At 59.4% G+C, this 99,157-nt stretch carries 90 protein-coding genes and 3 pseudogenes; 55 read left to right on the forward strand and 38 right to left on the reverse strand.

All coding sequences use genetic code 11. The features are described from left to right. Positions 1-15: 15 nt before the first annotated feature. Together ACIOWA_RS07465 and clpA are read left to right on the forward strand one after the other, a co-directional pair. A pseudogene (locus ACIOWA_RS07465) lies at positions 16-243 on the forward strand (ATP-dependent Clp protease adaptor ClpS); the annotation flags it as partial. 30 nt (positions 244-273) lie between these two features. After that, complete coding sequence (gene clpA, locus ACIOWA_RS07470) at positions 274-2,544, forward strand: ATP-dependent Clp protease ATP-binding subunit ClpA (protein WP_339434112.1); 2,271 nt, start codon at positions 274-276, stop codon at positions 2,542-2,544. A gap of 823 nt (positions 2,545-3,367) precedes the next feature. Here the strand turns inward: clpA and infA are convergent. From infA to aat, 3 genes are all read right to left on the reverse strand, one after another. Further along, positions 3,368-3,586 carry a translation initiation factor IF-1 gene (infA, locus tag ACIOWA_RS07475; protein WP_002553999.1) on the reverse strand — a complete coding sequence of 73 codons (219 nt, stop codon included), beginning with the start codon at positions 3,584-3,586 and terminating at the stop codon, positions 3,368-3,370. A gap of 112 nt (positions 3,587-3,698) precedes the next feature. Beyond that, on the reverse strand, positions 3,699-4,406 hold the full coding sequence (locus tag ACIOWA_RS07480; protein ID WP_339434079.1) for an arginyltransferase: 708 nt from the start codon (positions 4,404-4,406) through the stop codon (positions 3,699-3,701). Between the two features lie 57 nt (positions 4,407-4,463). Beyond that, the gene (aat, locus tag ACIOWA_RS07485; protein ID WP_339434080.1) at positions 4,464-5,144 is read right to left on the reverse strand and encodes a leucyl/phenylalanyl-tRNA--protein transferase; all 681 of its coding nucleotides are present in this window, start codon (positions 5,142-5,144) and stop codon (positions 4,464-4,466) included. A gap of 536 nt (positions 5,145-5,680) precedes the next feature. Between aat and ACIOWA_RS07490 the strand changes: the two genes are divergently transcribed. The 6 genes from ACIOWA_RS07490 to cysG all read left to right on the forward strand — a co-directional run bounded on the left by ACIOWA_RS07490 (position 5,681) and on the right by cysG (position 13,234). Further along, a complete protein-coding gene (locus tag ACIOWA_RS07490; RefSeq protein ID WP_339434081.1) occupies positions 5,681-8,089 on the forward strand; it encodes a DNA translocase FtsK 4TM domain-containing protein in 2,409 nt (802 codons plus the stop codon). 79 nt (positions 8,090-8,168) lie between these two features. After that, positions 8,169-8,789 carry an outer membrane lipoprotein chaperone LolA gene (lolA, locus tag ACIOWA_RS07495; RefSeq protein WP_339434082.1) on the forward strand — a complete coding sequence of 207 codons (621 nt, stop codon included), beginning with the start codon at positions 8,169-8,171 and terminating at the stop codon, positions 8,787-8,789. Positions 8,790-8,846: 57 nt separating this feature from the next. Next, positions 8,847-10,169 (forward strand): replication-associated recombination protein A, encoded by a 1,323-nt coding sequence (locus ACIOWA_RS07500; RefSeq protein ID WP_339434083.1) that lies wholly within the window; start codon positions 8,847-8,849, stop codon positions 10,167-10,169. Then, positions 10,169-10,543 carry a fluoride efflux transporter CrcB gene (crcB, locus tag ACIOWA_RS07505; protein WP_339434084.1) on the forward strand — a complete coding sequence of 125 codons (375 nt, stop codon included), beginning with the start codon at positions 10,169-10,171 and terminating at the stop codon, positions 10,541-10,543. The genes ACIOWA_RS07500 and crcB overlap by 1 nt, the downstream gene beginning before the upstream one ends. A gap of 15 nt (positions 10,544-10,558) precedes the next feature. Continuing rightward, the gene (gene serS / locus ACIOWA_RS07510; RefSeq protein ID WP_221730371.1) at positions 10,559-11,839 is read left to right on the forward strand and encodes a serine--tRNA ligase; all 1,281 of its coding nucleotides are present in this window, start codon (positions 10,559-10,561) and stop codon (positions 11,837-11,839) included. Then, complete coding sequence (gene cysG / locus ACIOWA_RS07515) at positions 11,840-13,234, forward strand: siroheme synthase CysG (RefSeq protein WP_401159070.1); 1,395 nt, start codon at positions 11,840-11,842, stop codon at positions 13,232-13,234. 116 nt (positions 13,235-13,350) lie between these two features. On the opposite strand, the gene ACIOWA_RS07520 is transcribed toward cysG, so the two are convergent. The 8 genes from ACIOWA_RS07520 to ACIOWA_RS07555 all read right to left on the reverse strand — a co-directional run bounded on the left by ACIOWA_RS07520 (position 13,351) and on the right by ACIOWA_RS07555 (position 17,988). After that, positions 13,351-14,352 carry a glutathione S-transferase family protein gene (locus ACIOWA_RS07520; RefSeq protein ID WP_401159072.1) on the reverse strand — a complete coding sequence of 334 codons (1,002 nt, stop codon included), beginning with the start codon at positions 14,350-14,352 and terminating at the stop codon, positions 13,351-13,353. A gap of 91 nt (positions 14,353-14,443) precedes the next feature. After that, entirely contained in the window at positions 14,444-15,445 is a 1,002-nt protein-coding gene (locus ACIOWA_RS07525; protein WP_339434087.1) for a glycosyl transferase family protein, read from the reverse strand. Further along, complete coding sequence (locus ACIOWA_RS07530; protein WP_401159074.1) at positions 15,442-15,777, reverse strand: TusE/DsrC/DsvC family sulfur relay protein; 336 nt, start codon at positions 15,775-15,777, stop codon at positions 15,442-15,444. Before ACIOWA_RS07530 ends, ACIOWA_RS07525 begins: the two co-directional genes overlap by 4 nt. After that, entirely contained in the window at positions 15,774-16,067 is a 294-nt protein-coding gene (tusB, locus tag ACIOWA_RS07535) for a sulfurtransferase complex subunit TusB (protein WP_339434089.1), read from the reverse strand. The genes ACIOWA_RS07530 and tusB overlap by 4 nt, the downstream gene beginning before the upstream one ends. Continuing rightward, positions 16,067-16,423 (reverse strand): sulfurtransferase complex subunit TusC, encoded by a 357-nt coding sequence (gene tusC, locus ACIOWA_RS07540; protein ID WP_339434090.1) that lies wholly within the window; start codon positions 16,421-16,423, stop codon positions 16,067-16,069. Before tusC ends, tusB begins: the two co-directional genes overlap by 1 nt. A gap of 1 nt (position 16,424) precedes the next feature. Further along, positions 16,425-16,817, reverse strand: coding sequence for a sulfurtransferase complex subunit TusD (gene tusD, locus ACIOWA_RS07545; RefSeq protein WP_401159077.1), 393 nt, complete (start codon positions 16,815-16,817; stop codon positions 16,425-16,427). A gap of 111 nt (positions 16,818-16,928) precedes the next feature. Further along, positions 16,929-17,633 (reverse strand): YoaK family protein, encoded by a 705-nt coding sequence (locus ACIOWA_RS07550; RefSeq protein ID WP_339434092.1) that lies wholly within the window; start codon positions 17,631-17,633, stop codon positions 16,929-16,931. A 25-nt stretch (positions 17,634-17,658) separates the two neighbouring features. Then, a complete protein-coding gene (locus ACIOWA_RS07555; protein WP_401159080.1) occupies positions 17,659-17,988 on the reverse strand; it encodes a DUF6388 family protein in 330 nt (109 codons plus the stop codon). Between the two features lie 135 nt (positions 17,989-18,123). On the opposite strand from ACIOWA_RS07555, the gene ACIOWA_RS07560 reads away from it, so the two are divergent. Further along, positions 18,124-18,474, forward strand: coding sequence for a hypothetical protein (locus ACIOWA_RS07560; RefSeq protein ID WP_401159082.1), 351 nt, complete (start codon positions 18,124-18,126; stop codon positions 18,472-18,474). An 85-nt stretch (positions 18,475-18,559) separates the two neighbouring features. Here ACIOWA_RS07560 and ACIOWA_RS07565 read toward each other — a convergent pair whose 3' ends face one another. Next, complete coding sequence (locus ACIOWA_RS07565; protein WP_339434094.1) at positions 18,560-18,985, reverse strand: GNAT family N-acetyltransferase; 426 nt, start codon at positions 18,983-18,985, stop codon at positions 18,560-18,562. 150 nt (positions 18,986-19,135) lie between these two features. Between ACIOWA_RS07565 and ACIOWA_RS07570 the strand changes: the two genes are divergently transcribed. The 6 genes and pseudogenes from ACIOWA_RS07570 (at position 19,136) to ACIOWA_RS07595 (ending at position 24,709) form a co-directional block, all read left to right on the forward strand. Next, positions 19,136-19,573, forward strand: coding sequence for a hemerythrin domain-containing protein (locus ACIOWA_RS07570; protein ID WP_339434095.1), 438 nt, complete (start codon positions 19,136-19,138; stop codon positions 19,571-19,573). A 222-nt stretch (positions 19,574-19,795) separates the two neighbouring features. Continuing rightward, the gene (locus tag ACIOWA_RS07575; protein WP_339434096.1) at positions 19,796-20,431 is read left to right on the forward strand and encodes a lytic polysaccharide monooxygenase auxiliary activity family 9 protein; all 636 of its coding nucleotides are present in this window, start codon (positions 19,796-19,798) and stop codon (positions 20,429-20,431) included. Between the two features lie 43 nt (positions 20,432-20,474). After that, positions 20,475-21,476 (forward strand): annotated as a pseudogene (locus tag ACIOWA_RS07580) (chitinase); the annotation flags it as partial. A 115-nt stretch (positions 21,477-21,591) separates the two neighbouring features. Beyond that, the gene (locus tag ACIOWA_RS07585) at positions 21,592-22,182 is read left to right on the forward strand and encodes an NUDIX domain-containing protein (protein WP_339434098.1); all 591 of its coding nucleotides are present in this window, start codon (positions 21,592-21,594) and stop codon (positions 22,180-22,182) included. 197 nt (positions 22,183-22,379) lie between these two features. Beyond that, positions 22,380-24,107: a gamma-glutamyltransferase gene (ggt, locus tag ACIOWA_RS07590; protein WP_339539006.1), complete on the forward strand. Its 1,728-nt coding sequence runs from the start codon at positions 22,380-22,382 to the stop codon at positions 24,105-24,107. 68 nt (positions 24,108-24,175) lie between these two features. Then, a complete protein-coding gene (locus tag ACIOWA_RS07595) occupies positions 24,176-24,709 on the forward strand; it encodes a cysteine hydrolase family protein (protein ID WP_401159085.1) in 534 nt (177 codons plus the stop codon). On the opposite strand, the gene ACIOWA_RS07600 is transcribed toward ACIOWA_RS07595, so the two are convergent. Continuing rightward, a complete protein-coding gene (locus ACIOWA_RS07600; RefSeq protein ID WP_339495215.1) occupies positions 24,681-24,986 on the reverse strand; it encodes a TetR family transcriptional regulator C-terminal domain-containing protein in 306 nt (101 codons plus the stop codon). The genes ACIOWA_RS07595 and ACIOWA_RS07600 overlap by 29 nt on opposite strands. Before the next feature lie 185 nt (positions 24,987-25,171). Here ACIOWA_RS07600 and ACIOWA_RS07605 point away from each other — a divergent pair, with 185 nt between their 5' ends. Then, positions 25,172-25,807 carry a hypothetical protein gene (locus tag ACIOWA_RS07605; protein WP_339434102.1) on the forward strand — a complete coding sequence of 212 codons (636 nt, stop codon included), beginning with the start codon at positions 25,172-25,174 and terminating at the stop codon, positions 25,805-25,807. Positions 25,808-25,848: 41 nt separating this feature from the next. On the opposite strand, the gene ACIOWA_RS07610 is transcribed toward ACIOWA_RS07605, so the two are convergent. Next, complete coding sequence (locus ACIOWA_RS07610) at positions 25,849-26,394, reverse strand: hypothetical protein (RefSeq protein ID WP_339434103.1); 546 nt, start codon at positions 26,392-26,394, stop codon at positions 25,849-25,851. A gap of 52 nt (positions 26,395-26,446) precedes the next feature. Further along, positions 26,447-26,764 (reverse strand): hypothetical protein, encoded by a 318-nt coding sequence (locus ACIOWA_RS07615; protein WP_339434104.1) that lies wholly within the window; start codon positions 26,762-26,764, stop codon positions 26,447-26,449. A gap of 173 nt (positions 26,765-26,937) precedes the next feature. Here ACIOWA_RS07615 and ACIOWA_RS07620 point away from each other — a divergent pair, with 173 nt between their 5' ends. Then, positions 26,938-28,383, forward strand: a complete 1,446-nt coding sequence (locus ACIOWA_RS07620) for a SulP family inorganic anion transporter (RefSeq protein WP_339434105.1) — start codon at positions 26,938-26,940, stop codon at positions 28,381-28,383. Positions 28,384-28,436: 53 nt separating this feature from the next. On the opposite strand, the gene ACIOWA_RS07625 is transcribed toward ACIOWA_RS07620, so the two are convergent. Continuing rightward, positions 28,437-28,949, reverse strand: a complete 513-nt coding sequence (locus ACIOWA_RS07625; protein ID WP_401159088.1) for a carboxymuconolactone decarboxylase family protein — start codon at positions 28,947-28,949, stop codon at positions 28,437-28,439. 133 nt (positions 28,950-29,082) lie between these two features. Between ACIOWA_RS07625 and ACIOWA_RS07630 the strand changes: the two genes are divergently transcribed. After that, complete coding sequence (locus ACIOWA_RS07630) at positions 29,083-29,898, forward strand: cupin domain-containing protein (protein ID WP_401159090.1); 816 nt, start codon at positions 29,083-29,085, stop codon at positions 29,896-29,898. A gap of 3 nt (positions 29,899-29,901) precedes the next feature. On the opposite strand, the gene ACIOWA_RS07635 is transcribed toward ACIOWA_RS07630, so the two are convergent. Continuing rightward, positions 29,902-30,795 carry a DMT family transporter gene (locus tag ACIOWA_RS07635; RefSeq protein ID WP_401159092.1) on the reverse strand — a complete coding sequence of 298 codons (894 nt, stop codon included), beginning with the start codon at positions 30,793-30,795 and terminating at the stop codon, positions 29,902-29,904. Positions 30,796-30,886: 91 nt separating this feature from the next. On the opposite strand from ACIOWA_RS07635, the gene ACIOWA_RS07640 reads away from it, so the two are divergent. Further along, positions 30,887-32,218 (forward strand): PLP-dependent aminotransferase family protein, encoded by a 1,332-nt coding sequence (locus ACIOWA_RS07640; protein ID WP_401159094.1) that lies wholly within the window; start codon positions 30,887-30,889, stop codon positions 32,216-32,218. Between the two features lie 55 nt (positions 32,219-32,273). After that, the gene (locus ACIOWA_RS07645; RefSeq protein ID WP_401159096.1) at positions 32,274-32,675 is read left to right on the forward strand and encodes a c-type cytochrome; all 402 of its coding nucleotides are present in this window, start codon (positions 32,274-32,276) and stop codon (positions 32,673-32,675) included. 13 nt (positions 32,676-32,688) lie between these two features. Here ACIOWA_RS07645 and ACIOWA_RS07650 read toward each other — a convergent pair whose 3' ends face one another. The 3 genes and pseudogenes from ACIOWA_RS07650 to ACIOWA_RS07660 form a co-directional block, all read right to left on the reverse strand. Then, positions 32,689-34,365 (reverse strand): diguanylate cyclase, encoded by a 1,677-nt coding sequence (locus tag ACIOWA_RS07650; RefSeq protein ID WP_401159098.1) that lies wholly within the window; start codon positions 34,363-34,365, stop codon positions 32,689-32,691. Between the two features lie 160 nt (positions 34,366-34,525). Continuing rightward, positions 34,526-34,768, reverse strand: a pseudogene (locus tag ACIOWA_RS07655) (hypothetical protein); the annotation flags it as partial. A 123-nt stretch (positions 34,769-34,891) separates the two neighbouring features. Beyond that, positions 34,892-35,461: a chorismate mutase gene (locus ACIOWA_RS07660; RefSeq protein ID WP_339433851.1), complete on the reverse strand. Its 570-nt coding sequence runs from the start codon at positions 35,459-35,461 to the stop codon at positions 34,892-34,894. 196 nt (positions 35,462-35,657) lie between these two features. Here ACIOWA_RS07660 and ACIOWA_RS07665 point away from each other — a divergent pair, with 196 nt between their 5' ends. Both ACIOWA_RS07665 and ACIOWA_RS07670 read left to right on the forward strand, forming a co-directional pair. Then, positions 35,658-37,016, forward strand: coding sequence for an MATE family efflux transporter (locus ACIOWA_RS07665; protein ID WP_339433850.1), 1,359 nt, complete (start codon positions 35,658-35,660; stop codon positions 37,014-37,016). A 74-nt stretch (positions 37,017-37,090) separates the two neighbouring features. Continuing rightward, positions 37,091-37,648, forward strand: a complete 558-nt coding sequence (locus ACIOWA_RS07670) for a YceI family protein (protein ID WP_339495230.1) — start codon at positions 37,091-37,093, stop codon at positions 37,646-37,648. 17 nt (positions 37,649-37,665) lie between these two features. On the opposite strand, the gene ACIOWA_RS07675 is transcribed toward ACIOWA_RS07670, so the two are convergent. Together ACIOWA_RS07675 and ACIOWA_RS07680 are read right to left on the reverse strand one after the other, a co-directional pair. After that, positions 37,666-38,703, reverse strand: coding sequence for an AraC family transcriptional regulator ligand-binding domain-containing protein (locus tag ACIOWA_RS07675; RefSeq protein WP_339495232.1), 1,038 nt, complete (start codon positions 38,701-38,703; stop codon positions 37,666-37,668). 8 nt (positions 38,704-38,711) lie between these two features. Continuing rightward, positions 38,712-39,626, reverse strand: a complete 915-nt coding sequence (locus ACIOWA_RS07680; RefSeq protein ID WP_339433847.1) for a GGDEF domain-containing protein — start codon at positions 39,624-39,626, stop codon at positions 38,712-38,714. A gap of 405 nt (positions 39,627-40,031) precedes the next feature. On the opposite strand from ACIOWA_RS07680, the gene ACIOWA_RS07685 reads away from it, so the two are divergent. From ACIOWA_RS07685 to ACIOWA_RS07705, 5 genes are all read left to right on the forward strand, one after another. Beyond that, a complete protein-coding gene (locus ACIOWA_RS07685) occupies positions 40,032-42,575 on the forward strand; it encodes a TonB-dependent receptor (RefSeq protein ID WP_401159103.1) in 2,544 nt (847 codons plus the stop codon). 59 nt (positions 42,576-42,634) lie between these two features. After that, positions 42,635-44,539 carry a phytase gene (locus ACIOWA_RS07690; protein WP_401159105.1) on the forward strand — a complete coding sequence of 635 codons (1,905 nt, stop codon included), beginning with the start codon at positions 42,635-42,637 and terminating at the stop codon, positions 44,537-44,539. A 90-nt stretch (positions 44,540-44,629) separates the two neighbouring features. Next, entirely contained in the window at positions 44,630-45,340 is a 711-nt protein-coding gene (gene tolQ, locus ACIOWA_RS07695; RefSeq protein WP_401159107.1) for a protein TolQ, read from the forward strand. Between the two features lie 14 nt (positions 45,341-45,354). Then, positions 45,355-45,801, forward strand: coding sequence for a protein TolR (tolR, locus tag ACIOWA_RS07700; protein WP_339433843.1), 447 nt, complete (start codon positions 45,355-45,357; stop codon positions 45,799-45,801). Beyond that, a complete protein-coding gene (locus ACIOWA_RS07705; RefSeq protein ID WP_401159109.1) occupies positions 45,798-46,589 on the forward strand; it encodes a TonB family protein in 792 nt (263 codons plus the stop codon). Before tolR ends, ACIOWA_RS07705 begins: the two co-directional genes overlap by 4 nt. A 43-nt stretch (positions 46,590-46,632) precedes the next feature. Here ACIOWA_RS07705 and ACIOWA_RS07710 read toward each other — a convergent pair whose 3' ends face one another. Continuing rightward, positions 46,633-46,845: a YXWGXW repeat-containing protein gene (locus tag ACIOWA_RS07710; protein WP_339433841.1), complete on the reverse strand. Its 213-nt coding sequence runs from the start codon at positions 46,843-46,845 to the stop codon at positions 46,633-46,635. Positions 46,846-47,294: 449 nt separating this feature from the next. On the opposite strand from ACIOWA_RS07710, the gene ACIOWA_RS07715 reads away from it, so the two are divergent. After that, positions 47,295-47,981, forward strand: coding sequence for a GNAT family N-acetyltransferase (locus tag ACIOWA_RS07715; RefSeq protein WP_339433840.1), 687 nt, complete (start codon positions 47,295-47,297; stop codon positions 47,979-47,981). 43 nt (positions 47,982-48,024) lie between these two features. Here ACIOWA_RS07715 and ACIOWA_RS07720 read toward each other — a convergent pair whose 3' ends face one another. After that, complete coding sequence (locus tag ACIOWA_RS07720; RefSeq protein ID WP_339433839.1) at positions 48,025-48,966, reverse strand: class I SAM-dependent methyltransferase; 942 nt, start codon at positions 48,964-48,966, stop codon at positions 48,025-48,027. 199 nt (positions 48,967-49,165) lie between these two features. Here ACIOWA_RS07720 and ACIOWA_RS07725 point away from each other — a divergent pair, with 199 nt between their 5' ends. The 3 genes from ACIOWA_RS07725 to ACIOWA_RS07735 are packed head-to-tail and all read left to right on the forward strand — an operon-like array spanning position 49,166 to position 50,548. After that, positions 49,166-49,579 (forward strand): response regulator, encoded by a 414-nt coding sequence (locus ACIOWA_RS07725; protein WP_339433838.1) that lies wholly within the window; start codon positions 49,166-49,168, stop codon positions 49,577-49,579. Between the two features lie 56 nt (positions 49,580-49,635). Continuing rightward, positions 49,636-50,304, forward strand: coding sequence for an HAD family hydrolase (locus tag ACIOWA_RS07730; protein WP_339538995.1), 669 nt, complete (start codon positions 49,636-49,638; stop codon positions 50,302-50,304). Next, positions 50,270-50,548, forward strand: coding sequence for an SRPBCC family protein (locus tag ACIOWA_RS07735; RefSeq protein ID WP_339538994.1), 279 nt, complete (start codon positions 50,270-50,272; stop codon positions 50,546-50,548). The genes ACIOWA_RS07730 and ACIOWA_RS07735 overlap by 35 nt, the downstream gene beginning before the upstream one ends. Before the next feature lie 117 nt (positions 50,549-50,665). Here the strand turns inward: ACIOWA_RS07735 and ACIOWA_RS07740 are convergent, their stop codons facing one another. Both ACIOWA_RS07740 and ACIOWA_RS07745 read right to left on the reverse strand, forming a co-directional pair. Continuing rightward, a complete protein-coding gene (locus ACIOWA_RS07740) occupies positions 50,666-52,060 on the reverse strand; it encodes a HAMP domain-containing sensor histidine kinase (RefSeq protein WP_339433835.1) in 1,395 nt (464 codons plus the stop codon). Continuing rightward, the gene (locus tag ACIOWA_RS07745; RefSeq protein WP_221734329.1) at positions 52,038-52,721 is read right to left on the reverse strand and encodes a response regulator transcription factor; all 684 of its coding nucleotides are present in this window, start codon (positions 52,719-52,721) and stop codon (positions 52,038-52,040) included. Before ACIOWA_RS07745 ends, ACIOWA_RS07740 begins: the two co-directional genes overlap by 23 nt. 307 nt (positions 52,722-53,028) lie before the next feature. On the opposite strand from ACIOWA_RS07745, the gene ACIOWA_RS07750 reads away from it, so the two are divergent. The 5 genes from ACIOWA_RS07750 to hcnC all read left to right on the forward strand — a co-directional run bounded on the left by ACIOWA_RS07750 (position 53,029) and on the right by hcnC (position 57,945). Then, complete coding sequence (locus ACIOWA_RS07750) at positions 53,029-53,967, forward strand: hypothetical protein (RefSeq protein ID WP_401159113.1); 939 nt, start codon at positions 53,029-53,031, stop codon at positions 53,965-53,967. 217 nt (positions 53,968-54,184) lie between these two features. Next, complete coding sequence (locus ACIOWA_RS07755) at positions 54,185-54,733, forward strand: hypothetical protein (protein ID WP_401159115.1); 549 nt, start codon at positions 54,185-54,187, stop codon at positions 54,731-54,733. Between the two features lie 239 nt (positions 54,734-54,972). After that, positions 54,973-55,287 carry a (2Fe-2S)-binding protein gene (locus ACIOWA_RS07760; protein ID WP_339433832.1) on the forward strand — a complete coding sequence of 105 codons (315 nt, stop codon included), beginning with the start codon at positions 54,973-54,975 and terminating at the stop codon, positions 55,285-55,287. After that, a complete protein-coding gene (gene hcnB / locus ACIOWA_RS07765; RefSeq protein ID WP_401159118.1) occupies positions 55,284-56,693 on the forward strand; it encodes a cyanide-forming glycine dehydrogenase subunit HcnB in 1,410 nt (469 codons plus the stop codon). Before ACIOWA_RS07760 ends, hcnB begins: the two co-directional genes overlap by 4 nt. Next, positions 56,686-57,945, forward strand: a complete 1,260-nt coding sequence (gene hcnC, locus ACIOWA_RS07770) for a cyanide-forming glycine dehydrogenase subunit HcnC (protein ID WP_339433830.1) — start codon at positions 56,686-56,688, stop codon at positions 57,943-57,945. The genes hcnB and hcnC overlap by 8 nt, the downstream gene beginning before the upstream one ends. 112 nt (positions 57,946-58,057) lie before the next feature. Here hcnC and ACIOWA_RS07775 read toward each other — a convergent pair whose 3' ends face one another. Next, a complete protein-coding gene (locus ACIOWA_RS07775) occupies positions 58,058-59,866 on the reverse strand; it encodes a monovalent cation:proton antiporter-2 (CPA2) family protein (RefSeq protein ID WP_339433829.1) in 1,809 nt (602 codons plus the stop codon). A gap of 250 nt (positions 59,867-60,116) precedes the next feature. Here ACIOWA_RS07775 and ACIOWA_RS07780 point away from each other — a divergent pair, with 250 nt between their 5' ends. Next, positions 60,117-61,031, forward strand: a complete 915-nt coding sequence (locus ACIOWA_RS07780; RefSeq protein ID WP_339464557.1) for a LysR family transcriptional regulator — start codon at positions 60,117-60,119, stop codon at positions 61,029-61,031. Here the strand turns inward: ACIOWA_RS07780 and ACIOWA_RS07785 are convergent. The 5 genes from ACIOWA_RS07785 to ACIOWA_RS07805 all read right to left on the reverse strand — a co-directional run bounded on the left by ACIOWA_RS07785 (position 61,021) and on the right by ACIOWA_RS07805 (position 64,394). Further along, positions 61,021-61,788 (reverse strand): substrate-binding domain-containing protein, encoded by a 768-nt coding sequence (locus ACIOWA_RS07785; RefSeq protein WP_339433827.1) that lies wholly within the window; start codon positions 61,786-61,788, stop codon positions 61,021-61,023. The two genes, ACIOWA_RS07780 and ACIOWA_RS07785, sit on opposite strands and share 11 nt — an antisense overlap. A gap of 13 nt (positions 61,789-61,801) precedes the next feature. Further along, positions 61,802-63,094 carry an MFS transporter gene (locus ACIOWA_RS07790; protein ID WP_339433826.1) on the reverse strand — a complete coding sequence of 431 codons (1,293 nt, stop codon included), beginning with the start codon at positions 63,092-63,094 and terminating at the stop codon, positions 61,802-61,804. Positions 63,095-63,313: 219 nt separating this feature from the next. Continuing rightward, the gene (locus ACIOWA_RS07795) at positions 63,314-63,604 is read right to left on the reverse strand and encodes a M48 family metalloprotease (protein WP_401159121.1); all 291 of its coding nucleotides are present in this window, start codon (positions 63,602-63,604) and stop codon (positions 63,314-63,316) included. Positions 63,605-63,615: 11 nt separating this feature from the next. Beyond that, on the reverse strand, positions 63,616-63,858 hold the full coding sequence (locus tag ACIOWA_RS07800) for a hypothetical protein (RefSeq protein WP_339464555.1): 243 nt from the start codon (positions 63,856-63,858) through the stop codon (positions 63,616-63,618). Positions 63,859-63,881: 23 nt separating this feature from the next. Then, positions 63,882-64,394 (reverse strand): LemA family protein, encoded by a 513-nt coding sequence (locus tag ACIOWA_RS07805; protein WP_401159124.1) that lies wholly within the window; start codon positions 64,392-64,394, stop codon positions 63,882-63,884. A 139-nt stretch (positions 64,395-64,533) separates the two neighbouring features. Between ACIOWA_RS07805 and ACIOWA_RS07810 the strand changes: the two genes are divergently transcribed. Next, complete coding sequence (locus tag ACIOWA_RS07810; RefSeq protein ID WP_339433822.1) at positions 64,534-64,839, forward strand: RcnB family protein; 306 nt, start codon at positions 64,534-64,536, stop codon at positions 64,837-64,839. A gap of 9 nt (positions 64,840-64,848) precedes the next feature. Here the strand turns inward: ACIOWA_RS07810 and ACIOWA_RS07815 are convergent, their stop codons facing one another. Next, positions 64,849-65,928: a diguanylate cyclase domain-containing protein gene (locus ACIOWA_RS07815; protein ID WP_401159126.1), complete on the reverse strand. Its 1,080-nt coding sequence runs from the start codon at positions 65,926-65,928 to the stop codon at positions 64,849-64,851. A 163-nt stretch (positions 65,929-66,091) separates the two neighbouring features. Between ACIOWA_RS07815 and ACIOWA_RS07820 the strand changes: the two genes are divergently transcribed. Next, positions 66,092-66,430 carry an FKBP-type peptidyl-prolyl cis-trans isomerase gene (locus tag ACIOWA_RS07820; RefSeq protein ID WP_221733630.1) on the forward strand — a complete coding sequence of 113 codons (339 nt, stop codon included), beginning with the start codon at positions 66,092-66,094 and terminating at the stop codon, positions 66,428-66,430. Between the two features lie 181 nt (positions 66,431-66,611). Here ACIOWA_RS07820 and ACIOWA_RS07825 read toward each other — a convergent pair whose 3' ends face one another. From ACIOWA_RS07825 to ACIOWA_RS07835, 3 genes are all read right to left on the reverse strand, one after another. Continuing rightward, entirely contained in the window at positions 66,612-66,905 is a 294-nt protein-coding gene (locus ACIOWA_RS07825) for a hypothetical protein (RefSeq protein WP_401159128.1), read from the reverse strand. Positions 66,906-67,045: 140 nt separating this feature from the next. Beyond that, positions 67,046-67,615, reverse strand: coding sequence for a LemA family protein (locus ACIOWA_RS07830; protein ID WP_401159130.1), 570 nt, complete (start codon positions 67,613-67,615; stop codon positions 67,046-67,048). Positions 67,616-67,618: 3 nt separating this feature from the next. Beyond that, positions 67,619-68,722 (reverse strand): hypothetical protein, encoded by a 1,104-nt coding sequence (locus tag ACIOWA_RS07835; RefSeq protein WP_401159132.1) that lies wholly within the window; start codon positions 68,720-68,722, stop codon positions 67,619-67,621. 636 nt (positions 68,723-69,358) lie between these two features. Between ACIOWA_RS07835 and ACIOWA_RS07840 the strand changes: the two genes are divergently transcribed. From ACIOWA_RS07840 to ACIOWA_RS07870, 7 genes are all read left to right on the forward strand, one after another. After that, positions 69,359-70,324 carry a hypothetical protein gene (locus tag ACIOWA_RS07840; RefSeq protein ID WP_401159134.1) on the forward strand — a complete coding sequence of 322 codons (966 nt, stop codon included), beginning with the start codon at positions 69,359-69,361 and terminating at the stop codon, positions 70,322-70,324. 2 nt (positions 70,325-70,326) lie between these two features. Continuing rightward, entirely contained in the window at positions 70,327-70,959 is a 633-nt protein-coding gene (locus ACIOWA_RS07845) for a DUF2997 domain-containing protein (RefSeq protein ID WP_401159136.1), read from the forward strand. Beyond that, a complete protein-coding gene (locus ACIOWA_RS07850; protein ID WP_401159138.1) occupies positions 70,960-71,481 on the forward strand; it encodes a 4Fe-4S single cluster domain-containing protein in 522 nt (173 codons plus the stop codon). A gap of 27 nt (positions 71,482-71,508) precedes the next feature. Beyond that, on the forward strand, positions 71,509-73,119 hold the full coding sequence (locus ACIOWA_RS07855; RefSeq protein ID WP_401159140.1) for an AAA family ATPase: 1,611 nt from the start codon (positions 71,509-71,511) through the stop codon (positions 73,117-73,119). An 87-nt stretch (positions 73,120-73,206) separates the two neighbouring features. Further along, the gene (locus ACIOWA_RS07860; RefSeq protein ID WP_339495256.1) at positions 73,207-73,533 is read left to right on the forward strand and encodes a hypothetical protein; all 327 of its coding nucleotides are present in this window, start codon (positions 73,207-73,209) and stop codon (positions 73,531-73,533) included. After that, a complete protein-coding gene (locus ACIOWA_RS07865) occupies positions 73,533-73,913 on the forward strand; it encodes a hypothetical protein (protein ID WP_339495258.1) in 381 nt (126 codons plus the stop codon). The genes ACIOWA_RS07860 and ACIOWA_RS07865 overlap by 1 nt, the downstream gene beginning before the upstream one ends. 54 nt (positions 73,914-73,967) lie before the next feature. Beyond that, entirely contained in the window at positions 73,968-74,357 is a 390-nt protein-coding gene (locus ACIOWA_RS07870) for a hypothetical protein (RefSeq protein WP_401159142.1), read from the forward strand. A 60-nt stretch (positions 74,358-74,417) separates the two neighbouring features. On the opposite strand, the gene gspI is transcribed toward ACIOWA_RS07870, so the two are convergent. After that, positions 74,418-74,804 (reverse strand): type II secretion system minor pseudopilin GspI, encoded by a 387-nt coding sequence (gspI, locus tag ACIOWA_RS07875; protein WP_401159144.1) that lies wholly within the window; start codon positions 74,802-74,804, stop codon positions 74,418-74,420. Positions 74,805-74,952: 148 nt separating this feature from the next. On the opposite strand from gspI, the gene gspG reads away from it, so the two are divergent. The 9 genes from gspG to ACIOWA_RS07920 all read left to right on the forward strand — a co-directional run bounded on the left by gspG (position 74,953) and on the right by ACIOWA_RS07920 (position 97,338). Next, positions 74,953-75,411, forward strand: coding sequence for a type II secretion system major pseudopilin GspG (gene gspG / locus ACIOWA_RS07880; protein WP_401159146.1), 459 nt, complete (start codon positions 74,953-74,955; stop codon positions 75,409-75,411). Positions 75,412-75,419: 8 nt separating this feature from the next. Then, the gene (gene gspK / locus ACIOWA_RS07885; RefSeq protein WP_401159148.1) at positions 75,420-76,376 is read left to right on the forward strand and encodes a type II secretion system minor pseudopilin GspK; all 957 of its coding nucleotides are present in this window, start codon (positions 75,420-75,422) and stop codon (positions 76,374-76,376) included. After that, the gene (gene gspL / locus ACIOWA_RS07890) at positions 76,373-77,551 is read left to right on the forward strand and encodes a type II secretion system protein GspL (RefSeq protein ID WP_401159150.1); all 1,179 of its coding nucleotides are present in this window, start codon (positions 76,373-76,375) and stop codon (positions 77,549-77,551) included. Before gspK ends, gspL begins: the two co-directional genes overlap by 4 nt. After that, complete coding sequence (gene gspM / locus ACIOWA_RS07895) at positions 77,544-78,092, forward strand: type II secretion system protein GspM (RefSeq protein ID WP_401159151.1); 549 nt, start codon at positions 77,544-77,546, stop codon at positions 78,090-78,092. Before gspL ends, gspM begins: the two co-directional genes overlap by 8 nt. Further along, entirely contained in the window at positions 78,089-80,449 is a 2,361-nt protein-coding gene (gene gspD, locus ACIOWA_RS07900) for a type II secretion system secretin GspD (protein WP_401159153.1), read from the forward strand. Before gspM ends, gspD begins: the two co-directional genes overlap by 4 nt. Further along, positions 80,446-81,852, forward strand: a complete 1,407-nt coding sequence (gene gspE, locus ACIOWA_RS07905) for a type II secretion system ATPase GspE (protein ID WP_339432894.1) — start codon at positions 80,446-80,448, stop codon at positions 81,850-81,852. Before gspD ends, gspE begins: the two co-directional genes overlap by 4 nt. Further along, positions 81,852-83,063, forward strand: coding sequence for a type II secretion system inner membrane protein GspF (gspF, locus tag ACIOWA_RS07910; RefSeq protein ID WP_401159155.1), 1,212 nt, complete (start codon positions 81,852-81,854; stop codon positions 83,061-83,063). The genes gspE and gspF overlap by 1 nt, the downstream gene beginning before the upstream one ends. 459 nt (positions 83,064-83,522) lie before the next feature. Continuing rightward, positions 83,523-84,635, forward strand: coding sequence for a substrate-binding domain-containing protein (locus tag ACIOWA_RS07915; RefSeq protein WP_339432896.1), 1,113 nt, complete (start codon positions 83,523-83,525; stop codon positions 84,633-84,635). 202 nt (positions 84,636-84,837) lie between these two features. Then, the gene (locus tag ACIOWA_RS07920; RefSeq protein WP_401159157.1) at positions 84,838-97,338 is read left to right on the forward strand and encodes a filamentous haemagglutinin family protein; all 12,501 of its coding nucleotides are present in this window, start codon (positions 84,838-84,840) and stop codon (positions 97,336-97,338) included. Between the two features lie 340 nt (positions 97,339-97,678). Here the strand turns inward: ACIOWA_RS07920 and ACIOWA_RS07925 are convergent. Continuing rightward, a partial coding sequence (locus ACIOWA_RS07925; protein ID WP_401159159.1) for an Ig-like domain-containing protein occupies positions 97,679-99,157 on the reverse strand: 1,479 nt, incomplete at its 5' end.

Below are 99,157 nucleotides of genomic sequence, written 5' to 3' on the forward strand. Positions count from 1 at the left end.
TACAAGGTGGTTTAGTACAACGAGGACTACCCCCCGATGGATTTCGTCGTCGAAGTGCTCGAGGTGTTTTTTAACCTGAATCGCGAGCTGGCGACCAAGGACATGCTGGCCGTCCACACAGAAGGGCGGGCAGTCTGGGGAGTGGTTACCCGCGACATCGCCGAGACAAAGGCCCTGCAGGTCAACCAGTACGCCAGGGAAAGCCAGCATCCGCTACTCTGTGAAATCGAGAAGGACGGTTAATCGCCGACCACTTGGGTATGAGGTGAAGCTATGTTAAACCGCGAGCTCGAAGTCACCCTCAATCTTGCCTTCAAGGAGGCTCGTTCGAAGCGTCATGAGTTCATGACCGTCGAACACCTCCTGTTGGCCTTATTGGACAATGAGGCTGCCGCCACCGTTTTGCGTGCCTGCGGCGCAAACCTCGACAAACTCAAGCATGACCTGCAGGAGTTCATCGACTCCACCACGCCATTGATCCCCGTTCATGACGAAGATCGCGAAACCCAGCCAACCCTGGGCTTCCAGCGTGTACTGCAGCGTGCTGTTTTTCACGTACAGAGCTCGGGCAAACGCGAAGTGACTGGCGCCAATGTGCTGGTTGCAATCTTCAGTGAGCAAGAGAGTCAGGCCGTGTTTCTGCTGAAACAGCAGAGCGTTGCGCGCATCGATGTCGTCAACTACATCGCTCACGGCATTTCCAAAGTGCCGGGGCATGGCGATCACTCTGAAGGTGAGCAAGACATGCAGGACGACGAGGGCGGTGAGTCTTCTTCTTCAGGCAATCCTCTGGATGCTTATGCCAGCAACCTCAACGAACTCGCGCGTCAGGGGCGGATTGATCCGCTGGTCGGCCGTGAGTCGGAAGTCGAGCGTGTCGCGCAGATCCTGGCGCGGCGGCGCAAAAACAATCCGCTGTTGGTCGGCGAGGCAGGCGTGGGTAAAACCGCTATTGCCGAAGGCTTGGCCAAACGCATTGTCGACAACCAGGTCCCTGATCTGTTGGCCAGCAGCGTTGTTTATTCGCTCGATCTCGGTGCTCTGCTCGCGGGCACCAAATATCGCGGTGATTTCGAGAAGCGCTTCAAGGCGTTGCTCAATGAGCTGAAAAAGCGTCCTCAGGCGATCCTGTTCATCGACGAGATTCACACCATCATTGGTGCTGGCGCTGCATCCGGTGGTGTCATGGACGCTTCGAATCTGCTCAAGCCACTGCTGTCGTCTGGCGATATTCGCTGCATCGGCTCGACCACGTTTCAGGAGTTTCGCGGCATCTTCGAGAAGGATCGTGCTTTGGCGCGGCGCTTCCAGAAGGTCGATGTCGTCGAGCCGTCGGTGGAAGACACTATCGGTATCCTGCGCGGCCTGAAGGGTCGTTTCGAGGCGCACCACAACATCGAGTACAGCGATGAGTCGTTGCGTGCCGCCGCTGAACTGGCGTCGCGTTACATCAATGATCGACACATGCCGGACAAGGCCATCGACGTAATCGATGAGGCGGGTGCCTACCAGCGTTTGCAACCGGTCGAGAAGCGCGTCAAGCGTATCGAAGTGCCGCAGGTTGAAGATATCGTGGCGAAAATCGCGCGTATTCCGCCGAAGCACGTCACCAGTTCCGATAAGGAACTGCTGCGTAACCTGGAGCGTGACCTGAAGCTGACGGTGTTTGGTCAGGATGCGGCGATCGACTCGCTGTCCACTGCGATCAAGCTGTCCCGTGCCGGCCTCAAGTCGCCTGATAAACCGGTGGGGTCGTTCCTTTTCGCAGGGCCTACCGGTGTCGGTAAAACCGAAGCCGCGCGGCAACTGGCCAAGGCGTTGGGGATCGAACTGGTTCGCTTCGACATGTCCGAATACATGGAACGTCACACCGTATCGCGTCTGATCGGTGCCCCTCCAGGTTATGTCGGCTTCGATCAGGGCGGTCTGTTGACCGAGGCGATCACCAAGCAGCCGCACTGCGTATTGCTGCTCGATGAAATCGAGAAGGCGCACCCGGAAGTCTTCAACCTGCTGCTGCAGGTGATGGACCACGGTACGCTCACTGACAACAACGGGCGCAAAGCGGACTTCCGCAACGTGATCGTGATCATGACCACCAACGCTGGTGCCGAAACGGCAGCTCGTGCTTCGATTGGTTTCACCCATCAGGACCACTCGTCCGATGCGATGGAAGTGATCAAGAAGAGCTTCACGCCGGAATTCCGCAACCGTCTGGACACCATTATCCAGTTTGGTCGCCTCAGTCATGAGGTCATCAAAAGTGTGGTGGACAAGTTCCTTACCGAGCTTCAGGCGCAGTTGGAAGACAAGCGTGTGCTGCTGGAAGTTACCGATGCGGCGCGCAGTTGGCTGGCGGCGGGTGGTTACGACTCTGCCATGGGCGCTCGTCCGATGGCGCGTCTGATCCAGGACAAGATCAAGCGTCCGCTGGCGGAGGAGATTCTGTTTGGTGAGCTGGCCGAGCATGGCGGTGTGGTTCACATCGACATCAAGGACGGTGAAATGACGTTTGACTTCGAAACCACGGCTGAGATGGCCTGACGGCTTGGTGTTGATTGGGAAGGCGCCTTCGGGCGCCTTTTTTGTTTTTTTTGGGGGGGGGTTGGGTTTTGGGTGAATATCCGTTGCTGCGGTGATGGCTTATTACGGTTTCGCCCTTACGGCGACTCACTTTTTTTCAAACGCCAAAAAAAGTAAGCAAAAAACGCTTGCTCCTACGTTCGGCCCGCTCGCTGGGGCTCGGGGTTCCTTCGCTCCGGGATCGATCCGGGCGCAGCGCCTACGGTTTGCTTCGCTGCACCTCCTCTCGCTGTGTTTGGCTTCGCCAAACGGTCGCTGCGCTCCCACCCCCGGATCAATCCCTCCACTCAGCCTTCCGACGTCGCCTTGCAGATCAAAAGCTGCAGCCGAGCTAACGCTCATCCTGTTGAGCAGTGAAAAGCGGGCGCTGTTTGCTGTTGGTTTTTTGTGGGCGCTGGCTTGCCAGCGATGGCGGCCTGCGAGCCGACCATCTCTGACTAATCGCGCCCAATCCAGCTGTGGGGGCGAGCTTGCTGGCGAAGACGGCTTACCAGCCACCGAATTTTCACTGAACACACCCAGTCCCCATGTAGGAGCTGCCGAAGGCTGCGATCTTTTGATCTGCTTTGGCTTTGGCTTTTGATCTGTTGCTCAACCGTAGCGAGGGAGCACTGAGCCTCAGCGAAGTGCCGTGCGTCAGGGGCAAAGCCTTTTGGTGTTTTTTTGCTGGGCCGGCACTCCGGCGTTTGAAAAAGGGATCCGCAGCAGCGGATATACACACAAAACCATTAAAGTGCAGACACAAAAACGCCCGGCATAAACCGGGCGTTCTGTATTGACTTGATTAGCGAGCGCGGTAAGTGATGCGCCCTTTGCTCAAGTCATAGGGCGTCAGCTCGACGCGCACTTTGTCACCGGTAAGAATACGAATGTAGTTCTTGCGCATCTTGCCGGAAATATGCGCGGTTACGACGTGCCCATTTTCCAACTCCACACGAAACATGGTGTTGGGCAGGGTGTCGACGACAGTGCCTTCCATTTCGAAGCTGTCTTCTTTCGACATGCAGTAAAGCCCTCGGTATCCAATGAATGGCCCGGTGCAACTGCGCCAGGCAAAAGCGGCGTGCATTGTGCCCGAAAAATGGCGTTTACGCCAAGGGGTTTAGGGTTTGGGTTTAGTTCAGGATCACCCAGCGCTGATTAATCAGCAGTTCGATGGGGCGATACTGGGTCTTGTAGTTCATCTTTTTGCAGTTCTTGATCCAGTAACCCAGGTAAACCGCCTCAAGCCCCATGCGTTGGCTTTCGGCAATTTGCCACAGGATGGCGAAGCGGCCCAGGCTGCGGCGCTCTTCGGCGGGCTCGTAGAAGGTGTACACCGCTGACAAGCCGTTTGGTAGCAAATCGGTCACTGCCACCGCCAGCAACCGTCCGTCGAGACGAAATTCGTAAAAGCGCGAGAAGGGCAGGTCGCGAACCAGAAACGTGGAGAATTGATCGCGGCTCGGCGGATACATGTCGCCGTCAGCGTGACGCTGTTCGATGTAGCGCTGGTACAGGTCGAAATATTCTTCGCTGAATTTGGGTTTGGCCGGATGAACCTGCAAATCGGCGTTGCGCTTGAAAATGCGCTTCTGCTGACGATTGGGGGTGAACAGCGCCACCGGAATGCGTGCAGGCACGCACGCATTGCAATTCTGGCAATGGGGGCGATACAGATGATCGCCGCTGCGACGAAAGCCCATTTCCGACAGATCTGCGTAAACATGCACATCCATGGGCTGGCTCGGATCGAGAAACAGGGTCGTGGCCTGCTCCTCGGGCAGATAACTGCAAGAGTGGGGCTGAGTGGCATAGAACTTCAAACGCGCCAACTCGGTCATGATCAACCCTCGGGGTAAGCTGGTGAATTAAGTGTAAGCCACGCGCGCAAAAGTCGCTCAGCAAACCCAGGTCGCATCATTGGGCTGATCCAGATGCCGAGCCAGATATTCCGCGAATTCGTGGCGGGGAATCGCCCGGGCGCCAAGGCTGTGCAGATGATCGGTCGGCATCTGGCAGTCGATCAGCACAAAACCCGAGTCCTTCAGGTGCTGCACCAAGGTGGCAAAGCCATATTTGGAGGCGTTATCCGCGCGGCTGAACATCGATTCACCAAAAAACAGCTGTCCCATCGCCAAGCCATACAGGCCGCCGACCAGTTTGCCCTGATCCCGGACTTCCACTGAATGAGCGAAGCCGCGCCGATGCAATTCAATGTAGGCCTCCTGCATGGCTTCGGTGATCCAGGTGCCATCGGCATAGTCCCGTGGGGCGGCGCAGGCGTGGATCACCGCCTCAAAGTCCTGATCGAAGGTGACCTGGTAGCGTGCTTTGCGCAGTAATTTGCCGAGGCTGCGCGAGACATGCAGTTCGTCGGGAAATAGCACGGTGCGAGGGTCTGGTGACCACCAAAGAATAGGCTGGCCCTCGGAAAACCATGGGAAGCAGCCATGACGATAAGCCTGAATCAAGCGATCGGCGGACAGATCGCCGCCCGCGGCGAGCAGTCCATTGGGGTCGCGCATGGCCTTTTCCAGCGGCGGAAAAGTCAGGGAATTACGTTGTAACCAAGTCAGCATGGCATCCAGGCTTGCAGAAGGGGAGGGTGATGTGGGCTGTTAGCCCGCGCTAAAGTGTGCCGTTAAATGGCGCGAATGTCGTGCCGATCCTGCCTGGCGTTTGCAGTGTTGCAACTTGGCAAGCTTGATGCGGTCGTAAGCGAGCGGCGTGGTCGGGCATGCAACAGGCTTGACGGGCAGTCAGTGACAGGTTGCGAGGTGTGGGTGGCAATGCTTCGCTATGTTCATCAAATACACCTCATAAGCCTTTGTCACAAAAGACAATGCATGCTCAAATTGAATCGCAGGTTCTGTACGCTTGGCTATGCTCAAACCTGGGCGTTGAAGCATGGCATCAGACGCACAAACCCGTACAATGCCGGGCTGTTACAGAATATTCGCTGCGTGCGATGCTTATGGCTGTGTTTATGAAAGCATCAGTGCAATGTTAAAAGTAGTCTCAGTTGTGCCCGTCAACTTTTCACCTGCCTGGATTGGGCAGTTTTTTATCGTCATTCAATAGATGGACGCGCCTTGGGCGCAGGAAAAGAAGCGTTTTGAAGAAATCCACCGAAGCACCAAAAACAGTCGTTCCGCTCTGGCGCCAGCAATTGCACTACCGGCTCAAGGAAGGTGCATTGATCGCCATCGGCGCTTTGTGCCTGTTCCTGATGATGGCCTTGCTGACCTACGGCAAGGACGATCCGGGCTGGAGCCACAACAGCAAGATCGACGACGTACAGAATTTCGGCGGCCCGGCGGGCTCTTACAGCGCCGATATCCTGTTCATGGTGCTCGGTTATTTTGCCTATATCTTCCCCTTGCTACTGGCGATCAAGGCCTATCAGATCTTCCGTCAGCGCCACGAGCAGTGGCAGTGGAGCGGCTGGCTGTTCTCCTGGCGGCTGATCGGTCTGGTGTTTCTGGTGTTGTCCGGCGCTGCGCTGGCACACATCCACTTTCACGCCGCGACCGGTCTGCCGGCCGGTGCCGGCGGAGCCTTGGGCGAGAGTCTCGGCGATCTGGCGAAGAATGCGCTGAATATCCAGGGCAGCACGCTGCTGTTCATCGCGCTGTTTCTGTTCGGCCTGACCGTCTTCACCGACTTGTCGTGGTTCAAGGTGATGGACATCACTGGCAAGATCACCCTCGACCTGTTCGAGCTGTTTCAGGGCGCGCTCAACCGCTGGTGGTCGGCGCGCACCGAACGCAAGCAACTGGTTGCACAACTGCGTGAAGTCGATGACCGAGTCCATGATGTCGTTGCTCCGACTGTCACCGACAAACGTGAGCAGGCCAAGGTCAAAGAGCGCTTGATCGAACGCGAGCAGGCCCTGAGCAAACACATGTCCGAGCGCGAGAAACAGGTGCCGCCGGTCATCGCGCCAGCCCCGGTCAAGGCGCCGGAGCCAAGCAAGCGTGTGCAGAAAGAGAAGCAGGCGCCGTTGTTCGTTGACAGCGCCGTGGAAGGCACTTTGCCGCCAATCTCGATCCTCGACCCGGCGGAAAAGAAACAACTCAATTACTCGCCGGAGTCCCTGGCTGCGGTCGGCCACCTTCTGGAGATCAAACTCAAGGAGTTCGGTGTCGAGGTGTCCGTGGATTCGATTCACCCGGGCCCGGTGATTACCCGTTATGAAATTCAGCCCGCCGCCGGCGTCAAGGTCAGCCGCATCGCCAACCTGGCGAAAGACCTTGCGCGCTCCCTGGCCGTGACCAGTGTGCGTGTGGTCGAAGTCATTCCGGGCAAGACCACGGTCGGTATCGAGATCCCGAACGAAGACCGGCAGATCGTGCGCTTCTCCGAAGTGCTGTCGACGCCTGAGTACGACAACTTCAAATCGCCGGTCACGTTGGCGTTGGGTCACGATATCGGCGGCAAACCGGTCATTACCGATCTGGCGAAGATGCCGCACTTGCTGGTAGCCGGTACCACCGGTTCCGGTAAGTCGGTGGGTGTGAACGCGATGATTCTGTCGATCCTGTTCAAGTCCGGCCCGGAAGACGCCAAACTGATCATGATCGACCCGAAAATGCTTGAGCTGTCGATCTACGAAGGCATTCCGCATTTGCTCTGCCCGGTGGTCACCGACATGAAGGACGCCGCCAATGCCCTGCGCTGGAGCGTCGCGGAGATGGAGCGTCGCTACAAGCTGATGGCGAAGATGGGCGTGCGTAACCTGTCCGGCTTCAACGCCAAGGTCAAGGAAGCGCAGGATGCCGGAGAGCCGTTGAGCGATCCGCTGTACAAGCGTGAAAGCATTCATGACGAAGCGCCGCTGCTGAGCAAGCTGCCGACCATCGTCGTGGTCGTCGATGAATTCGCCGACATGATGATGATCGTCGGCAAGAAGGTTGAGGAGTTGATTGCCCGGATCGCGCAGAAGGCGCGTGCCGCGGGTATTCACCTGATCCTTGCGACCCAGCGGCCGTCGGTGGACGTGATCACCGGTCTGATCAAGGCCAACATTCCGACGCGTATGGCGTTCCAGGTGTCGAGCAAGATCGACTCGCGGACCATCATCGACCAGGGCGGCGCCGAACAACTGCTTGGCCACGGTGACATGCTCTACATGCCACCGGGCACCAGCCTGCCTATTCGGGTTCACGGCGCGTTCGTTTCCGACGATGAAGTACACCGCGTGGTTGAAGCGTGGAAACTGCGCGGCGCACCGGAGTACAACGACGACATCCTCAACGGTGTCGAAGAGGCGGGCAGCGGCTTTGAGGGCAGCAGCGGTGGTGGCGACGGCGATGATCCGGAAGCCGATGCGCTATATGACGAAGCGGTTCAGTTCGTCCTCGAAAGCCGCCGCGCATCGATTTCCGCGGTGCAGCGCAAGCTGAAAATCGGCTACAACCGCGCCGCGCGAATGATCGAGGCCATGGAAATGGCCGGTGTCGTCACTTCAATGAACACCAATGGGTCGCGTGAAGTCCTGGCTCCGGGCCCGGTACGCGACTGATTCAGCGCCCCTGATGACTAACAAAAGGACGGTGCAATGATGCGCCGTCCCCTCCCAACGAGTATTCAAGAGGACTCCCATGCGTCTTATCCGCATGCTGTTGCCAGTACTGGCTTTGACCACACTCACGGCCCACGCCGATGACAAGGACGTGGCTCGTCTGACCCAATTGCTGGAAACCTCCAAGACCCTGACTGCTAACTTCTCGCAACTGACCCTCGACGGCAGCGGCACTCAGTTGCAGGAAACCACCGGTGACATGACCCTGCAGCGCCCGGGCCTGTTTTACTGGCACACCAATGCGCCGGCCGAGCAGACCATGGTCTCCGACGGCAAGAAAGTCACCCTGTGGGACCCGGATCTGGAACAGGCCACCATCAAGAAGCTCGACGAACGTCTGACCCAGACTCCAGCGCTGCTGCTGTCGGGTGACGTGTCGAAAATCAGCCAGAGCTTCGACATCTCGGCGAAAGAGGCGGGTGGCGTGATCGACTTCACCCTCAAGCCGAAAACCAAGGACACCCTGTTCGACAGCCTGCGTCTGTCGTTCCGCAACGGTCTGCTCAATGACATGCAACTGATCGACAGCGTTGGTCAGCGCACCAACATCCTGTTTACCGGGGTGAAGGCCAACGAAGCGGTGCCGGCGTCCAAGTTCAAGTTCGACATCCCGAAAGGTGCCGACGTCATTCAGGAATAAGCTCCCACAGGAGCAATCATCGGTCTCAAGATCTACTAGAGGTTTCAACGGTACGTGATGGATCTGTTTCGCAGTGCACCGATTGCCCAGCCGCTGGCCGCGCGTTTACGTGCGACCAATCTGGATGAGTATGTCGGTCAGGAGCACGTGCTCGCTCGCGGCAAGCCTCTGCGTGAGGCGCTGGAGCAGGGTGCCCTGCATTCGATGATCTTCTGGGGGCCGCCGGGCGTGGGCAAGACCACGCTGGCGCGGTTGCTCGCCGAAGTCTCGGACGCGCACTTCGAAACAGTCTCGGCAGTTCTCGCCGGGGTCAAAGAGATCCGTCAGGCTGTTGAAATCGCCAAGCAGCAGGCCGGCCAGTACGGCAAGCGCACGATTTTGTTCGTCGATGAAGTGCACCGCTTCAACAAGTCCCAGCAGGATGCATTTCTGCCGTACGTTGAAGACGGCACGCTGATTTTCATCGGCGCCACCACCGAAAACCCTTCGTTCGAACTGAACAACGCCTTGTTGTCGCGGGCTCGCGTCTACGTGCTGAAAAGCCTCGACGAGGCGGCGCTGCGCAAGCTTGTACACCGCGCGCTCAGCGAAGAGCGTGGCTTGGGCAAGCGCAACCTGACGTTGAGCGATGAAGGCTTCCAGATGCTGTTGTCCGCCGCCGATGGCGATGGGCGGCGGCTGCTCAATCTCCTGGAGAATGCTTCGGATCTGGCCGAAGACGACAGCGAGATCGGCATCGAACTCCTGCAAAGTCTGCTCGGTGACACCCGTCGTCGCTTCGACAAGGGCGGTGAGGCGTTCTATGACCAGATATCCGCGCTGCACAAATCAGTGCGTGGTTCCAATCCGGATGGCGCGCTGTACTGGTTTGCACGGATGATCGACGGCGGTTGCGACCCGCTGTACCTGGCCCGGCGCGTGGTGCGCATGGCCAGCGAAGATATCGGCAATGCCGACCCGCGTGCCCTCAGCCTTTGCCTGGCGGCGTGGGAAGTGCAAGAACGCCTCGGCAGTCCGGAAGGCGAGTTGGCGGTGGCTCAGGCCATTACGTATCTGGCCTGCGCACCGAAAAGCAATGCGGTGTACATGGGCTTCAAAACCGCTTTGCGCGCGGCCGCTGAAAACGGCTCGCTGGAGGTGCCGCTGCATCTGCGCAACGCACCGACCAAGCTGATGAAACAACTGGGCTACGGCGACGAATACCGTTATGCCCATGACGAGCCGGACGCCTATGCGGCCGGCGAAGACTATTTCCCGGAAGAACTCGAGCCGATTCCCTTCTATCAGCCGGTGCCGCGTGGCCTGGAATTGAAGATCGGCGAGAAGCTCAATCACCTTGCCCAACTCGACCGTTTAAGCCCAAGACAGCGGAGAAAATAGTGATTCCATTGATAGTTGCGGTCTCCATCGGCGGGGCCGCCGGTACATTGTTGCGCTTTGTTACCGGCAATTGGATCAATGCCAATTGGCCGCGGCACTTCTATACCGCGACGCTGGCCGTTAATATCGTGGGCTGTCTGCTGATTGGCGTGTTGTACGGCCTGTTTTTGATCCGCCCGGACGTGCCGATTGAGTTGCGTGCCGGGTTGATCGTTGGCTTCCTGGGTGGGCTGACGACTTTTTCATCCTTTTCACTGGATACGGTGCGCCTGCTGGAAAGCGGGCAAGTGCCGCTGGCCCTGGGCTATGCGGCGCTCAGCGTATTCGGCGGGCTGCTCGCAACGTGGGCTGGCCTGTCTTTGACCAAACTTTGATAACGAGAAACCGACATGCTCGATTCCAAACTGTTACGTAGCAACCTTCAGGACGTAGCGGACCGCCTGGCTTCCCGTGGCTTTGCCCTGGATACCGCGCGCATCGAAGCGCTGGAAGAACAGCGCAAGACCGTCCAGACCCGCACCGAAGCATTGCAGGCTGAGCGTAACGCGCGTTCCAAATCCATCGGTCAGGCCAAACAGCGTGGCGAAGACATCGCACCGCTGATGGCGGACGTCGAGCGCATGGCGGGCGAACTGAGCGCCGGCAAAGTCGAGCTGGACGCAATTCAGACCGAACTGGACTCGATCCTGCTCGGTATCCCGAACCTGCCGCACGAATCCGTGCCGGTCGGCAAAGACGAAGATGACAACGTTGAAGTGCGCCGCTGGGGCACTCCGACCGCGTTCGATTTCCCGGTTCAGGACCACGTCGCCTTGGGCGAAAAGTTCGGCTGGCTGGACTTTGAAACCGCCGCCAAACTGTCCGGCGCACGTTTTGCCCTGCTGCGTGGCCCGATCGCCCGTCTGCACCGCGCACTGGCGCAGTTCATGATCAACCTGCACGTCAACGAGCACGGCTATGAAGAGGCTTACACGCCTTATCTGGTTCAGGCTCCGGCGCTGCAAGGTACCGGTCAATTGCCGAAGTTCGAAGAAGACCTGTTCAAGATCGCTCGCGAAGGCGAAGCCGATCTGTACCTGATCCCGACGGCGGAAGTGTCACTGACCAACATCGTCGCCGGCGAAATCGTCGATTCGAAACTGTTGCCGATCAAGTTCGTCGCCCATACCCCGTGCTTCCGTAGCGAGGCGGGTGCGTCGGGCCGTGACACCCGCGGCATGATCCGTCAGCACCAGTTCGACAAGGTTGAAATGGTCCAGATCGTTGAGCCGTCGACCTCGATGCAAGCGCTGGAAGGCCTGACCGCCAACGCCGAAAAAGTCCTGCAATTGCTCGGTCTGCCGTATCGCACCCTGGCGTTGTGCACCGGCGACATGGGCTTCAGCGCCGTCAAGACTTACGACCTGGAAGTGTGGATTCCGAGCCAGGACAAATACCGCGAAATCTCGTCGTGCTCCAACTGCGGCGATTTCCAGGCCCGTCGTATGCAAGCGCGGTTCCGCAATCCGGAAACCGGCAAGCCTGAACTGGTACACACCCTCAACGGTTCCGGTCTGGCTGTTGGCCGCACGCTGGTTGCCGTGCTGGAAAACTATCAGCAGGCCGACGGTTCGATCCGCGTGCCGGACGTGCTGAAGCCTTACATGGGTGGCCTTGAGGTCATCGGCTAAATGAAATATCTGCCGCTGTTTCACAACCTGCGCGGCAGTCGTGTGTTGGTCGTCGGCGGGGGGGAAATTGCCTTGCGCAAATCCCGCCTGCTGGCCGATGCCGGTGCGCAGCTGCGGGTGGTTGCACCTGAAATCGAAACACAGCTGCGTGAGCTGGTCGTGGCCAGCGGTGGCGAATGCCGGGTTCGCGGTTACGCGGAAGCGGATCTGGACGGTTGCGTGCTGATCATTGCCGCCACGGATGACGAAGCGCTCAACGCACAAGTCTCCACCGATGCCCATCGGCGTTGCGTGCCGGTCAACGTGGTCGACGCCCCGGCCTTGTGCAGCGTGATCTTCCCGGCGATCGTCGATCGCTCGCCGCTGATCGTTGCGATCTCCAGCGGCGGCGATGCGCCGGTGTTGGCCCGGTTGGTCCGCGCCAAGATCGAAACCTGGATTCCGTCGACCTACGGACAACTGGCCGGTCTCGCCGCGCGTTTCCGTAATCAGGTCAAAAGCCTTTTTCCGGATGTGCAGCAGCGTCGCGGGTTCTGGGAAGACGTGTTTCAGGGGCCGATTGCCGACCGGCAACTGGCCGGGCAGGGCGCCGAGGCCGAGCGGCTGCTGCAAGCGAAGATCGATGGCGAGGCCGACGTCACCACGGGTGAGGTATATCTGGTGGGAGCAGGGCCGGGTGATCCCGATCTGCTGACCTTCCGTGCGCTGCGTCTGATGCAACAGGCTGACGTCGTGCTGTATGACCGTTTGGTCGCACCGGCCATTCTTGATCTGTGCCGTCGCGATGCCGAGCGGGTTTACGTCGGTAAGCGTCGCGCCGACCACGCCGTGCCGCAGGATCAGATCAACCAGCAATTGGTCGATCTGGCCAAGGCCGGCAAGCGAGTCGTGCGATTGAAGGGCGGTGATCCGTTTATCTTCGGCCGTGGCGGCGAAGAGATCGAGGAGCTGGCCGCGCACGGCATTCCATTCCAGGTCGTACCCGGTATCACGGCAGCCAGCGGTTGTGCGGCGTACGCCGGGATTCCACTGACCCATCGTGATTACGCGCAGTCAGTGCGCTTTGTCACCGGGCATTTGAAGGACGGATCCACCGATCTGCCGTGGGCCGACCTCGTCGCCCCGGCGCAGACGTTGGTGTTCTACATGGGCCTGGTGGGGTTGCCGGTGATTTGCGAGCAGTTGATCAAGCACGGTCGCTCGGCGGACACCCCGGCAGCGCTGATTCAGCAGGGCACCACGGTCAATCAGCGCGTCTTCACCGGCACGCTGGCTGACTTGCCGCGAATGGTGGCAGAGCATGAAGTGCATGCACCGACATTGGTGATCGTCGGTGAAGTGGTGCAACTGCGCGAGAAACTGGCGTGGTTTGAGGGCGCTCAGGCGCAGGTCTGAAGATCGCGTCGTCTCATTCGCGAGCAAGCTCGCTCCCGCATTGGATTTGTGAACGACACAGATCTAGTGTGGGAGCGAGTTTGCTCGCGAAGAGGCCCTCAAAAACACCGAATCAACTAACCCCTCTGCCACACCCCTTTCCCGCCCAACCGCGCCCGATCATGGGCCTCAGTGAAGTCCTGCTCTGGCCCCTTCGGCACAACCCCCGTCGGATTGATGGTCTTGTGACTGCCGTAGTAGTGATGTTTGATGTGCTGAAAATCCACCGTCTCGGCAATCCCCGGCCACTGATACAGCTCACGTAGCCAGTTCGACAGGTTCGGGTAGTCGGCAATCCGCCGCAGGTTGCACTTGAAGTGCCCGTGATAGACCGCATCAAAGCGAATCAACGTGGTGAACAAACGGATATCTGCTTCCGTCAGGTACTCGCCGGATAGATAGCGATTGGCACCGAGCACGCGTTCCAGATGATCCAGTTCTGCAAACACCTCATCGAACGCTTCTTCATAAGCTTGTTGCGACGTGGCAAACCCGGCGCGATATACGCCGTTGTTCACGGCGGGATAGATCCGTTCATTCAGCGCATCGATTTCACCGCGCAGTGGCGCTGGGTAGAAGTCCAGATCGTTGGCGGTCAAATCATCGAAGGCGCTGTTGAACATGCGGATGATCTCCGCTGACTCGTTACTGACGATGCGCTTGAGCTTTTTGTCCCACAACACCGGCACCGTGACGCGACCGGTGTAGTCGGCGGTGTCAGCGGTGTAGCGCTGGTGCATGAAATCGAAGTGATCGAGCTTGTCACCGGTCGAGCCTAGCGACGTGTCGAAGGTCCAGCCGTTCTCCAGCATCAACCAACTGACTACCGAGACGTCGATCAGACTTTCCAGGCCTTTGAGTTTGCGCAGAATCAGCGTGCGATGCGCCCATGGACAGGCGAGGGAAACGTAGAGGTGATAGCGCCCGGCTTCGGCGGCAAAACCACCTTCACCGCTAGGGCCGGGCTTGCCGTCAGGGGTGACCCAGTGCCGGCGCTGCGCCTGTTCGCGCTGGAACGCGCCGTCCTTGGTGCTTTCGTACCACTTGTCCTGCCAAAGGCCATCCACTAATAAACCCATGTCCAAGGCTCCTGAAACCAATAATCGTTGGCGTCGAGTCTATTCCCATGAGTTCGAACAAAAAGCGCAAAGATCAGGCGCAAATGATCGGTTAAATCGATTTATCCCGCGCAGTCCAGTATTGCTCGGCGGTTTCGAACGCCTGCTCACGGCTCTGGCCGAGACCGCGCAGGGCGAGCGCCATGGTCGAGATCAACGCCATCTGCGGATAGCTGTCGACGACGTCGCCGCGCCACACGGCTTTCAAATGATCGACGTCCAGCGAGGCTGGTTTGACATGACGTTGCGCCGACATTTGCGGCCATTCCTCGTCCCAGCTCTCGCCGCCTGTGGTGCCGTACAGGTGACTGGTGGCATCCGGGTTGATCTCGATTTCGCCGCCATCACCCTTGACCACAATCGCCGTGTCACCGAGTAAACCACTGGCATCGCGGTGCACCGCCTGATAGCCCGGGTGGAAAATGCTTTGCAGCCCACAACGTGCGCCCAGCGGATTGAGAATCCGCGCCAGCGAGTGGATCGGTGAGCGCAGCCCCAACGTGTTGCGCAGGTCGATCATCTGTTGCAGTGGCGCCGCCCAGTCCACCAGCGGCATGAACGCCAGCCCGCCGTTGTCCAGTGCGACGGCGACCTGTTGCCAGTTGCGGCACAGCGGGATATTCAGTTCGCCCAGCACTTGCTCGCTGTACAGGCGTCCGGCGGTGTGCGCGCCGCCGCCGTGCATGAAGATGCGTATGCCGTTCTGCGCCAGGCACTTGGCCGCCAGCAGATACCACGGCAGATGACGTTTCTTGCCCGCGTAGGTCGGCCAGTCCAGGTCGACATTCAGCGCCGGCGCCTGCAATCGCTCACGCAGGGCCTCGGTGAAACCGGCCATTTCTTCGGCGCTTTCTTCCTTGTGCCGCAGCAACATCAGAAACGCGCCGAGCTGGGTGTCTTCGACCTTGTCGTCGAGCACCATGCCCATGGCTTCGCGGGCTTCCTCACGGGTCAGATCGCGGGCGCCGCGCTTACCCTTGCCCAGAATTCGCACAAATTGAGCGAACGGATGTTCGGCGGGTGTTTCGAGAGTGAGTGCTGGAAAGTCGGTCATAAGCAATTCGTCGGTTTGGGCAGGCCCGCCAGTTTCGCGGCGAGTTTGGCGGGGGTGCCTTTGAACAATCGGTTCAGGTGCAGGCTGTTGCCTTTGTCCGGTCCGAGTTTTAACGCGGTGTATTTGATCAGCGGTCGAGTGGCCGGCGAGAGCTGGAATTCGGCATAGAAGCTGCGCAGCAGTTCGAGGATTTCCCAGTGTTCAGGCGTCAACTCGATGCCTTCGGCGGCGGCGAGGGCGGCGGCGACATCGTGAGACCAATCGCTCAGATCAACCAGAAAGCCGTCTTTGTCCAGATCGATGGCGCGATCGCCGAGGGTCATGGAATTCATAGCCAACTGTTGACCTTGTCGTGCTGGATCGACAGTTCGACGAAGGCCGGATAATCGATCGCTTGCGCCCAGTCCGGAACCTGCACAGCACGGGCCTGTGCGTCTTCGGCCAAGACGAAAAGCTTGATTTGACGGTTTTGCAGTGCAGTGAATGGCGCGGTGTTCGGTTGTAGTGCGTACACCGCGTCCCCCGACAACAGCAATGCATCGGCGCTGCCGATCACGCGCAGGCAACTGGTCAGGCGATCGTCGCCGAATGGTGAGTGAGACAACACATGCAAAGTCGACATCAGAGGGTGATCACCTGGTCGTAACGGTCAATAAGGGCGGTGATTTGCTCGGCAGCGAGCGGTTGTGCTTCGTCCAGCGATAGATCGGCGAGGCCACGGGAACTGGCGCTGTCGGCGCAGTAGAACAGCTCTTCGACGCCAAACATCGGCAACGCTTGCAGGTTGGCGCTCAGGTCTTTCTGTTGCAGCGCCTTGGCGTTTTGTCCAGCGGCCAATTGCAGCACGCCGTCATCGAGAAACAACAGGCCGATCGGCAGATCGAAAGCACCGCCCGCCAGCACGATATCCAGCGCTTCGCGGGCGCCGGGGCCGGACCACGGTGATTGGCGGCTGACGATCAACAAGGATTTGGCCATCTCACGCACCTCCGAAACAGATCAGGCGGTCAGCGTCTTGCACCGCGTCATGCAACTGGCCGAGGCCGGACAGTTCCCACGGCGCACTGACGCAGACGGCGTCGCGTTGATAGCGCTTGGCTTCGTCGTCGTTCAGCACCCCTCGGCGCAGGGCCGCGGCGATGCACACCACGCCGTCCAGTTGTTGCTCGCTGATGAAAGCGCGCCACTGCTTGGGCACGTCCAGTTCGTCCTGCGGGGTGACCACCGCGTCGCAGGCGTTGTAGACGCCGTCCTGATAGAAAAACAGCCGGACAATCTCATGCCCAGCGGCCAGTGCGGCCTGCGCAAACAGCAGGGCACGGCGCGAGGAGGGCGCATGGGCGGCGGAAAACAGCGCAATGGCGAACTTCATGACGGACTCGATCAGCAAAACTGCGGCCATGATAAAGCTTTATCGGCGAGGCGGCTAAATCGATGTTGCCTGCTGGCGATAGCGAAGTGTCAGGCAAAAAACGCTGAGTCGTCAGCGCGGCATGTAACCCAATTGCCAGCGCCTGGGGATTTTCAGAGAGAGCAGCCCGATCATCGCGGCCAGCACACCGCTGACGAACATTGCCTTGAGTCCTAAATGATGTTCCAGCACCGCGCCCACAATTGCGCCGACAAACATCCCGCTCCACGGCACGAGCTGCACGCGCCAGCCACTGCGGCGCTCGCCGAGCAACCATCGGCCCAGGCCGCGTCCAAACCGCGATAACGCGCCGGTGACATAGGTGAGCCCAACCGGTAGGCCGTTCACTTCTTCGACGGACGCGTTGAGCATGCCCATCGCAATAATCGCTGCGAGCAGCGCCGGCAGTTGCGTGTCAAACGGCCAGGCCGCCGACGCGCAGAGCAGGGTGGCGATGCAGAGCAGCAGCGGCAGCGCCCGGCGCCCGCCGAGACGCGCGACGAGTACGCCCAAGGCGTTACCGACAATGAACGTCACGACAAGAATCACCAGGCGCACGGTCAGCCCGATATCGCCATCACTGATCGCCACCGCCAGTCGGGTGGTGTTGCCGCTCATGAACGAAACGAAGTCGCCGCTGGCCATGAAGCCGATGGCGTCGGTCATCCCGGCCAGTACCGACAGGCTGGCAACCAGTGCCAGGCCCACACGCCCGCGCCATTTTTGCTTGTGCAGATGGCCGGGGCTGGCGCGGTGAGTCGAGGCGGATGGCAGCATCGGCGAAAGTGTCCTTGAGCGGCGGTTAGGGTTCTATGCCATACAGATCGCAGTATTCCAGCCATTCCATGCCGGCCATCTCCGCGACTTCACGATGTACCTCCAGACGTTGCGCCTGATACTCCTCAGGCGAATTGGCGGTCAGTTTCAAGGTCAGTTCCCAAGCGAACAAGCCAAGGCTTTCTGCCTCCTCTTCGTAGGCTTCGTGCAGACGTTCTTCGCGAAACTGCGCTTGGGTTTCGCCTTTGGCCTGGGCCAGCAATGGATTGAGGTGGTCGAGGGTTTCGCGCAAATCAGGCCGCGCGTCGAGAAATAGTTTCAGGGCATGTTCATGTCGCTGGTCGGTAGGCGCCATGTGTTTTCCTTTGTGAGGCTGATGACCTTAGGTTGCCGTAGCTGACAGCGCATGTCGCGCTATAAATGCAGTAAAGCAGAACGATTTCTGCTGCTGCGATGATACAGTCCGCTTTTTTCTGAACGGGCGAACGCAATGCGAATTTTGATGGTAGCGCTGGCGGCGACGCTGCTGGCCGGTTGCGCGGGCTCCGCGATGAACGATGCTCGCACCAAAACCCCTTACAAGGTTTTGACTTCGGACAAGGCGGAGAAAGTAGTGGCTCAGTGCGTGCAATTCGGCTGGCAGGATGAAGCGGTTTTCGGCGTGGATGCCGCCGCGTATCTGGAATCGCGCCAGCAGGGTGGCACGACGGTTTATACCCGTTCGGCTGAGTCGTTTGTCGATGTGCTGACGGGGCCATCGGGCACGACGCTGAATTATTACGCGCAGAAGGACGATTTTATCGCCAAGCGGCGGTTGGCGGCGTTGGCGACTTGTCTCTGATCGTGGGTTGAAGCGTCGCAAGCCCGCCCCACCTTTGAAATGCCTTTCAATGTGGGGCGGCTTGCTTACAAAAGCGCTACTGAATTCAATCTACAAGCCGCTTCTGGAAAAAGTGCCGCTTGTGCCCCAGCGGATAATCCGTAATCTCGCCACACTCGCTATAGCCCACTTTCTTGTAAAACTCAGGCGCCTGAAACGAGAAGGTGTCCAGCCAGATCCCCACGCAGTCTTTCTTGCGCGCAAGCTCTTCGGCCATCTGCATCAATTTTGAGCCGATGCCCTGACCGCGGCCCTCTTCCGGCACCGCCAACAGTTCAATGAACATCCACCGATAGAACGTGTGGCCATACAGGCCGCCAAGGATCGCGTCATGCTCGTCACGGACCAAAAGTGCAATGGGCTCCAGTGTCGAGGGGCCTGCTTTGGCGACGTTGTGGGCACGCAGCGGCGCCAGGATGGCGTTGCGTTGTTCTTCGTTCGGGTTCTCTGACAACTCGATGCGCAAGTTCATGCATGACTTCCTTGTGGAGTAAGGCGCCAGACTATCCTGCCTGGTGGTCGTGTTCCAAGCGTCAGTTTAAAACCGCTGGAACCACCGCTCCCGCGCCGGGGTCTAGCCATTTACAGCGTCATTCCAGCACGCGGTTGATGAGGACACCCCATGAACATTTTCGAAGCCCTTCGCGAGAGCCACGACCGCCAGCGCAGCTACGCCAAAGCCTTGGTCAAGACCAGTGGCGACAGCCCCGAGCGGGTCGAGGCCTACAAACAGCTCAAAGCCGAACTGCAAGCTCATGAAACGGCTGAAGAGCGCCACTTCTACATCCCGCTGATGGAGTTCGACAACGGTGTCGATCTCAGCCGTCATGCCATTTCCGAGCACCATGAAATGGACGAAATGATGGAAGAACTGGACGAGACCGAGATGTCCAGTCCGGCATGGCTGGCGACGGCTAAAAAGCTCTCGGACAAGGTCCACCACCACCTTGAGGAAGAGGAGCAGAAGTTCTTCCAGATGGCCGGAAAGTTGCTCGACGAGAAACAGAAAGAGCAGCTCGCCGGGCAGTACGAAAAGGAGTTCCAGGCTCAACTGCCTTGAGTCGCCGATGCACGATTTTGTAACATCGACGCGTACGCCTTTGGCTATGTGTCGAGTACGAGTCGCCACAATGCACTGTGTTTATATCCAGTGTTTCGGTCACTTTACCGATGATGCCCGGTCTGACTGCGACAAAACCGCCGATGGACAAAAAATCCGTCTCCGTTAGCTTGAAGGCCTCTCCTCGCAAAGGAGAGTTCTTAAATCAACGGAGTGAAAAACATGAATCAACCACAAGTACAAACCCAACTGCGACACGGTCGCGTCACTTCCCCGGCGAGCCGGGGTGCGGTCGCTATCGAGCAAGGACTGCTCGGTGCCTGGCAGGTCAATGAAATGGAAGGTGGCAAGAACTTCCCGGCACTGGCTGCCGGGCCGTTTCCGGCGCCCTACGAAACCGACTCTGACAGTGTCGCGCCACCTGCTGACGGCTACATTCTCAGCGGCGGCAAGACCGATCCCCGCGACTGCGTGAACTTCACCAACGACGAAATGAGCAAAAAGCTCGGTCGTCCGTTCGCCTGGCCGCTGCTCAATGTCACACCGGGGCAGACCCTGGAAATCAAGTGGGAATACACCGCGCCGCACACTACGCGTGGTTATCGCTGGCTGATCACCAAGGATGGCTGGGACTCGAACCAACGCATTACCCGCGCCCAACTGGAAGCGCAACCGTTCTTCGAAGACTTCTACACTCAGGTGCCGTATTACAGCCATTCGGCCGAGATGAAGGCCAAGGTTAACCACGAGGTAAAGCTTCCGACGAACAAGAAGGGGCATCACGTCATCGTACTGATGTGGATCGTCGCCAACACCGGCAACGCTTTCTATCAGGCCTTCGACGTCGACTTCAAATAACGGCGCAACGTCGCCAAACCCACACGTTCTGAAGGATTAGAACATGTCAAAAATTGATTTTTCTCTGGTGCAAAACGCGGCGAGCGATGCTGCTGCGCTGATGCCGAGCATTGCCGGTAAAAAAATCCTCATGGGCTTCTGGCACAACTGGCCGGCGGGGCCGAGCGACGGGTATCGTCAGGGCCGATTCGCCAGCATCGAGCTGGAGGATGTACCCAAGGAATACAACGTGGTCGCCGTGGCCTTCATGAGGGGCAACGGTATCCCGACCTTCAAGCCATTCAACGTTTCCGATGCCGAGTTCCGCCGCCAGGTCGGCGTGCTCAACAGTCAAGGGCGGGCCGTCCTGATTTCCCTGGGTGGCGCCGATGCGCACATCGAGTTGCGCAGCGGTCAGGAGCAACCGCTGGCCAATGAAATCATCCGTCTGGTGGAAACCTACGGTTTTGATGGGCTGGACATCGATCTTGAACAGAGCGCGATTGATTTCGCTGCCAACAAGACGGTGCTGCCGGCAGCGCTGAAACTGGTCAAGGATCACTACGCCGGCCAAGGCAAGCACTTCATCATCAGCATGGCCCCGGAGTTCCCGTATCTCACCAGCACCGGCAAATACGTCGGCTACCTGCAAGCGCTGGAAGGCTACTACGACTTCATCGCCCCGCAGTTCTACAACCAGGGTGGCGACGGGGTCTGGGTGCCTGAGGCCAACAACGGTGCCGGTGCGTGGATCGCGCAGAACAACGACGCGCTCAAGGAGGACTTCCTGTATTACCTGACCGAAAGTCTGGTGACGGGGACTCGGGGATTCACGAAGATCGCGGCGGACAAATTCGTCATCGGTCTGCCGGCCAACGTCGATGCGGCGGCCACCGGTTATGTGATCGACAAAACCGTGGTGGGCAACGTGCTCAAACGGCTGGCCATCAAGGGGCATCCGATCAAGGGCCTCATGACTTGGTCGGTTAACTGGGACAACGGTGTGAGCAAGGACCGCGTGCCGTACAACTGGGAGTTCAGCCGGCGTTATGGGCCGCTGATTCACGGAACCCTTGCGAGTTAGTCGCAACTGAGTGAGCCCGGTAGCGCTGCCGGGCTTTTTTTGTTGCAGAGATTATTCGACCATGGCTGCCTACCGATGAAAAAAGGGATCAGGCGCCATGTCTACCACCGCCGAGCGGGTCAATATCATCGACACTCAGGTGTTGTCCCACGACTGGTATCTATTGAAGAAAATCACCTTCGACTATCACCGAAATAACGGCGAGTGGCAGCGCCAGACTCGCGAGGTGTATGACCGTGGCAATGGCGCAGCGATTCTGCTGTTCAATCGCGAGAAGCGTTCGGTGGTATTGACCCGTCAGTTCCGCTTGCCGGTGTTTGTCAACGGCCATGACGGTTTGTTGATCGAAGTGGCGGCGGGGTTACTTGAAGGTGAGGCCCCTGAACAACGGATTCGTGCCGAGGCCGAGGAAGAAACCGGCTATCGCGTCAGTGAAGTGAAGAAGGTGTTCGAGGCGTACATGAGTCCTGGCTCGGTGACCGAGAAACTGCACTTCTTCATTGCCGAATACGATGCAGCATCGAAGGTCAGCGAAGGTGGGGGCCTGGAAGAAGAGACGGAAGAACTGGACGTGCTGGAGTGGTCTTTTGATGATGCGATGGCAGCGTTTTATCGCGGCGAGATCTGCGATGCCAAGACCATCATGCTATTGCAATATGCGGCGATGAAAAACCTGTTCGCTGCCTGAACCCGGATCGAACCTGCTGTTGCTTCAGAGCGACCCCGTATTGGCGAGGGTGGGCTGCAAAGTGACTTGGAATTTTTTGCCAGCGCTGTGCCCGAGAGCGGGCAGGCGCAATGCGCAAACCCGGCCATACTGCTTGATGCGTTTGAAGCGTTCCCCTCTGTTTTGCACAGCCCCTAAAACAAAAAAGAGATCGACTCATGAAGTACGAACCGTTGACCAAATCGCTGATTGCGACCTCACTGGCACTCAGTTGCGTGATGGCTCACGCCGCGTCGGTGGCGCCGGTTGCCGCCGAAAACGGCATGGTGGTGACCGCGCAACACCTGGCCACTCATGTGGGCGTCGATGTATTGAAAAGTGGCGGTAACGCGGTGGATGCGGCGGTGGCGGTGGGTTATGCGCTGGCGGTGGTTTATCCCGCTGCGGGCAATCTTGGTGGTGGCGGCTTCATGACCATTCAATTGGCGGACGGGCGCAAGACCTTCCTCGATTTCCGCGAAAAAGCCCCACTGGCCGCGACCGCCAACATGTACCTCGACAAGGAAGGTAACGTCATCCCCGACCTGAGTACCCGTGGGCACCTGGCGGTCGGCGTGCCCGGCACTGTGTCCGGTATGGAATTGGCGCTGAGCAAGTACGGGACCAAACCACGCACGGAGATGATCGCCCCGGCGATTAAATTGGCCGAGGACGGATTCGAGCTGGAGCAGGGTGACGTCGAGCTGCTCGAATACGCCACCGACGTGTTCAAAAAGGACATGCGTGATTCCGGCTCGATTTTCCTCAGCAACGGCGAGCCGATGCAGGTCGGGCAAAAACTGGTGCAGAAGGACCTCGGCAAGACCCTGCGCACCATTTCCGAAAAAGGCGCCGACGGTTTCTATAAAGGCTGGGTGGCCGACGCCATCGTCACGTCCAGTCAGGCCAACAAAGGCATCATCACTCAGGCCGACCTCGATAAATACAAGACGCGCGAGCTGGCGCCCATTGAGTGCGATTACCGAGGCTATCACGTGGTTTCGGCACCACCACCGAGCTCCGGCGGTGTGGTGATCTGCGAGATCATGAACATTCTTGAAGGCTATCCGATGAAGGATCTGGGCTTCCATTCGGCCCAAGGCATGCACTACCAGATCGAAGCGATGCGTCACGCTTACGTGGATCGCAACAGCTACCTCGGCGATCCGGATTTCGTGAAGAATCCGATCGGGCACCTGTTGGACAAAAACTATGCGACCCAGCTGCGCAATGCGATCCAGCCGCAGAAGGCCGGCGTGTCGGCTGAGTTGAAACCCGGCGTGGCGCCCCATGAAGGTAGCAACACCACGCACTATTCGATCGTCGACAAGTGGGGCAATGCGGTGTCGGTCACTTACACCCTCAATGACTGGTTTGGCGCGGGCGTGATGGCGAGCAAGACCGGGGTGATCCTCAACGACGAAATGGACGACTTCACCTCCAAGGTCGGCGTGCCGAATATGTACGGTCTGGTGCAGGGCGAAGCCAACGCCATTGCGCCGGGCAAGGCACCGCTGTCGTCGATGAGCCCGACCATCGTCACCAAGGACGGCAAAGTGGTGATGGTGGTCGGCACGCCGGGCGGAAGCCGCATCATCACGGCCACCTTGCTGACCATGCTCAACGTCATCGACTACGGCATGGGCTTGCAGGAAGCGGTCGATGCGCCGCGCTTTCACCAGCAATGGATGCCGGAAGAAACCAACCTCGAAGACTTCGCCGCCAGCCCGGACACGAAGAAGATCCTCGAGAGCTGGGGCCACAAGTTTGCCGGGCCGCAGGATGCCAACCACATTGCCGCGATCCTGGTGGGTGCGCCGTCACTGGGCGGTCAGCCGGTAGGGAAAAACCGTTTCTACGGCGCCAACGACCCACGTCGCAATACCGGGTTGTCGCTGGGTTACTGAAAGGCGTAAAAAAAGGGGGCGGGCTCGCGTCCGTCCCCGCCTCAAGGATTGATCAAGGAAGGCTCATCATGACAACCGCATTACTGATCATCGACGTCCAGCATGCCCTGTGCTCGGGCCAATACCAGTGCTACGACGTCCTCCGCGTGATCGACACCATCAACGACCTCAGCGCCCGCGCGCGTCAGTCAGGGGTTCCGGTGGTGTTCATTCAACATGAGGAAAACGACAGCCCCCTGGCTCATGGCGCCGAAGGCTGGCAACTCGCCGAAGGGCTTGAGACCTCGGCGAACGATCTGCGAGTACGCAAAACCACACCGGACTCTTTCTATCAGACCGATCTGAGCAAGCTGCTGCCGATCGAAGACTTTGAAAGCCTGGTGATCTGCGGCCTGCAAACCGACTACTGCGTCAACGCTACCGTGCGCCAGGCCCATCAGTTGGGTTACGACGTGGTGCTGGCCTCGGACGCTCATTCCACCCTTGATAACGGCAACATGAAGGCTGAAGACATCATTGCCGAACACAACAAAGACCTCGCGCACCTGACCGGTTCCGTGGCGCGGGTCGACGTCAAACCTGCCGTCGATATCGTGTTCTAGCCACACCGAGTCGTCCATGTGGGAGCGGGCTTGCTCGCGAAAGCGGTGGGTCATTCAACATTGCACTGCGATTCGGCGTGCAGCAATCACGGCATTCAGCCGGCGACTGCTGACTGCCGAACAGCCGTTCAGCGCTGGACACTTCGGCGATGCACGGATGCTCGCGAGCGATCCGAATTCGCGCCGCCACATAGGCGCGCAAGCCGATCAGCGGATCATCGCTTTCGCGCAGCACCGCCGAGGCTTCCCGCAGCGGTTCGACAAAACCCGGCAGCACTTTGCAGTAAAGGTTTTCCTTGGTCTGGAATCAGTCAGCTCGTTTGGCATCAGTGAAGACAAATTTTTTGCCAGTTTTTCCCATTCAGTCTTTCCCCAAACGGTCGCGCGCTCTAGAATCCGCCCGGCTTCCGAGGTGGAGGCGTATTGCCATCATTCGGCATTGTTTACAGAGGGACAGACATTATGCAATTCGGGAAAGTCCTGGCGCTGGGCCTGGTCATCACGCTGGGCGGTTGCGCCAGTTTCACCCAAGATGAAGTGGCGCCGGTGACACTGCCGTCGATGGCCAATTACGCCAATAAGCCAAATGTTTATGTTGATTTCGATTTCTATCAGGGCGAGCCGAAAAGTGCCTCTGCCACTGAAGTGCCGCAGGCGCGCGATCAACTCAAGCCACAACTGCAGAAAATCCTCTCCGACTCCGGCCTGTTCGGCCGTGTCACTCTGGACGAATTTCAGAAGCAGCCGGGCGACTACAACCTGCGTTTGAAGGTGTACAACCATCCGCCTAATGGTGGGCAAATGGTGCTGGCGTTCATCAGCGGTTTCAGCATGATGGTGATCCCGGCTTATGGCACCGATCAGTACACCATGAGCCTGGAAACCCTCGATGATCAAGGTCAGGCGACGACGACCGCGAGCAATCACGATGCAATTGGCACCTGGTTCGGTATCTGGTTCATCCCGCTGATGGCCAACACGCCTAAAGAGGCAATGAGTGACACCTTCACTCGCCAGGTCAACGCACTGCTCAAGCAAATGGTCGAGCGCAACAGCCTGAAATACTCATCACTTGGAGCCCAAATCCCACGGGCCTGAAGCCAAAAAAAGAGCCGCGATTGCGGCTCTTTTTTTGTCTGTTACTTCAATGCCTGAACGAACTGCGGATCGCTGTACAGTTCCTTCAGAAGGTCACGCAGCATCGGGTTGTAAGCGTTGACCGCGTTCGGGATCGCAATAAACCCGAAGAAGCTGCTGCTCCATTGGCTGCTGACATCCTTGGTCGCGTCGTACACCACATCGTTGCCGTTGAGCAGGGTGAAACGCGCAGCCAGTTTGCCGTTACCCGTGCCCATGCCGGCGCTGAGTTCGTTCTTCACCACCAGCACTTTCAACTGACGCTGCGCTTGCGGATCCAGCAGACCGGCCTTGCGCAGTTCTTCGGTGATGGCGTCCTGGATGTGCGCCGGGATGCTGCCGGACGGTGAACGGACAGGATTGGCGCGCACAAACAGCGAGCCTTCACCGGATTGCGCGGTGACCTGAGGATTGCTGATCGCATGCAGCGGCGGGGTTTGTTTGAGCTTCTGGACGTTTTCGTAGCTCGGTTCATAGCGGGTCATGGTCATGCCACACCCTTGCAGCAACAGCGCCAACATCGGGATCAACAATAGCGACTTCTTCACGGCAGTTCCTTGCGTGGGAATATAAGGGGGGCGAATTATGGGCATAGTGCCATCATTGAGCAACCGTGTTCGCCGGCCCCATCAACAAGGCTTCAACCTGCGCCAATTCCCAGGTACTGAGCAAACTCACCGGATCAGTGCCATAGCGCTGCCACGTCTCAAGCGTGCCTTCCTGGCCATCGGGATTGCGGGCGTATTCACAGTGATGCAACTGTTGTCCTGCAAAATCCAGCAGCAGGTGCCAGCCTTCGATGTCGACCACTACCCATCCTGATCCGGTGGATGTTTCGCACACCTTGAGCGCGAGTACGCCCAGCGCAGCCTCACGCAATCGTTGGCAAACCTCGCGGGCGGTCAGAAATACAGCCATGTTCGAACTCGATCAGTGCACAAGAGCGCCAGCATAAAGCGCGGGTCCACAAGTGTCAGCGATCACTGGCCCCATCGCGGACAATTCCGTAACATTCGCAACCCTCTTTTGCGCAACACTCTTTTCACCCAATAAAAGCGGCCGTGTTTGTCGGCCGCTCAATCAGGTAAGCCATGAAACCGATACGTCTGCGCGCCGATGTCCTGGCCGGACTCACTACCTCGTTCGCCCTGTTGCCCGAATGCATTGCATTTGCGCTGGTGGCCCACCTCAATCCGCTGATGGGCCTGTACGGCGCCTTCATCATTTGTACGCTGACCGCGTTGTTCGGTGGCAGGCCTGGGATGGTCTCCGGTGCGGCAGGTTCGATGGCGGTGGTAATCGTTGCGCTGGTGGTGCAGCAAGGCGTGCAATATCTGCTGGCAACGGTGTTGCTGGGCGGTTTGATCATGATGGCGTTCGGGCTGTTGCGCCTGGGTAAACTGGTGCGAATGGTGCCGCACCCGGTGATGCTCGGCTTCGTCAACGGCCTGGCGATCATCATTGCGCTGGCGCAACTGGAGCATTTCAAGAGCGGTGAAGACTGGCTCAGCGGCACGCCGCTGTACCTGATGACCGGGCTTGTGCTGTTGACCATGGCTATCGTCTACATCTTGCCGCGCCTGACCCGTGCGGTGCCGCCGGCACTGGTGGCGATCCTCGGTGTTGGCCTGCTGGTGTATCTGCTCGGCCTGCCGACCCGCACCCTCGGTGACATGGCGCATATCGCTGGTGGCCTGCCGACCTTCGCGTTGCCGGACATCCCGTGGAACTTTGAAACCCTGCGCATCATCGCCCCCTACGCGATCCTGATGGCGCTGGTCGGCCTGCTGGAAACCCTGCTGACCCTCAACCTCACTGACGAAATCACCGAAACCCGTGGCTACCCGGATCGCGAATGCGTGGCGCTGGGTGCGGCGAACATGGTCTCCGGTGCCTTTGGTGGCATGGGCGGCTGCGCGATGATCGGCCAGACCGTGATCAACTTGAGCTCTGGCGGGCGCGGGCGTTTATCCGGCGTGGTGGCGGGCGTGCTGATCCTGTTGTTCATTCTGTTTCTGTCGCCGCTGATCGAGCGTATTCCGCTGGCGGCGCTGGTCGGCGTGATGTTCGTGGTCTCGCAGCAGACCTTCGCGTGGGCCTCGTTGCGGGTGGCGAACAAAGTGCCGCTCAACGATGTGCTGGTGATCATCGCTGTGACCATCATCACCGTGTTCACCGATCTGGCCACGGCGGTGCTGTGCGGGATCATCATCGCCGCGTTGAATTTTGCCTGGCAGCAGGCTCGCGAGTTGTACGCCGATCAGCACATGGAAGCCGACGGCAGCAAACTCTATCGCTTGCACGGCACGCTGTTTTTCGCCTCGGCGACGCCGTTCCTCAACCAGTTCGACCCGGCCAACGATCCGCAAAAAGTGACGCTGGATTGCCGGCATTTGAGCTTTGTCGATTACTCGGCGATTGCCGCGCTGAAAACCCTGCGTGAGCGTTACGAAAAGGCCGGCAAGCATTTGCAGGTGTTTCATCTGTCGGAACGCTGCAAGAAACTGCTCAAACGTGCCGGAGTGGAGCACCACTGATCAACAGTGGGAGCCAGCAACCTGGCTCCCACAGGGTTTTGTGTATCCAGGTTTCAGATTGCCGGGAAATCGATATCGGTCAACGCTGCATTGTTCAGGTAGTTGGTCAGTGTCTGTACCGCCACCAGCGCAATCACCTCAATTATTTTCGTGTCATCGATCCCGGCAGCGCGGGCGGCGGCAATCTGCTCATCGCTCAACTGACCTCGGCTTTCGGTGAGTTGATGGGCGAGGGCGGCGTAGGCATTGAGTTCGCCCTGACGCGCTGCGCCGATGTCCTGCGTCGATAGTCCGGCCTTGCTGGCAAACAGGGTGTGCGCCGCCAGGCAATAATCGCAACCGTTGACCTGCGAAGTGGCGAGGTAAACCGCTTCTTTCTCCTTGGCGCTCAGCGAGGTTTTACCGAGTATCGCGGAGGCTTGCAGGTAGGTCTCAAGCGCCACCGGGGCCTTGGCCAGTGTGGTGAACACGTTGGGCAGGAAGCCGATTTTCTTTTTTACGCCTTCGAGTACCGGGCGGGTGGCGTCGGTGGCGGTGTCGAGGCTGATAGCGTGGATGCGGCTCATGGTGATTCTCCGAAAGTCCGGTGCGAAGTGCACCGGCGATGGAGAGGATGTTAATGAGGGTGACTGGCGTATTGGCTGCAAATCGTCGAGGATATGCGACAGTTCGTCCAGATATGCCGTTGAGGAGTCGCCCATGGATCGCCTTTCCACGTTACTCAGTCATTTCGCTGTCCATGCCGGCACGTTTCACAGCGGCAACTTTTGCGGCGTCAGCGTTCACGACGGCGAGCCAAACGGGCATGTGCATCTGCTGCAGGCGGGGGAGTTGTTGCTCAAACCGGGCAATGAGCGTGAGATACGACTCGATGAACCGTCGCTGGTTTTTTTTCCCAGACCCTTTGCCCACCGAATGTTTGCCGACGAGTCCATGGACACGAGAGTGGTCTGCGCGACACTGACCTTTGACGGCGGCTCCGGAAACGCTCTGGCGGCCGCGCTGCCGGATTATCTGGTGCTCAAACTCACCGAGATCCCCGAGCTGGGCAATACCCTGGAGTGGCTGTTCAAGGAAGCTTTCGAAGGGCATTGCGGGCGCGTCGCCGTGATGGATCGGCTGTTCGAATTGCTGGTGATTCTGCTGTTGCGCCACCTCATCAGCAATCGTGACCAACAACCGGGGATGATGGCCGGGCTGGCCGATCCGCGTCTGTCTCGCACCTTGAACCTGATACACGAACAACCGGCAAAACCTTGGAGCGTGGCTGACCTGGCGACTGCTGCCAATCTGTCCCGCGCCGGATTTGCCGAGCAGTTTCGCCGCGTCGTCGGGCAGACTCCGGCCGATTACCTGCTGAGTTGGCGGGTCAGCCTCGCGCAGAAACGCCTGCGCGAGGGCAAACCGATTGCACTGATCGCCGAAGAGGTCGGTTACGAAAGTCCTTCGGCGCTGGCCCGGGCGTTTCGACGCAAGACCGGATCAAGCCCTCGGGAGTGGAAGGCCGGCACTTGAGCATTACCGGGCGAATTTCTTCGCCCCGGCCACACACACAATCACGCCCAGCGTCACCGCGAGCATGCCGATGCTGACTTGTTCATGCAGCAACGTCGCGGCCAGCGCCAAACCGAAAAACGGTTGCAGCAACTGCAACTGCCCCACTGCCGCGATCCCGCCCTGCGCCAGTGCGCGATACCAGAACACAAACCCGATCAACATGCTGAACAGCGACACGTAGGCCAGGCACAGCCACGCCGACAGGCTGATGTGATTGAGCGAGGCGGGCGCCAGCCACAGACTCAACAGTGCCATCACGGGTAACGACAACACCAATGCCCAGCAGATCACCTGCCAGCCGCCGAGGCTTCGCGACAGTTTTGCGCCTTCGGCATAACCCAGGCCGCACGCCAGAATCGCCGCGAGCATCAGCAAGTCACCGGTGGGCGAGGCGCTGATACCCTGGGATAGCGCGAAGCCCACCACGAAGGCACTGCCCAGAAGCGAAAAGCCCCAGAACACCGGTCGAGGCCGCTCACCGCCGCGCAGCACGGCGAACATCGCAGTAGACAGTGGCAGCAATCCTACAAAAACAATCGAATGCGCCGACGTGACGTGTTGCAACGCGAGTGCGGTCAACAGTGGAAACCCAAGCACCACACCCATGGCCACAATCAGCAACGACCGCCACTGAGTCGGTGCCGGTCGCCGCGCTCGAAACAACCACAGCCATGTCACCGCCAACAACCCGGCGATGGCGGCGCGCACCACGGTGAGAAACACCGGATCGAACTCCAGCACCGCCACCCGCGTGGCCGGCAGCGATCCGCTGAAGATCACCACGCCGATAAAACCGTTGATCCAGCCGCTGGTTTTTTCCACGGCCGGGTGAGTCAGGTTCGAAATCCGTTCCATGTTAAGGCACGCTCAAAGGTGGGGTTGCATTGCCGCCATGCTGGGGCCGAAAATCAGCACAATCAAAGAATTGTCATGGATACATTCCGACATGCCACGCTCGCGCTACAAGACCCTCGTTGACCTCTACGCCGCCGATATTCGCGCGGGCCGTTTGGCGCCCGGTACGCGATTGCCCACTCATCGAGAACTGGCCGCCAAAGAGGGGTTGGCGTTGGTCACGGCCTCGCGGGTGTACGCCGAACTGGAGGCGATGGGCCTGGTCAGCGGCGAGACCGGACGAGGGACGTTTGTGCGTGAAACGTCGTTATCGGCGGGGCTGGGCATTGATCAAAAGGACGTAGCGGTCGGCATGATCGACCTCAATTTCAATTACCCGTCGCTGCCCGGTCAGGCTGACCTGTTGCGCACTGCGCTGCGGCAATTGGCATTGTCCGGTGATCTCGAAGCGCTGCTGCGCTACCAACCCCACGCGGGTCGTCAACACGAACGCGCCTCTGTCGCTCGACACTTGCAAACCCGTGGCGTACAGGTCGACACCGAGCAAGTGCTGATCGTTAACGGTGCCCAGCAAGGTCTGGCGGTGACGTTGATGGCGCTGCTCAAACCGGGCGACGTGATCGCGGCGGATGCGCTGACCTATTCCGGGTTCAAGGTGTTGGCCGAGGCCCTGCATCTGGAAGTGGTGGCGATCCCGCTCGGCGATCAGGGGCCGGATCTTCAGGCGCTGGAAACGCTCTGTCGCAGCCGTTCGGTGCGCGCCGTCTACAGCATGCCGACCCTGCACAATCCGTTAGGGTGGGTGACGCCTCTTGAGCAGCGTGAGCAAATGGTCGCGATTGCCCGGCGGCATGATCTGACCATCATTGAAGATGCGGCCTACGCGTTTCTGGTGGAAAACCCACCGCGTGCGTTGGTCGACCTGGCGCCTGAGCGCACGGTGTACGTGTCGGGACTTTCCAAGAATATTGCCACGGGCCTGCGCGTCGGCTTTATCGCGGCGCCTGCGCCCAGGGTGCCGGCACTGGAGCGCATCATTCGCGCTACCACCTGGAACACGCCGGGCGTGATGACGGCGCTGGCCTGCGGCTGGCTCGACGACGGCACCGTCACACGGCTTGAAGAACAAAAACGCCAAGACGCCAAGGCGCGCCAGGCATTGGCCGCCGAGTGGCTCAAAGGGCTGACCTGCATCGGCCATCCGTCCTCGTACTTCCTGTGGCTCCCGCTGCCGGAAGACGTGCGCGCCGATCAAATGGTCGTCGAATTGATGCACGAACAGATTTCGGTCACCACCGCCGAGCCGTTTTCCGTGTCGACCCATGCGCCACACGCGATTCGCCTGGCATTGGGCTCGGTGGACATGGCGGTGTTGCGCCAGGCCTTGACCACTGTCAGAAAGGTCGTTGGCGCTTACCTGTGAAAACCAAAGTGCTACCCTTGCGCCGCCCGTCTTTTATGCCGACCCGGAACCCTAAATGAAAAACCGCGCGTCACTGTCTTCAGTTCTGATCCTCACGGCTGGCTTGCTCAGCACCACTGCCCACGCCGCAGGCGACCCTGAAGCCGGCGCAAAAATCTTCCCGCGCCTGTGTGGCGGCTGCCATCAGGTCGGCGAATCCGCTCGCCCGGGATTTGGCCCACAGCTCAACGGCATCATCGGTCGACCGGCCGGGACGTCGGCGAATTACGTGTATTCCGAAGCAATGAAGAACTCAGGGGTGACCTGGGATCACGAAACACTGAAGGCTTACCTGAAAGATCCCAAGGGCGTGGTGCCGGGCACGCGGATGATTTTCTGGGGGCTGAGCGACGAGGAAAAACTCGAAAATCTGCTGGCGTATCTGCAGATGTTTTCCCCGGTAGGCGCTGCCCAGTGAAACCAGGCAACGCCTACGGTTGTGTCGGCGTTGCACTGTAACCGTGGCTGGCCACTTGATTACGACCCGCCGCTTTGGCCTGATACAACTGCTGATCCGCGCGCTTGATCAGATTGCCGGGGCTGTTGTCCGCCGGGTCAGCCAACCCGACACCAACGCTGACCGTCACCTGCCCGGCGGTGGCGAAATCAGCCTCGGCAACTGCAGCGCGGATCTTCTCGGCGACCCTCTCAGGCGTGTCGGGCATGCTGATTTCCGGCAGCAGTACGGCGAATTCCTCACCGCCGTAACGTGCCACGAAGTCGGTGGTGCGCAGGCTGGTCTGAATCAATTGCGCCAATTGTTGCAGCACTTCGTCGCCGACCGCATGACCGTGGGTGTCATTGATGCGTTTGAAGTGGTCGGCGTCGATCAGCAGTAACGCGAACGGCCGCCCCGTGCGCCGGAACAGCAGGCTGTATTCGGTGAGTTTTTCGTCGAAACGGCGACGGTTGAAGACGCCGGTCAGGGCGTCGTGAGTCGCGAGGTTCAGCAACTCGGCGTTGGCCTGCATGAGGTCGGCGGTGCGTTGTGCCACGGTGGCTTCGAGCGTGGCGTTGGCTTGCTGCAGTTCGCGCTCTTTGCCGAGCAGCGAATGGGTCATCGCCTCGATTGACTGGCCGAGCTGGGCAATTTCCCGAACCGGATGTTGAAGAGGGAAGTGCGCGCCGGGCTGGTTGTCCTGTACCTGTTTGGCCGAGCGCGCGAGTTGCTCGATCGGACGGCTCAGATACAGCGCCAGGTAATACGCCACCACACCAAATATCACGGCTGCGAAAACCCCAAGAATCAACAGCTTATAGAGCAGCAGGTGTGCCGGTTGCAGTGCGGTTTCCAGTGGCTGACGTAAGGCAATCGACCACGACAGTTCCGTGGTTGATGGCGTGGGCACGGTGACCATGCTGGTCAGATAACCGTTACCGACGGACCATCCGCTCGACTTCGAATCGTTCGTTGCCAGTTGCTGGCCCATCAGGGCTTCGGGATACAAGACCTTCCCGTCGTTATCGATGATCAGCGCCTCAATGTCCGGCGAAGCGTTCTTGTGCGAAAACGCCGCCGATTCGACGATACGCGTGATCCAGCTCCAGTGAGCGTGGGCGCCGAGCACGCCAATCACCTGGCCCTCGGCATTGTGGATGGGAGCGGCAAAATCGATAAAACGCAGCGGTTCGCCGTTTGGCATGCCCGGGAGTAACTTGGCCAGCAGCACGGCTTCATGGGGATCACCGGTGTATTGGCCACGTAACCCGGCCTGAAACCACGGTCGTTGCTGCACCGATTGACCGACCAACAGCCCATTCACGGCTTGATGTACGCGACCCTCGGCGTCGGTTACGCCCATCCACGCGTACTCGGTACGCGCCTGAGTGCGCAACTGCATCGACTTCAGAATCGCCGGGTTATCGAGATCGCCACGCTCCAGATGAGGCGCCCGGCTGAGCATATAAACCTCAAGCTGGCGCTCGCGCAGTTGTTCGCCGAGCGACGTGGCCGCCGACCGCGCAGTATTGAGCAGCGCATTACCGCTGGCCTGTTTCATCTGTTCGGTGGCGATGTGCCCGACATAAAAGCCGACACTCAACAACGTCAGCAGGGACAAACCGGTAAACCAAAGGGTGAGGTGGCTACGCAGACTGGCTTTGAGCATGAGCGATGTCTGTCTTTGTGTGAGTGGCGCCATGGTATGCGACATCGTCGATGGGCTGCCAGCGATGTGGTTGATGAAACGTGCCGAAACAGTGGACGCAAAAAAGCCCGGCTGATCAGGCCGGGCTCTTCGATGGGACAGTGGTGGCGCCAGTGATTCATGCAACGCGGCGTTCGATCAGACGATCCGAGCCACCCTCGGCAACGCGGCGTTCGATCAGACGATCCGAGCCACCCTCGGCAACACGGCGTTCGATCAGACGATCCGAGCCCCCTTCAGCGACACGACTTTCAATCAACCGATCCGAGCCGCCTTCAGCGACCAGGGTGTGAACGGGAGTGGCGGCAAAAGCGTTAACTGCGAAAACCGAGAAAGCGAGACTGAGAAGGGTTTGGCGTTTCATGATCGTGTGCTCCGAGGTGTATTGGGTTTGTCTGGAGCCGATGTTACGCCGCGGATTTTTTATGAGAACTTCATTGACGTGATGGTGACTATCGATGCCAGCGATGTCTGCCCGAACCCCGTCCTACGGGGCTATTGCCCGAATACACAACTCCCCGGTTGCGCGGGTCAGCGCCAACGCATGCAACGCGTCATGGGTCAGACCGCTGCGCGCCTTGGCGAGCCAGGCCGGGCAACTGGAATCATGACGATAAGGCGCAAAGTCGGCATATTGCTGCAGCAGACGGGTTTGCAGTTCATCCAGACGCGGGCGAATCTGCTTGCCCAGATCCGGGCGCGGCGTGTTCGGCGCGGCACCGGCCGCTTGCCATTGGGCCAGCAAACCGTATTGCACCAGTTTGTTGGCTTCCATTTGCGCGGCAATCAACTGCGAGACATCTTCCGGATCGAGCTTGCGCTCGCTGGCCAGCGTGCGGGCATTGGCGATGACCTGCGCTTCCCGTGGACTGTCCTGAATCGGTTTGCCGCTGTCCCACTTGGTCAAAGCGACGAGATCGCCGATATTCAGGCGTTCGTTCAGTGTCAGCAGCAACGGTTGCAAGGACTCAGGAGCTGGCGTCGATGTAGCAGCGTGAGAAGTGCCAGCGAGTAAGGCTAGGCCAGTGCTGATCAGCAGCTTTCGAAAGGGGGGCATGAACAGAACCTCAATGGATGACATTAACGGGTTGTTGTTTACCACAACTGCGAACCGACACATAACAGACCCATGCCCGTTACACAGACAAGGTGCGCAAGAATCAACACTGACTGAAATGTTAATTGCACCCCGCACCCAACTCACCGAAGCTATCCTCAATCAGCCTTCCCGCCGTCGAGATGGACCTCATTTAATGCAAACCCCCACCGCCACCAAACCCCTCTGGCAAACCTACCTGCTGTTCCTTGCGCCGATGGTGCTGTCCAACTTCCTGCAATCGATGTCGGGCACGATCAACAGCATCTACATCGGTCAGATGCTGGGCACCCAGGCGCTGGCGGCGGTGTCGGGCATGTTTCCCGTGGTGTTCTTTTTTATCGCTCTGGTGATTGGCCTGGGTGCGGGCGCGGGGGTGTTGATCGGTCAGGCATGGGGGGCGCGCGAATCGCACATGGTCAAGGCGATTGCCGGGGCAACGCTGTTGCTTGGGGTGTTGATTGGTCTGGTGGCAGCGGTGTTGGGCAGTGTGTTTGCGCGGCAGGCGTTGACGGGGTTGGGCACGCCCGCCGACGTGCTGGACGATGCGGTGGCGTATGCCCATGTGATGATGTGGATTTTGCCGTCGCTGCTGGCCTTTGTGCTGTTCACGCAGTTGTTGCGCGGGGTGAGCGACACGGTTTCGCCACTGCTGGCACTGATGGTGTCGACCTGTGTGGGGCTTGCGCTGACACCGGCGTTGATTCGTGGCTGGTTCGGCTTGCCGCAACTGGGCATCCAGAGTGCAGCGTTTGCGGGGCTCGCCGGCAACCTGTCGGCGATGGCGTGGCTTGCATGGCGGCTGATCCGCAAGGGTCATCCATTGGCGCCCGATCGCGAGTTCTTTAAAGCGCTGCGCCTGGACGGGGTGATTCTTGGCAAGGTCCTGCGTATCGGCCTGCCGACCGGCGTGCAGATGATCGTGCTGTCGCTGTCGGAACTGGTGATTCTGGCGCTGGTCAACCAGCACGGCTCGCAAGCGACGGCGGCGTATGGCGCGGTGACGCAGATCGTCAACTATGTGCAGTTCCCGGCGTTGTCGATTGCGATCACCGCTTCGATCCTGGGCGCACAGGCCATCGGGGCCGGGCGGCTGGAGCGCATGGGGCCGATCCTGCGCACGGGGCTGTTGATCAATGTGTGCCTGACCGGTGGCCTGATTGTGCTGGGCTATGTGCTGTCGCACTGGTTGCTGGGGTTATTCCTCACCGACGACTCGACCCGAGCAATGGCTGAACACCTGTTGCACATCATGTTGTGGAGCCTGTTGGTGTTCGGTTTCCAGGCAATCATCGGCGGGATCATGCGCGCCAGTGGCACGGTGTTGGTGCCGGTGGTGATTGCGATTGTCTGCGTGGTGGGCGTGCAATTGCCGGCGGCGTATTGGCTGGACGGGCACTTTGGCTTGCAGGGTGTGTGGATGGCGTTTCCGGTGGCGTATCTGGGCATGCTGGTGTTGCAGACGTTGTATTACAAACTGGTCTGGCGGCATCAGAAGATTGAACGCCTGGTCTAGTGGTTGGCATAACCGCCCGTTGTTTGCTTAAGTCAACCGAGTCCCTCGACGGCAAGCGCTGCCCGGAGAACCCCATGTCGATCCGATTGCTGTTGGCCGCTGTGTTGTCCCTCTGCGCTGTACCCGCCGCGCGCGCTGTCGAGTACACCCGGGTCAACACGCATGCCAGTCAGATCAGCTTCACCTACAGCCAGATGGGCTCGCCGATGTACGGGACCTTCGGCCAGTTCGACGCGACGCTGGACTTCGATACCGACAACCCCGCCAGCGCTCACACCTTCTTGCGCATCTACCTGAAGAGCATTGATGCCGGCAGCGAAGATGCCAATACCGAGCTGGTCAAATCGGCATGGTTCGACACCGGGAAATTCCCGGTGGCGGTGTTCGAATCGGGTCGCGTCAGCCAGGTTTCCGACAATCACTACCTGATCGACGGCAAACTCACCCTCAAGGGCATCACCCGCGAAGTGCAGGTGCCGGTGCAATTGAAATCAGGCAGCAATATCGGCATTTTCGACGGTGCATTGCTGCTCAAACGTGATGAGTTCGGCCTCGGCGCGGGGGAGTGGGCGGACACCTTTGTGTCCAGGGACATCGCTATCAAGTTCAAGATCGTGGCACCACAGCGCTGAGGTGCAGGCATGTCCTTTCAGTGGCTGCCAAACAACTGGCGGATCAGGTTGGGGGTGCTGCCGGTCCAGCGCTTGAATGAGCGGCGAAAGTTTGCCGCATCACTGAAACTCAGGTACTCGGCCACTTCCTCGTTGCTCATGCCTTTGACCTGATACAGGTACAGCGCGACGTGTTTGCGCACCAGGTCCACTTGTTGCTGGAACCCGGTGTTGTGTTTTTGCAGCTTGCGCTTGAGGGTGGCCGGGCTCATGGCGAAAACCTGTGCGGCTTGTTCCAGGCTTGGTGGCTGACGGACGTGATCCTGCAAGTGGCGATACAGGCAATCGGTGAAGCTTTCGGTAAAGCCCAATTGCTCGATCTGTCGCAAGGCTTCCTGGCGGGCGACCTGACCGGCCGTCGCCGATGCTCCCGGCCATGGCCGGGCGAGAAATTCCCGCGGAATGCGCATCAGATCCAGCGGTCGCTTGAACTGCGTGTGCTCGCCCAGGTGCACCCAATATTGCTCGACATAACGCGGTTCAGCGTGACTGAAACTGCATTCCCATGGCAGGCGTTGGCCGCTGAGCCACTGACTCATGGCCACCAGCGAAGTCATGCCTGCTTCCAGCAGAAACCGCCATTGCTCGCCGGCGCCGCAGCTGTCCAGCCAGTAGATGTAGGCAAAGCTGTCATCGAGTAACAGGCGCGGCGTCATCAATGGACTGAGCAGGGCCTGTTGCTGCACCAGTGTGTCAAGCGCTTGATGCAGGTTTTGTGCGTGGCGCAACGCATGGCTGGCGGCCCCGTAGTGCCCGGGCAGCAAGCGTTGACCGAACAGGAAACTGCTGTCATCGGCGTCGAGCAAACGGCGACTGTTACCGATCAGACCGAGAAACTGCTGCGCACTGAGGCGAGTCTGGCCGGCCAGAATGTCTTCGTGAAACAGCCCCGTGCCGCGTAGCAGCCGATGGCTGTCGATGTCCCGCGAGAGCGCCAGGTCGATCAGCGTTGCGGGTTGGTAATGCCCGGGAATGAAACGACTGTCGGTTTCGTACCAATTGGTTTTGACGGTCATGGTTGGCCTCAGGCGCTTTTGGCCAGCGGCGACTTGGCGCGTGCCAGCGCCAGGTTCAAGCGTTTGAGCAGCACTTCAGGCGTTTCCTCCAAAGCCATCACCACCGCTGTGCTGGCCGACAGTTGCAAGCGTTCGCCATGTTGCCGGGTCTTGTGCGCCAGGGCCTGCACGCTGAGTTGCAGTTCTTGCGCCAGCAGTTGCGCCTGACGCTCGCCGGTATTGGGTAGCAACACCACAAAACGGTCGCCGGCCAGACGACACAGCAGATCCTGACGGCGCAGGTTCAGCAGCAGCAAATGGCTGAGGGCTTGCAACACGGCATCGCCTTCGACATGCCCGTAGGCCTGATTGATCGCGGCGAAGTTATCCAGGTCGAGCACCAGCAACGACAGTGGTTGTTGCTGCACGAGGCTCTCGGCGAGGCTGGCAGTCAGTTGCCGTTTCAGGTAATCGGCGCTGCCCAGCGGAGTGAGTTTGTCGAACAGCCGATGCTCACGGAACAGTCGCTCGCGTTTCTCCATCTGCGCGCTGATTGCCAGTTGCTCACGGTGCCAGTGATAGATGCCGATGGTCAGCAGGATCATGCCCACGGGCATCGGCCCGGATTCGAGCCAGTGATCCCAAGTGATGCTGGCGGGCAGACGGATGAACTCGTCGAGCCAGTCGATCCACCAGGAAAAGAAAATGCAGCTCAGGCCCAGTGCCAGGTAGTTCGTGACCCGTCCGGCCGGGCGGCTTTTCAGCACTAGCCCCAGCCAGACCAGTGCCAGCAGCGCCGAACCGCCTTCGCCGATGATGTCCAGCCAGACCCACTCTCTGGACGATTTGAGCTCCCCGCACGCCAGAAGCAGGAGTAACCCGAGGTTGGCCGTCAGCAGCAGTGCGGCGAGTTTCCAACGGTGGGGTTTGAGCACTGAGAACATGGCCGCGATCCTTTGGCGAAAAAGCAATGCGCGCCAGCACAGCAGATGTTTGTGACAGCCGGGTGACGGTGGCGGGAGGTCGAATCAGCTCACTGAGGCAGGTGAATTTTTTCAAAAACACCTCCGGCCCTGTGGGAGCGGGCTTGCTCGCGAAGGCTTCGAGTCAGTCAACGCATCGCGCCATGACACACCGCCTTCGCGAGCAAGCCCACTGCCACAGAGAGAAGTCGTGTGCGCAAGAGGTCATTTCAGCTCATTTGTCGCGGTGAATGCCGGCAAACCCCCGGTTTACAGGGTCCTTCGCCCAACCCTGTCACAGAAGCGTCATGCCTCATCCCTAGCTTGCCCTTCCAGTTGCCGGGCCACTTGCCTGGCCTGACCGGACTCTTATGGGGGAGGACACACATGTACCAGCGCAGCAGTTATCCGCGCAGCGGCACCGTCGGGCTCTTCAGTTTCACCCTGACCGCTTTGGCCATGGCGATGACCAGCGAGCGCTTGCACGCTGCCGATGCCAGCGCCAATGTCGAACACGTCGAAGTGGTCGGCCAGGCGGCGAGCATCGACTCGGCGCTCAAGCAACAGCGTCGTTCCGACAATATCGAAAGCGTGGTGCATGCCGACGGCGTAGCGCAGTTGCCGGACGAGAACGTTGCCGAGGCGGTGCAGCGCTTGCCGGGCATCAGCGTTGAACGTGATCAGGGCGAAGGGCGCTTTGTCAGCGTGCGCGGCCTGGGGCCGGACCTGAACAGCGTGACCATCAACGGCACGCTGGTGCCATCCCCGCAAAGCGAACGCCGCGCCGTGGCCCTCGACGTCTTGCCTTCAGAGTTGGTGCAGTCGCTGTCCGTCATCAAGACCCTGACCCCGGACATGGACGCCAACTCGCTGGGTGGCACGGTCGATGTCAAAAGTCTTTCGGCGTTCGATCACAAAGGCTTGTTCTACACCGGCAGTACCGAGGCCAGCTATGACAAGAACACCCACCAGACCAGCCCCAAGTTCTCCGGCGCGGTCAGCGACCGATTCAGCCTCGGCGATGGCATCGACAACTTCGGTGTCGCCGCTGCGCTGAGTTGGCAAAAGCGCGATTTCGGCTCGGATAACGTCGAAACCGGCGGCGCCTGGGATTTTGCGCGCGGTGCGCAATTGGAAGAGTTCGAACAGCGTGACTACGACATCAGTCGCGAACGCACCGGCGGCGGCCTGAACTTCGATTACAAACCCGACGACCTCAGCAGCTATTACCTGCGCACGCTGTACAGCCGCTATAAGGACAGCGAGACACGCAACTCCACCAGCATCGAGTTTGCCGACCCGCAGGCTGCCGGCGTACTGGGCGATGCCGAAGGCAAACGCAAACTCAAGCAGCGCGAGGAGACCCAGGAAATTCAGTCTTACGTGTTCGGTGGCGAACGCATGATCGGTCTGTGGACGCTCAGCGGTCAGGCCGGCTACAGCCGTTCCAGCGAAGACAGCCCGGGCCACATCGCCAACGCGGCGTTCGAGGGCAATGACGATTTTGCCAACAGCGGTTTTTACAGCAACGACAAGCCGCGCCCGATCCTCGGTGAGGATTTCTACAACGCCAATCATTTCACGCTCGACAAGGTCGACTGGGAAAAGCAGAACACCACGGACACCGAGAAGAACCTGCGTCTGGATCTGGCCCGGGACTATGACTTGAGCGGTTATGCGTCTCAGGTCAAATTCGGCGGCAAAGTCAGCCGTCGTAACAAGGACAACGACCTCGATGCCTGGGTCTACAAAGACTTCGATGGGCTCGGTTTCAGCGACGATGCACTCAACCTCAGCCGCTTCACCAAGGGCTCGGTGGATTATCGTCTCGGCCAGTTCGGGCCGGGGATCAGCACCCGTGCAATCAAAAACCTGATCGGCGGGCTGAACCCAGACGACTTCTATGACGAGACCGAATCAACGGTCAACGACTTCAAGATGAGCGAGGACATCAACGCCGGTTACCTGATGAACACGATCGATATCGATGATTGGCGGTTCATCGCCGGCCTGCGCTATGAGGGCACCGAGTTCGAAGCCAAAGGCACCGGGGCCACCGACGGTGACTTCCAGGCCACCGAGACCAAACGCCGTTATCACCACTGGTTGCCCGGCCTGCATGCGCGCTATCAACTGGATAAAAACACCCAGGTGCGTGCGGCATGGACCAAGTCCGTGGTGCGTCCGACGTTCGGCCAGCTCGCCCCGGGGTTTGTCATCGATGACGATGAAGCCACGTTCGGTAACCCGGATCTGAAACCGCTGGAGTCGAGCAACCTTGACCTGGGTATCGAGCACTACATGGGCCATGCCGGCACGGTGTCGGCGTTCGTGTTCTACAAAGACATCAAGCACTTCGTCTACAACACGGATCTGGCCGGCTCGGGTGCCTGGGCCAGCTTCTCCGAAGCCCACAGCTTTGCCAACGGCGACAGCGCCAGACTCTATGGCCTGGAGTTGGCGTACTCGCAGAAATTCGATTGGTTGCCGGCACCTTGGAACGGTCTGTTACTGGGGGCCAACACCACCTTCAGCCGCTCGGATGCCGAGATCGAAGGCTTCGACGCCGCGAGTGGTCGTCACCGCAAACGCAGCATCGATCTGCCCAGCCAGTCCGACACGGTCGGCAACCTGATGCTCGGCTGGGAAAACGACAAGGTCAGCCTGCGCCTGTCGGCCAACTACAAATCCGATTACCTCTACGAATTGGCTTCGATCAATGACAAGGCGCATGACCTGCACGTTGATGCGCAGACCTTCGTCGACTTCAGCGCACGTTATTCACTGACGAAGGACCTGCAACTGAGTTTCGAGGCGCAAAACCTCACCGATCAGCCGTATTTCGTTTCCACCGGCAACCGTTCCTACAACGGCCAATACGAAGAATACGGCCCGACCTACAAGCTCGGCCTGACCTTCACCCACTTTTAATCCCCGGATGGCGGCCGGGTGCCGCCGTCGATCCACGCACGACAAGGATTCTGCGGTTCATGAGTATTTCTTTGCGACATAAACGCTGGCGACTGGGCGCACTGATCGCCCTGACCGCGAGCCAAGCGCTGGCCGCCACGCCGAGCCTGACACTCACTCCGTGGGCGCCGACACTCAAACTCCAAGCCTTGGGTTTTTTGCCGGGCGACGCACGGCTTGGCGTCAGTCTCACTGAAGGCTTGTTGGTGCTTGATGGCCAAGGCGCTGAACTGGCGCGTTTGCCCGGTTCTTTCAGCGGGTTGGACAGCCGCGCAGACGAACATCACGTCTGGGTCGCCAGCGTCGACAACGCCAGTCAGCGAGCGCTGGTAGTCAGCCTTGATCCGGCCCAACGGCAATGGGGCACGCCGCTGTACCTGCCGACCCGAGACTTCGCGGTCAACGGTTTGTGCCTGTACCGCGACAGCGCCGACAACCTGTTTGTGTTTCTGGTTGGCGAGGAGGGCAAGGGCGAGCAATGGCTGGTGGGTAACGGCGTCACGCTCAACACCCGGGCGCAACGTGTGCGGGGGCTGCCCCTGCCGCCGTCGGCGCAGTTTTGCCAGGTCGATGATGCTGCCGAGCAATTGGTGGTCAACGAAGAGAACGTCGGTTGGTGGGCGTATCCGGCCCATGCCGAAGCCGACGTGCAGCGCTCACCGGTCGCCCTGCGAGAACCGTTCGGCCAGATCAAAGGCGAGGCGGGTGCCATGGCGTTGGTAGCGGGTGGCATTATCGGCCTGGACCCGAAAGCCGCGCAGTTGCACCTCTACCAGCAACAGGCGCAGGGCTGGTCGGCACAAGCGACGTTGCCGTTGTCGGGCTTGAAGGAGCCGGAAAATCTGGCCGTGCGCCAAACTGCCAAAGGTCTGCAAGTGCTGATCCGCGACGATGACGATGGACGCGCCTATCAAGGCCATCTCGACTGGCAAGCCACGCCGGTTGCGTTGCCACCGAAGCTGCCCGATGTCGCGGCGCAGGTGCAGAGCGATCCGGTCGCACGTCAGGGCGATGCGGCAGATGACCCGGCCATTTGGGTGCATCCGCAGCAGCCATCGCTGAGTCGCGTATTGGGCACCAATAAAAAACAGGGTCTGCTGGTGTATGACCTGCAAGGCAAGCAGGTACAGGAGTTGCCGGTCGGACGTCTGAACAACGTCGATGTGCGCCCCCACTTCAAACTCGGCGCGCTAACGGTCGATCTGGCCGTGGCCAGCCATCGCGATCACAACAGCCTCAGCCTGTTCGCCATCGACCGCCAAAGCGGCGAGTTGCGCGATATCGGCGAAGTGCCCACACCGTTGAACGACATTTACGGCCTCTGCCTGTTTCAACCGGCCAGCGGTGAGATCTACGCCATCGCCAACGACAAGGACGGCACCTTCCTGCAATACCGCCTCGACGCTGCGAACGGCCAGGTTCAGGGCGAGTTGGTGCGCCGCTTCAAGGTCGACAGTCAGCCCGAGGGTTGCGTCGCCGACGATCAGCGCCAGCGCCTGTTTATCGGCGAAGAGGATGTCGGTGTCTGGGCGGTAGACGCCCGCGCTGATCAGCCGGCGACCCTCACCAGTGTGATCAAGGTCGGTGGGCTGCTGCACGCGGATGTCGAAGGTCTGGCGCTCTATCAGAGTCTGGCGCGGGACTATCTGGTGGTGTCCAGCCAGGGCAACGACAGCTATCTGGTGCTGGATGCCGAGCCGCCGTTTGCTGTGCAGGGTGCATTGCGCGTCGGGCTCAACGCGGCGGCGGGCATTGACGGGGCGTCGGAAACCGATGGCCTGGAAGTGACGTCGGTCAACCTCGGTGGGCCATGGAGCCAAGGCATGTTGGTGGTGCAGGACGGTCGCAAACGGATGCCCGAGCAAAGCCAGAACTTCAAGTTCGTGCCGTGGGCCGAGGTCAGCAAAGCGCTGAAATTACCCTGATCCGTCATCAACCGGTCATCACTTTTTCATCGAATAACGGCGCGGTCGTTGCTCCGGCAACACCGGCCATCGCTCACAAGGAGTTTCACCATGCAGGCCACGCTCGAACACATGACTATCTGGGGACTGATCAGCGACGCCAGTCTTCTGGTTAAAGCCGTGATGCTGACGCTGTTGCTGGCATCGGTACTCAGTTGGTACCTGATCATTCAGCGCAGCCGCGTGCTGCAGCGGCGCGACCGCCAGTTGAACGGTTTCATCCAGCGCTTTCGCCAGGCCCCCGAACTGTTGCCGCTGTACCGCGAAACGGCGCAGGTTCAGGAGGCCGAGGCCGGCATCGAGCCCATCTTCAATGCCGGGTTCGCCGAGTTTCGTCACCTCAATCAGCACGCGGGCAGCCATGCCGATGCGGTGCAGGAAGGGGTCGAGCGCGCGCTGCATGTCGCGATCAGTGAGCAGGAATTGCAACTGGAAAAGGGTTTGCAGTTTCTCGCCACGGTCGGTTCGGTCAGCCCTTACATCGGTTTGTTCGGCACCGTGTGGGGGATCATGAATTCGTTTCTCGGTTTGTCTCAGGTGCAGCAGGCCACGTTGTCGACGGTCGCGCCGGGTATCGCCGAAGCGTTGATCGCGACGGCCATCGGCCTGTTTGCGGCGATCCCGGCGGTCATCGCTTACAACCGTTTTGCCGCACGTAGCCAAACGCTGCTGACGCGTTACAACGCCTTTGGCAACGAATTGCAAGTGCGTCTGCATCGCCAGTTGCACGGTGCGCCAATGAATCTCGCCGCTGCGGCCTGAACAGGAGAAACACGATGTTAGTCAGGCCGCAACGCAAGCACGGACCCAAAGCTGAAATGAACGTGGTGCCATACATCGACGTGATGTTAGTGCTGTTGGTGATTTTCATGGTGACCGCGCCGATGCTGACTCAAGGTGTGAAAGTCGAGTTGCCGAAGATCGCCAGTGAAGCCTTGGCCAACGACACGCGCCAGCCGATTCTGACGCTGTCGGTGAAAGCTGAGGGCGGCTACTTCTGGAACCTGGGTGGCGAACTCGATACGCAGCACCAGACCGACAGCGCCGTGGCACTCGACGAGATGCGCGCCAAGGTCGAACAGATTGTCGCGCAACGCCCGGATACGCAGGTCTATATCCGCGCTGACAAGGACGCCGGTTACGGCAGCGTCGTGGCCGCCATGGCCGCGTTGCAGCAGGGCGGCGTGAGCAATCTCGGGCTGGTGACCGAGGCCCCGCAATGACGGTGACGACCCCGCACAGTCCGGCAACGATTGCCGCGCCGATGCCGCGCAACGACTTCTGGCAACACAGCCTCGCAGCGACGCTGGCGGTTGCCTTGCACGCAATGGTACTGGTGTTGTTGATCAGCGCCTGGTCGCCGTCCGCCCCGGCGGTCAAACCGCCACGGGTGTTGACCACGCAACTGGTGATGGTTGCGCTGTCAGTCGCACAACCTCCTGAGCCTGAACCGACGCCGGCGCCCGTCATTGAGCCGCAGGCGACTGCGCCGGTCGAACCCGTCAAGCCTAAGGCCGAGCCGGCACCTCAAACGCAAAAAATCGAGCAGGCCGCCTTGGCGCGCAAGCGGGTAGAAGAGCGCAAGCGCGAACAACTGGCCGAGCAACAGCGCGAGCAACTGCAGGCGCGCAAGCGTGCAGATGACGCCGCGCAACAACGTCTGGCACAACAACAGGCCGCGCAACAACAAGCGCGTCAGGCGCAACAGGCCGAACACGCTCGCCAGCAGGCCCTCGCCGACAGCCGCCAATACTTGCCGCTGAGCAAAGAGGCGCCAGAGTATCCAGAGCGCGCCCTGGACAAAAACATCCAGGGTGATTGTTCGGTGCAATACACCGTCAACCCGCAAGGTCGGGTGGAAAACGCCAAGGTGCTCGACGGCTGCCATCCGTTGTTCATTCGCCCGTCACTGGCGGCGGCGCAAACCTTCCGGTATCAGCCGCGGATCATTGACGGCGTCGCCGTGTCGGTGCCGGCGGTACGCAATACCTTTCATTACCGGATCAAGTGAGTGGGGCGGCGTCATCCCGGTGACTGACGCCGCTCCTCAACGATCAATACGCCCGCCAGTGACCCGGTATCCAGCGCCATTGATGACCGCCCCAACGATAGTGACCGGCGACCCAGTGATAACCCGGCGCCGGCATGACCGGCACCACTTCTACCAGCGGCGGTGGCCGATGCGGTCGGGGGGGCGCGACGACACAGCCCGAGAGGGTAATGGCCACCAGTGTGAAGGCAAGCAGGGATTTAACGGTTTTCGACATGATGGTGTTCCCGCAAAGTGATCGGTTCAGGCGCGTGGCAATCAACGCACCCAGTGCCCTTCAACCCACAACCCGTTCGACCCTCGTGCCTGCCAGAGCCAATGGCCACAGCCGCCAGGTTTATTGCCATTTGGACAGGGAACGCAAAACTCTCAGGACAACGCCTCAAGGCCTGCGCAGGGAGTGAGCGCAGTTGAAGAATTGGACGCTGTAACGGCAAAAAATCCCGTTTGGGCTAGATGAAATTTTTGTCAGGAAGGCTTTGCTGGGGGGCCTGTTGGATGGGCGCTGAACACGTTGGCCTCTACGCGAGCAAGCCCGCACACAGGAGAGATGCGCTCGAATGTGTGCGGGCTTGCTCGCGAAAGCGCCGGTTCAGTCAGCACAGATACAGGCTGAGCGGACGCGCAAGGTATGATGTCGCGGTTTTCCGCCGGAGTTCACCCGCCATGCCACGCATCACCCACTACAAAACCCCATGCCCTGAGGGCATCAACAGCCAGATTCTGCAAATGGTTGTCGACTACCTGACCGACATCAGCGCCGTGGGCCTGGGCCCGAGCAACCTGCTGTACAACGTCTATCAGTATGCGGTCGGTTATGAGGTGCATCTGTATCTGGAAGCGTTGAATGGCGAGAAGGGCACCGAGGTGGAACTGCTGGTTGCCACCGATGAGCACGACCCGGAGCAGGTGATCGGTTTCCTCTTGTACCTGCCGGTGCAGGGCGACTGGCAAGCGTGCAGCGTCGCCTACATGGCCGTGCGCGAAGGTCATCGGCGTCAGGGCGTGGCGCGGGCCATGATCGGTGAAATGGTCGGGCGTTATCCCCACGCCGAACTGGCTTGCAGCATCGGCAAGGTCCCGTATTTCGAAGCGCTGGGCTTTGAGGTGATCGGTCAGCGCGAGACGCAAGTGCTGATGAGTACGCGGCATTACCGCAGCAACGGCTTGCATGGGTTCATCGACACCATGCCGATCTACCGTTCGCTGGAGGTGCAGCAGATCCACACCTACCTGCTACAGAAAAACGGCAAGCGCGCCATGCTCGACGCCGAGAAACAGCGCGATCGGCATCTGGATCAAACCATCCGTCATACCGAGGAATTTGTTCGTCAGCGGTTGACCGTGCACTGATCGCGGCGACTCGAAGTCTTTGCTCCCTCGGATTTGGGAGGTGTCAGTCGATGCGCCGGAAGACCAGGGCCTTCAGGCCACTTTCAGGGTCGATATCCGGGAATTCCGGCGGATTCTCCAGGCGTTTTTCAAAGCGCAGACTCGGCGCTTGCTGCGTAACCCCGTCAATCAGAAAGTCCGAACCCAACGACGGATCGTTCATGCACGCCAGCACTGTGCCTTGCGCGCTCAGCAGTTCCGGCAAGCGTCGCAGCACGCGCTGGTAATCCTTGGTCAGCAAGAAACTGCCTTTCTGGAATGACGGCGGATCGATGATCACCAGATCGTAAGGGCCGCTGTTGATTACTTTGCCCCAGGACTTGAACAGGTCGTGGCCGAGAAAAGTGACGTTGCTCACATCATGGCCGTTGAGCCGATGATTGTCGCGGCCGCGGCTCAGCGCGGCGCGGGACATGTCGAGGTTGACCACATGGCTGGCGCCACCCTCAATGGCCGCCACGGAGAAACCGCAGGTGTAGGCGAACAGATTCAGCACCCGCTTGCCCGCCGCCTGGTCGCGTACCCAGTCACGCCCGTAACGCATGTCGAGAAACAGCCCGGCGTTTTGCTTGCGCCCCAGATCGACGCGGTACTGCAAACCGCCCTCGACGATGGTCATTTCGTCGAGCTCATCGCCCAGCAGCCATTCGGCGGTGCTTTGTGGCAAGTAGCGATGCTGGATCAGCAACGTGTGCGCGCCGCATTGCTGCCACTCGCTCGAACCGCTGATGTCCAGCAGCAACCCCTTGAGGTTTTCCAGTTGTTCAGGCTCCGGCTCCTTGAACAGCGACACCAGCACCACGCCTTGCAGCCAGTCCACGGTGAGCTGTTCCAGCCCCGGCCAGCAACGCCCGCGCCCATGAAAAAGGCGACGGGTCTCGCTGGGTGCCGCCGCCAGTGCAGGCAGCAAATGGGCGTGGAGGGTGGCGAGGGCTTGAGGGTTCATCAGTCACGGTCGGCCAGCAAAAGGGCCGGCATTTTAACCACAATTACGCCATTGCGAACGCTTGTCGCGAGTAGGTAAATACGACGTTTTTGAAAAGGCCTGTATCAAAAATGAATTTCTACAGAACCCGCCGCTCATACCAGATAAGCAGCGGATTAAAGCCGCTAAATCGTTAATGCAATTCAGGGAGTGCAGTTTCATGTGCCCAACACCCACGGCGGACGCGCACCTTCCTGGCGGGTTGATTCTGGTCGTTGAGGATGATCCGTTGATTCTGGAGTTTCTTTGCGAAATTCTTCAGGAGGAAGGTTTCAAGGTCGAGCCACAGACGAGCGCTGATGCCGCCTCGCAATATCTGGAGGAGCACGCGCCAGACGTGGCGCTGTTGCTCACCGACATCACCATGCCCGGCACCCTTAATGGCGCCGACCTGGCTAACCTTGTCGGCGATCGTTGGCCGGAAAAACCGGTGATGGTCATGTCCGGTTATGAAACGCCCGAGACTTCCGGAGTCAAGCATTCGGTGGCGTTTATCAAAAAGCCCTGGGCCATCGGTCAATTGCTCGACTGTGTCGACACGGCAATCAAGTCCAAGGCACCGCGCCTGCACTGACAAGTGCTACATTGCCGGGCACATTTGCCCGGCCCCTTGCCAGAGGATGCGAACTTTTGCCTGCTCACAAATCTGTTTTTGACCGCGCGTTCGGCGCCTTCCTGTTCGACATGGACGGCACCGTCCTCAATTCCATCGCCGCCGCCGAGCGGATCTGGTCAGCCTGGGCTGTGCGCCATGGTGTGGACGTTGAAACGTTCTTGCCGACCCTTCATGGCGCGCGAGCCATCGACACCCTCCATCGTTTGAACCTGCCGGGGGTGAATGCCGAAGAACAAGCGGCATTCATCACCGAGGCGGAAATCGGCGACGTTGAAGGTATTGTCGAGATTCCCGGCGCAGCGGCGTTCCTCAACAGCCTGCCTGCCGAGCGCTGGGCCATCGTCACCTCGGCGCCGCGGGATCTGGCCTTGCGGCGGATGGCGGCGGCGGGCATTCCCGAGCCTGCGGTGATGATTACTGCCGAGAATGTGAAGGCCGGTAAACCGGATCCGGCGGGCTATCTTCTGGCCGCCAGGCGACTGGGCGTTGAACCCCGCGACTGCCTGATTTTCGAAGATGCCACCGTCGGCATCCAGGCTGGCGAGGCAGCGGGTGCACCGTTGATGATCATCACCACAACGCATCAACATCCGCTTGAAACGTCGCACGCGACTTTGGCCAGTTACGACAAGCTTCAGCTCACGGTCGATGACGACGGTCATCTGCACCTGCGATCCAACTGATTTACGCTTTCAGGCGATTGTGGTCGACGCAAGCCCTTTGAGCTTGCCCGCGAAGCTGACGGCACCGTTTCCAGCCTCCGATTACCTGGCGACCCTCAAGGTCCAGGCCCAAGGGCAGGGCGCACGAGTGACGTGGTTGGGGCGCTTGACCGGCAAAGGCGTGAGCGATGAGGAAGTGGTGGCACTGTTCAACGTAATCTATCAGGGCGGCCTTGAGGCCCTGCGGGCCAATTACCCGGTTTAATGATCATGGACAAAGAACCGTGGGAGCGGGCTTGCTCGCGAAAGCAGAGTGTCAGTCGCCGGAGGGATTGACTGATACGGCCCCTTCGCGAGCAAGCCTGCATACAGAGGGTGAATGTCAGGCATTAGTGATCAAACGCTGCCGGCAATCGAGCACCAGTTTTGCCCCAGCCAAATCACTGCTGCCCACCTCGAGATGGAAGCCATGCAAGCTGACAATCGCCGCGACGATCGACAGCCCAAGGCCAAAGCCACTCTGCGGTTGCCCACCCTCGGCGCGGTAGAAACGCTGGAACACCGCCTCACGCTCGGCCTCCGGGATTCCCGGTCCTGAGTCGTGTACTTCGATGCGCGTGTGCCCGGCATCATTCACGCCACGCAACATCACCGTGCCGCCGGCCGGCGTGAACTTGATCGAGTTGCTCAGCAGATTCGCCAAAGCTTCGAACAACAACGCTCGGTCGCCATTGAGCGGGGGCAGGGTCTGCGGCATGTTCAGCACGAAACGCAGCTCGCCTTCTTCTGCCAGCGGCAGGTAAAACGCGTGCAGTTCTTCCAGCAGCAAGACCGGGTCAAGCTCGACAAACCCTGAGCGTCGCTGGCGATCCTCCAATTCGGAAATCCGCAACAACCCGCGAAACCGCGCCATCAGCGTATCGGCCTCGGCCAATACCAGGTCCAGTTGCGCCGCTTCTGGCGAGCCTTCACCGGCCTGCTGCTGGATGCGATACAACTGCGCCCGCAGTCGGGTCAATGGCGTGCGCAGATCATGGGCAATGTTGTCGCACACGCCTTTGACTTCATTCATCAGCCGTTCGATGCGCTCAAGCATGGCGTTGACGATGGCGGCGAGCATGTCCAGCTCATCACGGCGATTGGACAGCGGCAAGCGGTGGGTCAGGTCACCGGCGACAATGGCTTGCGCGCTGTCCTGAATCGCACGAATGCGCCGCAATGGCCGGCGCCGCAGCAAGTGCCAACCGGCAATCCCCGGCAAAATCGTCAGTGACACGCCCCAGAACAGCGCGTGCAGGATGATCCGCGTTACCGCGAACAGCGAGCCGTTGTCACGCAGCAGGACCAGCCAGCGTCCGTCGCGGGTTTGCGTCGCGACGGCGTCGCAGCTGTCGGCCGGCAGGGTCGGATCATCGGAATCGGCGCAGTTGGCCAGCATGTGGATCTTGCCGTCCAGTGGCAGGCCTTCAGGAATTTGCTGCAAGGCACCGCCGAGGTACCTGCCGTGCGTGTCGAACAGCCCGTAGGCGTCGATACCGCGAATATCGAAGGTCATGCTCGCAGCGAGCGCTTCTTCGAGTTGTTCGCCGAGAAAGTGCGAAAACAGATGCTGACGTTGCATCAGCGAATGCTTGGCAAGGTTGTCGAGGTAGCCGGAAACCTCGTAATACATGACCCCCATGAGGATCGCGCTCCAGGCCACGAACAGCGAACTGTACAGCGCCAGCAAGCGGCTGCTGGAGGAACGCCAGCCGTCAGACGGGTTCGGCAATGACATAACCGGAGCCCCGTACCGTGCGGATCAGCGGAACGTTGCCCGCAGCGTCGATCTTCTTGCGCAACCGGCCGATGTGGACGTCGATCAGGTTGGTGCCGGGGTCGAAGTGATAACCCCAGACCTCTTCGAAAATCATCATTCGCGAGAGGATCTGCCCGCTGTTGCGCATCAGAAATTCCAGCAGCTTGTATTCGGTCGGCAGTAGCGTCAGCACTTGCTCGGCGCGCCGTGCTTCGTGGCTGATCAGGTCCAGCTCAAGGTCCGCGACCTGCAACGTCGTTGCCTGGGTGGCGCCGCTGTGCTGGCGACGCAGCAACACTTCAACCCGTGCCGCCATCTCGTCGGTGGCGAACGGTTTGGTCAGGTAGTCATCGCCACCGGCGCGCAAGCCGCGCACGCGCTCATCGACATCGGACAGGGCGCTGATCATCAGAATGGGCGTGGCCACGCCCATGGTGCGCAGGGTGGTGACGATGGCCAGGCCATCAAGCTCGGGCAGCATGCGGTCGAGGGTGATCAGGTCATAGTGACCACTGGCGGCGCGCGCGAGGCCTTCGCGGCCATTGTCGACCCAATCCACGTCCAGGCCGTGGCTGCTGAGTTCGGCGACGATTTCCCGGGCGGTCACGGCGTCGTCTTCGATGGTCAAAATTCGCGTCATAGGGCAGGCCTTGATCGGTTCAAACGGAATCGCAGCATTTTGCCAAGAAATTTCCGTCACGCTTTAAATTAACTTTCATGTAGGGGCTGTCACAAACGCACAGAACGGCGCGTTGTGGCGGCCAGTGCCAATGCATAAAACCCGTACAAAAATCCCTTACTTTGCAAATTGCAATGCCCTGAGAAGTTCATCTTTTATAAGTAATTGAAAATAAAGAATTTATTTGTTGTTGGTGAATGGCACGGTCACTGCAATTCCCGTTGTGACCAGTTGTAACACCATTTTTCATGCCTGGAGCAGAACAACAATGAATAGATCCTCTGATGGGCTTTATCCTGCCTACGAACAGTCCAGCAGCGTTTCAGGTGTGTCCTGGGGCGCGATTTTCGCAGGTGCCGCGGCGGCCGCGGCCCTGTCGATGATTCTGGTGCTGCTGGGCTTTGGTTTGGGTTTCTCTGCCGTTTCACCGTGGGCCGGGGAGGGCGTCAGCGCCAAGGGCTTGGGCATTTCGACCATCATCTGGTTGGCGGTGACGCAAATCATCGCTTCCGGCATGGGCGGTTATATTGCCGGTCGCCTGCGGGTGAAGTGGGCAAACATGCACGGTGACGAGGTTTACTTTCGTGACACCGCCCATGGTTTCCTCGCCTGGTGTGTGGCAACGCTGGTGACGGCGATCCTCGTGGTCGGTTCGGTCAGCAGCGTCATCAGTGGCGGCGTGCAAGCCGGTGCCAGTGTGGCAAGTGGCGCCGCCAGCGCCATGACCCAAGCGGCCGGTACTGCGGCGGCAAACACCAACAGCAATCAATATGGCTACTTCATTGACAGCCTGTTTCGTGATGATCGCCCAGCCTCCGTCAGCGATGACGCGGCGCACGGCGCCGTGGCGCGGATCTTCGCGCAAAGCCTGGCCAACGGTCAGCTCAGTACCGAAGACCGTACCTACCTTGCGCAACTGGTCGCACAACGCACCAACCTGACTCAGGCCGATGCCGAGCGCCGTGTCGATGAGGTCTACGCCCGTACCCAGAAAGCTCTTGCCGACGCCAAAGTCAAAGCTCAACAAGCCGCCGACACCGCCGCCAAAGTCGCTGCCTGGACGTCGCTGTGGTGGTTCATCGCGCTGCTGGCCGGTGCGTTCTTCGCCAGCCTCGCAGCCACGTTCGGCGGCCGCCGCCGCGATGCGGTCGAGTACGTTGAAGTCGACACGTACGCCACCACTACCACACTGCCCCCAGTCCGTTAAAAAGGGAGAATCACCATGCGCTCACTTCTGCTGTTTTTCCTCGGCGTACCGATCCCGATCATCATCCTGATCGCGCTGTTCGTGCACTGATTGCTTGATTGAGGCTTATGCCTGGGCCGCTTCCACCTTCGGGTGGCAGCGGCTTTTTGCTTTCTGGGTGACCAACGGTGAGAATCGCCGGCGGAAGTGGATTGGCCGCTTTCACTGTCAGTTAAGGATGAGCTCGTTGGACAAGAAGGAAATCAAGCGGCAACTGGTCGAGATGCTCGACGCTGGCCGCTCCAAAACCGAAACCTTCAAGGCGCTCTCGGGTGGGAAGGTCAAGGATCGGGTGTTGGCTGCATGGATTGGCGGACGGCCTGACCCCGCTCTCAGAGAGCGTCATTCACTCAAGGTCACGATTCTGGTGGTGCTGACCTGCATTCAGGCATTGATCGGCGCCTTTGCCGGGTTCTTCCTGCTGTATGAAGTCAGTGCGGGTATGGCCCTGATAGTCATGCTGTTGGCGGGCGGCATTCCCTTGTTGTTCGCGTGGGGCTTCTACAAGAACATTGCTGCGGTTTACACCGTCTACGTGATCCTGACGATCAGCCAGTTGTCGCGCATGTTCAAGGGCTTCGATGAAGACCCGGTGTCTACCCTGATCGGCGTTGGCATCACCCTGGCGATAGTGGGCTACGCGGCCTGGCTGAAAACGCGGCTGTTTCCGGACCTGGGATTCATCGGTGCGAAAAAGATCAAAGGGCAGTTCGTCTTCTCCAACTGATCGTTGAACAATCCGACTGCTTTCACTGGCCTGGATCAATATTTTTCCTGGCGATTTCGCCTAACTTAAATGATCCAGGCCTTTGCTGAGCAATGAACTACATTGCTTGTCGCGCACCTCGCTGTGCTGACGAAGTATCCGCGTCGACGCCCTATTCACAGAAAAAAACGCGTCGACACGGTGTAGTGCAGCAAGGAGCTGACACAACCTCAACCGAACCTTCACGGATGAACACCGCAATGCACTGCCTAGAACGAACCTTTGATATCCAGCCCTTGGCCCAAGCGGATATGACCGTCCACATCAACGGCCAACCGATCACCGCCGCCATCGGCGAAACCGTCCTCAGCGTTATTCAATCCCTCGGTGTGCGCCAGATTGCACGCAACGATCATGACCAGATCAGCGGCGCCTACTGCGGCATGGGCGTGTGCCAGTGCTGCCTGGTGAAAATCAATGGCCGGCACAAACGCCGTGCCTGTCAGACCGTGGTGCGTGACGGCATGCAGATCGAAACCCAGGTCAACCGCATCGCCGGGCAGGAGGTCGTATGAGCCTGCAACCGGTCATCGTCGGCGGTGGGCCGGCGGGAATGGCAGCGGCCATCGAACTGGCGCGCCACGGGGTGCGCTGCACGTTGCTCGAAGAAGCTTCGCGCCTGGGCGGTGTGGTCTATCGCGGCCCGCTGCGTGATGGCGTGCAACTGGATTATCTGGGGCCGCGTTACGCCGAAGCGCTGGGCAAACTGCACGGCGAATTCCAGGAGCAAGCCGGCCTGATCGACGTGCGCCTAAACCATCGAGTGGTCGGCGCCGAGGGCACCCGTGCACTGGTGGTGCTGGATGGCGACGAGCAACTGCACGAGATCCACTACCCGCAATTGCTGCTCGCTGCGGGTTGCCATGAACGCAGCGTGCCGTTTCCCGGTTGGACGCTGCCGGGAGTGATCATGCTTGGCGGCCTGCAATTGCAAATCAAGAGTGGTGTGGTCAAGCCGCAGGGGCCGGTGGTGATCGCCGGCACCGGGCCGTTGCTGCCGCTGGTGGCGATTCAGTTGCACGCTTCTGGCGTGAAGGTTGCGGGGGTGTATGAGGCTTGTGCATTCGGCAAGATCGCCCGCGAGAGCCTGGCGCTGCTGAACAAGCCGCAACTGTTCCTCGACGGCTTGAGCATGCTCGCTTACCTGAAACTACACGGCATCGCGATGAATTACGGTTGGGGCGTGGTCGAAGCCCACGGCGAGGGCGAACTGAAAAGCGTCAGCGTCGCCCCGTACTCGGCCACTTGGGAGCCGGACATGTCCCGCGTCGAGCGCTTTGAAGCCAAGACCCTGGCGGTCGGCTACGGATTCATTCCACGCACCCAACTCAGCCAGCAAATGGGCCTGGAGCACGGCTTCAGTGACGACGGTTACCTGCGCGCCAACGCGAACATCTGGCAGCAAAGCAACGAACCGCATGTGCATCTGGCCGGCGACATGGGCGGCATTCGCGGTGGTGAGGCGGCAATGCTCGCCGGCAAGATCGCCGCGACGTCGATCCTGCTGCAACGTGGTGTCCTCGACGAGGAACTGGCCCGCGTGCGCCGTGATCGTTATCTGGGCAAACTCAAAGCCATCGTGCGTTTCCGTGCGGCGGTGGATCGTTATACCGAACGAGGCGTCGGCCAGACCGCGCTACCGGCTCCAGACACCGTGATCTGCCGTTGCGAGCACGCCACCCGTGCCGACATCGATCGTGCGCTGGAGCAGGGTGTTCAAGACATCGCCAGCCTGAAAATGCGTACCCGCGTAAGCATGGGCGATTGCCAGGGGCGCATGTGCGTCGGCTATTGCAGTGACAGACTGCGCCAGGCCACCGGGCGCAAGGACGTCGGTTGGCTGCGCCCACGTTTCCCGATTGACCCGATCCCTTTTTCCGCTTTTCAGAATATCGGCACGGAGGCCGCTTCCCATGAGTAAGTTCTATGACGTGGTCATTGCGGGTGGCGGCGTAATCGGGGCGTCCTGCGCCTATCAATTGTCCAAACGCAAAAACCTCAAGGTCGCGCTGATCGATGCCAAGCGTCCGGGCAACGCGACCCGCGCTTCGGCCGGCGGTTTATGGGCCATCGGTGAGTCGGTAGGGCTTGGCTGCGGGGTGATTTTCTTCCGCATGATGTCGGCCAACCGCAAGCGCGAAACCCAGGGCGCGGCGGTGGCGGTGGACGCCAGCACGCCGCACATCCTGCCCGAATCGTTCTTCGATTTCGCCTTGCAATCCAACGCGCTTTACCCGGCGTTGCACCGCGAGTTGAAGGACAACCACGGCATGGATTTCAAGTTCGAGAAGACCGGGCTGAAATTCGTGATTTATGACGACGAGGATCGGCTCTACGCCGAACACATCGTCGGCTGCATTGCGCATCTGGCCGATCAGGTGCGCTGGCTTGATCAAGCCGCACTGCGCGAAGCGGAACCGAGCGTCAGCCATGAGGCGCGAGGGGCGCTGGAGTTTCTCTGCGATCACCAGGTCAGCCCGTTCCGCCTCGCCGATGCCTACATGGAAGGCGCGCGGCAGAACGGTGTGGACATCTACGTCAACACCAACGTCACGGGCGTGTTGCACCACGGCACCCGCGTGACCGGCGTGCAGACGACTGAGGCGGGTGTGTTCCACTGCAAGACGCTGATCAACGCGGGCGGCGCCTGGGCGGCGGATTTGAGTGAGTGGGCGACCGGTATCCGCATCCCGGTAAAACCGGTAAAAGGCCAGATTCTGCTGACCGAGCGCATGCCGAAGATCCTCAACGGTTGCCTGACCACCAGCGACTGCTACGTGGCGCAAAAGGACAACGGCGAGATCCTGATCGGTAGCACCACCGAAGACAAAGGCTTCGATGTCACCACCACCTACCCGGAAATCGCCGGGCTGGTGCAGGGCGCGGTGCGCTGCCTGCCGGAGCTTGAGGACGTCAATCTCAAACGCACCTGGGCGGGGTTGCGTCCGGGGTCGCCCGATGAGTTGCCGATCCTTGGGCCGATGCGCGGGGTGGAGGGCTATCTGAATGCCTGCGGACATTTTCGCACCGGCATTCTGACTTCGGCGATTACCGGTGTATTGCTGGACAAACTGGTCAACGATGAGCCCTTGCCGCTGGACATCACACCGTTTCTGGCGGATCGGTTTGAAGTGGCACCAGTCGAGCCAGCGCTCGAATTAGAGATGGCCTGACCTAAGCAAGCCAGTTCCCACAGTGATCGAGTCGTACCAGCATTCTGTACACGACGCGAAACCCTGTGGGAGCGGGCTTGCCCGCGATGGCGGCCCGCGCGGCGCCTGATTCTCAGGCCTGGCGCGATTCTTCTTCCAACTGATCCGATTCAAACAAGCGTGCCAGTTCTGCCCGGGCTTCCTGGGCGGTTTGCAGGACTTTGGCCGCGTCGTCGTAGACCGCGTGTTGCGCCTCCAGCACCTGTTCGTCGTGGTGCTTGAAGCGCTTGATCCGCGCATCGGCCTGAGCGTGTGTCAACCCAAGACCGACCAACGTGCGCCGGCTCATTTCCAGGCTCGAATAGTAAGTCTCTCGAATCGCTTCAGCGCCGATATCCACCAAGCGGTGCACATGCTGACGGTTACGCGCCCGGGCGATGATCTTCATGTGCGGGTAGAGCTTGCGCACGACTTCGGCGGTCTTGATGTTGGTGTCCGGATCATCCGTGGCAATCACGAAATATTCCGCCTCGCCGACCTTGGCGGCGTTGAGGATTTCCGGGCGCATCGGGTCGCCATAAAACACCGGCACGCCGCCGAAACTGCGCGACAGTTCGATGGTTTCCACCGAGGTGTCCAGCGCCACGAACTTGATGTTCTGTGCCCGCAGAATCCGCGCCACGATCTGGCCCATCCGGCCCATGCCCGCGATCACCACGCGCGGTGCATCGGTTTCGATTTCACGGAATTTTTCCGGCACCTCCACCGGTTGCACTTTGGGGCTGACCAGTCGTGCGCAGACCAACAGCAGCAACGGCGTCACCGCCATCGACAGGGTGATGGTCAGCACCAGCAAGTCATACAGGCGCGGCTCGAACAGGCCTTGATCGCGGCCGATCTTGAACACCACAAAGGCAAATTCACCACCGGCCGCCAGGACGATGCCGAGACGAATGGCACTGATCTTGTTCAAGCCTCCGGCCAGACGGCCCACCACAAACAGCAACGGCAGCTTCAAACCGATCAGCAGCAGCGTCAGGCCCAATACCGTGAACGGCGCGTTCAGCAGCAGACTGAGGTTGGCGCCCATGCCCACACTGATGAAAAACAGCCCGAGCAGCAGGCCTTTGAACGGTTCGATCTGCGCTTCCAGTTCATGGCGATACTCCGAATCCGCCAGCAGCAGGCCGGCAAGAAACGCTCCCAACGCCATCGACACACCGACCAGATCCATCAACCACGCCGTGCCGATCACCACCAGCAACGCCGTGGCGGTGGACACCTCCGGCAACCCGGTTTTCGCCACCACACGGAACACCGGACGCAACAGGTAGCGCCCGCCCACCACCACCACAGCGATCCCGCCGAGCACCTGTAACGCGTGATTCAGACTCTCGGCACTGCTGGTGTTTTCGGCGCTGCCGGCGAGCATGGGCACCAGCGCAATCAACGGGATCGCGGCGATGTCCTGAAACAGTAAAATCGCAAACGCCAGGCGCCCGTGAGGGCTGGTCAGTTCCTTGCGTTCAGCCAGGCTTTGCAGGCCGAACGCGGTGGACGACAGCGCCAGGCCAAGGCCCAGCACAATCGCGCTGTTGAGCGGCTGACCGAAGACCGAAAGCGCCAGCACGCCAATCACCGAAGCGGTCAGCAGCACCTGCGCCAGACCAACGCCAAACACCGATTTGCGCATCACCCACAACCGTCGCGGCGACAACTCAAGGCCGATGATGAACAGCAGCAACACCACGCCCAGTTCCGAGATATGCGCAACGCTTTGCGGATTGCCGATCAGGCCCAGCACCGACGGGCCGATGATCACCCCGGCAAGCAGATAACCGATCACCGCGCCCAATTGCAGGCGCTTGGCCAGTGGCACGGTAAGTACGGCGGCGAACAGAAACACGACAGCAGCTTGCAACAGATTGCCTTCATGGGGCATTGAATGACTCCTGACAGCGGTACGGCGGGGGCGACAAGGATAAGGTCTAGGCAGACCTCCAATCCACTGAAGATCCACTGTGGGAGCGGGCTTGCTCGCGAAAGCGGCGGGTCGGTTGAACGAAATGTCAGTTGACACACTGCCTTCGCGAGCAATCCCTTCTCTCGGGGGAATCTTCGTGAAGCCTGTAATAATTTGCATCAATTGGTTACATTCATAGCCTTTGTGAATCAATCGTCCGAGTTCCGCCATGGCCATCAACTTCGATCTCAACGACTTGCAAGCCTTTCGCGCCGTGGTCGAGCAGGGCAGTTTCCGCAAGGCCGCCGACACCGTACGTCTGTCGCAACCAGCGCTGAGCCGGCGCATCGAAAAACTCGAAGACGCGCTTGGCGTAAAGCTGTTCGAACGCACCACCCGCAAAGTCAGCCTGACCCAGGCCGGGCGCGGTTTCATGCCCAGTGTCGAGCGTTTGCTGGATGATCTCGACGTGGCGTTGCTGGGGATCAGCGAAGTTGCCTCGACCCGATTGGGCCATGTCACTGTCGCCTGCGTGCCGTCCGCCGCTTACTACTTCATGCCGCGGGTGGTTGCCCGTTATCACCAGCAGTTCCCGCGAATCAAAGTCAAAGTGCTCGATTCCAGCGCCCATGACGTCCTCAGCGCAGTGGTCAACGGCGAGGCGGATTTTGGATTGAGTTTTATGGGCACGCAGGATGCCAAAGTCGATTTTGAACCGCTTGTGCAGGAGTGCTATGTGGTTGCCTGCCGGCGTGATCATCCATTGGCCGGACGCAACAGCGTGACGTGGGATGAGTTCTATCGGCAGGATTACATCTCGCTGGACAAGACGTCCGGCAATCGCTTTCTGCTCGATCAGGCGTTGAACGGTGTGGTGGCGCAGCGCCAAAGCATCTGCGAAACGCGGCATGTGACGACAATGATTGGTCTGGTGGAGGCCGGTCTAGGAGTGGCGGCGGTACCGATGATGGCGCTTCCGGGGCCGGATCATCCGATCCTGACGCGGGTGCCATTGACCGACCCGCAAGTGATGCGCAGTGTCGGTATCCTCAAGCGCCGGGGTCGCACATTGACCCCGGCGGCGTTGGAACTGGAGCGGCTGGTGGTGGAAATGAAAGTCCAGCCGCCAACGATCAACGCTTGACCGAATCCATCCCGGTGGCCTGCACGTCAGCCTGGGCGGCCGGTGCGGCGAGGTAGGCGAGTAGCGCCTTGGCTTCTTGCGGATGCTGTGCGCCGACGGGAATGCCGGCGGCAAATCGTGTGACCGATTGCACCGACTCAGGAATCCTGGCCACAAAACTCACCCCCGGCACCGGCAGCAATTCGCTGACCTGCTGAAAGCCCAACTGATAATCGCCCCTGGCAACGACCGAGCCCACCGGGATTTTCGTGATCATCTTCGCTTTTGGTTTCAGTTGATCTTCGATGCCCAGTTTCTTGAACAACTGCTGCTCGATGTATACGCCGCTGGCGCTGTCGGAGTAGGCCACCGACTGTGCATCGAGCAGGGTTTTCTTCAGGCCTTCGACGCTGCTGATGTCCGGTTTCGGCGCGCCCTGGCGCACTGCCAGGCCGATCCGCGAATCCGCCAGCTCAACACGTGACGCTGGGTCGACTTTGCCCTGTTTGATCAAGTCGTCGAGGGCGTAGCCGACCATGATCACCACGTCGGCCTGTTCGCCGCGCGCCAGACGATTAGGGATCGCCTCCGGGGACTTGCCCATCGACGGGCCAAGGGTGGTGTCGAGGGTGTTGCCGGTGGCCGCCGCGAATTTCGGCCCGAGGATTTTGTAGGCGGCGGTGAAGCCGCCCGAGGTCATCACGCGTAGCTCTTCGGCCTGCGTCAGGGCGCTGAAAGCGAGGAGGGCGAAGGCGGTCAGGGTGAACAGTTTTTTCATCGGGAAACGCTCCTTAAACGACGGCAGGTTGCAGGCGACCGCCAGCGCGGCGATACAGATAGAGGGTGGCGCACAACGCGCACAGTGCACCGATGCTCATCCAGTAACCCGGCGCGGCTTTGTCGCCGGTGTACTGGATCAGGAAGGTCGACATCGCTGGGGTGAAACCGCCAAAAATCGCGGTGGCCAGGCTGTAGGCCAGAGAGAAACCGGCGACGCGCACCTCCACGGGCATGATCTCGGTGAGGGCTGGAATCATGGCGCCGTTGTACATCCCGTAGATAAACGACAGCCACAACAGCGACAGCAACATGTGGCTGAAACTCGGAGCGTGCACCAGGTAGGACAGCGCCGGATAAGTCGTGGCCAGCGCCAGCAGCGACATGGCGATCAGCAGCGGACGACGGCCAATGCGGTCGGACAGCATGCCGCCAACCGGCAACCAGAAGAAGTTCGACACGCCCACCAGCAAGGTCACCAGCAGTGCGTCGGAGGTGCTCAGGTGCAGCACGGTTTTGCCGAAGGTCGGCGCGTACACCGTGATCAGATAGAACGCGGTGGTGGTCAGGGCGACCATCAGCATCCCGCCGAGCACGACGCCCCAGTTCTGACCGAGGGTGCGGAACACTTCGCCCATGCTCGGACGGTGTTTGCGCGCAGCAAACGCTTCGGTTTCGGCCAGGTTACGGCGCAGCACAAAGATGAACGGCACGATCATGCAGCCGACGAAAAACGGAATGCGCCAGCCCCAATCGGCAACCACGTTCGGCGCCATCCAAGCGTTCAGCGCGTAGCCCAGCGCGGCGGCAACGATGATTGCCACTTGCTGGCTGGCCGACTGCCAAGCGGTGAAAAAGCCTTTGCGACCGGGCGTGGCGATTTCGGACAAATAAACCGAAACCCCGCCCAATTCGGCACCGGCCGAGAAGCCTTGCAGCAGCCGTCCGATCAACACCAGTGCGGGGGCGAACAGGCCAATGGTTTCGTATCCGGGCACCAGCACGATCAATATCGTGCCGCTGGCCATGATCGATAGCGTAACGATCAACCCTTTGCGGCGACCGACGTCATCGATGTAAGCACCGAGCACGATGGCCCCCAGTGGGCGCATCAAAAAGCCTGCGCCGAACACTGCAAAGGTCATCATCAGAGAGGCGAATTCACTGCTCGCCGGAAAGAACACCGCCGCGATCTGGGTGGCGTAGAAACCGAACAGAAAGAAGTCGAACTGTTCGAGGAAGTTGCCCGAGGTCACCCGGAAAATGGCGCCGGCCCGCGAGCCGCCGTGTGGGATTGAGGCTGTCATGACAAAGTACTCCACCGCTTTTATGACGTGCGCTACGGGGAAGCGGCGCACGGTTTTTATTGGGGTGGATAGTGGCGCAGGTGTAACAATCTGTTAATTGCATTGTTGGTATGGATTGATGCGCAAAGCGGATCAGTCAGGGGCGCTGAACCGCTCTGGGATCTGGCTTGCCAGCGATGGCATTCGTTCCGCCAATCAATCCATTGAACCTGTCGGCCTCTACTGCTGACCGTTTGCTTGCTCAGCGGCATTGCGAACGGTGAAGCTGCCATCCCAGTGCGGATCAATCCGCCGGATGCGCTCGTTCAGGTCCGGGTGGGTAGCGAAGAGGCGACTCAGCGGGTTCGAGACGCCCACGCTGAAATACAAGTGACTGTACTCACCGGCTCGGGCAGCACTGATAGATGAACCCTGCGCGCCGATTTTTTTCAGGGCGCCGACGATGCTCTGCGGATTGCGCGTGAATTGCACCGCGCTGGCATCCGCCAGGAACTCGCGTTGGCGACTCACTGCTGCCTTGATCAGGCTGCCGAAAACATTACCGATAAATCCGGCAACACATACACCGCAGGCACGAGGGTACCTGAGGCAATCGCCATGAGCGCATCCAGCAGGCTGCCGGTGCCGCTCAGGTAATTTTCGAAACCATAGAAGACGAAGGGCAGGCTGGTGAGGACTGTCAGAGCCAGCAGCGACAGGATCATCAGGTTCACCAAGCGTGTCGTCTGGCGTCTGGCCCTGCGTTGATTTTCAAAAAAATTCATGGGCCGTCCTTGGGTAACGAGGGTTAGAAAGAGACTTTCGGGGCGACCTTGATGGCCAGCGTGTCAGCAAATTTCAGCGGAGCTGCATCGGTACCATGATCGAAACCGGTTGCCAGCAGCACCGCAGGGAAACCCTGTTTGAGGGTGTTGTAGGTCATCACCGCATCGTTGTAAGCCTGTCGCGCAAAGCTCACTTTGTTTTCGGTGCTGCTCAGCTCTTCACTGAGTTGCTGCATGTTCTGCGAGGCCTTGAGATCGGGATAGGCCTCCAGCGTCAGGTTCAACCGACCCACCACGCCGCTGAGCGTGCTGTCCGCCTGGCCTAACGGCTCGATGCTTTTTGCGTTGCCCGGTTGCGCTTGCGAGGCCTCAAGTACGGCCACTGCAGCGTTGCGCGCAGCGATAACCGTTTCGAGGGTTTCGCGTTCGTGGGCCATATAACCCTTGGCAACGGCCACCAGATTGGGGATCAAGTCGTAACGGCGCTTGAGCTGGACTTCGACTTGGGCGAAAGCATTTCTCGAACATCCTGCCATCCTGTGGGAGCCTGGCTTGCCTGCGATCGCGTCCCGACGGACAACTACAATCCCCCTGCCAGCCCCGACAAAAAACAAGGAATGATTCCAGCACCGCGCAGTCGGAGTTCAGGTATCAGACATCTCAGGAGGTTCACCGATGAACAGCAAAACCCTAATCGCCAGCCTGGCCCTCGTCGCCGGCATCGCCGGGATCAGCCCAGTCGTTCAAGCGGCGCAAACCTCAAGCGAACCCGCCGTGCAATCTCCGGTCAGTGATCGCGAGTTGAAGGTCAATGATCGTGCCCCAGACGTTTATCAGCGCAGCGAGAAAGCCCTCGACTGGAAAGCCAAGGGCCTGAAAAAACCGGTCGATCAGGCCCAGTGGGTGCAGATCAATGACCAGTACGTCATGGTAATGATCACCAACGGGACCATTGTCGAGATGAAACCGGTTCCGCGTTAAACCCAGGATTCAAAAGCCCTGCGCCTTTAGACGCGCAGGGCTTTCCTCGCCCAACCGATACTGATTATTCCCGCTGCGTTTGGCCTCATACATCGCCAGATCGGCAATGTGCAGCAACCGATCCATCGCCGTCGCATGATCGGGAAACACCGCGACGCCAAGGCTGGTACCGATATGGCGCTGGTCGTTGCCGATGCTGATCGGTGGGGACAGTTCGATGAAGATCTTCTGGCAGATGCTGCGGGCTTCGTCCTGCAGGTTGATGCCGGGTGCCAGGCCTTGCAGGATCACCACGAACTCGTCGCCGCCGATGCGCGCGACGGTGTCGCTGGCGCGCAGGATGCGTTTCAGACGAGTGGCGGTGGTGATCAGAACCCGGTCGCCGGCAGCGTGGCCGTACTGGTCGTTGATGGTTTTGAAACCGTTTAGGTCGACGAAGACCAGTGCCACCCGCGTGCCGCTCTGGCGCGCATGGTCCAGCGCTTCGCAGAGCCGTTCTTCAAGCACCAGCCGATTGGGCAGACCGGTCAACGGGTCGAAGTGGGCGAGGTGTTTGAGGTAACTGGCCGAGGCTTTTTCTTCGGTAATGTCGCGCACTACGCCCATCATTTTGATCATCGCGTCGTGTTCATTACGCACCACATTGCCGGTTTCCCGGAGCCAGCGAATCGTGCCGTCAGGCCAGACCACGCGATATTCCTCGTCGTGGTTTTCACCGGTTTCCAGGCAACGCAGTTCGCCGGCGCGCACCCTGACGCGGTCGTCCGGATGCACGCAGGAACAGAACAACGCGTAGGAAGGCGTCACTTCGCCGATGTTGAACCCGAACATGCCGTAGATCGCGTCCGACCAATACAACCGATCGGTGTCGACCTCCCAGTCCCAGGTGCCGATGCGCGCAAAATACTGGCTGCGCTTGAAGCGCTCGACGTCGCCGTCCTGATGAATGTTCTGGCCATCGACGGCGCGGGTCAGCAGCTCACGGTAATCGTCGAGTTGCTGGAGCAAACCGCGTTCGCGCCAGATTAGCAGGACGATGACGGCAAGCATCACCGTGCCGATGGCAAGACTGATCAAGAGCTGAGTCATTTGGGCGCTGCCAGCATGGCAAGTCGATCCGGGAAGTAATGGCGGTTGGCTATGTTAAGGGTTCATCACTCGGTTCGGATACCACGTTGATCGTCACTGACGGCTTGCCAATACCCGGCAATTCTGGGAAAACGGCGGCCAGTTGAACAATAGAGTGAATGTCATGAATGATGAACTGCAGGTCATCGATCTTCAGGTAGGCGAGGGCAAAGCCGCCGTCAAAGGCGCGCTGATCACTACCCAATACACCGGCTGGCTGGAAGACGGCACGGAGTTCGATTCGTCCCACACCCGGGGCAAACCTTTTCAGTGCGTGATCGGCACTGGCCGGGTGATCAAGGGTTGGGATCAAGGACTGATGGGCATGCAGGTCGGTGGTAAACGCAAACTGCTGGTGCCGGCGCATTTGGGGTACGGCGAGCGGACGATGGGCAAGATCCCGCCGCATTCGAATCTGGTGTTTGAGATCGAGTTGCTGGAGGTTTTGACGCGGGAGGATTGAGGCTGGCGGGCGCGGGATGTGAACGAGTTGGATGAAGGCCACGCTTCATCCAAATGATTCCAGTCTGCGATTTTGTGGATCAGGTGAATACTTCAATATCGGGACATTCACGGGGCCATCACGTGACCGTCATGTCATTGAATTGCTCGCCGATGGTATCGACGCGTAGGCAAGTTCCTTTCTACGAGTAGTACAAGACGCAACGCGAGCTATCAAACGAGCAGGTATCCAGTTCGAAGAACTTGCGTGCAGCCAGCTCCCGCTCTACGCCACTGTATTCATCGCCGTCGGTGGCATGCATCCGCGTCGGCTTCCATCCTTGTTTGACTAGCTTGGACTTGGCCGCAGCCAGACGCTCACCGACGACGATGCCTGCTGGCCCGTGTTTGTCGCTTATCGCCTGTGAGCCGTCGGCAAATGCTGTGCTGATGCCCATGCAATAAAGTGCGGCAAGTACGAGGATTGAAGACTTCATTTGACAGTCGCTCCAGCCGGGGCTGTCTACTTTGTTGCTGCTTTCGGCATCGCGCCTGGAAAATCAGCCGCGGATCTATTCAAGCAGGCAGGTGATCGACCATCACCCTCACGGGTGATGGGTTCGATGCATGACGCGGTTTAGATATTCGGGGTGTAAGAGAAACTTTGCGAAGCTTCGGTATCGGAGAACGGCGTCACACGCGTTTTCTTGTTGAACAGGCCATTGACGAGCGAGCCTGGGAACATTTCGATGGAGTTGTTGAACAGTTCGACGTTGCGGTTGTAAATGGTGATGGCCGCGCCGACGTTTTCTTGTTGTTCGGCGACTTCACGCATCATGTTGTTCGCCGCTTCGGATGCTTTCAGATCAGGGTAAGCCTCAAAGGTAACGCGCAAGCCCCCCATCAGCTCCCTCGAGGCGGTTTCAACTTTCGTGAGGGCGTTGCCGTCCGCTCCAGCAGGAAGGGCATTGACCGCGCTGCGAAGGCCGGCGATTTTTTCGAGGAGGCTGGACTCAAAGACCATGAAGTCTGAGAGCACTTTTTGAAGCTGATCGAGCACCTTGGTCTTCTGGCGTTCGTAAACGAGCACATCTGACCAGGCACGTTGTACTCGGTTGTGTCCCCCAATAATGCCGTTGTAGAGGCTGAAGCCCGCTACGATGATGACGACAGCGATAACAGCGGAAAGGATGAGTGCAATGTCCATGGCTTACTTCTCTTGGCGGCTTGTTAGGGGATAGGAGGCAAAGTTGTCATCGTGCAGCTCGCTGAGTGCATGGCTCCATTGGAGCGCCGACATCAAGCGCGGCAGTTCGATACCGGCAGAAATTTCTGCGTAAAACTCGTTGGGTGATGCCAGCGAATACTCGGTACCGAACGCGAGCAGGTCTTTGCTGGCGAAGCTGAGGCAGAGCTTTCCACTGTCGGCGAACTCCAGGTTCGGACGATGGAGGATGTCGAACAGCTTCAGCAAGTGGAGCACCGTCGAAGGCTTGATGAATTTCGCACAGAGTATCTCGCTGCGACCGGTCAAACGGAACGCTTTATTGAAATCCGGAGAAGCCGTGTCCATGGGGCACGGATAGTCGTTCTCCGATTGGTCATCAGATCTAACCGATATCCCGCTGACCCATGGAAAGTCGATGACAAGGCTGTACCGGTCGTAGTGGTCGTAAACCACTCGAGTCTCCGTTTTGGTTTTTCCATCTTTGTCGGTCACCGTGGTGTGCACTGTTCGCCTGTTAACGTAGTGCAACTGGCGATAGTGGTAAGGGAGGTTGCGCTGCGTGCCGGGAAATACACCCTGTATCGACTCGACCAACTCGCGGCTGTAGTTGCCCCGGCGGTAATCACCAAATTCCGTGTCCAGCTTCTTGAGGGTCGTGGCCGAGTCTTCTTTCAGGAAAGTCAGTCCGTTGTGGAAGTAGGATGACAGTCGAGCAATTCTTTTACTGAGCGACGGCAACCGATTAGATTTGGATTTCATCCATGTCAGACTCCCAGCGGCAATGACGATGCCAAGAAAACCAGTGCCCATGCCGAACGAGTCGGGATCAATTTCCAATCGATAAAAGAACAGAGCGACGCTAGAGATGTTCCCAATCCAATAAAGGGCCACAGCACTCGCAAGCAATAACAGGCCAGTGACGAAAAACCACCATGCGCGGGTGCGATCGAATTCGAGCGGGCCATCGTACGAGGCGAACTCATGGATCACCTTCAATAAGTCGGTGTTGGACTCAGTCTTGTCGATACTGGCTTCGCTCACGGCCAGCAATTTATTTAACCTCGCGTTCTGCGATGAGTTGGTCATGTCAGGTATCCATTGATTCAGGGATGCCTGGTGCGGGAGCAACGGCCCGGATCGAGGATTTGGCTCTATTCATAATCTGTCAGGAATTTTGAAAAGGAGTGGACGATACCATTGTCACGCAATGACCGTTTTTGGTGCAGGGTGTGTAAAAAAGCGCTCCAGTTTAACCAAGTTGAGTTCGCCGACAAAACGTCGAATCGCTCCCTCACGGCTCTTTAGGACTGACTGGGTTTTTCAGGGTTCTCACCGATAGTGTTCCCCGTTCAATTTCATAAATTGGAGGTTTTTATTGAAGTCCGATCCTGGCGTTCACAAACGAGTGCTTGGCGCCTTGCCGGAGCTACCGCTCGATTGTAGGGTACACAGCCGTTACGATCTGCAGGGGAGTCAACTACCCGTGACGCTCTCTATTGGCAATTCCAAAGCATTTTGGATCGACTGGCCACTTTCAAAATCGGCAGTGGTTGAAGTTAGCTCGAACCGTATGGCTACTTCAGACCATCCCTAGTGCGTGATAAATCAAAGGTCGTCATGTAGCATAGACCCATCAGCAGTTCTACAGTCATCCCGTCACTACGCGCTACTGAATCAACTCTAGAAGGTTTGTGAATGATAAGAACTATCCCGGTGTGGAAAATGATGATGATCGCCAAAGGTAAGATATTGGGACTTTTAATCCTGGTAAGCATACCTGTTTTTATCTTTGGCGGTGCGAGGGTACTTCTTGAAGGGTTGCAGAATGGGCAAATTCGCCAGGCTGCAATGGGGTTTATCACTCTGATTTTTTTTGGTGTGGGTGCTCTGCTATTTGCACCTTCAAAAAAATATATCCCCGGTAAAACATTTCAGGCTTATAGAAATAAAAAATTCAATACAAGGGCGGGTATAAACTACGGTTATGCCTTCATTATTCTGTCGGGGGTAATTATTGCAGTTCTTGCACCGGAAACGGCGATGACAACACTGTACTATGGTTTAGGTGGCATTGTTTGTCTTTATTTTTATTCAAAAACATTAAAATTTCATGAAGATATCGATTTTTCGACAAATGAATATTTGGAAACCGCTCTGGGATTTCCTGCCGGGGAGAAAATTCTGGTCAGCTACCAGAATTTTGATGCCGGTGAGATTAAAAATGGTTGCAATGCTTTTGCCGCAACAGGAACCAAGTTAATTGTTGCGTCGTTTGACGGGAGTGTTTGGAGAAAGCTGTCACGGGACCTGAATCAGATCTCGCGCATTGGCATCGCCGGCGATGCATCCCAAAATCATTTTGTTAAATTGCAATTCAATGATGGAGCCGATGCTTTGTTGCGCATTGAACTATATGAAAAGCTCACATCAAATCCAACCCTGATAATAAGACGGCTGTTAGAAGCGATTGATGCAAGTCTTCTGAGCGATAGTGGTGCATCACAGGCAGTACAAAGACGTCGAGTGGTTGTCAACTCCGAAACTCCAACCCCGGCTTTAAAAAATGTTGCGCCTGAAGCGACGCTTGTACCCATGGCGCCTCTGCGTAACATCGAGGTTGCCCCTGATGTGTTAATTGCTATCCAGGCCGCCGAAGAAGTTGTTCCCGGTCGCAGGCTGGAGCTTTAATAATGTCGCATTGTACAAAGTTTGAATTTTCTTATGTTAATGAAGAAGCTATTGCCAAAGCTTTCGGCAAGATTGGCCTTAGCCCGACGACGAGTCTGGTTTCCACGTTTGCCAGCGATTTCAGTAAAAAAGTGTTGAGCAAGTTAGGCTATTTCGGCACGCAGCAATACAGGGCTATTTGTGGCCAAGCCGCTGATGGATTCAATCTATTTGTTTGCCAAATTGAGGCGGGCTCATACAAACTCCTCATCGAACGGGAAAATATTTCAGTCAGCGATGAAGCGTTAATGGATGATTTGGCTTTAAGCTTTCAGAAAGCATACATCAGCGTAGCCATCGATGAAACCATCAAGCGCATAGAAGCATCAGGGGTTCCAGCAAGGGTGAAAGAAACGCTTCAAGGGTTCGAGATTGAATTTGGACCTCGCTATGAATACGGTATTCATGTCACTTTTACGGGCGATGCAATTACAGAGGAAGTGCATGGCGTGAAAGGCGATATTTGCACAAAACTTACTGAAGAGCTTGAGGCTCTACTTTCTAGCCCTATGGCGGAGCTTGTAACAGAGTGGAAGCCGGAGTATACCGTAGTTCATGAAGAGCAAACCCTTCAAATTCTCAGTGCGAACTTCTAAATGGAAATCAATTTACACCATATGGAGTTAAGCAGCGTTAACGGCCCTGGATTACGCTTGACATTATGGGTGCAGGGTTGTGTGCTGAATTGTAAGGGATGTTTCAACCAGGCGACGCATGATGGCGAAGCGAATACGCTGATGTCTGTTTATGAATTGGCTCAGAAGATAAATGCAATGGACATCGCTGGGGTTACCCTCTCCGGGGGGGAGCCGCTCGACCAGGCGCCAGCCTTGGAACAATTAATACACGCCGTCAATGGCGAGAAAAACTGGATACTCTATACAGGCTATACGCCAAAAGAGATATTCCAGAATGAAGGCATGATTCGAGTTGTTAAAGCCGTAGACTTGACGCTGGCAGGTCGGTATCGGCATAACGCTAAACATCCCTATCAGCACAAGCAAATTATCAAAACCAGTGACAGAGTCGATATTGACTTTTTTCGTACTGGAAGAGTTGTCGAGTTTATTATTTCAAATTCTGGCGTTACCAAAACCGGCCTTCCGATGCATGTATAACTCAGTTCAAGCGCAGGGATAATAAGCATGAGCCGTACCAAGCAGATAACAGATTACCTGAAAGCGCGTTATGCGATTTTGGTCATTGAAACTTTTGAGGAAGAGCGTGCACTCAATGAGATTTCTGAAATCGCCAAGGCGCTCAGCCATCGTTTGTTCGTTTGGAACTCGACGCTAGGCGTCCAGATAAATGGCGTCGTGGCTGGGGATAAAACCTTTGATTTGAAAGTGGCCTTGGATTTTTGCGAAGAAAAGGCGAAGGAGGAGGGCAGCAAAAACATTTTTGTTTTTTGTGATGCTCATAGCTACCTTGCCTCAAGCTCAAATCCTGTCTACCGCCGTCGACTTCGAGATTTAGCCATCAATATCCGTTCACGTGGTTATCGAAGCAACTGCATTGTCGTGGCGCCCAGCTTTGAAGTTGCTAATGATCTTCAAAAGGAAATCACGTTAATTGATTTTCCACTGCCATCAAGAGAAGAAGTTAAAAATCAGATAAATAACTTTGTTAATTCATGGCAGGGCAACGGCAGTGTTAAGATTGATCTTTCTAGTGAGGCCAAAGATAAACTTATTGATGCCGCTTTGGGTCTCACGGGATTGGAAATTGACAATAGCTTGTCTCGTTCATTGGTATCCAGCCTGAGTATAAATGAAAACACCGTAAAGGATCTGCTTTCCGAGAAAAAACAAATTATACGGAAAACAGGTATTTTGGAATATATTGACTCAAAGGTAAGTCTTGAAGATGTTGGAGGGCTGGCAACTCTTAAAAAATGGCTCCATTTGCGTAGCCAGTGTTTTGGGCAGTTGGCTCAGGAGTTTGGTGTCAGAACCCCGAAGGGTTTGCTCTTAACGGGAGTTCCTGGTTGCGGCAAGTCGCTAACGGCGAAATGCATATCGTCGTCATGGAACATGCCCTTATTGCGTTTGGATATGGGAAAAATCTTCCAAGGGGTGGTCGGCTCTTCAGAATCCAATATTCGTTCCGCACTACGTACTGCCGAAGCTATCTCGCCCTGCATCCTATGGATCGATGAAATTGAAAAAGGACTTTCTGGCTCTTCCGGAGGGGCATCTGATGGTGGCACTGCTACACGCGTATTCGGCACGCTGTTGACTTGGATGCAAGAAAAAACGGCACCTGTTTTTGTGTTTGCTACCGCTAACAATATCAACAGCTTACCGCCGGAGTTGTTGAGGAAGGGGCGATTCGACGAAATATTTTTCGTTGACTTCCCGTCGACATCGGAAAGAAAGAAGATTCTTGAAATACATCTGAAAAAATTGAAGCGTGATCCAGAAAAATTCGATTTGGATCGATTGTCTGCTCTAGGCGGCGAGTCGAATTTTGGTAAAGACATTGTGCTTTCTGGTGCTGAAATCGAAGCTTGGGTTGGGGACTCGCTGATTGAAGCGTTCTCACGGCGGATGAATGGCGCTGGTGATTTAAGCGACCTGACGATGGTGGATTTTGAAACGACTATTTCGCGTTTTGTACCCATGAGCAAAATGCGTAAAGACGAGTTCACGAAACTTCGTAATTGGGCGAATCAAAATGCAATTAGCGCTTCGGCTATGGTTGCCGGTCAGAATGATACGGAAATTCAAATCGGCGGTAGGCAAATTGATTTTTAATTTGCGGTGATTTAGCAGCCTAACCGCTTAATCCGACTGCCCGGATATGCAACTAACATTGCGGGCGTTGCCAGAGCAGCGAAGTTCATGAAGGGCGGTGGCTATCTCGGCATTGGTCTACAACTGGGCGCATCCAGCTCAAAAATCCACGAGGTCTGCGCGTCCGACCGCGAGGCGGAATGCAGGCAAGTGAGGTTTGTAGGGGGAGGGAAAATGGTCGGCGGTACCGCTGGAGCTCTTGCTGGTGGATATATCGGAGGGAAAGCAGGTTTGGCGGTCTGCGCGAAATTGAAAGGAATGGGAAAACTTGTGTGTGTGCTTGTGGTCGGTGCGGCAGGGTCCGTGGAGACAGGAACAAAGATGACGGAGCTAGGAGAGGTATTGGGGCAGGAAATCCATGAGTATTCCGAATAATGGAAATCACCAGCACAGTATTTGCCTGGGCATGTGGGGCGCAGATCGTGATGGGCGTAATCAACTGCGCGATGATTTTCTACGCCGTTTATACAAAACTCGATGCTCTGGAAAAACACTTTGATGAGTGGCTGTACCTATCCATGGACTGTGGTTCATCAGGGGGAAGTTTTTACTCGAGAACTCAGCGGATGACCGCAGTAAGCCGGTTGATAACGTCCAAGAGTATCCAACGGCAGGAACCCTTGCTGATCGACGCCGTTCAACGCCTTCCCAGAGGACTCAAGTTCTGGGCAACGTGCCCATTTCATGTCGGCTATTTCGTGTGCGGCGGGACGTCACTGCTTTGGCTGTATGGGAAATACGGAGGTTTTTTGTAATGGGGCAGAAAGAAAATCAGTCCTTCGGTGAGGTCGTTTACGAAGACTCTCCCCATGACTGAAATCAAACTTCTGTTCGCCGCCACTGGCATTGCGTTACTGGTGCTGATCATCTCCAACGTTCTGGTGATGATCTATGTCGGGTATTTCAAGCTTTCCGAAATTGAGTCGCACCTTGAAAATTGCTATCTGCTCCACAACTGCCTGCAGAAGGGCCGTTCCGGTTTTTGGGCGCGCAGCTACAGGCTCAATCTGATCACTGCTTTGCTTCGTAAACGTCCTTCGCGCCTGTTGCTGGATAATCCGAGCGCCCTCGAGGATGTCCGGAGCCTTCCGCTGAATTTGCGGCGGTGGGTCGAAATTCCATATCGATTGAATGCATTTTCTCTGCTGGGAATTCTGGCTTTGTATGGTTGGGCGGAATATTTAGAACTGTTCGAGTAAGCACCATTCAGAAACCAGTCGTCTATCCGAGGGCTTTAGTGGTTCAACGTTTCGGGCGGGCTAGGGCGAGGCGCTTTCCGGGCGGCTTAGCAACGTCTCAAGCCTGGCCAACGGCGGCGCATCCTGGTTGCGGTCGAATACCTGAATTCCGATCTTCAGTAACCGACCATTCTCTGCCGCTGCGATCACCTGTTCACAGCGCAGCAATAGCCGGCCCTGATCGCAGTCCTGAGCCTTCATCCCCATCGGCAATCGCCCCTCAAGCCGCAACTCCGCCATCCGACTCTGCGCCGCAATCATCGCCACCGACCGATCCCTTAAAACCCCGCTACTCTGCGTCATCAACCCCGCCACGCGCGCAGCCGCTGACATCGCCACGGCAATAATCGCCAGCGCCACCAGCACTTCAATCAGGGTGAACCCCGCTTCTTGCGAACGCGCACGCATAAATGGCCCAAAACCAAAGCACAGCCCTCGACGCTAACCCCCGTCCTTGACGGCTTGACGACGAAAACTCCCGAGGTTTTTCAACATCCCTGACATATCTTCTTGCAACACTGCGCGTCGAATCGAATCAAGCCAAAGGAATGTCGAGATGGATATCGCACCGTGCACACCGCCTGAGCATTCGCCGCGCAAGCCCCGTGGGCAGCAGGGTTTCACTCTGATCGAGATCATGGTGGTGGTGGTGATTTTGGGGATTCTGGCGGCGATGGTGGTGCCTAAAGTGCTCGACCGTCCGGATCAGGCGCGGGCGACGGCGGCGAAGCAGGACATTGGCGGGTTGATGCAGGCCTTGAAGCTGTATCGCCTTGATCACGGCACTTACCCGAGCATGAATCAGGGTTTGAAAGTGCTGGTAGAGCGCCCGGCGGATGCGAAGAACAGCAACTGGCGTTCGTACCTGGAGCGTTTGCCGAATGATCCGTGGGGCCGTCCTTATCAGTACCTCAATCCGGGTGCCAACGGCGAGATCGACATTTTCTCGCTCGGTGCCGACGGTCAGCCGGACGGCGACGGCGTCAATGCCGATATCGGTTCCTGGCAGCTTTAAGGCCGGCCATGAACAGACGTTCGCCTAATGGGGCGAAGCAACAGGGCATGGCGATCATCAGCGCGTTGCTGATTGCCGCCGTGGTGGCGGTGATTGCGGCGGGCATGTTGACGCGCCAGAGCGTTGCCACCCGTGCGCTGGAGGCCGATCAGCAGCGGGTGCAGGGGCGCTGGATGGTGCAGGGCGGCGTGGAGATCAGCCGCCAAATTCTTTGGGATGCCCGCCAGCGCGATCCGTTGACCCGGCTCGATCAGCCGTGGGCACAGCGCTTGGTGGCGCAGGGTTTCGAGGGGCGACTGGAAGACGAACAAGGCAAGTTCAACCTGCGCAATCTGGTGGCCAACGAACGTGTCGATGAGGCGCAGGTGCAGGCGTTTGAGCGTTTGTGCGAGTTGATCGGGGTCAGTGCCGCTTTGAATCAGCGTATCCGTCAGCGGGTGATCGAGTCGTACCCGCGCCTGTTGAATGTGCAGATTGCCGAGAACAACAACGGCTTCGATAGCGGTCGCGCCACATCGCCTAACGCCTCGCGCAAACCACAAAATCCGACGCTGCCGATGCTGCGCAGCATCGATGATTTGCGCAGTGTTGACGGTGTGAATGACGCGTTGATTGGCAAACTGGCGCCGTACATGACGGTGATTCCCGCGACCACCTGGATCAACGGCAATACCGCCACTGCACCGGTGCTGGCGGCGTATGTGCCGGGGCTGTCGCTGGCGCGCGCGCAGGCGTTGATCAATGAGCGTGACGCCGGACGCTGGTTCATCAACCGGGGCGACTTCGTTAACCGCTTGCGCATGCCGAATCTGGAAGTCAGCAGCGTCAAGGTCGGCATCACCAGCGACTGGTTTCGCCTGCGCGGTGAAGCGCGACGCGAGCGGCGCCGGGTCAGCCTTGATGCGTTGTTGCATCGTAGCCAGGACCGTTTGCCGCAGGTGATCTGGTCGCGGGTGGGCGTATGACTCAGTTAAGGGTTGCGCTGCCGCCATTGGCGGAACTGGACTTGGACAGCACGCTGAATTGCGCATGGCTGGATCGTCAGGGCCAGGTCAGCCGTGAAGACTGGCTGACGTTGGCGCAGTTGATTCAGCTGCCGAAACTGCCGCCACTGCTGTGTTTTCTGCACCCGGGGGACAGTCTGTTGGCGAGTATCGATCTGCCGCCGCTGCCCGCAAACAAGACCGCAGCGGCGGTGCAGTGCGCGGCGCAGGCGCTGATGCTCGGCGACAGCAGCGAAATGCACATCGCCCACAGTCCGCGTGACGAGGCGGGGCGGTTGCAAATCGCGTGGGCGTCGCGTCAACGCCTGCTGCACCTTGCGCATCTCCTCAAGCATTCCGGCCTGAACCTGCGCGGTCTGTACCCGGCGGTCTACAGCTTGCCGGTGCTGCCGGGCCTTGTCGCGTACGTGCAGGACGGCCATCTGTTGCTGCGCGAAAGTCTGCAATCGGCACGGGTGCAACCGTTGTTTGATGAAGGCGTCGACAACTCGCTGTGGGAGCCGGGCGTTACGCTGCACTGGATCGGCGCTGCGCCGCCACCCGGTGCCGAACTGCCCATGAGCGAAGCCCAGCGCTGGACCGGGCCGGTACCGGGGTGGGGCTTGCACGGCGCGGTGCAACAACAAAGCCATGAACATCGCGGCTGGGGGCGGGCGATTGGTTTTTGCGCGTTGGCCGTGGCGGTGTGGGTAATCGGATTGAACCTCTATGCCGCCCGCGAAGCGAGCCAGGGCCAGCAACTCAAGGCACAAATGAGTCAGCGGGTAAAACAGGCTTTCCCGCAGTTACCGGTGATCCTCAATCCGCTGCAACAGGCTCGTCAGCAATTGGCGGCGCGGCGCAAAGGCGTGGCGGATGATCCGGCGCAAATCTTCAATCGCCTGGTGCTGCAGGCCGGCACTGGCATGCCGTTCATGGCCGGCAGCGTCGAGCGTCTGGCCTATGTCGACGGGACGTTGCAATTGACTCTGCTGACCGACGCTCGCCGCAGCGGCAATGACAAGGATTGGCAAAGCGCCCTGGCCCAGGCCGGGACCAGCGTGACAGCCGACGACGAGGGCTGGACGTTGCGCCCGGCCGCTGAAGCCAGCACCCATGAAACCGAAGACAACAGCAGCGAGGCAGACGATGAATAAGGCTGCGTTTGTGATGTACCGCGCCCGCTGGCAGGGCTTCAATCGTCAGTTGCAGGCGCGTTGGCAGCCGTTGGCGTTGCGCGAGAAACGTATGGTCGCGGGGATGGCCATCGCGCTGTTCGGGTTGCTGGTCTGGGTGGCGCTGATTCAGCCACCGCTGAAGAAAATCGCCTATTGGCAAGCCGAAACGCCAAAACTGCGCGCCCAGACCGAGGCGCTGCAAGTGCTGCTGCGCGAGGTCAACGTGCGCCCGGACGGACAAAGCGTCGGCCAGTCACTGGAGCAAACCCTGCAGGCCAGTGGTCTGGCCGGACACTACCAATTACACGCCGCAGGCGCCGGTTCATGGCAACTGACCTTCGACGCCGCACCGGCCGACGCGGTGCTCGACTGGCTGCTGAGCCAGCCGTCGCAACGTTCTCTGCAAGTGGTCGAGGCCCGTTTGCAACGCACCGACAACACCTCGACCGAGGTTACTGCCGGCACTCTGTCAGGCACCGTTCGCATGGATCAGGCGCTGGGCGCTAAGGAAGCTTCATGAAGGGGTCAGGATCCAAACCGGCACGCATGGCATTGCCGATGCTGCTGATGGCGTTGAGCGCGTGCAGCAACACCTCTACACCGCCAAATCCGCCGCCGTTGCTGGTCGACAGCGAACTCGGCCGGCCGTTGGCCAACACTCAGCGCAGCGGTGATGCGGTGCTTGATCGCGAGCGGGCTCAGGCGCAAGTCAGGCGCGCGCCCAAGCAATTGCACAACATCACCCAGCGCGCTCGTGGTAGCGCCGCCTCACGGGGCAGCGCCGTGCCGAGCAATCCGCTGGGTGATCAACCGGTGACGCTGAATTTTGTCGAGGCCGATATTCAGGCGGTGGTGCGCGCCTTGTCACGTTCGACCGGTCAGCAGTTTCTGGTCGATCCACGGGTCAAGGGCACTCTGACGCTGGTTTCGCAAGGGCAGGTGCCGGCGCACCAGGCCTACGACATGCTGCTGTCGGCTCTGCGCATGCAAGGCTTTGCCGTGGTCGATGTCGGCGGGGTCGCCCACGTCGTGCCTGAGGCCGATGCCAAACTGCTCGGCGGGCCGATCTACAGCGCCGACAAGCCTGCCGGCAACGGCATGCTCACCCGCACGTTTCGACTGCAATACGAGAACGCGGTGAACCTGATTCCGGTGTTGCGGCCGATTGTCTCGCCGAATAATCCGATCAACGCCTATCCCGGCAACAACACCGTGGTCATCACCGATTACGCCGACAACCTGACCCGCGTCGCGCAGTTGATCGCCAGCATCGACACGCCAAGCGCCATCGACACCGACGTGGTACAGATCCAGAACGGCATCGCTGCCGACATCGCGCCGATGGTCGCTGATTTACTCGACACGCCGGGCAATGATCCGACGCAGAAAATCGCGGTGATTGGCGATCCGCGTTCGAACACCATCATCATTCGCGCCGGCAGTCCGGAGCGCACGGAACTGGCGCGTAATCTGATCTACAAACTGGATAACGCGCAGAGCAATCCGAGCAATCTGCATGTGGTGTATCTGCGCAATGCGCAGGCGTCGAAACTGGCACAGGCGTTACGTGGTTTGCTCACTGGCGAAAGCGACAGCGGCACCAGTGACAGCGCGCGTTCGGTGCTCAGTGCCATGGGCAGCAGCGGCAGTAATGGTGGTTCGAGCGCTCAGAGTGGTACGCAAACCAGCGGCACTACTTCGACCACTTCCAGCAACGGTAGCACTGGCGGCAGTTATGCCCAGGGCAGCAGCGCCACCAGCGGCAGCGCCCAAAGCACCGAACAGAACGTTGCGTTCAGCGCGGGTGGCGTGACGATTCAGGCGGACGCGACCACTAACACCTTGCTGATTTCGGCGCCGGAGCCGCTCTACCGCAACCTGCGCGAAGTCATTGATCTGCTCGACCAGCGCCGCGCGCAAGTGGTGATCGAAAGCCTGATCGTTGAAGTCGGCGAGGATGATGCCAGTGAGTTCGGCGTGCAGTGGCAGACTGGCAACCTGGGCGGCAATGGCGTGATCGGCGGGGCGAATCTCGGTGGTTCCGGGATCAACCTTAGCGGCAAGACCAGCCTTGACGTGTTGCCGCAAGGCTTGAACCTCGGTTACGTCAACGGCACCGTCGACATCCCCGGCATCGGCAAGATTCTCGATCTGAAAGTGTTGGCGCGAGCGCTGAAGAGCAAGGGCGGTACCAACGTGCTGTCGACACCGAACCTGCTGACGCTGGACAACGAAGCGGCGAGCATTTTCGTCGGCCAGACCATCCCGTTTGTCAGCGGCAGCTACGTCACTGGCGGCGGGGGCACCAGCAACAACCCGTTCCAGACCGTGACGCGTGAAGAAGTGGGGTTGAAACTCAACGTGCGCCCGCAGATTTCCGAGGGCGGTACGGTCAAACTCGACATCTATCAGGAAGTCAGCAGCATTGACGAGCGCGCGTCCAACAGCGCGAGAGCGGCGGGCATTGTCACCAACAAACGTGCGATCGACACCAGCATCCTGCTCGATGACGGACAGATCATGGTGCTCGGCGGCTTGCTGCAGGATGGCTACAGCCAGAGCAATGACGCGGTGCCGTGGCTGTCGACCATCCCCGGAATTGGCGCGCTGTTTCGCAACGAGCGCCGGGCGATCAGCAAGACCAACCTGATGGTGTTCCTGCGCCCGTACATCATTCGCGACAGCGAAGCGGGACGCAGCATCACACTGAACCGTTATGACTTCATGCGCCGCGCACAGGGCGGTTTGCAACCGGAGCGCAGTTGGGCGATGCCGGACATGCAGGCGCCGCAATTACCCACGGCGGCGCAAGGCGTTCCGGTGAGCAGGCCGACGTCGGGGCCGCGCGCCACGATTAAAGCAGTGCCTTTGCAATGAGCGTCTTGCCTTACGCCTGGGCCAAGGCTCAACGCATTCTGTTGTGTGACGGCGTGCTGACGGTGTGCCCGTCAACGCCCGGCTGGTCGATCAGCGAGGTGCGACGCCAGTTCGGCGCGGCAAAAGTTGCGCGGGTGCGCGATGACGAACTCGACGGTTTGCTCGCCGCCGCCTACGCCGACACGGGCAGCGCCGCGGCGGTGGTCGGCGCTGCTGAAAACGAAGTCGACCTTGATCGTCTGATGCAGGACATGCCGGAAATCACCGACCTGCTGGACACCCAGGACGGCGCGCCGGTGATCCGCATGATCAACGCGCTGCTCACCCAGGCCGCTCGCGATGAGGCCAGCGATATTCACATCGAACCGTTCGAAACCCATTCGGTGGTGCGCTATCGGGTCGACGGCACCCTGCGTGACGTGGTCTCGCCGCGCAAGGCGTTGCACGGTGCATTGGTGTCGCGGATCAAGATCATGGCCCAGCTCGACATCGCCGAAAAACGCCTGCCGCAGGACGGTCGTATCGCGCTGCGCGTGGCCGGGCGACCGATCGACATTCGCGTTTCAACGGTGCCCACCGGCCATGGCGAACGCGTGGTGATGCGTTTGCTCGACAAACAGGCCGGGCGTCTGCATCTGGAAACCCTCGGCATGGACGCGCAGGTGCTGGCCAAACTCGACCACCTGATCCGCCAGCCCCACGGCATCGTCCTGGTCACCGGCCCCACCGGCAGTGGCAAGACCACCAGCCTTTACGCGGCGCTGGCGCGACTCGATGCCAGCACCAGCAACATCCTCACCGTCGAAGACCCGGTGGAATACGACCTGCCGGGGATCAGCCAGATCCAGGTCAACGCCAAGATCGACATGACCTTCGCCCTCGCGCTGCGGGCAATTCTGCGCCAGGACCCGGACATCATCATGATCGGCGAGATCCGCGATCTGGAAACCGCGCAAATCGCTGTACAGGCTTCGCTGACCGGTCACCTGGTGTTGGCGACATTGCACACCAACGACGCGGTGTCGGCGGTCAACCGCTTGATCGACATGGGCGTCGAGCCGTTTCTACTGGCCTCGTCGATGCTCGGCGTGCTGGCGCAGCGCTTGGTGCGGCGCCTGTGCAATCAGTGCAAACAGGAAGACCCGGCAGCCCCCGGCACCTGGCGCCCCATCGGTTGCCCGGCGTGTAATCAAACCGGCTACAGCGGCCGCACCGGCATTCACGAATTGTTCTGCATCGACGACGACATTCGCACCTTGATTCACCAAGGGGCAGGGGAGCAAGCCTTGCGCGCTTCGGCAGCCAAGGCCGGCATGTTCAGCTTGCGCGAGGACGGTGAGCGCTGGATTCGCAGCGGAGCCACCGCCCCCGAAGAAATCCTGCGTGTGACACGGGACGCCTGATGAATCGCTATCGTTTTGAAGCCGCCGACGCCAGCGGCAAAATCGAATCCGGGCACCTGGAAGCGGACAGTCAAACCGCCGCGTTCAGTGCCTTGCGTGGGCGCGGCTTGACCGCGTTGTCGGTGCAAAAGGAAAGCAACGTCGCCCATCAGGGCGGTGGTGGATTGTTCAGTGCCAAGCTCTCGGACAACGACCTGGCCTGGGCCACCCGGCAACTGGCGAGCCTGCTCGGCGCCAGTTTGCCGCTGGAAGCGGCGTTGAGTGCCACGGTCGAGCAGGCCGAGAAAAAGCACATCGCCCACACCCTCAGCGCGGTGCGCGCCGACGTGCGCAGTGGCATGCGTCTGGCCGAATCGCTGGCGTCGCGACCACGGGATTTTCCCGAGATCTACCGGGCGCTGATCGCGGCGGGGGAGGAGTCCGGTGATCTGGCGCAGGTCATGGAGCGGCTCGCGGATTACATCGAGGAGCGCAACAATTTGCGGGGCAAGATTCTCACCGCGTTTATCTATCCGGGCGTGGTCGGGCTGGTGTCGATCGGCATTGTGATTTTCCTGCTCAGTTATGTGGTGCCGCAGGTGGTCAGTGCGTTTTCTCAGGCGCGACAGGATCTGCCGGGTTTAACCCTGGCGATGCTTAACGCGAGTGATTTCATCCGCAGTTGGGGCTGGCTGTGCGCGGGGATCATGGCCGCAAGCTTCTGGAGCTGGCGCCTGTATCTGCGCAACCCGGCGGCGCGTTTGAGTTGGCATCATCGGGTGCTGAAACTGCCGCTGATCGGGCGCTTCATCCTCGGCCTGAACACCGCCCGATTCGCCTCGACCCTGGCGATTCTCGGCGGCGCCGGGGTACCGCTGCTGCGCGCACTGGAAGCGGCGCGGCAGACCTTGTCCAACGACCGCTTGAGCCTGAGTGTCAGCGACGCCACGGCCAAGGTGCGCGAGGGCGTGAACCTCGCGGCGGCGTTGCGGGTGGAGAACGTGTTTCCGCCAGTGCTGATTCACCTGATCGCCAGCGGCGAGAAAACCGGTTCGCTGCCACCGATGCTCGAACGTGCGGCGCAGACCCTGTCCCAGGATATCGAGCGGCGGGCGATGGGCATGACCGCGCTGCTTGAGCCCTTGATGATTGTGGTGATGGGCGCGGTGGTGCTGGTGATTGTGATGGCAGTGTTGTTGCCGATCATTGAGATCAATCAGTTGGTGCAGTAGCGGGTTTTGATGGTGTCTGATCGGGCCTCTTCGCGAGCAAGCCCGCTCCCACAGGAGGAACGCATTTCAACTGTGGGAGCGGGCTTGCTCGCGAAGAGGCCAGTCAGGGCAATAAATAATCCAGATTTTTTCCCAGGACTTCAGCCTCACCCGACCGTTGACTCAACCATCCTCGGGTTCTCTTTTCTGTCATCTGCAACGACCCGACAACGGCTCCAGCCCGATTCTGCCAAAACCCTGATCCAGACATCCCGCCAGCCACTGCAAACACCCGAGAAAATCGCGCAAAAATCACCGCGCACCTCCCGAGGTTTTTTCCTCTATCTGTCACCGGAACCTGCGAATTTCTCAGTGCGACTTAATCTGGGCCAACGCCTGCGAGGGCCAGGTGAGTCTTTCAAGTGTCATGCAGCCCCCTGAAAACCTGTGTTCACACCCTAGTTGAAAAGGAGATTCTTCATGTTCAAGCGCACTCTGATCGCCGCTTCCCTGACCGTCGCCGCTCTGGCCTCCGCTCAAGCCATGGCCGTTACCGGTGGTGGCGCAACTCTGCCAGCCGCTCTGTACAAAGGTTCTGCCGACAGCATCCTGCCAGCCAACTTCAGTTACGCCGCCATCGGTAGCGGCGGTGGCAAGACGGCTTTCCTGACCAACAACCCAGCCGGTTTCGGCACCACCGGCACTGTGCACTTCGCCGGTAGCGACTCGATTCTCAGCGCTTCGGAAATCAACACCTACAACACCAACTTCGGTGCTTCGTACGGCCCGCTGATCCAACTGCCATCGGTTGCCACTTCGGTTGTCATTCCGTACAAAAAAGCCGGCCAGACTGCTCTGAACCTGACCAGTGCTCAGCTGTGCGATGCTTTCTCTGGCGCAAAAACCACTTGGGGCGCGCTGCTGGGTACTTCCGACTCCACCAAGATCCGCATTGTTTATCGCAACGTCTCCAGCGGCACTTCGGAAATCCTGACCCGCCACCTGACTTCGGTCTGCCCGGCTCAGTTCACCACCAGCACCACCTTCACCAACGCTCGTCTGCCAGCCGGTTCGACCCTGCCTTCGAACTGGGTCGGCGTCGCCAGCACTTCTGAAGTCGCCACTGCCGTGAACGCGGTTGACGGTTCCATCGGTTATGTCGGCCCGGACGGCGTTGATGCGACCAGCAACGCGGTCGTTGCTCGTGTGAACGGTGTTCAGCCGACTTCGGCTAACGTCAACCTGGCACTGGCCGCTGTTGCTGCTCCGTCTACCGCTACTCAGGCTGCCAACCCAGCCAACTGGTCGCCCGTGGTACCTAACCCTGCCGTGGGTTACAAACTGGCTGCCTACACCAACTTCATCTTCGGCCAGTGCTACAAGGATGCAGCGGTGGCCGCTGACGTCAAAGCCTTCCTGACCACTCACTACAGCAACCCGGGTAACAACACCGCGACTCAGGCTCACAAATTCGTCGCTGTGCCTAACGCCTGGAAAACCGCTGTAACCGCCAACTTCATCACCAACACGTCGGGCTACAACCTGGACATCAACAACGCCAGCGTCTGCAACGCTATCGGTCGTCCTTTGTAAGCTCAAGCTGGCGTAATCGAAATGGCGGCAACCTTCGGGTTGCCGCCATTTTTTTGCTCGAATACACCCCGAACATGAAGTTTGTGTGACATCCGTTCGGTCGTGACCCTCGCCAACGGCCTATGTCGTAACAGCAGGTTTTTGCACGCCTGCGGCCTTGCGTGGCAACCCAAGTGTGGCAATCAAAAAGGATCTCGTAGTGATGCTCGCTCGCCCATCCCGTCGTCGTACCAACGTTCCGTCCTTCAAGCGTGATGCCGTGGACCCGGCGCTGTGGCTGCTCAAGCCGTTGGCGCAAGCGGTGGCGTTGTGTCTGGTGGCGGGCAGCGCGCACGCGCAGACGGCCTTCAGTTCGAGCTGGTTCGCTGCCAAGGGCGCCGCGCAGCAAGCCGCGGCAGCGCGGCCGAGCGTCGGTGGTTTGCCGGGGATGACGCCGCCATTGGCTCAGCAACAGAGGGCCAATCAGCAGTTGCAGCGGTCGATCCAGACCTTGAACAACACCGTTGCCGCGATTGCAGCACAGCAAGCGGCGCAGGCGGCCGGGCGCGCAACGGCGCTGGGTTCGGTGCAGTTTGTCCCGGACGGTCTGGGCGAGGGCGGTTTGAAGGTCGATAACAGCCTTGCGCAAGGTTGGCAGAACGCCAAGGGGCCGCAACAGACCCAGGCCGACGGCAAGACCACGGTGAAGATCGAGCAGACCGCCGACAAGGCGATTCTCAACTGGGAAACTTTCAACGTCGGTCGTAACACCTCGGTCGAGTTCGCCCAACAAGCGAACTGGGCAGTGCTCAACCGCGTCAATGATCCGAACGCACACGCCAGCCAGATCCAGGGTCAGATCAAGGGTGACGGCACGGTGATGCTGATCAACCGCAACGGCATCGTCTTCAGTGGCAGCAGCCAGGTCAACGTGCGCAACCTGGTGGCGGCGGCAGCGAATATCACCGATATCCAGTTCCGTGATCGTGGCCTGTACTTCGACAGCACCGGCACAGCGCCGACCTTCACTGATGCCGCCGGCAAGGTGCTGGTGGAGCGCGGCGCCTCCATCGCGACGCATAAACCTGTGGCCTCCACCGATGCCGGGGGGTACGCGTTACTGCTCGGCAACGAAGTGCAGAACGACGGCAGCATCAGCACCATCAAGGGCCAGACGGTATTAGCGGCCGGTGACCGTTTTTACATCCGTAAAGGTTCGGGCACCGAAGGCAATGCGCTGTCCACCACCTTCGGTAACGAAGTCATTCCGGGCTTCAAGGCCGGGGCTGTGGCGGGCAAAGTCACTAACAATGGGTTGATTCAATCCGCCACCGGCGACATCACCCTGACCGGTCATGAAGTGGTGCAGAACGGCGTGTTGCTCGCCAGCACTTCAGTGGCGACACGCGGCACGATTCACCTGACGAACCCGATCACCGACACCAGCGGTAGCGTCACGCTGGGGCAGGGCAGTGCCACGGCGATCATGCTCGACAGCAGTGAACTCACGGCCCTCGACAGTCAGCGCGACGCGGCCCTGACCGCCGTCAGCGCCAACAACCGGATTCGTGGCGACCAGTCGCGCATCGAAATCCAGAGTGGCGCCAGCGTCGAGTTCCAGAACGGCTCGATCACCCTGGCCACTGGTGGTCAGGTTGCGGTCAATGCCCAGCACCGCAGTCTGGTGCGTGACGGCGCGATGATCGATGTGTCCGGTGCTCTTGGCGTCAAAGTGGCGATGGAAAACAACAACATCAAGATCAATGTGCAGGGCAACGAGCAGCGCGATGCCTCGGTCAACCGTGAGAAAGGTGCGCTCAACAGCAATGACATCTGGGTCGATGTGCGCGAGCTGGTCTACGTGCCGGCCGGCACCAACGGCTATCCCACGGATCGTTGGTACACGGCGGGCGGTTTGCTTGAAGTCGGCGGCTACTTAGGCACTCAGGGCCACCGCGTTGGCGAGTGGATGGCGCAGGGCGGTACGGTGAGTTTTGCCGGCAACGATGTGGTCACTGAAAAGGGCTCGCTGATCAACCTGTCCGGCGGCACCCTGGATGTGCAGAGCGGGCAGATCCGCCAGAGCTGGTTGCGTGGCGCGGATGGGCGCTTGTATGAAGTTTCCCGTGCTCCGGGGGATCTGCTCTATACCGGGCTGTACAAAGGTTATGAAGACAACAGCGAGCGCTGGGGCCAGACGAGCTACTTCTACAATCCGCTGATTGCGCCGCGCGCGCGTTTCGAGTCGGGGTACACCGTGGGGCGTGATGCCGGGCAACTGGTAATCGCCACCGCCAACGCCGTGCTCGAGGGGCAGATGATTGGCCAGGTGTATCAGGGCGAGCGGCAGAATCAGGCGCCGAAACCGTTGCTTGATGGCTACGAACAAAGCCAGACGGCGCTGGCACGTCGTGCGCAATTGATTGTCGGCAGTTATGACCCGGCGTATGTGGCGGCGGCGAGTGGATTGCTCTACACGCTCAATCCGTTGCTGGATCAGGTGCAGATTGGCGGCGAGCGTCCGGTGGCCGGCAGTGATCTGGATCTGGCCGGCGCGGTATCCGATTCGCGCAAGGGCAAGCTGTTTCTGGATAACGGTCAACTCAATGGTTTTCGCCTCGGCGCGCTCAAGGTGTCGGCCAAGGATCAAGTCGCCGTGGATGGCGCGCTCGCGGTCGATGCCGGTGGCGACATCACCCTGTATGCCCCGGATGTGCAAATGGGCGCCGACCTGACGGCTCGCGGTGGCAGTGTGCGGCTGGGTAACGTGCTCAATCAGTTCAACGGCTCGACAACCACCGACACGCAACTCACGGCGAAATCCGGCAACGCGGCACAGGTAGTGGTTGCCGAAGGCGTGCGACTGGATACTCGCGGTGTGTGGAGCAACCTGCGCACCAATCCGGATGATGGCGCGAGCCTGGCGTATCTCAACGGGGGGCTGGTGTCGATTCGCAGCAGTGGCGATATCGATATCGACGCCGGCAGTCTGCTCGATGTGTCTTCTGGCGGCGCGCTGCTCGCCAACGGCAAGACCCGGGGCGGCAAGGGCGGTGATTTGACGCTGGAATCCAGCGCCATTAGCGCACCGGGCCAATCGCATTTGAACCTTGCTGGCGAAGTGCGTGGCTACGGTGTGACGGGCGGCGGCACCCTGACCGTGCAGGCTAACAAGCTACTCATCGGGCAGGCTGACAAGGTGCTGGCCGACAACACCCTGCAGTTGTCCGCCGACCTGTTCAACAAGGGCTTCAGCGCTTACAACCTGATCGGTCTGAGCGGGCTCGACGTTGCCGAAGACACGGCGATTGACGTGAGCATGCCGGTGTACCGCTTTGCCGAAGCCGCGCCGGATCAGGTCAGCGGTGTTGATCCGCAATCGGCACTGGAACTGTGGACGCCAATGCTCTTCCAGGAAAACCCGATCAAGGGAGTGCTGACCCAACGTGCCGGAGCCAGCCTGACATTGCAGGGCGGGGCCAGTCTGGTCGGTCTGATCGACGCGGCCAACAGTGCGTTGACGCTTGGCCGTGGTTCGCGCATCAGCGTCGATCCGGGGCAGAGCATCAAGCTGCGCGGTGCCGGGCAGATCACGGTTGAAGGTGAGCTCAATGCCTGGGGCGGCACGGTTGATATCCGCCAGCAACAGTTCGGCTCGATCAAACCGGATACGTCGATTCAATTGGCCGATCCGACTGCGCATAACCGTTCTATCTGGATCGGCGAGCAGGCGGTGCTGGATGTCGCTGGACGCGCCAACACCGCGCTCGATGCCTTGGGTCGAACCTACGGGCAGGTCGGCAAGGGTGGCAGCATCATCATCGGCGGTGAAATCGATTCGAAACGCGCGACTGCCACGGCTGCCGACGCCTACGTGATTGTGCGTCCGGGCGCGCGGCTTGATGCCTCTGGCACCGAGGCGATTCTGGATGTCGCCGGTCAGGGGCCAACCCGCGTTGCGACAGATGGCGGTCGCGTCAGCCTGGGTTCCTACAACGGCCTGTTCATTGATGGTCACTTGCGTGCGACGGCGGGCGGTGTCGGCGCTGCCGGCGGTCGTCTGGACATCGCCCTTGAGACGCCGCTTTACGCTGACTCGGCAAGCAATGCGGTGCGGGCGCCGAGGGAGATCATCATCGGCCAAGGCGCAGGTGAGGAATCGCTGGCCGTCAATCTGCGACCGGGCCAGGGCGCCGAAGGCTTGCGCTATGGCCAGGCTCGTCTGAGTGCCGACGGCTTGATGGCGGGCGGTTTCGATAACCTGGGCCTGTTGAGCAACGGCATGCTGTCGTTTGACGGCGACGTCAATCTGCACATGAACCAGAGCCTCAATCTGTACGCCGCAGCGTTGTCGCTGGCCGAAACGTCCAGGGAAACGACACGTGTCAACTTGAGCGCTCCGTACTTGCGTTTGTCCGGTGTGGGCAGCTACTTCGCGGGCGTCAACAGGATCCGGCCGCGGTTGACCAATAACCCGACGGCTCAACTGTCGGACGCGACATTCAATGCGTCGGCAGACTTGCTGGACGTGGGTAATGGCCTTTCCGTCGGCACGCAGGGTTCGATTCTGCAACTCAATGCCCCGGCTGTTGAGTACAGCCGCCGGGCGTTCGGTGTGGTGTCACTTGACAGCCGTGGCGACCTGCGTTTCCTCGCGCCAAACGATGGTGCCGAGAAAACCCGGCTGTGGACGCCGGGTGACTTGAATCTTGGTGCTGCGCAGATCTATCCGGGCACTGGCGTCCAGGCTGAAGTGCGGGTCGGTTATCAGGGCGCCGTTGCGGTATCCGACCACACCCTGCGCATCAGCGGCCACGGCGCGGCGCCCGCTGAGGTGCCGTACTCGGTTTTCGGCAATCTGAGCTTTTCTGCTGCGTACATCGAGCAGGGCGGTGTTGTGCGGGCACCGTTGGGCAAGATTGTCCTGGGCGACGATTTGCTGACTACCAGCCACGAGGTACGCCTGCTTTCTGGCAGTACAACGTCGGTGAGCGGTGCCGGTCTGGTCATGCCCTACGGCGGCACCACCGACGGCATCGATTATCTCTACAACGGCAAATCCGTGGTGTTGAACGGCATCACTGGCGAAAAAAACGGTGTGGCAATCGGTGGGCAATACGTTGATGTGCAGAGCGGTGCCCTGATTGATCTGTCCGGTGGTGGCGATCTTCGCGGCGCTGGTTTCATCTCCGGGCGCGGCGGTTCTACCGATGCGCGTTTCAATCCGCTGGTGCGCAATGCCACCGACGGCACTTTCAGCTTGCCGGGGCTGACGAGCAACCCGGTCTATGCCATCGTTCCGGGCAATCAGAGCCGCTATGCGCCAGTGCTGCCGGAAGCGGGCGCGGTCGATCCGCGCGTGGGCCAGCAAATCACCATTGGCGCCGGTGTCCCGGGGTTGGCGGCGGGAACTTACACGCTGTTGCCATCCACCTTTGCCTTGTTGCCGGGGGCGTTCCGGGTCGAAGTCAACGGTCAGGCAACACCGACTGCGACGACGGCGGCGCTGCAACTGCGCAATGGTTCGTGGACCAGCAGCGGGCAGATGTCGATTGCCAATACCGGCCTGCGCGACAGCCTGGCCAGTCAGGTCATCCTGACGTCGGCGGACGTGCTGCGCCGTTACTCGCAGTACAACGAAACCGGGCTTACCCCATTCATCCGCAATGATGCCGCCAGGCGCGGGCTGCCCCGTGCATTGGCGCCTATGGACGGCAAGACCCTGGATCTGCGTTTGAGTACCGGTGGTCAGCAAGACATTGCTTTGCAGTTCAACGGGCGCGCGCTGTTCAACCCCGCCGAGGGTGGGTTAACCGGGACGGCGGTGGTGCGCGGTGGTTATGCCGGCAGTGACCTGGAAATCCTCGGAACCGGGCAGGCGCCGACCGCGCACGTCGCTGGTGTGTCGTTGTATGCCGACACGCTGAATAACCTCAACGCCGGGCGTTTGACCCTCGGTGCAATGCCGGACGTTGTGTACAACACGTCAGGCAATATCATCAGCTTCCTCGGCACCACCGCCAATATCGTGTTGCGTGAGGGGGCCGTCCTTTCTGCGCCGGAAGTCTTGCTGCGCACCACCTTGACCACTGGCGGTATTACGGTCGAGGCGGGTGCCGGGATCAACACGCTCGGTCGCGGCAACGTACCTTACGATTCAACGGCGGGCTTCATATATCAGCCGGGGGCATCAAGCCTGTTGCTCGTGTCGAACGGCTGGACCCACGTGCTGGCGCCACAAGCGGGCTCAAATCTGAGTGGTGCCGGCAGTATCCGAATTGGCACCTGTGCGGCTGATTCATGCAGTAATCCGGCGCTGCTTTATTCGAACGGCAGCATCACCGCTGCCACGGATAACCAGTTTGAGCTCGGTGAAGCCGTGCGCTTCGGCACGCGTCATCTGGCGTTGTCGGTCGGTTCGGTGAATGCCGGCAGTGCCGAGGCGCTGGCGGCGGCAGGCAATCGCGTACCGGCAGGTTTGACCCTCAACCAGAATGTGCTTGATCGACTGTTGCGCGGCGATACCCAATTTGGCGCTCCGGCACTGGAAACCTTGAGCCTGACTACCCGCGATGCTTTCAATTTCTACGGCAGTGTAAGCCTCGATACGCTTGATCCGCAGACCGGCCAAAGCAAACTGCAGAACCTGGTGCTCATCACTCCGGCGATCTACGGTCTGGGCGATGCCAACGATGTGGCGACCATCCGCACCGCCAACCTGGTCTGGAACGGCGCCACCCAAACACCCGGCAGCGTTATCACTGGCGGCGCCGGCACGGGCAGCGGCACGCTGGATATCCAGGCGCAACGCATCGAACTGGGTTACGGCCCGATGCCACAGCCCAGCGGCCTGGATCAGAACAATCGTCTGGCGCTGGGTTTTGCCAACGTCAACCTGACGGCCAGCGAACGCATCACCGCCAACCACAAGGGCAGTCTGGCGGTGTATCAGGAGCAGGGCGCTTACGACCCGGTCAAGGGCTACAGCTACAGCGGCGGCAATCTGAACCTGCGCACGCCGCTGCTCACCGGTGAAGCAGCATCGGTCAGTTTGCTCAAGGCCGGCAACAGCCTGACGCTCAGCAGTGGCGGGGCTTATGGGGGGGCGGATGCCTTGGGTGCGGAACTCAACCTTGAGGCTCGCAACATCGTTCTCGATAGCCGTATCGCCTTGGCCAGCGGCAAACTGACCGTGAAGTCCGAAGATGATTTAAGCCTTGGCAACGCCGCCGTGCTGGATCTGACCGGGCGTACCTTGCCGTTCAACGATGTCAGCAAGTACAGCTGGGGCGGTGACATATCGCTGTACAGCGCCAACGGCAATATTCGTCAGGCGGCGGGCTCGCGAATCGATCTGTCGGCGAATAACAACCAGGCCGGTAATCTCAGCGTCGTCGCGTTGGCCGAGGCGGCCGGTATGGTCGATCTGCAAGGCGAGATCCTTGGTGGCAGCAGCGGTTACTACGACGCCGGGGGCACGTTGGTGCCGTACAAGGCCGGCGGCGTTGACATTCGCGCGCAGCGTCTGGGGGGGGATGCCACTGAACAGTTCGCCGCGCTCAACCAGCGTTTGAATGCCGGGCAGGTCTTCGGCAGCCGCAGCTTGCAGCTCAAGCAAGGCAACCTGCTCATCGGCGACGGCCTCAAGGCTGGCGAGGTCAATGTCTCGGTGGACAATGGCAGTCTGACGGTGGCCGGTCTGATCGACGCCAGCGGCGAGCGTGTCGGCAGTATTCGTCTGTCGGCGAAAAACGCTCTGACCCTGACCGGCAACAGCGTGCTCGATGCCCATGGTCGTGTGCTGCGGGTCGACAGCTACGGCAAGATCATCGATGCGCCGAACCGGGCGACGGTCGAGCTCAATTCCGGTGATGGTCTGCTCACCCTGGCTTCTGGTGCGCGGATCGATCTGCGTCACGGCACTGATGCGGTACCAGGCATTCTCGCGGGGCAAAACGATGGAATGCTGCGTGGCACGCTGGAGCTGAACGCGCCGCGGCTGGGCAGCAATGACATCGCCATTGATGCCAGTGGTGCGTTGACCATTCAGGGCGCACGTTCCATCGGTCTCAATGGCGTGCGTCGCTACACCGATGCTCGCGATGGCACCGATCAGGCCGTCACTGGCCGCCCGTATCAAGTGCTCGATCAGGCCATGCTCGATCGCATTCACGGTGACAGCAACAACTTCATCAACGCCGCTCTGGGCAACAATGATCTGTTGCAACGCAAACTCGCCGGGCTGAACAACGCCACCTATGCCGATGCGTTCCATCTGCGCCCGGGCGTAGAGATTGCCAGCAAGACTGCCGACGGCGACCTGGTGGTGGAGGGTGATCTGGACTTGTCTGGCTATCGCTACGCGAGCCTCAATCCGCATACGCGACTGGACCCGTCGGTTTACGGCTCGGGTGAGGCCGGCAGTCTGGTCATCCGCGCCGGCGGCAATCTCGATATTTACGGCAGCATCAACGACGGCTTTGCGCCGCCACCGCAAACCCAGGATGACGCCGGTTGGAAGCTGATCACCGGTGTGCAGCCGTTCGGTGGCGATCTTATCGTGCCGGGCACTGGCGTTTCACTGGCCGAAGGCACGCAGTTTCCGGTGGGGGCCGTGCTTAATTACGACGTGATGATTCAAGGCGCGGTATTGGCCAGCGGCACCTTGCTGCCGACTCAAGCGGTATTGGCCCAGGCCTATACCTTTGGCGCTGGCACCGTGCTGGCGGCGGCGATTCATGACGGCAATGGCAATCTGTTGTTTGCCGCCGGCACCTTGCTCTCCGAGAGTGTGACGTTGCCGGCGTCAACGCGCCTGGGGGCGGGGATTCGCCTGAACGACGCCACGTCGCTGCAAGCTATGACCTGGCCAAAAGGCGTGCCGCTGCCGGCCGTATACGATGTGGATGTGGGAACCGTTTCCGGGGTGAAATTGAGCGGTTCACTGGCATTGCTGCGCGGGTCACTCATCCCGTCCATGACGGACGTGAAGTTGGCTGATGGGACAACGATTATCGAATTGCGGTCGTTCAACGGCACCCAGCAGGGCAAGAACTGGGCGGTGGCGAGCATGCTGCCTGCAGGCACTGCCTCGTGGTCGATGCGTGTGGTGGCCGGCGCTGATCTTGACGCGGCGGATAATCGCACGGTCCAGCCGTTGACCAGCGGTGGTCATCTGCGGCTGGCGGACACTCACTATGGTGCGACGATTACGCAGGGCGTAGCGAAACTGGTCTGGGCCGTAGACAATCAGTATGGCTTCCCGCCCTACGAACCCATCCCCGACGAGTATCTGATTCTTTGTGAAATCGGCCCAAGCGATTGTGCGCCGATGGCGCGTTGGGTCTGGGCGCCGGGTAGCGGCATGGGCGCTGATTACGAGCCGGTTCCTGATGATTATCTGATCCTCTGCGAACTGCAGCCGGACCTGTGTCTGGAAAACAACCCGCAAAAATCCGCCAAGGTGCACACCCAGATGTTCAGCGTGCTGCGAACCGGCACGGGCGATCTCGACTTGATGGCGGCCGGCAATCTGAGTATGGATTCGCCTTTCGGCGTGTACACCGCAGGGACGCAGTCGGCTAATGTCGACCCGCTCTACAACCAGATGCGCGGGCACCTGTCCGATACAAACTCGGTTTTAGGCAGCACGGGAGCCGATTACGAAAAATGGGTCAACGGCGGCACTGACAGCCTCTATCAGGCCTGGTATCCGCAACTGGGCGGTAACCTCAGCATCAATGCCGGTGGCTCGATCTCCGGCGATTCGGTGGGGCGTAAAGAGCAGAAGTCGGGCGGTACTCGTGAGCAGATAGCCAGTGTTGCCGTTGGCAACTGGCTGTGGCGTCAAGGCACGGGGAATGCCGATGTTCCAACGGCCTGGTGGATCAATTTCGGCAGCTACATCACTCAACCGATACCCGACAGCAATATGAGTACCGAGCCGTACCTGGTGGGTTTCACCGGCTTTGGTACGTTGGGCGGCGGCAACATCAGTCTGCGCGCCGGGGCCGATGCGGGCATGTTGAAGCCGCTGGGAGACGCGACGAGTTACCTGCGCAGCCAGGGGCTCAACGTTGCAGTCGGCAGCACCGGCAGGGTCGGCAGCGATGGCCGCGTGCAAATGACGGGTGGCGGTGACATGGATATCCGCATTGGCGGCGAGCTCAACCCGTCACTGCAGGCCCGGGCTGGCGATACCGGCGGGGCGCGGCCGTTTCACGACCTGCAAGGTGCGTTGGTCAACCTGCGCGGCGCGGTGCAATTGACTGGCGGCGCCTTGGGCGGTATCGATCTGCAGTACGGCGCCGCGTCACGTTCGCATGACATCAGGGAAACCCGCGCGCTTGACCCGTTTACATCAACTACAAGCACAGCCTCTGGTGGTCTGGTATTGATCCCCGGTGACTCGGGGATGAGCCTCAGCACCCGTGGCGATCTGGTGCTGGGCGGAGCAAGCGACCCGGGACGCGTCAGCCTGCAGAACGCTACCCCGGTCTTCGACGCCAATGGTGACATCCAGAGAGGCGGGATCCTCAGTGGGTTTTCATTGTGGACCGAGCACACCGCCATCGACTTGTTTTCGGCCGGGGGAAACCTTACGCCTTCTACCCAAATGGCAGAGTTTAATGAGTTCAACAACTTCAGTTTACCGCTGGGGCGAAACACATCGCCTACAGACGGTCGATTCGTCTATCCGTCGATTTTGCGCGCAGTGGCGGGTCAGGGATCGATTTATGCCGGGCCTTCAGCATCGGTAAAAAGGAACGATTTCCCGCTGTCCGCCTACTCATTGCTCTTGGCGCCGTCGACAGCTGGCCAGCTGGAAATGCTGGCGGGCGATTCCATCTACGCCGGCGGCTATGCGATCAATCAGTCCGGAGCGAGTCCAGCGTCCATTGCCACGCCGTTCAATCCGGCGTTCAACCGCTTTGACAACAATGCGCAAGTCAGACCCGTCGCCACCAATTACAGCAGTGACGGCGTCGCATCGGACGGCAACTTGCGTTATCCGTTGTTCGCATTTGGCCCCAACACGTATTCGGGTCTCAGCGGAGTGCAGGGGCCCGCACGCTTCTATGCATTAACTGGCGATCTGGTGGGCGTGCGCAACGGCGAAACTCTGAATTTCACTACGTCCAAACGTACTTGGTATGAGGCGGCGGGGCCGGTGTGGATGATTGCCGGTCGCGACATCGTGGCGTCCGGGACCAATCTGGGCCAGCCCACTCAAGTCCAGTCGGATGAAATGGGTGTCGGGCGAGAGCTCATCACCTCCGCTGGCAACCTGTTCATCCACAATAATCCGCGAGACGTTTCACGGGTTTCGGCAGGTCGCGACATCCTCTATAGCAGTTTCGATATCGCCGGGCCGGGTGTTCTGGATATCAACGCCGGACGCAACATTCTCATGGAAAACCGTGCCAGCATCACCAGCCTCGGGTCGTTGGTGGCGGGGGATAATCGTGCGGGTACCAGTGTGGTGCTGCAGGCCGGCGCGGGGGCGCAAGGCCCGGATTATGCGCAGTTCATCGCGCGCTATCTGAGCCGGCAGAATCTCGCCAATCCGGAAAGGTCCCTTACCGGGCAACCGGGCAAAGTGGTCAAGACCTACCTTGACGAACTGCAGAGCTGGCTGACCCTCGGCTACGGCTTCAGTGGCAACGCCGAACAGGCGCAAGCGTTCTACGCCGCGCTGCCAAGTGCCCAGCAGGCGATTTTCGCGCGGCAGGTGTACTTCGCCGAACTGCGTGCCGGCGGCCTGGAGTACAACGATGTCGACGGCCCGCGTCAGGGCAGTTATTTGCGCGGTCGCAACGCCATCGCGGCGCTGTTCCCGACTACCGACGTGGCCGGCAATCCGATCCGTTACGACGGCGACATCACGATGTATGGCGGAGCAGGGGTCAAGACCCTGTTCGGCGGCGACATTCAGATGCTCACCCCGGGCGGTGGTCTGGTGTTCGGCATCGAAGGCGCGGTGCCGCCATCGACGGCGGGGATCATCACTCAGGGTTCAGGCAATATTCAGCTCTACTCCCAGGGCAGTATTCTGCTGGGCCAGAGCCGGATCATGACCACGTTCGGCGGGTCGATCCTCGGCTGGTCGGCCGAGGGCGACATCAACGCCGGTCGTGGTTCGAAAACCACTGTGGTCTACACCCCGCCGAAACGCGTGTACGACACTTGGGGCAACGTGAGCCTGTCGCCATCGGTACCGAGTACCGGCGCCGGTATCGCCACGCTCAACCCGATTGCCGAAGTGGTGCCGGGCGATATCGACCTGATCGCGCCGCTGGGCACCATCGATGCGGGCGAGGCGGGGATTCGGGTGTCGGGCAACGTCAACATCGCCGCGCTGACGGTAGTCAACGCCGCCAACATTTCGGTTCAGGGCAAGGCGACGGGGGTGCCGGTGGTATCGGCGGTGAATACCGGGGCGATCACCTCGGCCAGTTCCGCCGCATCGTCGGCCACGCAAGCGGCGGAAGATGTCGCCCGTCAGCAGCAGGCGGCTTCGCGGCAGAACCAGGCCTCGGTGTTCACCGTGCAGGTGCTGAGCTTCGGCAACGAACAGCTTGCGCCGTCGCGCGATGGCGCCAGCCGTGCATCGGCGCCGGGTTACAACCCGAACAGCCCGGTGCAGGTGTTGGGTGCCGGGGCGCTGGATGAACAGGCGAAGCAGCAGTTGACCGAGGAGGAACGTGGGCAACTGACGTTGTAAAAGACTCTCGTGCAGTACGTTTGGGCGGCCGGTGGGTCGCCCTTTTTTTGCATGCCTTATTCCATTCTGTACAGCGGACAGCGTACGTCCAGGGCAGCAGTCGCTGATTCGTCATTGACCGACCCACAATAGAACCCGCACCCAAGGCGCGCAAGCCGGCGGATTCTGGCTTGGCTGTAGGCAAAGGCGCAAGGGTGCGTGGCTTTGCGGACGTAGCGTTACACGCTCTTCAACAAGATCTCCGAGACGAGTTTAAAACCAAAAGCCGCGCGACTTTTTAATAGGCGCGCGGCTTTAAGGACTACGACTGTAGGCATTGCTTTACCGCAGCAGGTCTCAATTAATCATTGTTGTTCAACGGCGGCACAGACGCTTCTCTGGCCTCTACCGGCTCCTCATTGCTACTCGTCGCTCCGAGTACACCCACATTAAGCAATAAAAAACTCAACCCGTGATGGGGGTTGGCTGATTGCACCAGCCATCCGAAACTGCGGGTATCTACGTTGTAAACCTCGGCCGAGTCTCCGCTGGCGGTGCCGGTCCACGCATTGGCCAGGTGAGGATACGGCGGGCTTGCAGTCCAATTGAACCAAGGCTGGAAGAAGCAGCGCTCCATGACCGCGCGGATTTGCGGTGTCAAATTGATATGTCCTCTTTGCGCCTGCGATTGCTGGTATCTCGGGTAAGTCCAGTCTCCGTTTCCATGCACCCACAAATCGTAGATATTGGCAACTCTGACTGAGTAGCTGACCTTCGCACCACGTTGATCAGTGATAACGATGGTTGTAGTTCCGTTGCCCATTCCCGTGACTTTGCCGCTACTGGCAACCGCCGCGATTGCGCTGTTCGAGGAACGATAGGTATAGGACGGGAGGCCGCCAGTGGGAGTGCGAACCATTGTGTTGTCAATGGCATCGACACCGTTGAAGTTCGGGCAATAGCCACTTCTCACCATTACGCCATCCAGCACCATCGGCGTCGTTTCGACTGAAAGTGGCTCTGTCACCGTCAGCAATCGCACATTGGAATACACCGGAGTGCTGTGATACAGCGACTTGGCATACAACCGCCGCGCCCCAAAAGGCACGGTAATCGTAAGACTCCAGAGACCGGTCTCTTTATCGGCAGTCACCTTGCCCTTGGGCACCGCACTTGCACCGCTGCCATCAAAAATCTCTACCTGCAGCCCCTTATTCGCCGCCCCTTTGAGGGTAAGGGTCGTGCTGACGGTGAAGCCGGCTTCCAGCACCTCAACGCCTTTGTCATCCAGCACATTGGTTAGCGTAGGCGCGGTGGCTGCGGCCACGGTTATGGTCCTGACCGCCGACTCGGCACCTGTGCCATACAAGGCCTTGGCCTTGAAGCTGTGCGCGGCGAACGTCAGGTCTGACACCGGCAACGTCCACACGCCATTGGTAGCGGTCGCTCGGCCTTTGGCGGTGGCACCATCGAATATCTCGACTTCCTGGCCTTTGGCGGCGGCACCGGACAGCGTGACGGCGGTTTCTACCGTGGTTTCGTTCTGCGGAATTTCATTGCCGCTCGGCGAACCCTTGACGGAGGTCAGCGTAGGCGCGGTGGCTGCGATCACGGTCAGGGTTCTGGCCGCCGACTCGGCACCTGTGCCATACAAGGCCTTGGCCTTGAAGCTGTGCGCGGCGACCGTCAGGTCTGACACCGGCAACGTCCACACGCCATTGATAGCGGTCGCTCGGCCTTTGGTGGTGGCACCATCGAATATCTCGACTTCCTGGCCTTTGGCGGCGGCACCGGACAGCGTGACGGCGGTTTCTACCGTGGTTTCGTTCTGCGGAATTTC

The organism is Pseudomonas sp. NPDC087614 (genome assembly GCF_044743485.1).
Taxonomy (GTDB): Bacteria; Pseudomonadota; Gammaproteobacteria; order Pseudomonadales; family Pseudomonadaceae; genus Aquipseudomonas; species Aquipseudomonas baetica_A.

Coding starts and splice junctions, on each gene's coding strand:
- ACIOWA_RS07800 (WP_339464555.1), bottom strand. CDS start 63,858: ATGAATTTTTTTGAAAATCAACGCAGGGCCAGACGCCAGACGACACGC.
- tolQ (WP_401159107.1), top strand. CDS start 44,630: ATGCAGGCCACGCTCGAACACATGACTATCTGGGGACTGATCAGCGAC.
- serS (WP_221730371.1), top strand. CDS start 10,559: ATGCTCGATTCCAAACTGTTACGTAGCAACCTTCAGGACGTAGCGGAC.
- ACIOWA_RS07775 (WP_339433829.1), bottom strand. CDS start 59,866: ATGCCCCATGAAGGCAATCTGTTGCAAGCTGCTGTCGTGTTTCTGTTC.
- ACIOWA_RS07720 (WP_339433839.1), bottom strand. CDS start 48,966: ATGAACCCTCAAGCCCTCGCCACCCTCCACGCCCATTTGCTGCCTGCA.
- ACIOWA_RS07745 (WP_221734329.1), bottom strand. CDS start 52,721: ATGACGCGAATTTTGACCATCGAAGACGACGCCGTGACCGCCCGGGAA.
- gspI (WP_401159144.1), bottom strand. CDS start 74,804: ATGCGTGCGCGTTCGCAAGAAGCGGGGTTCACCCTGATTGAAGTGCTG.
- ACIOWA_RS07625 (WP_401159088.1), bottom strand. CDS start 28,949: ATGAGCCGCATCCACGCTATCAGCCTCGACACCGCCACCGACGCCACC.
- ACIOWA_RS07620 (WP_339434105.1), top strand. CDS start 26,938: ATGAAACCGATACGTCTGCGCGCCGATGTCCTGGCCGGACTCACTACC.
- ACIOWA_RS07565 (WP_339434094.1), bottom strand. CDS start 18,985: ATGAACTTGCGCATCGAGTTGTCAGAGAACCCGAACGAAGAACAACGC.
- ACIOWA_RS07855 (WP_401159140.1), top strand. CDS start 71,509: ATGAGCCGTACCAAGCAGATAACAGATTACCTGAAAGCGCGTTATGCG.
- ACIOWA_RS07920 (WP_401159157.1), top strand. CDS start 84,838: ATGCTCGCTCGCCCATCCCGTCGTCGTACCAACGTTCCGTCCTTCAAG.
- ACIOWA_RS07480 (WP_339434079.1), bottom strand. CDS start 4,406: ATGACCGAGTTGGCGCGTTTGAAGTTCTATGCCACTCAGCCCCACTCT.
- ACIOWA_RS07830 (WP_401159130.1), bottom strand. CDS start 67,615: ATGGACATTGCACTCATCCTTTCCGCTGTTATCGCTGTCGTCATCATC.
- ACIOWA_RS07860 (WP_339495256.1), top strand. CDS start 73,207: ATGAAGGGCGGTGGCTATCTCGGCATTGGTCTACAACTGGGCGCATCC.
- ACIOWA_RS07560 (WP_401159082.1), top strand. CDS start 18,124: ATGCGAATTTTGATGGTAGCGCTGGCGGCGACGCTGCTGGCCGGTTGC.
- ACIOWA_RS07825 (WP_401159128.1), bottom strand. CDS start 66,905: ATGAAGTCTTCAATCCTCGTACTTGCCGCACTTTATTGCATGGGCATC.
- gspG (WP_401159146.1), top strand. CDS start 74,953: ATGGATATCGCACCGTGCACACCGCCTGAGCATTCGCCGCGCAAGCCC.
- infA (WP_002553999.1), bottom strand. CDS start 3,586: ATGTCGAAAGAAGACAGCTTCGAAATGGAAGGCACTGTCGTCGACACC.
- gspF (WP_401159155.1), top strand. CDS start 81,852: ATGAATCGCTATCGTTTTGAAGCCGCCGACGCCAGCGGCAAAATCGAA.
- ACIOWA_RS07690 (WP_401159105.1), top strand. CDS start 42,635: ATGAGTATTTCTTTGCGACATAAACGCTGGCGACTGGGCGCACTGATC.
- ACIOWA_RS07575 (WP_339434096.1), top strand. CDS start 19,796: ATGAATCAACCACAAGTACAAACCCAACTGCGACACGGTCGCGTCACT.
- ACIOWA_RS07595 (WP_401159085.1), top strand. CDS start 24,176: ATGACAACCGCATTACTGATCATCGACGTCCAGCATGCCCTGTGCTCG.
- ACIOWA_RS07725 (WP_339433838.1), top strand. CDS start 49,166: ATGTGCCCAACACCCACGGCGGACGCGCACCTTCCTGGCGGGTTGATT.
- gspD (WP_401159153.1), top strand. CDS start 78,089: ATGAAGGGGTCAGGATCCAAACCGGCACGCATGGCATTGCCGATGCTG.
- ACIOWA_RS07530 (WP_401159074.1), bottom strand. CDS start 15,777: ATGAATTCCATGACCCTCGGCGATCGCGCCATCGATCTGGACAAAGAC.
- ACIOWA_RS07740 (WP_339433835.1), bottom strand. CDS start 52,060: ATGTCATTGCCGAACCCGTCTGACGGCTGGCGTTCCTCCAGCAGCCGC.
- ggt (WP_339539006.1), top strand. CDS start 22,380: ATGAAGTACGAACCGTTGACCAAATCGCTGATTGCGACCTCACTGGCA.
- ACIOWA_RS07650 (WP_401159098.1), bottom strand. CDS start 34,365: ATGCTCAAAGCCAGTCTGCGTAGCCACCTCACCCTTTGGTTTACCGGT.
- ACIOWA_RS07710 (WP_339433841.1), bottom strand. CDS start 46,845: ATGTCGAAAACCGTTAAATCCCTGCTTGCCTTCACACTGGTGGCCATT.
- ACIOWA_RS07780 (WP_339464557.1), top strand. CDS start 60,117: ATGGCCATCAACTTCGATCTCAACGACTTGCAAGCCTTTCGCGCCGTG.
- aat (WP_339434080.1), bottom strand. CDS start 5,144: ATGCTGACTTGGTTACAACGTAATTCCCTGACTTTTCCGCCGCTGGAA.
- ACIOWA_RS07555 (WP_401159080.1), bottom strand. CDS start 17,988: ATGGCGCCTACCGACCAGCGACATGAACATGCCCTGAAACTATTTCTC.
- ACIOWA_RS07750 (WP_401159113.1), top strand. CDS start 53,029: ATGAATAGATCCTCTGATGGGCTTTATCCTGCCTACGAACAGTCCAGC.
- ACIOWA_RS07635 (WP_401159092.1), bottom strand. CDS start 30,795: ATGGAACGGATTTCGAACCTGACTCACCCGGCCGTGGAAAAAACCAGC.
- ACIOWA_RS07760 (WP_339433832.1), top strand. CDS start 54,973: ATGCACTGCCTAGAACGAACCTTTGATATCCAGCCCTTGGCCCAAGCG.
- gspL (WP_401159150.1), top strand. CDS start 76,373: ATGACTCAGTTAAGGGTTGCGCTGCCGCCATTGGCGGAACTGGACTTG.
- cysG (WP_401159070.1), top strand. CDS start 11,840: ATGAAATATCTGCCGCTGTTTCACAACCTGCGCGGCAGTCGTGTGTTG.
- gspM (WP_401159151.1), top strand. CDS start 77,544: ATGAATAAGGCTGCGTTTGTGATGTACCGCGCCCGCTGGCAGGGCTTC.
- ACIOWA_RS07680 (WP_339433847.1), bottom strand. CDS start 39,626: ATGTTCTCAGTGCTCAAACCCCACCGTTGGAAACTCGCCGCACTGCTG.
- tusD (WP_401159077.1), bottom strand. CDS start 16,817: ATGAAGTTCGCCATTGCGCTGTTTTCCGCCGCCCATGCGCCCTCCTCG.
- gspE (WP_339432894.1), top strand. CDS start 80,446: ATGAGCGTCTTGCCTTACGCCTGGGCCAAGGCTCAACGCATTCTGTTG.
- ACIOWA_RS07520 (WP_401159072.1), bottom strand. CDS start 14,352: ATGGGTTTATTAGTGGATGGCCTTTGGCAGGACAAGTGGTACGAAAGC.
- ACIOWA_RS07850 (WP_401159138.1), top strand. CDS start 70,960: ATGGAAATCAATTTACACCATATGGAGTTAAGCAGCGTTAACGGCCCT.
- ACIOWA_RS07605 (WP_339434102.1), top strand. CDS start 25,172: ATGCAATTCGGGAAAGTCCTGGCGCTGGGCCTGGTCATCACGCTGGGC.
- ACIOWA_RS07810 (WP_339433822.1), top strand. CDS start 64,534: ATGAACAGCAAAACCCTAATCGCCAGCCTGGCCCTCGTCGCCGGCATC.
- ACIOWA_RS07865 (WP_339495258.1), top strand. CDS start 73,533: ATGGAAATCACCAGCACAGTATTTGCCTGGGCATGTGGGGCGCAGATC.
- ACIOWA_RS07500 (WP_339434083.1), top strand. CDS start 8,847: ATGGATCTGTTTCGCAGTGCACCGATTGCCCAGCCGCTGGCCGCGCGT.
- ACIOWA_RS07815 (WP_401159126.1), bottom strand. CDS start 65,928: ATGACTCAGCTCTTGATCAGTCTTGCCATCGGCACGGTGATGCTTGCC.
- ACIOWA_RS07645 (WP_401159096.1), top strand. CDS start 32,274: ATGAAAAACCGCGCGTCACTGTCTTCAGTTCTGATCCTCACGGCTGGC.
- ACIOWA_RS07685 (WP_401159103.1), top strand. CDS start 40,032: ATGTACCAGCGCAGCAGTTATCCGCGCAGCGGCACCGTCGGGCTCTTC.
- ACIOWA_RS07630 (WP_401159090.1), top strand. CDS start 29,083: ATGGATCGCCTTTCCACGTTACTCAGTCATTTCGCTGTCCATGCCGGC.
- clpA (WP_339434112.1), top strand. CDS start 274: ATGTTAAACCGCGAGCTCGAAGTCACCCTCAATCTTGCCTTCAAGGAG.
- ACIOWA_RS07705 (WP_401159109.1), top strand. CDS start 45,798: ATGACGGTGACGACCCCGCACAGTCCGGCAACGATTGCCGCGCCGATG.
- gspK (WP_401159148.1), top strand. CDS start 75,420: ATGAACAGACGTTCGCCTAATGGGGCGAAGCAACAGGGCATGGCGATC.
- ACIOWA_RS07755 (WP_401159115.1), top strand. CDS start 54,185: ATGAGCTCGTTGGACAAGAAGGAAATCAAGCGGCAACTGGTCGAGATG.
- ACIOWA_RS07550 (WP_339434092.1), bottom strand. CDS start 17,633: ATGCTGCCATCCGCCTCGACTCACCGCGCCAGCCCCGGCCATCTGCAC.
- ACIOWA_RS07785 (WP_339433827.1), bottom strand. CDS start 61,788: ATGAAAAAACTGTTCACCCTGACCGCCTTCGCCCTCCTCGCTTTCAGC.
- ACIOWA_RS07820 (WP_221733630.1), top strand. CDS start 66,092: ATGAATGATGAACTGCAGGTCATCGATCTTCAGGTAGGCGAGGGCAAA.
- ACIOWA_RS07640 (WP_401159094.1), top strand. CDS start 30,887: ATGCCACGCTCGCGCTACAAGACCCTCGTTGACCTCTACGCCGCCGAT.
- ACIOWA_RS07675 (WP_339495232.1), bottom strand. CDS start 38,703: ATGACCGTCAAAACCAATTGGTACGAAACCGACAGTCGTTTCATTCCC.
- ACIOWA_RS07870 (WP_401159142.1), top strand. CDS start 73,968: ATGACTGAAATCAAACTTCTGTTCGCCGCCACTGGCATTGCGTTACTG.
- tusB (WP_339434089.1), bottom strand. CDS start 16,067: ATGTCGACTTTGCATGTGTTGTCTCACTCACCATTCGGCGACGATCGC.
- ACIOWA_RS07660 (WP_339433851.1), bottom strand. CDS start 35,461: ATGCCCCCCTTTCGAAAGCTGCTGATCAGCACTGGCCTAGCCTTACTC.
- ACIOWA_RS07735 (WP_339538994.1), top strand. CDS start 50,270: ATGACGACGGTCATCTGCACCTGCGATCCAACTGATTTACGCTTTCAG.
- ACIOWA_RS07715 (WP_339433840.1), top strand. CDS start 47,295: ATGCCACGCATCACCCACTACAAAACCCCATGCCCTGAGGGCATCAAC.
- hcnB (WP_401159118.1), top strand. CDS start 55,284: ATGAGCCTGCAACCGGTCATCGTCGGCGGTGGGCCGGCGGGAATGGCA.
- ACIOWA_RS07570 (WP_339434095.1), top strand. CDS start 19,136: ATGAACATTTTCGAAGCCCTTCGCGAGAGCCACGACCGCCAGCGCAGC.
- ACIOWA_RS07615 (WP_339434104.1), bottom strand. CDS start 26,764: ATGGCTGTATTTCTGACCGCCCGCGAGGTTTGCCAACGATTGCGTGAG.
- ACIOWA_RS07585 (WP_339434098.1), top strand. CDS start 21,592: ATGTCTACCACCGCCGAGCGGGTCAATATCATCGACACTCAGGTGTTG.
- ACIOWA_RS07840 (WP_401159134.1), top strand. CDS start 69,359: ATGATGATGATCGCCAAAGGTAAGATATTGGGACTTTTAATCCTGGTA.
- hcnC (WP_339433830.1), top strand. CDS start 56,686: ATGAGTAAGTTCTATGACGTGGTCATTGCGGGTGGCGGCGTAATCGGG.
- ACIOWA_RS07665 (WP_339433850.1), top strand. CDS start 35,658: ATGCAAACCCCCACCGCCACCAAACCCCTCTGGCAAACCTACCTGCTG.
- lolA (WP_339434082.1), top strand. CDS start 8,169: ATGCGTCTTATCCGCATGCTGTTGCCAGTACTGGCTTTGACCACACTC.
- ACIOWA_RS07805 (WP_401159124.1), bottom strand. CDS start 64,394: ATGGCAGGATGTTCGAGAAATGCTTTCGCCCAAGTCGAAGTCCAGCTC.
- tolR (WP_339433843.1), top strand. CDS start 45,355: ATGTTAGTCAGGCCGCAACGCAAGCACGGACCCAAAGCTGAAATGAAC.
- ACIOWA_RS07835 (WP_401159132.1), bottom strand. CDS start 68,722: ATGACCAACTCATCGCAGAACGCGAGGTTAAATAAATTGCTGGCCGTG.
- ACIOWA_RS07525 (WP_339434087.1), bottom strand. CDS start 15,445: ATGACCGACTTTCCAGCACTCACTCTCGAAACACCCGCCGAACATCCG.
- ACIOWA_RS07845 (WP_401159136.1), top strand. CDS start 70,327: ATGTCGCATTGTACAAAGTTTGAATTTTCTTATGTTAATGAAGAAGCT.
- ACIOWA_RS07790 (WP_339433826.1), bottom strand. CDS start 63,094: ATGACAGCCTCAATCCCACACGGCGGCTCGCGGGCCGGCGCCATTTTC.
- ACIOWA_RS07670 (WP_339495230.1), top strand. CDS start 37,091: ATGTCGATCCGATTGCTGTTGGCCGCTGTGTTGTCCCTCTGCGCTGTA.
- tusC (WP_339434090.1), bottom strand. CDS start 16,423: ATGGCCAAATCCTTGTTGATCGTCAGCCGCCAATCACCGTGGTCCGGC.
- ACIOWA_RS07915 (WP_339432896.1), top strand. CDS start 83,523: ATGTTCAAGCGCACTCTGATCGCCGCTTCCCTGACCGTCGCCGCTCTG.